This window comes from Aeromonas sp. WP2-W18-CRE-05, assembly GCF_014168615.1.
GTDB lineage: Bacteria > Pseudomonadota > Gammaproteobacteria > Enterobacterales > Aeromonadaceae > Aeromonas > Aeromonas caviae.
The window spans coordinates 1,173,620-1,288,448 of sequence record NZ_AP021917.1 but is presented as its reverse complement, the minus strand read 5'-3'; the positions used below and the strand labels follow the sequence as shown (position 1 = coordinate 1,288,448).

General features: G+C 63.3%; 99 protein-coding genes, 2 pseudogenes and 1 riboswitch (2 of these 102 cut by a window edge). Of the genes and pseudogenes, 38 read left to right on the top strand and 63 right to left on the bottom strand.

The features are described from left to right. The 3 genes and pseudogenes from H7R73_RS06315 to H7R73_RS06305 form a co-directional block, all read right to left on the bottom strand. Nucleotides 1-1,006: pseudogene (locus H7R73_RS06315) on the bottom strand (YgiQ family radical SAM protein); its annotated part reaches 839 nt to the left of the window's first position; the annotation flags it as partial. Nucleotides 1,007-1,202: 196 nt separating this feature from the next. Further along, a complete protein-coding gene (locus H7R73_RS06310; RefSeq protein WP_010673508.1) occupies nt 1,203-4,355 on the bottom strand; it encodes an efflux RND transporter permease subunit in 3,153 nt (1,050 codons plus the stop codon). Beyond that, nucleotides 4,355-5,407 carry an efflux RND transporter periplasmic adaptor subunit gene (locus H7R73_RS06305; protein WP_039039307.1) on the bottom strand — a complete coding sequence of 351 codons (1,053 nt, stop codon included), beginning with the start codon at nt 5,405-5,407 and terminating at the stop codon, nt 4,355-4,357. The genes H7R73_RS06310 and H7R73_RS06305 overlap by 1 nt, the downstream gene beginning before the upstream one ends. Before the next feature lie 210 nt (nt 5,408-5,617). Here H7R73_RS06305 and H7R73_RS06300 point away from each other — a divergent pair, with 210 nt between their 5' ends. Together H7R73_RS06300 and rssA are read left to right on the top strand one after the other, a co-directional pair. Further along, nucleotides 5,618-7,177: a sensor domain-containing diguanylate cyclase gene (locus H7R73_RS06300; RefSeq protein WP_182951564.1), complete on the top strand. Its 1,560-nt coding sequence runs from the start codon at nt 5,618-5,620 to the stop codon at nt 7,175-7,177. 34 nt (nt 7,178-7,211) lie between these two features. Beyond that, the gene (gene rssA, locus H7R73_RS06295) at nt 7,212-8,081 is read left to right on the top strand and encodes a patatin-like phospholipase RssA (RefSeq protein ID WP_041213338.1); all 870 of its coding nucleotides are present in this window, start codon (nt 7,212-7,214) and stop codon (nt 8,079-8,081) included. Nucleotides 8,082-8,146: 65 nt separating this feature from the next. Here the strand turns inward: rssA and H7R73_RS06290 are convergent, their stop codons facing one another. Further along, a complete protein-coding gene (locus tag H7R73_RS06290) occupies nt 8,147-9,508 on the bottom strand; it encodes a sodium-dependent transporter (RefSeq protein WP_103260617.1) in 1,362 nt (453 codons plus the stop codon). A gap of 195 nt (nt 9,509-9,703) precedes the next feature. Continuing rightward, nucleotides 9,704-9,970, bottom strand: a complete 267-nt coding sequence (locus tag H7R73_RS06285) for a helix-turn-helix domain-containing protein (protein ID WP_010673503.1) — start codon at nt 9,968-9,970, stop codon at nt 9,704-9,706. Between the two features lie 258 nt (nt 9,971-10,228). Here H7R73_RS06285 and H7R73_RS06280 point away from each other — a divergent pair, with 258 nt between their 5' ends. Both H7R73_RS06280 and ompA read left to right on the top strand, forming a co-directional pair. Next, the gene (locus H7R73_RS06280; RefSeq protein ID WP_103260618.1) at nt 10,229-10,816 is read left to right on the top strand and encodes a hypothetical protein; all 588 of its coding nucleotides are present in this window, start codon (nt 10,229-10,231) and stop codon (nt 10,814-10,816) included. Nucleotides 10,817-11,121: 305 nt separating this feature from the next. After that, on the top strand, nt 11,122-12,141 hold the full coding sequence (gene ompA, locus H7R73_RS06275) for a porin OmpA (RefSeq protein ID WP_010673501.1): 1,020 nt from the start codon (nt 11,122-11,124) through the stop codon (nt 12,139-12,141). A gap of 474 nt (nt 12,142-12,615) precedes the next feature. On the opposite strand, the gene H7R73_RS06270 is transcribed toward ompA, so the two are convergent. Beyond that, nucleotides 12,616-13,890, bottom strand: coding sequence for an IS4-like element ISApu2 family transposase (locus tag H7R73_RS06270; RefSeq protein WP_011191341.1), 1,275 nt, complete (start codon nt 13,888-13,890; stop codon nt 12,616-12,618). 109 nt (nt 13,891-13,999) lie between these two features. Between H7R73_RS06270 and H7R73_RS06265 the strand changes: the two genes are divergently transcribed. Next, nucleotides 14,000-14,953, top strand: coding sequence for an OmpA family protein (locus H7R73_RS06265; RefSeq protein WP_182951563.1), 954 nt, complete (start codon nt 14,000-14,002; stop codon nt 14,951-14,953). Between the two features lie 220 nt (nt 14,954-15,173). After that, nucleotides 15,174-16,232, top strand: coding sequence for an OmpA family protein (locus H7R73_RS06260; RefSeq protein WP_103260619.1), 1,059 nt, complete (start codon nt 15,174-15,176; stop codon nt 16,230-16,232). A 74-nt stretch (nt 16,233-16,306) separates the two neighbouring features. Here H7R73_RS06260 and H7R73_RS06255 read toward each other — a convergent pair whose 3' ends face one another. Next, complete coding sequence (locus tag H7R73_RS06255) at nt 16,307-18,001, bottom strand: NAD-dependent malic enzyme (RefSeq protein ID WP_039039301.1); 1,695 nt, start codon at nt 17,999-18,001, stop codon at nt 16,307-16,309. Between the two features lie 55 nt (nt 18,002-18,056). Continuing rightward, a complete protein-coding gene (locus H7R73_RS06250; protein ID WP_041213342.1) occupies nt 18,057-18,914 on the bottom strand; it encodes a helix-turn-helix transcriptional regulator in 858 nt (285 codons plus the stop codon). A gap of 120 nt (nt 18,915-19,034) precedes the next feature. On the opposite strand from H7R73_RS06250, the gene H7R73_RS06245 reads away from it, so the two are divergent. Together H7R73_RS06245 and H7R73_RS06240 are read left to right on the top strand one after the other, a co-directional pair. Beyond that, nucleotides 19,035-20,414 carry an MATE family efflux transporter gene (locus H7R73_RS06245; protein WP_039039299.1) on the top strand — a complete coding sequence of 460 codons (1,380 nt, stop codon included), beginning with the start codon at nt 19,035-19,037 and terminating at the stop codon, nt 20,412-20,414. A 151-nt stretch (nt 20,415-20,565) separates the two neighbouring features. After that, a complete protein-coding gene (locus H7R73_RS06240; RefSeq protein ID WP_010673495.1) occupies nt 20,566-20,814 on the top strand; it encodes a YciN family protein in 249 nt (82 codons plus the stop codon). Between the two features lie 30 nt (nt 20,815-20,844). Here the strand turns inward: H7R73_RS06240 and H7R73_RS06235 are convergent, their stop codons facing one another. Next, on the bottom strand, nt 20,845-21,984 hold the full coding sequence (locus H7R73_RS06235) for a GGDEF domain-containing protein (protein WP_182951562.1): 1,140 nt from the start codon (nt 21,982-21,984) through the stop codon (nt 20,845-20,847). Between the two features lie 243 nt (nt 21,985-22,227). Between H7R73_RS06235 and H7R73_RS06230 the strand changes: the two genes are divergently transcribed. Beyond that, the gene (locus tag H7R73_RS06230; RefSeq protein ID WP_103260621.1) at nt 22,228-23,622 is read left to right on the top strand and encodes a nucleobase:cation symporter-2 family protein; all 1,395 of its coding nucleotides are present in this window, start codon (nt 22,228-22,230) and stop codon (nt 23,620-23,622) included. A gap of 100 nt (nt 23,623-23,722) precedes the next feature. Then, entirely contained in the window at nt 23,723-24,436 is a 714-nt protein-coding gene (locus H7R73_RS06225) for a lipoyl protein ligase domain-containing protein (protein WP_103260622.1), read from the top strand. A gap of 201 nt (nt 24,437-24,637) precedes the next feature. On the opposite strand, the gene H7R73_RS06220 is transcribed toward H7R73_RS06225, so the two are convergent. Then, complete coding sequence (locus tag H7R73_RS06220) at nt 24,638-26,014, bottom strand: alanine/glycine:cation symporter family protein (protein WP_053288163.1); 1,377 nt, start codon at nt 26,012-26,014, stop codon at nt 24,638-24,640. 264 nt (nt 26,015-26,278) lie between these two features. Beyond that, a riboswitch (glycine riboswitch) is annotated at nt 26,279-26,389 on the bottom strand. Nucleotides 26,390-26,895: 506 nt separating this feature from the next. Between H7R73_RS06220 and H7R73_RS06215 the strand changes: the two genes are divergently transcribed. Beyond that, a complete protein-coding gene (locus tag H7R73_RS06215; RefSeq protein ID WP_010673490.1) occupies nt 26,896-28,044 on the top strand; it encodes a type III PLP-dependent enzyme in 1,149 nt (382 codons plus the stop codon). Nucleotides 28,045-28,109: 65 nt separating this feature from the next. On the opposite strand, the gene H7R73_RS06210 is transcribed toward H7R73_RS06215, so the two are convergent. The 3 genes from H7R73_RS06210 to yfcD all read right to left on the bottom strand — a co-directional run bounded on the left by H7R73_RS06210 (nt 28,110) and on the right by yfcD (nt 30,316). Continuing rightward, nucleotides 28,110-29,078, bottom strand: a complete 969-nt coding sequence (locus tag H7R73_RS06210) for a calcium/sodium antiporter (protein ID WP_048208144.1) — start codon at nt 29,076-29,078, stop codon at nt 28,110-28,112. Between the two features lie 124 nt (nt 29,079-29,202). Further along, a complete protein-coding gene (locus H7R73_RS06205; protein ID WP_048208145.1) occupies nt 29,203-29,673 on the bottom strand; it encodes a peroxiredoxin in 471 nt (156 codons plus the stop codon). A 112-nt stretch (nt 29,674-29,785) separates the two neighbouring features. Beyond that, entirely contained in the window at nt 29,786-30,316 is a 531-nt protein-coding gene (gene yfcD, locus H7R73_RS06200; RefSeq protein WP_082180757.1) for an NUDIX hydrolase YfcD, read from the bottom strand. A gap of 177 nt (nt 30,317-30,493) precedes the next feature. Between yfcD and H7R73_RS06195 the strand changes: the two genes are divergently transcribed. Then, nucleotides 30,494-30,709 carry a DUF1107 family protein gene (locus H7R73_RS06195; RefSeq protein ID WP_010673486.1) on the top strand — a complete coding sequence of 72 codons (216 nt, stop codon included), beginning with the start codon at nt 30,494-30,496 and terminating at the stop codon, nt 30,707-30,709. 95 nt (nt 30,710-30,804) lie between these two features. Here the strand turns inward: H7R73_RS06195 and H7R73_RS06190 are convergent, their stop codons facing one another. The 19 genes and pseudogenes from H7R73_RS06190 to H7R73_RS06100 form a co-directional block, all read right to left on the bottom strand. Then, nucleotides 30,805-31,548, bottom strand: coding sequence for an amino acid ABC transporter ATP-binding protein (locus H7R73_RS06190; RefSeq protein ID WP_010673485.1), 744 nt, complete (start codon nt 31,546-31,548; stop codon nt 30,805-30,807). Nucleotides 31,549-31,561: 13 nt separating this feature from the next. Beyond that, a complete protein-coding gene (locus H7R73_RS06185) occupies nt 31,562-32,656 on the bottom strand; it encodes an amino acid ABC transporter permease (protein ID WP_010673484.1) in 1,095 nt (364 codons plus the stop codon). 9 nt (nt 32,657-32,665) lie between these two features. Further along, entirely contained in the window at nt 32,666-33,853 is a 1,188-nt protein-coding gene (locus tag H7R73_RS06180; protein ID WP_048208147.1) for an amino acid ABC transporter permease, read from the bottom strand. 62 nt (nt 33,854-33,915) lie between these two features. Next, nucleotides 33,916-34,935 carry an amino acid ABC transporter substrate-binding protein gene (locus H7R73_RS06175; RefSeq protein ID WP_010673482.1) on the bottom strand — a complete coding sequence of 340 codons (1,020 nt, stop codon included), beginning with the start codon at nt 34,933-34,935 and terminating at the stop codon, nt 33,916-33,918. Nucleotides 34,936-35,395: 460 nt separating this feature from the next. Beyond that, nucleotides 35,396-35,707 carry a DUF2845 domain-containing protein gene (locus H7R73_RS06170; RefSeq protein WP_029313965.1) on the bottom strand — a complete coding sequence of 104 codons (312 nt, stop codon included), beginning with the start codon at nt 35,705-35,707 and terminating at the stop codon, nt 35,396-35,398. Then, a complete protein-coding gene (locus H7R73_RS06165; protein WP_048208148.1) occupies nt 35,692-36,705 on the bottom strand; it encodes an ABC transporter permease in 1,014 nt (337 codons plus the stop codon). The genes H7R73_RS06170 and H7R73_RS06165 overlap by 16 nt, the downstream gene beginning before the upstream one ends. Before the next feature lie 79 nt (nt 36,706-36,784). After that, nucleotides 36,785-37,666 carry an ABC transporter ATP-binding protein gene (locus H7R73_RS06160; RefSeq protein WP_045523520.1) on the bottom strand — a complete coding sequence of 294 codons (882 nt, stop codon included), beginning with the start codon at nt 37,664-37,666 and terminating at the stop codon, nt 36,785-36,787. A 136-nt stretch (nt 37,667-37,802) separates the two neighbouring features. Further along, nucleotides 37,803-38,414, bottom strand: coding sequence for an FKBP-type peptidyl-prolyl cis-trans isomerase (locus H7R73_RS06155; protein WP_010673478.1), 612 nt, complete (start codon nt 38,412-38,414; stop codon nt 37,803-37,805). 191 nt (nt 38,415-38,605) lie between these two features. Beyond that, a pseudogene (locus H7R73_RS06150) lies at nt 38,606-38,698 on the bottom strand (copper homeostasis protein CutC); the annotation flags it as partial. Nucleotides 38,699-38,733: 35 nt separating this feature from the next. Next, nucleotides 38,734-39,459 (bottom strand): copper homeostasis protein CutC, encoded by a 726-nt coding sequence (locus H7R73_RS06145; protein WP_049636301.1) that lies wholly within the window; start codon nt 39,457-39,459, stop codon nt 38,734-38,736. 41 nt (nt 39,460-39,500) lie between these two features. Next, nucleotides 39,501-40,403, bottom strand: a complete 903-nt coding sequence (locus H7R73_RS06140) for an ROK family protein (protein ID WP_045523530.1) — start codon at nt 40,401-40,403, stop codon at nt 39,501-39,503. A 109-nt stretch (nt 40,404-40,512) separates the two neighbouring features. Next, entirely contained in the window at nt 40,513-41,019 is a 507-nt protein-coding gene (locus H7R73_RS06135) for a GNAT family N-acetyltransferase (protein ID WP_039039287.1), read from the bottom strand. Next, complete coding sequence (locus tag H7R73_RS06130; RefSeq protein ID WP_010673474.1) at nt 41,007-41,822, bottom strand: M48 family metallopeptidase; 816 nt, start codon at nt 41,820-41,822, stop codon at nt 41,007-41,009. The genes H7R73_RS06135 and H7R73_RS06130 overlap by 13 nt, the downstream gene beginning before the upstream one ends. Before the next feature lie 152 nt (nt 41,823-41,974). After that, nucleotides 41,975-42,949 (bottom strand): PstS family phosphate ABC transporter substrate-binding protein, encoded by a 975-nt coding sequence (locus H7R73_RS06125; RefSeq protein ID WP_039039286.1) that lies wholly within the window; start codon nt 42,947-42,949, stop codon nt 41,975-41,977. A gap of 273 nt (nt 42,950-43,222) precedes the next feature. Next, nucleotides 43,223-44,518 (bottom strand): phosphate regulon sensor histidine kinase PhoR, encoded by a 1,296-nt coding sequence (gene phoR / locus H7R73_RS06120; RefSeq protein ID WP_042014623.1) that lies wholly within the window; start codon nt 44,516-44,518, stop codon nt 43,223-43,225. A gap of 72 nt (nt 44,519-44,590) precedes the next feature. Next, nucleotides 44,591-45,280 carry a phosphate regulon transcriptional regulator PhoB gene (gene phoB, locus H7R73_RS06115; protein WP_010673471.1) on the bottom strand — a complete coding sequence of 230 codons (690 nt, stop codon included), beginning with the start codon at nt 45,278-45,280 and terminating at the stop codon, nt 44,591-44,593. Nucleotides 45,281-45,382: 102 nt separating this feature from the next. After that, on the bottom strand, nt 45,383-45,793 hold the full coding sequence (locus H7R73_RS06110; protein ID WP_010673470.1) for a VOC family protein: 411 nt from the start codon (nt 45,791-45,793) through the stop codon (nt 45,383-45,385). A gap of 68 nt (nt 45,794-45,861) precedes the next feature. Further along, entirely contained in the window at nt 45,862-47,148 is a 1,287-nt protein-coding gene (locus H7R73_RS06105; RefSeq protein ID WP_103260627.1) for a GGDEF domain-containing protein, read from the bottom strand. A gap of 283 nt (nt 47,149-47,431) precedes the next feature. Further along, nucleotides 47,432-49,108 carry a sigma-54-dependent Fis family transcriptional regulator gene (locus H7R73_RS06100; protein WP_103260628.1) on the bottom strand — a complete coding sequence of 559 codons (1,677 nt, stop codon included), beginning with the start codon at nt 49,106-49,108 and terminating at the stop codon, nt 47,432-47,434. 290 nt (nt 49,109-49,398) lie between these two features. Between H7R73_RS06100 and exaC the strand changes: the two genes are divergently transcribed. After that, nucleotides 49,399-50,916, top strand: a complete 1,518-nt coding sequence (gene exaC, locus H7R73_RS06095) for an acetaldehyde dehydrogenase ExaC (RefSeq protein WP_042882672.1) — start codon at nt 49,399-49,401, stop codon at nt 50,914-50,916. A gap of 51 nt (nt 50,917-50,967) precedes the next feature. On the opposite strand, the gene H7R73_RS06090 is transcribed toward exaC, so the two are convergent. Beyond that, nucleotides 50,968-51,762: an AraC family transcriptional regulator gene (locus tag H7R73_RS06090; protein WP_010673466.1), complete on the bottom strand. Its 795-nt coding sequence runs from the start codon at nt 51,760-51,762 to the stop codon at nt 50,968-50,970. A gap of 96 nt (nt 51,763-51,858) precedes the next feature. On the opposite strand from H7R73_RS06090, the gene H7R73_RS06085 reads away from it, so the two are divergent. After that, nucleotides 51,859-52,746 (top strand): DMT family transporter, encoded by an 888-nt coding sequence (locus tag H7R73_RS06085; protein ID WP_042014630.1) that lies wholly within the window; start codon nt 51,859-51,861, stop codon nt 52,744-52,746. A gap of 117 nt (nt 52,747-52,863) precedes the next feature. Here H7R73_RS06085 and H7R73_RS06080 read toward each other — a convergent pair whose 3' ends face one another. Continuing rightward, nucleotides 52,864-53,847 carry an aldo/keto reductase gene (locus H7R73_RS06080; RefSeq protein ID WP_103260629.1) on the bottom strand — a complete coding sequence of 328 codons (984 nt, stop codon included), beginning with the start codon at nt 53,845-53,847 and terminating at the stop codon, nt 52,864-52,866. 99 nt (nt 53,848-53,946) lie between these two features. Between H7R73_RS06080 and H7R73_RS06075 the strand changes: the two genes are divergently transcribed. Then, complete coding sequence (locus tag H7R73_RS06075; protein ID WP_182951561.1) at nt 53,947-54,855, top strand: LysR family transcriptional regulator; 909 nt, start codon at nt 53,947-53,949, stop codon at nt 54,853-54,855. Nucleotides 54,856-54,969: 114 nt separating this feature from the next. On the opposite strand, the gene H7R73_RS06070 is transcribed toward H7R73_RS06075, so the two are convergent. After that, complete coding sequence (locus H7R73_RS06070) at nt 54,970-55,662, bottom strand: response regulator (RefSeq protein WP_041213368.1); 693 nt, start codon at nt 55,660-55,662, stop codon at nt 54,970-54,972. A 3-nt stretch (nt 55,663-55,665) separates the two neighbouring features. After that, a complete protein-coding gene (locus H7R73_RS06065; protein ID WP_103260630.1) occupies nt 55,666-57,231 on the bottom strand; it encodes an ATP-binding protein in 1,566 nt (521 codons plus the stop codon). A 258-nt stretch (nt 57,232-57,489) separates the two neighbouring features. Between H7R73_RS06065 and slyA the strand changes: the two genes are divergently transcribed. The 4 genes from slyA (at nt 57,490) to H7R73_RS06045 (ending at nt 60,602) form a co-directional block, all read left to right on the top strand. After that, complete coding sequence (gene slyA / locus H7R73_RS06060) at nt 57,490-57,963, top strand: transcriptional regulator SlyA (RefSeq protein ID WP_010673459.1); 474 nt, start codon at nt 57,490-57,492, stop codon at nt 57,961-57,963. 1 nt (nt 57,964) lies between these two features. Further along, entirely contained in the window at nt 57,965-59,020 is a 1,056-nt protein-coding gene (locus H7R73_RS06055; protein ID WP_103260631.1) for an HlyD family secretion protein, read from the top strand. Nucleotides 59,021-59,030: 10 nt separating this feature from the next. Further along, on the top strand, nt 59,031-60,059 hold the full coding sequence (locus tag H7R73_RS06050; RefSeq protein WP_010673457.1) for a DUF2955 domain-containing protein: 1,029 nt from the start codon (nt 59,031-59,033) through the stop codon (nt 60,057-60,059). Nucleotides 60,060-60,242: 183 nt separating this feature from the next. Continuing rightward, nucleotides 60,243-60,602 carry an MliC family protein gene (locus tag H7R73_RS06045; protein WP_010673456.1) on the top strand — a complete coding sequence of 120 codons (360 nt, stop codon included), beginning with the start codon at nt 60,243-60,245 and terminating at the stop codon, nt 60,600-60,602. 58 nt (nt 60,603-60,660) lie between these two features. Here H7R73_RS06045 and H7R73_RS06040 read toward each other — a convergent pair whose 3' ends face one another. From H7R73_RS06040 to nrdD, 4 genes are all read right to left on the bottom strand, one after another. Then, complete coding sequence (locus tag H7R73_RS06040) at nt 60,661-61,053, bottom strand: energy transducer TonB (RefSeq protein WP_103260632.1); 393 nt, start codon at nt 61,051-61,053, stop codon at nt 60,661-60,663. Nucleotides 61,054-61,186: 133 nt separating this feature from the next. Beyond that, nucleotides 61,187-61,357, bottom strand: a complete 171-nt coding sequence (locus H7R73_RS06035) for a YqaE/Pmp3 family membrane protein (protein WP_010673454.1) — start codon at nt 61,355-61,357, stop codon at nt 61,187-61,189. A 57-nt stretch (nt 61,358-61,414) separates the two neighbouring features. Next, nucleotides 61,415-61,924, bottom strand: a complete 510-nt coding sequence (gene nrdG / locus H7R73_RS06030) for an anaerobic ribonucleoside-triphosphate reductase-activating protein (protein ID WP_042882681.1) — start codon at nt 61,922-61,924, stop codon at nt 61,415-61,417. A 109-nt stretch (nt 61,925-62,033) separates the two neighbouring features. Continuing rightward, nucleotides 62,034-64,151: an anaerobic ribonucleoside-triphosphate reductase gene (nrdD, locus tag H7R73_RS06025; protein WP_042864245.1), complete on the bottom strand. Its 2,118-nt coding sequence runs from the start codon at nt 64,149-64,151 to the stop codon at nt 62,034-62,036. Nucleotides 64,152-64,590: 439 nt separating this feature from the next. On the opposite strand from nrdD, the gene H7R73_RS06020 reads away from it, so the two are divergent. Beyond that, on the top strand, nt 64,591-65,559 hold the full coding sequence (locus tag H7R73_RS06020) for an ABC transporter substrate-binding protein (RefSeq protein ID WP_103260633.1): 969 nt from the start codon (nt 64,591-64,593) through the stop codon (nt 65,557-65,559). 57 nt (nt 65,560-65,616) lie between these two features. Here H7R73_RS06020 and ligA read toward each other — a convergent pair whose 3' ends face one another. The 3 genes from ligA to H7R73_RS06005 all read right to left on the bottom strand — a co-directional run bounded on the left by ligA (nt 65,617) and on the right by H7R73_RS06005 (nt 72,243). Continuing rightward, on the bottom strand, nt 65,617-67,623 hold the full coding sequence (ligA, locus tag H7R73_RS06015; RefSeq protein WP_103260634.1) for an NAD-dependent DNA ligase LigA: 2,007 nt from the start codon (nt 67,621-67,623) through the stop codon (nt 65,617-65,619). A 99-nt stretch (nt 67,624-67,722) separates the two neighbouring features. Then, entirely contained in the window at nt 67,723-68,853 is a 1,131-nt protein-coding gene (zipA, locus tag H7R73_RS06010) for a cell division protein ZipA (protein ID WP_103260635.1), read from the bottom strand. 15 nt (nt 68,854-68,868) lie between these two features. Continuing rightward, nucleotides 68,869-72,243 (bottom strand): AAA family ATPase, encoded by a 3,375-nt coding sequence (locus tag H7R73_RS06005; RefSeq protein WP_182951560.1) that lies wholly within the window; start codon nt 72,241-72,243, stop codon nt 68,869-68,871. 110 nt (nt 72,244-72,353) lie between these two features. Here H7R73_RS06005 and cysZ point away from each other — a divergent pair, with 110 nt between their 5' ends. Beyond that, the gene (gene cysZ, locus H7R73_RS06000) at nt 72,354-73,118 is read left to right on the top strand and encodes a sulfate transporter CysZ (RefSeq protein ID WP_010673447.1); all 765 of its coding nucleotides are present in this window, start codon (nt 72,354-72,356) and stop codon (nt 73,116-73,118) included. A gap of 134 nt (nt 73,119-73,252) precedes the next feature. Further along, nucleotides 73,253-73,867, top strand: a complete 615-nt coding sequence (locus H7R73_RS05995; protein WP_010673446.1) for a trimeric intracellular cation channel family protein — start codon at nt 73,253-73,255, stop codon at nt 73,865-73,867. Nucleotides 73,868-73,961: 94 nt separating this feature from the next. Here H7R73_RS05995 and H7R73_RS05990 read toward each other — a convergent pair whose 3' ends face one another. From H7R73_RS05990 to H7R73_RS05965, 6 genes are all read right to left on the bottom strand, one after another. Further along, nucleotides 73,962-74,213 (bottom strand): hypothetical protein, encoded by a 252-nt coding sequence (locus H7R73_RS05990; protein WP_010673445.1) that lies wholly within the window; start codon nt 74,211-74,213, stop codon nt 73,962-73,964. A gap of 103 nt (nt 74,214-74,316) precedes the next feature. Further along, nucleotides 74,317-74,862, bottom strand: coding sequence for a DUF882 domain-containing protein (locus H7R73_RS05985; RefSeq protein WP_039039271.1), 546 nt, complete (start codon nt 74,860-74,862; stop codon nt 74,317-74,319). 148 nt (nt 74,863-75,010) lie between these two features. Continuing rightward, complete coding sequence (locus H7R73_RS05980; protein ID WP_045523555.1) at nt 75,011-76,492, bottom strand: L,D-transpeptidase family protein; 1,482 nt, start codon at nt 76,490-76,492, stop codon at nt 75,011-75,013. A 91-nt stretch (nt 76,493-76,583) separates the two neighbouring features. After that, a complete protein-coding gene (locus H7R73_RS05975) occupies nt 76,584-76,928 on the bottom strand; it encodes a hypothetical protein (protein WP_232092745.1) in 345 nt (114 codons plus the stop codon). Nucleotides 76,929-76,938: 10 nt separating this feature from the next. Next, nucleotides 76,939-78,213, bottom strand: coding sequence for an IS4-like element ISApu2 family transposase (locus H7R73_RS05970; protein ID WP_011191341.1), 1,275 nt, complete (start codon nt 78,211-78,213; stop codon nt 76,939-76,941). Between the two features lie 69 nt (nt 78,214-78,282). Next, on the bottom strand, nt 78,283-78,750 hold the full coding sequence (locus H7R73_RS05965) for a substrate-binding periplasmic protein (protein WP_232092744.1): 468 nt from the start codon (nt 78,748-78,750) through the stop codon (nt 78,283-78,285). 309 nt (nt 78,751-79,059) lie between these two features. Between H7R73_RS05965 and H7R73_RS05960 the strand changes: the two genes are divergently transcribed. The 5 genes from H7R73_RS05960 (at nt 79,060) to H7R73_RS05940 (ending at nt 84,586) form a co-directional block, all read left to right on the top strand. Beyond that, nucleotides 79,060-79,605: a hypothetical protein gene (locus H7R73_RS05960; protein ID WP_010673441.1), complete on the top strand. Its 546-nt coding sequence runs from the start codon at nt 79,060-79,062 to the stop codon at nt 79,603-79,605. A gap of 57 nt (nt 79,606-79,662) precedes the next feature. Continuing rightward, on the top strand, nt 79,663-80,721 hold the full coding sequence (locus H7R73_RS05955; protein WP_103260637.1) for a glycosyltransferase family 2 protein: 1,059 nt from the start codon (nt 79,663-79,665) through the stop codon (nt 80,719-80,721). Beyond that, entirely contained in the window at nt 80,718-81,089 is a 372-nt protein-coding gene (locus tag H7R73_RS05950) for a GtrA family protein (RefSeq protein ID WP_010673439.1), read from the top strand. The genes H7R73_RS05955 and H7R73_RS05950 overlap by 4 nt, the downstream gene beginning before the upstream one ends. Then, nucleotides 81,089-82,255, top strand: a complete 1,167-nt coding sequence (locus H7R73_RS05945; protein ID WP_029313951.1) for a membrane protein — start codon at nt 81,089-81,091, stop codon at nt 82,253-82,255. Before H7R73_RS05950 ends, H7R73_RS05945 begins: the two co-directional genes overlap by 1 nt. Nucleotides 82,256-82,462: 207 nt before the next feature. After that, nucleotides 82,463-84,586, top strand: coding sequence for an alpha-amylase (locus H7R73_RS05940; RefSeq protein ID WP_042864249.1), 2,124 nt, complete (start codon nt 82,463-82,465; stop codon nt 84,584-84,586). Nucleotides 84,587-84,649: 63 nt separating this feature from the next. On the opposite strand, the gene H7R73_RS05935 is transcribed toward H7R73_RS05940, so the two are convergent. Beyond that, on the bottom strand, nt 84,650-85,276 hold the full coding sequence (locus H7R73_RS05935; RefSeq protein WP_010673436.1) for a glutathione S-transferase: 627 nt from the start codon (nt 85,274-85,276) through the stop codon (nt 84,650-84,652). Nucleotides 85,277-85,434: 158 nt separating this feature from the next. Here H7R73_RS05935 and H7R73_RS05930 point away from each other — a divergent pair, with 158 nt between their 5' ends. The 4 genes from H7R73_RS05930 to H7R73_RS05915 all read left to right on the top strand — a co-directional run bounded on the left by H7R73_RS05930 (nt 85,435) and on the right by H7R73_RS05915 (nt 89,250). Beyond that, nucleotides 85,435-86,079: a response regulator transcription factor gene (locus tag H7R73_RS05930; protein ID WP_041214700.1), complete on the top strand. Its 645-nt coding sequence runs from the start codon at nt 85,435-85,437 to the stop codon at nt 86,077-86,079. 381 nt (nt 86,080-86,460) lie between these two features. Continuing rightward, on the top strand, nt 86,461-87,042 hold the full coding sequence (locus H7R73_RS05925) for a TetR/AcrR family transcriptional regulator (RefSeq protein ID WP_042864251.1): 582 nt from the start codon (nt 86,461-86,463) through the stop codon (nt 87,040-87,042). A gap of 72 nt (nt 87,043-87,114) precedes the next feature. Beyond that, nucleotides 87,115-87,972: an alpha/beta hydrolase gene (locus H7R73_RS05920; protein WP_103260638.1), complete on the top strand. Its 858-nt coding sequence runs from the start codon at nt 87,115-87,117 to the stop codon at nt 87,970-87,972. 117 nt (nt 87,973-88,089) lie between these two features. Next, nucleotides 88,090-89,250, top strand: a complete 1,161-nt coding sequence (locus H7R73_RS05915) for a patatin-like phospholipase family protein (RefSeq protein ID WP_103260639.1) — start codon at nt 88,090-88,092, stop codon at nt 89,248-89,250. Nucleotides 89,251-89,277: 27 nt separating this feature from the next. On the opposite strand, the gene H7R73_RS05910 is transcribed toward H7R73_RS05915, so the two are convergent. Beyond that, nucleotides 89,278-91,236, bottom strand: a complete 1,959-nt coding sequence (locus tag H7R73_RS05910) for a monovalent cation:proton antiporter family protein (RefSeq protein ID WP_182951559.1) — start codon at nt 91,234-91,236, stop codon at nt 89,278-89,280. 192 nt (nt 91,237-91,428) lie between these two features. On the opposite strand from H7R73_RS05910, the gene H7R73_RS05905 reads away from it, so the two are divergent. Continuing rightward, on the top strand, nt 91,429-92,355 hold the full coding sequence (locus tag H7R73_RS05905; RefSeq protein WP_103260640.1) for a GGDEF domain-containing protein: 927 nt from the start codon (nt 91,429-91,431) through the stop codon (nt 92,353-92,355). A gap of 42 nt (nt 92,356-92,397) precedes the next feature. On the opposite strand, the gene tilS is transcribed toward H7R73_RS05905, so the two are convergent. Continuing rightward, complete coding sequence (gene tilS / locus H7R73_RS05900; RefSeq protein ID WP_103260641.1) at nt 92,398-93,732, bottom strand: tRNA lysidine(34) synthetase TilS; 1,335 nt, start codon at nt 93,730-93,732, stop codon at nt 92,398-92,400. A gap of 129 nt (nt 93,733-93,861) precedes the next feature. Between tilS and H7R73_RS05895 the strand changes: the two genes are divergently transcribed. The 4 genes from H7R73_RS05895 (at nt 93,862) to H7R73_RS05880 (ending at nt 99,131) form a co-directional block, all read left to right on the top strand. Beyond that, nucleotides 93,862-95,892 (top strand): M13 family metallopeptidase, encoded by a 2,031-nt coding sequence (locus tag H7R73_RS05895; RefSeq protein WP_041214694.1) that lies wholly within the window; start codon nt 93,862-93,864, stop codon nt 95,890-95,892. Between the two features lie 112 nt (nt 95,893-96,004). Continuing rightward, nucleotides 96,005-96,442 carry a PliI family lysozyme inhibitor of I-type lysozyme gene (locus H7R73_RS05890; protein WP_010673427.1) on the top strand — a complete coding sequence of 146 codons (438 nt, stop codon included), beginning with the start codon at nt 96,005-96,007 and terminating at the stop codon, nt 96,440-96,442. Between the two features lie 352 nt (nt 96,443-96,794). Next, the gene (locus tag H7R73_RS05885) at nt 96,795-98,522 is read left to right on the top strand and encodes an ABC-F family ATP-binding cassette domain-containing protein (protein ID WP_103260642.1); all 1,728 of its coding nucleotides are present in this window, start codon (nt 96,795-96,797) and stop codon (nt 98,520-98,522) included. Nucleotides 98,523-98,594: 72 nt separating this feature from the next. Beyond that, nucleotides 98,595-99,131: a GNAT family N-acetyltransferase gene (locus H7R73_RS05880; RefSeq protein WP_103260643.1), complete on the top strand. Its 537-nt coding sequence runs from the start codon at nt 98,595-98,597 to the stop codon at nt 99,129-99,131. A 43-nt stretch (nt 99,132-99,174) separates the two neighbouring features. Here H7R73_RS05880 and yjeH read toward each other — a convergent pair whose 3' ends face one another. Continuing rightward, nucleotides 99,175-100,455 carry an L-methionine/branched-chain amino acid transporter gene (gene yjeH, locus H7R73_RS05875; protein WP_041211297.1) on the bottom strand — a complete coding sequence of 427 codons (1,281 nt, stop codon included), beginning with the start codon at nt 100,453-100,455 and terminating at the stop codon, nt 99,175-99,177. 125 nt (nt 100,456-100,580) lie between these two features. Further along, the gene (locus tag H7R73_RS05870) at nt 100,581-101,873 is read right to left on the bottom strand and encodes an HAAAP family serine/threonine permease (protein ID WP_039039437.1); all 1,293 of its coding nucleotides are present in this window, start codon (nt 101,871-101,873) and stop codon (nt 100,581-100,583) included. Between the two features lie 494 nt (nt 101,874-102,367). Here H7R73_RS05870 and H7R73_RS05865 point away from each other — a divergent pair, with 494 nt between their 5' ends. Together H7R73_RS05865 and H7R73_RS05860 are read left to right on the top strand one after the other, a co-directional pair. Beyond that, complete coding sequence (locus H7R73_RS05865; RefSeq protein ID WP_103260644.1) at nt 102,368-103,273, top strand: LysR family transcriptional regulator; 906 nt, start codon at nt 102,368-102,370, stop codon at nt 103,271-103,273. 106 nt (nt 103,274-103,379) lie between these two features. Then, nucleotides 103,380-104,771, top strand: coding sequence for an MATE family efflux transporter (locus H7R73_RS05860; RefSeq protein WP_103260645.1), 1,392 nt, complete (start codon nt 103,380-103,382; stop codon nt 104,769-104,771). Nucleotides 104,772-104,853: 82 nt separating this feature from the next. Here H7R73_RS05860 and accA read toward each other — a convergent pair whose 3' ends face one another. The 9 genes from accA to bamA all read right to left on the bottom strand — a co-directional run. Then, entirely contained in the window at nt 104,854-105,804 is a 951-nt protein-coding gene (gene accA, locus H7R73_RS05855; RefSeq protein ID WP_041211295.1) for an acetyl-CoA carboxylase carboxyl transferase subunit alpha, read from the bottom strand. A 16-nt stretch (nt 105,805-105,820) separates the two neighbouring features. Beyond that, nucleotides 105,821-109,300, bottom strand: coding sequence for a DNA polymerase III subunit alpha (gene dnaE / locus H7R73_RS05850; protein ID WP_041211337.1), 3,480 nt, complete (start codon nt 109,298-109,300; stop codon nt 105,821-105,823). Nucleotides 109,301-109,353: 53 nt separating this feature from the next. Further along, nucleotides 109,354-109,944 carry a ribonuclease HII gene (gene rnhB / locus H7R73_RS05845; RefSeq protein ID WP_039039433.1) on the bottom strand — a complete coding sequence of 197 codons (591 nt, stop codon included), beginning with the start codon at nt 109,942-109,944 and terminating at the stop codon, nt 109,354-109,356. A 78-nt stretch (nt 109,945-110,022) separates the two neighbouring features. Then, nucleotides 110,023-111,162, bottom strand: coding sequence for a lipid-A-disaccharide synthase (lpxB, locus tag H7R73_RS05840; RefSeq protein ID WP_103260646.1), 1,140 nt, complete (start codon nt 111,160-111,162; stop codon nt 110,023-110,025). Then, nucleotides 111,155-111,946, bottom strand: coding sequence for an acyl-ACP--UDP-N-acetylglucosamine O-acyltransferase (gene lpxA, locus H7R73_RS05835; RefSeq protein WP_010673415.1), 792 nt, complete (start codon nt 111,944-111,946; stop codon nt 111,155-111,157). Before lpxA ends, lpxB begins: the two co-directional genes overlap by 8 nt. Before the next feature lie 2 nt (nt 111,947-111,948). After that, nucleotides 111,949-112,410 (bottom strand): 3-hydroxyacyl-ACP dehydratase FabZ, encoded by a 462-nt coding sequence (gene fabZ / locus H7R73_RS05830; protein WP_010673414.1) that lies wholly within the window; start codon nt 112,408-112,410, stop codon nt 111,949-111,951. A gap of 24 nt (nt 112,411-112,434) precedes the next feature. Continuing rightward, a complete protein-coding gene (gene lpxD, locus H7R73_RS05825; RefSeq protein ID WP_039039449.1) occupies nt 112,435-113,454 on the bottom strand; it encodes a UDP-3-O-(3-hydroxymyristoyl)glucosamine N-acyltransferase in 1,020 nt (339 codons plus the stop codon). Nucleotides 113,455-113,457: 3 nt separating this feature from the next. Next, nucleotides 113,458-113,970, bottom strand: a complete 513-nt coding sequence (locus H7R73_RS05820) for an OmpH family outer membrane protein (protein ID WP_029313943.1) — start codon at nt 113,968-113,970, stop codon at nt 113,458-113,460. 147 nt (nt 113,971-114,117) lie between these two features. Beyond that, nucleotides 114,118-114,829: the 3' portion of an outer membrane protein assembly factor BamA gene (gene bamA / locus H7R73_RS05815; protein ID WP_103255025.1), read on the bottom strand. The gene runs 1,712 nt beyond the window's last position; the window shows 712 of its 2,424 coding nt (coding positions 1,713-2,424); the start codon falls outside the window, past its right edge; it ends in the stop codon at nt 114,118-114,120.

Below are 114,829 nucleotides of genomic sequence, written 5' to 3'. Positions count from 1 at the left end.
AGGCAGGCGGGTTGACCCAGATGATGCGATCGCCGTGCGCCTGGGACAGCGCGCGGGCGCAGCCCGGGTTGGTCTCGTGGTGCAGGATGCGCGACGCATGGGCGTAGAGCACCTTGTCCTCCTTCACCCGCTCGAACGCCGGCAGCTTGACATAGGTCTTCTCCCACGGTTTTTGCTTGGGCGGCTGCACCAGGATGGGCTTGGCCTCCTGCTCCACCGGCGCAGTGCCCTCGTCATCGCTGCATGGCGCCCCTTCCATATAGGGGTTGGGGATGGGATCGATGCGGCCAATCTGGTCGAGCTTGCTCGAATCCACCCCGCGCCAGCCCGGCAGCGGCTCCTTGCGGATGACGGCGGTGCCGCGAATGTCCTGCATGGTGTCGATGGTCTCGCCGCCTGCGATGCGGTGAGCCACCTCCACCAAGGGGCGCTCGGCGTTGCCGTAGATGAGGATGTCGGCCTTGGCGTCGATCAGGATGGAGCGACGGATGGTCTCGGACCAGTAGTCGTAATGGGCGATACGGCGCAGGGATGCCTCGATGCCGCCGATGACCACCGGCACCTCTTTATAGGCCTCTTTGCAGCGCTGGGTGTAGACCAGGGTGGCGCGATCCGGCCGCTTGCCGCCCACATCCCCCGGGGTGTAGGCGTCGTCGTGGCGCAGCTTCTTGTCGGCGGTGTAGCGGTTGATCATGGAGTCCATGTTGCCCGCCGTCACCCCGTAGAAGAGGTTGGGCTTGCCCAGGCGCATGAAGTCATCCTTCGATGACCAGTCCGGCTGGGCGATGATGCCGACCCGAAAGCCCTGGGATTCGAGCATGCGGCCGATCACCGCCATGCCGAAGCTCGGGTGATCCACGTAGGCGTCGCCTGTCACCAGCACGATGTCGCAGCTGTCCCAGCCAAGCTTGTCCATCTCCGCGCGGGACATGGGCAGGAAGGGCGCCGTGCCGTAGCACTCGGCCCAGTAACGGGGATAGGAGAAGAGGTTGGTAACCGGCTGCATTTTGACCACCTGGAACAATTCGGGTCGCGCATTATACCGGCAGAGCCAGGCGGGGGCGACGGCTTTTTGCCCCTACAGAACGCGAGGGGAAGGGGCGCCTTCGAGCGGGCGCGACAGGTCGGCGTGACAAGCTCAGATCTCATCAGCAAGCAGGGCGCCCATTGGCGCCCTGCTTGCTGTCATCCGAGTCGGCAAGCTAGGCCGCCGGTTTGTCCCGCCCCTCGGGGGCCACCGCCCCCGGCACCGGGGAGGGACTGGCCGGGGTTGCCGTGGCCAGTATTTCGTCCACCAGTCGGTCCCGCGCCCCCGTCATCCCCGCGCGTCTGGCGATCAGGTGATAGATGGCGGGCACCACCAGCAGGGTCACCAGGGTCGCCAAGGACAAGCCGAAGAAGACCACGGTCCCCACGGCCATCCGGCTCTCGTACCCCGCCCCCATGGAGAGCATCAGGGGCACGGCGCCGATGATGGCGGTGAGCGAGGTCATCAAGATGGGGCGCAGGCGGCGCACCGACCCCTTGATGATCGCCTCCTCGAACCCTTCACCCCGCTGGCGCAGCTGGTTGATGAACTCCACGATGAGGATGCCGTTCTTGGTCACCATGCCGATGAGCATGATCATGCCTATCTGGCTGTAGATGCTGAGCTCCTGCCCCGTGAGCCAGAGGCCGAGCAGGCCGCCGAAGATGCCGAGCGGCACCGTCATCATCACCACCGCCGGGGTCAGCAGGCTCTCGAACTGGGCCACCAGCACCAGATAGACCACCAGCAGGGCCAGGCCGAACACCAGTGCCATCTCCCCCTGGTTGTCGCGATAGTCCTTGGACTCGCCAGCATAATCCACCGACATGCCGGTGGGCAGGTGATCCGCGGCCCAGCCATCCAGAAAGTCGAGCGCCTCCCCCAGGGTGTGGCCGGGGGCCACGTCCGCGGTGAGGGTGACCGCCTTCTGGCGCTGGTAGTGGTTGAGGCGCTGGGGACTCGCCACCTGGGTGACGGTCGCCAGGGTGGAGAGGCTCACCATCTCGCCGCTCGCGGCCTTCAAATAGATGCGGCTGATGTCGGAGATGCCATTGAACTGGGTCTGGTTGGCGCGCAGGTAGACGTCATACTCTTCGCCCCTGTCCACATAGGTGGTCTGGCTGACGCCACCGAGCAGGGCCTGCAGGGAGCTGGCGATGGTGGAGACCGGAATGCCGAGCTGGGTGGCTCGCTCCCGCTCTATGGTCACCTGCAGCTCCGGGGTCTTCTCGGCATAGTCGAGATCCGGGCTCTGCATCAGCCCGCTTTGGGCCGCCGCCTCCTTGAGCGCCAGCCCCTGCTGGTTGAGCTCGCCGTAATCGGAGCCTTGCAACACGAACTGCACCGCCGCGGTGGAGCCGCCTCTGAACCCCGGCTGGAAGGTGCGGATCATCACGTCGGGGATGCCGGCGAGGCGACCGCTCAGGGAGCGGCCAAACTCGGTGGCCGTTTCGTCCCGCACCGCCCAGTCGCTGAGCTGGATGATGGCCATGCCGGTCTGATCGCCGCCGCGCCCGAAGGCCGGGGTGCTGAAGCTCATGGCCTGCACCACCCCCTTGCCGAGCAGCGGCAGGATGGCGGCCTCCACCTGCTGCATGTTGCGCTTCATCCGCTCGATGCTGGTGCCCTCCGCCCCTTTCACGAACACATAGAGCACGCCCCTGTCCTCGGTCGGGGTGAGGCTCGCGGGCAGCTTGCCAAAGAGGGCGCCAATGCCGCCGAGGCAGAGCAGCAACACCAGGGGCATCCAGACGGCGCGGCGCAGCACGGCCCCCAGCACGCGGCGATAACGCTCCTCCACCCAGCCAAGTCCCTTGTCCAGGGTGGCGGTCAGGGCGTTGGGCTTGTCCACGGCACGCATCAGCCAGGAGCCCATGGCCGGGGTCAGGGTGAGCGCCACCAGGGAGGAGAAGAGCACAGCCAAGGAGAGCAGGATGGCGAACTCGGTGAAGAGGCGCCCCACCATGCCGTCCATGAAGGCGATGGGCACGAACACCATCACCAGCACGGCGGTGGTGGCGATGACGGCAAAGCCCACCTCCCGGGTGCCGTGCCAGGCCGCCATCAAGGGGGACTCGCCCCGTTGCAGGTGGTGGTGGATGTTCTCTACCACCACGATGGCATCATCCACCACCAGGCCGATGGCGAGGATGAGGGCCAGCAAGGTGATGAGATTGATGGAAAAGCCCAGATACCAGGCACCGATGAAGGCCGAGATGAGGGAGACGGGCACCGTGATGGCGGGGATGAGGGTGGTGCGCCCCTGCCCGAGGAAGAGATAGAGCACGGCCACCACCAGCAGGGCGCAGATGGCGAGTGTCTCATACACCTCGTCGATGGCCTGCTTGATGAAGATGGTGGAGTCGTAGTCGACCTCAAGGGTGGCCCCCTCCGGCAGGAAGCGCTGCATCTCCACGAGCTTCTTCTCGATGCCCTGGGCCACCGCCAGGGGATTGGCGGTGGACTGAGCGACGATGCCAATCCCCAGGCTCTCGCGGCCATTGCGCTGATAGGCGCTGTCTTCGTTCTTGGCCCCCACCTCCACATCCGCAATGTCCGCCAGATAGATGCTCTGACCATTGGTGGCGGTTTTCACCGGCAGGGTGCGAAAATCTTCCGCACTGTGATAGAGCCGTGCGATCTGCACCGCCATGGTCATGGTGTTGTTGCGGATCTCGCCGCCCGGCAGCTCGATGTTCTCCCGCTTGAGGGCATCCTGCACGTCGGCCACCGTGATGCCGCGAGCCGCCATGTCGGCGGGGCGCAGCCGCACGTACATCACCTGGGTCAGGTCGCCGGAGAGGGAGACCTCGCTCACCCCGTCCACCAGGCTCAAAGGGTCCACCAGCATGCGATTGGCGTAATCCGTCATGGCGGTACGGTCCATCTGGGTGCTGCTGAAGTTGAGCCAGATGGCCACATCCCCGTTGCCGTTGTCCTTGGTCACCATGGGCTCGTCCGCCCCGTCTGGCAGCTTGGGTCTGGCCCGGGAGATGGCGTCACGCACGTCGGAGGTGCCCTCCAGCATGTTCCAGCCGAGCTTGAACTCCACCGTGATGGAGGAGCGCCCCTTGCGGGTCACCGAGTTGATGTTCTTGATGCCGCTGATGCCGGAGAGCTGATCCTCGATGGGCTTGGTGACCTGGCTCTCCATCACCTCGGGGGCCGCCCCCTCATAGGTGGTGGTGATGGAGACGGACGGGGTCTGCACATCCGGCATCTCCCGCACGGTGAGTTTGCTGAAGGCCACCAGGCCGAACACGGTGAGCAGGGCGCTGATGACCACCGCCACCAGGGGACGGCGTACTGAGATATCGGAGAGCCACATCAGCCTTTCACCTCGCCCAGATCACGTACCTGGGCGCCGTCGCGCAGATTGACCAGCCCCTCCACCGCGATGCGATCGCCGACGTTCAACCCCTTGAGCACCCAGACGGCCTCGCCATGGGTGTCGCCAAGCTCCACCGGCACCCGCTTCACCCGTCCGTCCGCCTCCAGGCGATAGACGAAGCGCTGCTCGCCGGCGTACTCCACCGACTGGGCGGGGATCAGGGTCATCTTCTGGGGTGGCAGAGAGAGATCCACGTTCATCAGCATGCCGGGGCGCAGCTGGCCGCCGGTGTTGGGCAGGATGACGCGGGCCTTGATGTTCTGGGTGTCGCTGGAGATCCGGCTGTCGAGTGTCTCCAGCACGCCGGAAAAGGATTGATCCGGCCAGGCCGAGCTGGTTGCCGTCACCGCCATGCCGGGGCGCAGCAGGGAGAGGTAGCGCTCGGGCACCGCCAGATCGAGCCGCAGTTTTGCCAGCTCGTCCAGATGCAAGAGCACGTCGCCGCTGTTGACCAGGGCTCCTTCGCTGAGATCGATGAGGCTGACGGTGCCGTCGAAGGGGGCGGCCAGGGTGCGCAGGGAGAGCTCGTAACGGGCCGCATCGACCCGGGCCTGGGCCTGGGCAACAGTCGCCTCCTGCCCCTCCAGCTCCGAGGTGGTGACGGCACCTCGCGCCACCAGCTTGCGCATGTCCCGCAGCTTGCGGGCCTCGTCGCGCACGCTGGCGCTCTGCTCGGCCAGCTCCGCCTGCTGCTTGCCCGCATCCAGGGCGATCAGGGTCTGCCCCTGTTTGACCTGCTGGCCGGAACTCACCGCGATGGTGGCAATGCGGCCGGTCACCTCGGGGCTGATGGCCACGGAGCGATTGGCCGCAAGCTTGCTCACCAGCTTGATGGAGGGCTCGGCCAGACTCTGCCTGACGGTTTCGGCCCTGATGTTGATCTCTCTTGGCGCAGGCTTGCTGGCGGGTTCAGCCTGCCGCAGATGCCAGGCGCCCGCCGCCAGCAATAGTAGAAGAGGGAAAAGCCACAGCCACACGCGCGTTTTCATCACAAGATCCATGCAGTCAAAGAGAGAGGAAGAAGAGATAGCTTCATCAAGGATGGCACCATGTTACCCCCTGACTATGCCGTGACTATGTATAAATGTGACAAAACGTAACAGTCCGGTGAGAAGATCATCAAAAACGCATCTTGTCAGCACGCACGTCAGGGTTCTGCCTTACACTGATGCCGACTCTCGCCATCTTCCGGTACGCCCATGTCCATTCCCTCCCCCGCCTTTGCCAGATACCGATTGCAGTGGCTGCTGCTGGGCCTCGGCCTGCTGCTGCTGTTGCTGCTCGCCCTGCAACATGCGTTTCGCCAAGTTACCGAGATAAACAAGCGTGACACCATCAACGCCGCGACCCAGCTCAGTAGCCAGCACCAGCGAATGGAGACCTTCCTCGAGGCCATGCGCGGCCAGGCGGAGGAGCGCCTGCGCAGCAATCCCCAGTCCGTGCTCTCTCGCCAGCTCTATCAGGCGCTGCAATCCGACGGGGAGCACGGCATCAACCTGGATCGCATCCCCGTCGATCTGCCCCCCGCCCTCATCGGCAACCTGACCGGGCAGGGCCCGCTGCCCCATGACGGCAGCGAGCGGCAAGCCAGAATACATCTCGCCCTCAGCCTCTCCCCCCTGCTCGCCACGGCCAGCAAGCTGCTGGACAGGGACGTGGCCTGGATCTACTTCACCGGTACGGACAATTTCATCTACCTCTATCCCTGGGTGCCATCCAGCCAGTTTCGCTTCGATCCCGTGATTTACAGCAAGGCCTACTGGCAGGAGGCGATGGCCAGGTATCCCCACCTGGAGCACGCCATGCTCTCGCGCCCCTACCAGGATTTTGCCGGACGGGGGCAGATGATCACCCTCTCCCAGCCCATTACCCAGGGCGGCCAGATCATTGGCCTGCTCAGCATCGACATCCAGACCGTCACGCTGGCGCAGACCCTGCACCGCCTCGCCCCCCGGATTGGCACCCTGTTCCTGCTCAACGCCCATCAGCAGATCCTTGCCAGCAGCCAGTCCGGTACCGCGCCGCCCCCGGTCAGGACGGCGCAGTCAGCGGAATATGAGTGGCAACAGGGCGCCTTGCAGCTCGTCTATCCCATCCCGGAGACACCGCTCTCCCTCATCCATCGCATCCCGCTGCTGCCTCTGCTGCAGACGCTGTTGTGGCAATCGGCGACGGCGCTCATCACCATTCTCTGTCTGGTGGTGGCGACCGTCTCCAGCCTGCGTGCCCAGCGCCTCAACCGGCGCCTCAACTACCTGTCACGCCACGATGCCCTGACCGGCGCATTCAACCGCCACTACTTCGATGCCTTCGAACACCGCCAGGCCCTGGCGGGCCGCCAACGCATCGGCGCCATCATGTTTGACTGCGATCACTTCAAACAGGTCAACGACCGTTTCGGCCACGGGGTGGGCGATCAGGTCCTCATCCGTCTGGTGCAGCTCTGCCAGTCCCTGCTGACACGGGAGTGCCACCTGATCCGCTGGGGTGGCGAGGAGTTCCTGCTGCTCGTCGCCGATGAAGCGATCCCTCTGGCCCCCTTGGCCGAGCGGCTTCGCCTGTGCATAGCAGAGCATCCCTGGAGCGCCATCGCGGCCGAGCTGAAGGTGACCGTCAGCCTGGGCCACTGTCGTCAATCACCGGCCATCTCCTTGCAGGAGGTGATCCGCCGCGCCGATATCGCCCTCTATCAGGCCAAGGCCGACGGCCGCAATCGCAGCGAAGCGTGGCGGGATGACGGACAGGAGAAGCCGGAGTAAGCTGGACTCCCACTTCATGTCAGGAGACGCAACTGTGTCACGAAAACCCCGTCTGGGATTGGCCCTGGGCAGCGGTGCGGCCCGAGGATGGGCCCACATCGGCATCATCCGTGCCCTGGAGCGACTGGGCGTCAAGCCGGATCTGGTGGCTGGCTGCTCCATCGGCAGCTTTGTCGGCGCCGCCTATGCCGCTGGTGAACTGGACAAGCTGGAGAGCTGGGTGCGCGGCTTCAGCCGCCTGCAGGTCATGGGGCTGCTCGATCCTGCCCTCTCCGGCGGCCTGTTTCGCGGTGACAAGGTATTTGGCATCGCCGCCGGCCATCTGGGGGATCCCGCCATCGAAAGCCTGCCGCTGCCCTTTGCCTGCGTCGCCACCGAACTCGATACCGGCCGCGAGATCTGGTTGCAGGAAGGGCCGCTTCGCCAGTGTGTGCGCGCCTCTTGCGGCATGCCCGGCCTGCTCACCCCGACCCGGGTGGAGGATCGCTGGCTGGTAGACGGGGCCGTGGTCAACCCTGTCCCCATCTCCCTGGCCCGCGCCATGGGAGCCGAGGTGGTGATCGCCGTCAACCTCAACACCGACATGCACCAGCCCTGGACCGACGAACCGGACGAGCCCGTGCAGGGGGGGCTGCTCAGCCAGTGGTTGAACCGGGGCGAACGCGAACCCAGTACCCCCGGCATGTGGGGGGTAATGACGGGCTCCATCAACATCATGCAGGAGCGCATCACCCGTGCCCGGATGGCCGGGGATCCCCCCGAGATCCAGCTCTGCCCGCGCCTTGGCAACCTCTCCATCATGGATTTCCACCGCGCGAGCGACGCCATCGACGAGGGGGAAGCCTGTGTCGAGCGCAACCTGGAGCAGCTCAAGGAGGAGCTGTCACGACTCTGCCTGATATGAAGACATATCGGGGTAAAAGACAAAAAGAGCGCCAATAGGCGCTTTTTTGTTTCGGGTTACGCGGCTCAGAACAGCCCCAGCCCCTTGAGCATCACCATCAGGATCAGCAGCGGCGACACATAGCGGATGATGAAAAACAGGGGCCTGAGGATGGGCAGCGCCAGCTTGCCTCCATTGGTCAGCGCCGTCGTCATCCGCTCGAAGCCCCAGACCCAGCCCACAAAGAGGCAGAGGAAGATGCCGCCAAGGGGCATCAGCACGTTGGAAGAGACGAAGTCGAACAGATCGAAGATGGTTTTCCCGCCAACCCGCACATCCGCCAGCGTGCTGCTCGAGAGCGCACAGGTCGAGCCGACCGCCCCCAGCACCAGCAGGTTGATCAGGGTCGCCCTTGTGCGGCTCATGTGAAAGTGCTCGGAGAGCACCGAGACTGGCACCTCCAGGATGGAGAGCATGGCCCCGGTGGCTGCGATGGCGGAGAGCACGAAGAAGAGCACCATGAAGAGGTGTCCAAACGGGATGCTGGCAAAGACCGCGGGTATGGTGATGAACAGCAGGGAGGGGCCTGCGCTCGGCTCGAAGCCAAAGGCAAACACCGCCGGGAAGATGGCGATCCCCGCCAGCATGGAGACGAAGAGATCCGCGCACATCACCCGTACCGTGGTGAGAGGGATGTGCTGATCATCGCGAAAATAGCTGCCATAGGTCATCATGCAGCCCATCCCGATGGAGAGCTTGAAGAACGCCAGTCCCATGGCCGTCAGCACGACGCCTGCGGTCACCTTGGAGAAATCCGGCGAGAACAGGAAATGCAGTCCTTCGCTCGCTCCGGGCAGAGTCAGGCTGCGCACGCCTATCACCAGCAGCAGGATGAAGAGCAGTGGCATCAACCGCTTGGTGACCGCTTCGATCCCCCTGGAGACCCCCATCAGCAAGATCCCCCCCATCAGGGCCAGCACCAGCCACTGCCAGAGCAGACTCTGCAAGGGATCCGTGATGAGTGAATTGAAGGCAGCCCCCGTGACGGCGGGATCGGTGGAGAGGATCTCGCCGCTGGCCGCCTTGAAGATGTAGGCAAACACCCAGGCCGCCACCTCGGAGTAGAACGACATGATGAGGAAGGCCGCGCTCACCCCCATGGCGGCGATCAGCCACCAGGGTTGCCCCTTCGGAGCCAGCTTGATGAGCCCGCTGACCGCATCCGTCCTGGCCTCGCGCCCCAGCATGATCTCGGAGATCATCACCGGCAATCCCACCAGCAGGGTGGCGATGACATAGACCAGCAGAAAACCGGCGCCACCATTCTCACCGGTCAGATAGGGAAACTTCCAGATATTGCCGAGCCCGACGGCAGACCCCAGGGTCGCGGCCAGCACGCCAAAGGTGCTGGTAAACCCATCTCTGGCTTTGGTAATGGATTGGCTCATCGTTGTCTCGCTGTGTGGATCACCGCCTGAATTAAAAGGGTCGGAGTGTTCCGTGGATTAATCCAGCCCGACAAGATGATTTAGTGAAAATCGCCGCTGGCCGCACCCAACGCATTATTTAATTAAATAATTTTCCATTTTGACAAATAAAAAATGCCGCCTCGAGGGCGGCATTTTTATCAAGGTTGAACTGAATCAAGCCTTGGCAATATCGTCCGGACCGATCTGGCCGATTTCGGCGACTTTCTTGTCAGCCAGCAGCCAGAGGGTGAACTTGTGCAGATCGGGGTGGTGGGCCAGGGCAACCAGGAAGGCGCCTCCGACTTCACGGTAACCCAGTTCATAGTTCTTCAGGGTGGTTGGGGGGACGCCCAGCAGATCGGCAAACTTGGGACGGCTCAGGCCTACCGCTTCGCGGATCTGACGGATCTTCTTGCCAACAGTTACGATATTTGAATTCATGTGTTCCATACTCCGTTCGGCGGATTGACTCCACCTTTATTTTTCGCGACGACTCGTAGTCAAGTGTATCAGTTTTGAACGGACTCGTTATGGTCGAGCCTCTATCTATAATCAGCGTCTTTCGACGACAACCCTTCACAAACCTCGGGGATGGTAATCGCTGCGTCGCCTCAGGTAAACAGTCTCGAAAAGAAACCTTTCTTGTTGCCCGGCCATCCCTCGTATAATTCGCCGGTTATTTCCAAGAGAGTCATCAACATGACATTTCCCGGCATCATTTCCCGTCTTCATTCCGACCCGGACTCCCTCCCCCGTCAGCTCGCCCAGGGTCTGCAGACCCGGGCCGAAGCGTTCTGGCTGCCCATGGCCATGCAGGGGGACGCCGCCACCGTGCTGGCGGCCCTCCCGGACAGCTGCAGCCTCTATCTTGAAGGCCAGGCGACGCTTCCCCTGCGCAGCCACGACGGCGTCGTGGCAGAAAACGGCACCCTGGCACTGGGTAATGGTCACACGATGACGCTGGCCAGGGAGAAAGGCGATGGCGGCATCGTGCCGGAAGAAAGCCTCGCCGAGATGGCCCAATGGCTGGAAGCGGGTCATCGGCACTTCATCTGCTCCACTGCCGTCCAGCCCGTGGCGCGGGCCATCCTCAACATCTGGCCTCTCGATCCCTACCTCGCCCGTCACTTCTTGCTCAGTTTCACACCCTTGCTGTGCGAAGCAACTGAGGCGGACTATCTTGCTGTCCTCTCGGTCAGGGCGGGTGACGCCACCCCGCGGCACGCTTGGGCTGAGGCTTATATGAAGCTTGAGAAGAAACTGCATCGCGCCTACTTGGATCACTAATAAATCCCAAGAAACAGCCAGTTATCCTTACGACACAATTTGCCCCATCCCTTATCTGTGAGCTTGATCATGTTTTGAAATGGGCATAAAGTGCGCCACGTCATTGGAATGACGTCGGCTGTTCGTGGCGGAGTATGCATTGTCGACAGTGCAACCCGCACACTTGTGCACCCAGATACGTGCCTCCTGGATGGATCTAGGATCCCTGTTCGCACCAACGTCGTTGGTCGACAGAGCCAGCAGCTTACATAAATTACAAAGTGCGAAGCACGTGAACAACGTGCCATCTCAACGAGGATTATTTTATGATGAAAATGGCTCCTTCCCTGATCGCCATCGCTATGGCCACCATGGGTGCAACTGCAGCTCACGCCGCTGACGACATCTACTTCGGCGCCGGTGTTGGTGCAACTCACTTCAACGGTCTGAACAAGATCGAAGGCGTGAACGTTGGCGAAGAAGATGCGGCTGCTGCCAACGCCTTCGTTGGTTACAACTTCAACGAATACTTCGGTTCCGAGCTGGGCTACCAGTACACCGGCCGTGGCAACACCGACGGCAACCGTTACGAGAGCCAGGGTGCCACCCTGTCCGGTATCGCTCGTCTGCCGCTGGGCAACGATTTCTCCCTGTTCGGTGAAGCTGGCGCCTACTGGGGCCACACTGACGGTCTGGGTACCAGCGATACCAAAGTATCCCCGCTGGCCGGTGCCGGTGTGACCTACAAGGTCAACGACGCGCTGGATCTGCAAGCTCGCTACCGCTACATGTGGGACGTGGCTGACCTGCACGCCGACAACGTACGCTACAAGTCCAACCAGAGCGTTGCGACCCTGGAAGCCGTTTACCACCCGTTCCGTACTTCCTACGTAGCGCCTGCTCCGGCCCCGGTTGTTGAAGAAGCACCGGCCCCGGCTCCGCAAATCGTTGAGAAGAACTTCGCCCTGAACTCCGACGTGCTGTTCGCCTTTGGCAAAGACAGCCTGAAGGCCGAAGGTGTGCAAGCCCTGAACGCTCTGTACCAGCAAATCGTTGAGTTCCAGCCGAAAGACGGCAACGCCGTTGTTGTTGGTTACACCGACCGTATCGGTTCCGACGCTTACAACCAGAAGCTGTCTGAAGCGCGTGCCCGCACCGTTGCCAACTTCCTGGTCAGCAAGGGTATGGCTGCCAGCAAGGTTGCCATCGAAGGTCGCGGCGAAGCCAACCCGGTCACCGGCACCAAGTGTGACGGCGTCAAGGCCAAGGCTCAGCTGATCTCCTGCCTGGCTCCGGACCGTCGCGTAGAAGTTCGCGTATCCGGCGTACAAGAAGTTCAAAAGTAATCTGACTTCGCTCAGGTAACGTAAAAAAGGGGATGCCACGGCATCCCCTTTTGCTGTCTCTCTCCTCCCCCCAGCGACACTCTCTGTCTCACCTTTCTCCCCTTTACCCCCGTATTGCGGCCCCGCGACACCGGTGTCGGCGCTGCATATCTGTGCAGAAACTTGATCACGCTGATTCAAAAGAATACAGTAGCAACGCTTGTAAGACATTGGATGAACTATTAAAAGTGCTCAGTGCCCGGTTAGTTGTCCATGGAGAAACAGCTTCATGAGAATCCAGGTTTCCATCCATTTTTTATTCAAGCCGTCCGTGATCCGCTCACGGTGTCGCACATGAAGTGTCATCTGCGACCGGTATAACAAAGAGTGCGCAGTACGCCCATAGCACGGCAACTCAACGAGGATAAAACGATGAAAATGAAAATGGCACCAACCCTGATTGCTCTGGCCATTGCAGCCATCATGTACAGAACCTTAAGCGGCAAGCGAATTAATAATACCGTCTAACGTGTTGTTTTGCTTGGATTTTCTCTGCCTACTCTTTTTGCCGTTTTTGGATAAATACACCATTGCCCACTCCAACTTCTCTGTTATTTCCTGCCACGCACCATGGATGATGCTCGCCAATATCGGCATTAACCAAAGCGCGCTGTTTTTGGCAATCTTCAGCATCGATAACTCCGCGCTGCCAATCAGCGTCAGCGCCAGCCGACGTTTGACCAGCAAGGCCAGCAAACTAGCCCAGATCAAGCCTTCCGCTATCGCTTTTTGTCGTGTCGCGAACGCCTTCAACCGGTTATGTGATTTCAGCTCTTTGAACAACAGTTCGATCTGCCAACGGCAACGATACAATGCCATCACCTTCTCGGCTGGCCATCGCTCACGCGGAAGATTGGTCATCCATATACAGAACCGTTTTTCCTCTGCAAACCAACGTCTTATGAGTCGATATTTATACTTTCCCGAACTCACATCCAGATCCAGAACCTCGGCTCTGCAGCTTCTCCGATCGATATCCTTGAGCTTTTTTCCGAGTAACTTGGGCATTTCCCTGCCGTCCTGTCGGTAAGCTGCCTGTACTTTGGGATTGAGATTTTGACTCCCTCTGACCAGATAGCTTCCTTTGGCTTTGGTCACATCAGCAAAGTACTCGCGGCTGATGTAACCGGCATCCGCCAATAACAGTTTGTTATTTAACGAATTTGCGGCCGGAAGATGCTTGCGCTCCGATTCGGTATCCGCCGTGATACTCATCGATATCGGCGACTGGTCCAGCAAGGACATGGTCATATGACACTCTACCGCAGCGGGGCTGTGCTTATTGAATCGGCCCGGGAAATGTTCTGCCAATTGCGGATGTAACGCGAATGACGACCCGTCCTGCAGCAGTACCTGCTCAAAGCCTGCCAGTCCGTGGGCGTCCGGTAGACACTCCTTGAGGCGTAAGGCGATGGCTCGTTCAACCAGTGCGCGCATGAACAAGGGAAAACCCTGCTTGCGTAACTGGTTGTGAAAGGGTTTATACGCTATTTGGTCAGTATCATGGAGCTGCAACGCATTGAAATGGCGATGCAAACCAGCAATACCATCCACCTTGTCGCAACCAAGCCCTGAGAGCAGAGCCGGGAGTAGTCTCGCAGGCTGGATATCCCGGAGTCGCTGACAAAAACCGGTAAATTTACCGATCCGGTTGAGTTCAGAAGAGCTAAGAAGTTGCTTGAGGTACTGGGTTGCATTGATAATAGTCATGGCTTCGGGCGTGTCGGTTTTTTTTTGCGATTAAATCAGATCACAAACGAAGCCTTTTTTCTATCTATTTCAATTGGTTGTAGCTAAAGATCCTGTACATGTTGCAGCCATGGGAACCACCACCGCTCAGGCGGCCGACGACTGGTACACGGGTATGGGTGCAGGTTGGGCCTATGGCCACGACCTGGATACCTTCGGCCAGGATGCTGACAAGGACGCCACCGCGCTCTCCCTGTTCGGCGGTTACAACTTCACCGAGAACTTTGCCGCCGAGCTCGGCTATCTCTATGCCGGCAAGGCTGGCGTCGATGGCGTCGACTTCAAGACCCAGGGTGCCACCCTGTCCGGTATCGCACGCCTGCCCATGAATGACATCTTCTCCGTCTTCGCCGAAGGGGGTGCCTACTTCAACCACGTCAACGGCAACGGCCAGAGCGACAACGGGACCTCGCCGCTGGCGGGCCTGGGTCTGACTGCCAAGCTCTCCGACCTTATCGACCTGCAGGCCCGCTACCGCTACATGTGGGATCTGGGTGACGATCAGAAAACCTGGAAAACCGACATGAGCGTCGCCACCCTGGAACTGGTGATGCACCCGAACCGCACCACCTATGTGGCACCGGCCCCGGCACCGGCTCCCGAGCCGGTTCCCGAGCCCGTCATGGTCGACAAGAACTTCTCCCTGAGCTCGGACGTGCTGTTTGCCTTCGGCAAATCCACCCTGAAGCCGGAAGGGGCTGCTGCGCTCAACACCCTGTATCAGCAGATCGTCGACGTCCAGCCGAAAGATGGCAGCGCCGTGGTGGTGGGTTACACCGACCGCATCGGCTCCGATGCCTACAACCTGAAGCTGTCTGAAGCCCGTGCCCGCACCGTGGCCGACTTCCTGGTTGGCAAGGGTCTGCCGGCTGGCAAGGTATCCATCGAAGGTCGTGGTGAAGCCAACCCGGTCACCGGCACCCAGTGTGACGGCATCAAGGCCAAGGCTCAGCTGATCGCCTGCCTGGCACCGGATCGCCGCGTCGAAGTGCGCGTCACCGGCGTACAGGAAGTGCAGCAATAAGGGGACAACCACCTGTTGCAAAAAGGGGCCATTCAGGCCCCTTTTTTTAATGCCCGGACGGCACCGCCAGTGCAGGCAGCCCACCAGCCTGTCTCACCGATTTTCCATACAGATGCGTCACTTAAATGGTTAATGCGCTCACATCGCCTATACATAATGTTGGCTATACATAGCAAAGGGCTGGGAGCCCTATAACACCCAACATCGACGAGGATACGCGATGAACATAAGACTGAAACCTGTGTGGATTGCATTGGCATTGGCGACGAGTGCCGCCCAGGCGGCACCTGTTCACGACTGGTATGTGGGGGCTGGGGGTGGCTGGGCCTTTGCCCATGACATCGATGATTTCAGCCAGGGTGTCGGCAAGGACGCGACCGCCATCAACGCCTTTGTCGGCTACAACTACAACGAGAACCTGGGGACCGAACTCGGTTACCTCTCCACCGGTGACAGGGATATCGCCGGCCAGGACTTCAACAGCAAGGGGGCCACCCTGTCGGTCATTGGCCGTTTGCCCTTGGGGGACATCTTCTCTGTCTTTGCCGAAGGGGGCGGTTATCTCTATCACGTCGACTCCGTCAACGGGGGAGATGACAACCTGGCTCCCCTGGCGGGTCTGGGACTGACCGCCAGACTGAGCGACTGGGTAGACATCCAGACCCGCTACCGCTACATGGTGCGAGTCGGGGACGATCCTGACAACGACAAGGTGGGCAGCGGCACCAAACGCTGGGTCAGCGACATCAGTACCGCCACCATCGAGCTGGTGCTTCACCCCAATCGCACCGTCGCCGCAGTGCCGGTGGCCGCGCCTCTGGTCGTGGCACCGCCGCCCCCGGCTCCCGAGCCGGTGGATCAGACCTTCAACCTGAGTTCGGATGTGCTGTTTGCCTTTGGCAAGGCGGAGCTCAAACCGGAGGGGATGCAGGCACTCGACGCCCTCTACCAGCAGATCGTCGACGTCAAACCCAAGGATGGCAGCGCCGTGGTGATGGGCTACACCGACCGCATCGGCTCGGATGCCAACAACCAGGCACTGTCGGAGGCCCGTGCAAGCACGGTCGCCAACTTCCTGATTGGCAAGGGGCTGCCCGCCGACAAGGTGAGCATCCAGGGCAACGGCGAGAGCAACCCGGTCACCGGCACCCAGTGTGATGCCATCAAGGCCAGGGCCGCCCTCATCGACTGCCTGGCCCCGGATCGCCGGGTCGAAATCCGGGTCACCGGCGTCAGCAATCCTGCCGAGCCCGCCCCCGCCGAGCAACCGGCACAATAACCTCCTCTTCCTTCACAGCCGTGCACAAAAAAGGGATGCCGAGGCATCCCTTCTGCATGTCTGTCCCCTTGGGCTCAGAAGGAAGTACGACGATAGCGGCGGTACTCGGGGCGCCAGAAGTTCGCCTCGATGGCCTGATCGATCACATCATCGGGGGTCTGCACCGCCTTGCCCTGCAACATGGCGGTCTTGGCCACCATCTTGGCGATGTAGCGGGAGACCTGATGGATGTCCGCCAGATCCGGCAGCAAGGAGCCCTCTTCCCCCTTCACCAGGGGTGAACAATCCGCCAGGGCACGGCTGGCCGACATCAGCATGGCATCGGTCACCCGGTTGGCACCGGAGGCGATCACCCCAAGGCCGATCCCCGGGAAGATGAAGGAGTTGTTGCACTGGGCGATGACGTAGCGCTTGCCCTTGTACTCCACCGGTGCGAACGGGCTGCCGGTGGCGACCAGCACCTGGCCGTCGGTCCAGCGAATGAGATCCGCCGGGGTGGCTTCCACCCGGGAAGTGGGGTTGGAGAGCGGGAAGATGATCGGACGGGCACAGTGCTTGTGCATGGTCTTGACCACCTCTTCGGTAAACAGACCCGGCTGGCCGGAGACCCCGATCAGGATGTCCGGGCGACCGTGCTCCATCACCTCCAGCAGGGAGATGTTGTCCCCCACCGGCCACTCCTTGATCCGCTCGACCGGCTGGGAGAGCTTGCGCTGGAAGTCGAGCTGGTTGGGGATCTTGTCGGTGATGAGACCGAATCGGTCCACCATGAAGACCCGGCCCCGCGCCTCGGCGTCGGTCAGCCCTTCGGCCTTCATCTGCGCCACGATCTGCTCGGCGATGCCGCACCCGGCACTGCCCGCCCCGAGGAAGGCGACCCGCTTCTCGGAGAGCTTGGCACCGGAGGCCTTGCAGGCGGCGATGAGGCTGCCCAGGGTCACCGCGGCGGTCCCCTGAATGTCATCGTTGAAGCAGCACAGCTCATCCTTGTAGCGGTTGAGCAGTGGGGTGGCATTGCCTTGGGCGAAATCCTCGAACTGCAGCAGGATGTCCGGCCAGCGGCGCTTGACCGCCTGGATGAAGGCATCGACGAACTCGTCGTACTCTTCGCCGGAGATGCGCGGATGGCGCCACCCCATGTAGAAGGGGTCGTTCAGCAACTGCTGGTTGTTGGTGCCCACATCCAGCACCACCGGCAGGCAGTAGGCCGGGGAGATGCCGCCACAGGCGGTGTAGAGGGAGAGCTTGCCGATGGGAATGCCCATGCCGCCGATGCCCTGATCCCCGAGACCCAGGATGCGTTCGCCATCGGTGACCACGATCACCTTGACGTTCTGCTTGGTGGCGTTTTGCAGCATGTCATCGATCCTGTCCTTGTCCGGATAGGAGATGAAGAGGCCACGGGCACGACGATAGATGTTGGAGAACTCCTCGCACGCCTTGCCGACCGTCGGGGTGTAGATGACCGGCAGCATTTCGGTGAGGTGGTTGTTCAGCAGGCGGTAGAACAACGTTTCGTTGGTATCCTGGATGTTGCGCAAATAGATGTGCTTGTCCATGTCGTTGCCAAACGCCATGAACTGGCGATAGGCACGCTCTGCCTGCTCTTCGATGGTTTCGATGTTCTGGGGCAGCAGACCCTCCAGATTGAAGCTGCTGCGTTCTTCGCTGGTGAAGGCGCTGCCCTTGTTGAGCAACGGCGTCTCCAGCAGGGCTGGACCTGCGTAGGGAATGTAGAGGGGACGTTTCTGATTATTATCTTCAAACATGGATCTGTACCTTGACTGTGTGGCCCGTCGATCCTATGGGCTTGAGCCAACAATTTCAAAGGGTTTGCACCTCCCTTGCGAAAGGTTTGCGACCCAGTCGACGAAAGGCCCCCGGAGTCTGACCCGTCAGGCGGCGAAAACGGTTGGCAAAGTTGGCGCCGTCGCTGTATCCGACCCGGGCCGCCAGCTCGGCCAGCGGCCAGTTGGTGTAGAGCAGCAACTGGCGCGCCTTGTTCATGCGAAGCCCGGTGAGCCAGGCCATGGGGCCCATGCCGAACACCTGCTGGCAGAGCCGGTGCAGATGGGGCACCGAGCAGGCCATCTGGTCGGCCAGCAGGGCCACGCTCCAGGGCTCGTCCAGACGCGCCTCCACCCGCCGAAACAGCGCCTGAAGCCGCAGCTCCGGCGTGCCGCGCACCTCCCCCTGCAGGGTCCGCTCCAAGAGCGCCAGCAGCAGGCTCAGCAGCTGGGGCTGGAGTGGCGAACGTATTCCCTCCCCCTGCATCAGGCTGAGCAGATGGTAGAGCTGCTCCCCCTCCTCCCCCTGCCAGATGCGATGGCCAAGCCGGTGCAGATGCTGCCAGCGAGGCACGTCGTCCAGCAGGATCCAACTGGTATGCCAGGCTTCCCCCACCAGCCTGAGGCCCCCCGGCACGGCGGCCGGGAGAAAGACCAGGGCTCCCGCCGGGATGGGCTGCTCCCCGCCATCGGTGAGCAGGGCGCCCCCCTCGTCATGGCTCACCATCAGGATGTGAAACTCCGGTCGGTTGCGGCGGATAAGGTAGTGCTCCCGTATCGTCGAGAGGCCGGTTAGGAAGACGCCCGCCTCCCCAAGCAGGGGCAGCCCTTCGCGTCCCAGCATCCGCTCTTCGCAGGCCGGGGCGATTTCCAGACACTCGCTGATAAATGGCATAGCACCTCAACAGGATAGTTTTGCACAAGAAAGCCGAGAGAGGCTCACAGTGAAGCCTCCCGATATCACCCCTATCATACCCACGACAAACCCTGATTTTTACCAACCCGGTTAACATAAATGAATTATTGGCAAGCGATTTTAAAACAAACCACCGATCGCGAGTTCATGACGCGACTGTGGCGACTGGCCCTGCCGGTTTCGCTGCAATCCATGATGTTCTCCCTGCTCGGCCTCATCGACATCATGATGGTGAGCCAGCTCGGCACCACGGCAGTGGCGGCGGTCGGCTTGGGCAACCGGGTCTTCTTCTTCAATCTGCTGGTGATAGCGGGGCTCTCGGGCGGGGTCTCGGTGTTGGCGGCACAATATTTCGGCCGTGGCGAGATGGCCGGGGTGCGCCGCTCCCTGGCCCTGGCCCTGGTGGGCGCCCTGGCGGTGAGCCTGCCCTTTGCCCTCGTCTATGTGCTCTCACCGGGCAGCGTGCTCGGGTTTGCCAGCCAGGAGCCCGCGCTGCGCGCGCTGGCCGACGAGTTCCTGATGATCACCGGCGCCACCATCCTCTGCACCGCCGTGGTGGTGCCCCTGGAGTCGGCCCTGCGCTCGGTGGGCAATGCCGCGGCGCCGACCCGTATCGGCATCATCGCCATCATCGCCAACGTCATCCTCAACTATGCCCTCATCTTCGGCCATTTCGGCGCCGAGGCCATGGGAGTAGCCGGTTCCGCCTGGGGTACCACCCTTTCGCGCCTGCTCCAGACCGCGCTGCTGCTTGCCTATGTGTGGCGTGCCGAGCCCCGTCTCATCCCGCGCAAGCAAGACTGGCTCGCCGCCTTCAGGCGCAAGGAGGTGGTGCGCTTCACCCTGATCGCCCTGCCGCTGTTGCTGCACGACGGGCTCTGGGCCTTCGGCATGCTGCTCTACGGCTTCCTCTACGCGCACCTCGGCACCGACGCCCTGGCCATCATGACCACCCTCGGCACGCTGGAGAGCATCCTCATCTCCCTCTTCTTCGGGCTGGCGGTGGCCTGCTCCACCCTGCTCGGTCACCGGCTCGGGGCAGAGGAGTATGACGAGGCCTGGCAACACTCCCAGCTCTTCCTGCTGCTGGCCCCCGTCGGCGCCCTGCTGGTGGGGACCGCCGTCTGGCTGATGCAGGGCAGCCTGCTGCAATGGGTCGGCAACCTGCCGGGCGAGCTGATGACTGAGGCCGGCCAGGTGCTCGCCATCATGTGTCTGGGCATGCTGCTCAAGGTGTTCAACATGGTGGGGATCGTCGGGGTGCTGCGCTCGGGGGGGGACGTCAACTACAGCATCTTCATCGACATCGTCGGCATGTGGTGCATCGGCCTGCCGCTGGCCTGGGTGGCGGTCAGCCTGCTGGGCTGGCCCCTCTCCTGGGTGGTGGCCGTGGTCCTGCTGGAGGAGCTCTCCAAGGTGCTGCTGGTGCAGCGCCGCATTCGCCAGCGCCGCTGGCTGCGCAATCTGGTGCTGGGATAAGGGAAGAGCGCAAAGCGGGAAAATGCGGGGTCATATCAATGACAGAAAATCCCGCTTTGCAGTATGCTGGCCCCCTCTTCAATCAGAGGCGGGGTGCGCCGGCCATGCCGACCCTTGTGCCCCTGCCCAGTAGTCGTTTAAGGAGACGAGCATGCAACCACAAAAAGAGCGGATCACCGAGACTGCCCTGCTGGAGATGGCCAACAAGATCATTCGTGAACACGAGGACTTCATCCACGGCATGCGCGCCGACTCGGTGGAGCAGAAGGGGGACATTCTGGTGTTCAAGGGGGAGTTCTTCCTGGCAGAGGACGGCACCCCGACCGGCAAGACCATGGCGGTGTTCAACATGTTCAAGCTGCTGGCCCAGCAGCTCTCCGGCAAATACACCCTGGCCTGACGCCAGCCCCGTCATCACCGGATGCCGCCCTCAGGCGGCATTCGTTTTTGTGCGCCCTGCATCGCCTGCGGGTTTGTCGGCCTCGGCCACCACGCAGTTGCGACCCGCCATCTTGGCCATGTAGAGGCACTCGTCAGCCCGGTTGAGCAGATCCTCCACCCCCTCGCCACGCTGGGCCAGGGTCAGACCGATGCTCACCGTCACCTCCAGCAGTTCGTCGGAGGTGGGGCTTTTCACCAACCTCGCTTCCACCGCGACCCGTAGCCGCTCCGCCACCCGCTTGGCCTGTGCCAGATCCGTGCAACCGGGCAACAGGATGGCAAACTCCTCCCCGCCGTAACGCCCGAGCACCATGCCGGGCTCCAGCTGCTCCGACAGGGTGGCCGCCACCTCCTTGAGCACCGCATCCCCCGCCAGATGGCCGAAGGTGTCGTTGATGCGCTTGAAGCGGTCCAGATCCAGCAGCAGCACCGCGAAGGGAGCCTGTTTGCGGATCATGGCGGCCCTCGCCTTCTCGAGCTGCTTCATCAGCAGGCGGCGGTTCATCATGCCGGTCAACTCGTCCGTGGTGGACTCCCGATAGAGTTGCAGCAGCATGTTGAGCTGGCCGCACTGCACCCAGGCGCTGGCGATGGCAAAGAGCCCCAGCAGCCAGACCTGGTTGAGGGTCTGCACGCTCCAGAGGGGCTGGCCCACCAGCAGCCAGTTGCCCGCCAGCATGGTGGCCAGAATGCCCCCCGCCAGTTGCAGGCTGAGGGAGAGGGGAATGGGGAAGATGGCGAACAGACTGATGAGCAGATAGGGGAAGGCCATGTAGCCCGCCTGCATCTCCTGATCCGCGCCGAAGCTGTGCAGGCAGATGAGGGAGAAGAGCATCATCACCGCCATCAGGTAGCCCAGCGCCAGCTTCATGCGCTCGCGCTTGAAGTGGATGAGATAGGAGAGGGGGATGAGGGGCGAGAGGGCCAGCAGGCAGAAGATCCTGACCTGGAACAGCGCCTCGAACTGGATGGCTGGCAGGGTCAGCCAGTCCACCAGAGCCCAGCTCGGGAGCCCCGCCATCAGCAGACAGGTGAGCAGCCGCAGCCGCACCGTCATGAAGCCCATCCGGGTCAGGGTAAAATCTTCGGAGTGGGCGCGGGCACTCCAGAACTCCGACAGCTTCAGCATCCAGAGTCTCCATCTTCGAACCGAGGGCTCATTCTACACCGTCCCCATCCTGATGCATTAGCCTCCCTCCCCTTTGTGAGGGATCGGTCTCACACAAACCGGCGGATCTTAATCGCCACAGGAAAACGTTTCAACCCATCAGAAAATAAACGAGTTTGCGCTCAATTAGCGCTGGAAAGCGCGATGCCAATCACTAAAATAGCGCCCAATTTTCTCCCCTCCCCCCACACATTCGAGGTATTTATGGAACAGGCTGCCGCCCCAAGCGCCATCCGAGAGGCCCATCCCCCCAGGCGAGCCCACAGCGAACTGGTCTACGGCATCGAGGATGTCCCCCCCCTGCCCCAGACCCTGTTCGCCGCCCTGCAGCATATGCTCGCCATGTTTGTCGCCATCATCACCCCGCCCCTCATCATCGCCAATGCCCTCGGCCTCCCCGCCGACGACACCCGCTACATCGTCTCCATGTCCCTGGTCATGTCCGGCATCGCCTCCTTCATCCAGACCCGCCGTTTCGGCCCCCTCGGTTCCGGCCTGCTCTCGGTACAGGGCACCAGCTTCAACTTCCTCGGTCCCATCATCGCCTCCGGCCTCGCCCTCAAGCAGGCGGCCATGCCCACCGACGATCTGCTGGGTACCCTGTTCGGCACCATGCTGGCAGCGGCCCTCACCATCGTCGTCATGAGCCGCTTCCTGCACCTGGTCAAACGGATCATCACCCCGCTGGTGACCGGCATCGTGGTATTGCTCATCGGCCTGACTCTCATCAAGGTAGGGCTCATCAGCATGGGGGGCGGCTACGGCGCCCTGGCGGACGGCAGCTTCGCCAGCCACACCAACCTCTTTCTCTCCCTGCTGGTGCTCGGCCTCATCGTGCTGATGCAGCGCAGTCGCAACCCCTGGCTGCGCCTCTCCGCCATCATGATCGCCATGCTGGCGGGCTATGCGGTGGCGCTGCTGCTGGGCAAGGTGGCTGCCCCCACCTTCGACGGCCCGCTGCTGATGGTGCCTGTTCCGCTGCACTACGGGCTCGGCTTTGACTGGCAGCTGTTCGTGCCGCTCGCCATCATCTTCGTTGTGACGGCGCTGGAAGCCATCGGCGACATGACCGCCACCTCCGACATCTCTGGCGAGCCGCTGGAAGGGCCGGTCTACATGGCGCGGATCAAGGGAGGCGTGCTGGCCGATGGCGCCAACTCCATGCTGGCGGCGGTCTTCTCCACCTTCCCCATGTCCACCTTCGCCCAGAACAACGGCGTCATCCAGCTGACCGGGGTGGCCAGCCGCCATGTCGGCCTCTTCATCGCCGCCATGCTGGCCCTGCTCGGCCTGTTCCCGGCGGTGGCGAGCCTGGTGCAACAAATACCTGAACCCGTGCTCGGCGGCGCCACCATCGTCATGTTCGGGACCATCGCCGCCGGGGTGCGCATCATCTCCCGGGAGGAGCTGGACCGCCGTGCCCTGATGATCCTGGCGGTGTCGCTCGCCATGGGTCTCGGAGTGGCCCAGGTGCCCGAGGTGCTGCAACACCTGCCGGAGCTGGCCAGGAGCGTGCTCTCCTACGGCGTCGCCACCGGCGGCCTCACCGCCATCATCTTGAACCTGCTGCTGCCCAAGCGCACCGCCGTACAGGCCTGACCCTCCGCCATCCTTGCACCAAAGCCCCGCCATGCGGGGCTTTACCTTGTTTGCCCCCGCGCGTACTGTGCTTGGCAGCCTCTGCCAAAGGATGCCTCTCATGCCTTATACCCTGCTGCCCCCGCCACCCGCCCACCAGACACCCGACCAGATCCTGGCCGAGGAGCAGCGCTGGCTGCGGGAGTGCGCCCACGACGGCCAGCCCCGTGCCCTCCTCTGGCAGGGCCCCCAATGCCTCATCGTCACCCGCAAGGACACTCGTTTGCCCCGCTACCAGGCCGCCTGCGAGCAGTTGGCCGCCGAGGGCTGGCCGGTGTTCGTGCGCGACAGCGGCGGCACCGCCGTGCCCCACGGCGCCGGCATCCTCAACCTCTCCCTCATGCTGCCCCGCACCACCACGGATCTGGCCCACTACTACCGGCTGCTGGGGGCGCCCCTGCTCGCCCTGCTGGAGGAATACGGTCTTGCGGGCAGCTACGACTTCGTGCCCGGCTCGTTTTGCGACGGCCAGTACAACCTGGTGATCGGGGGGCGCAAGGTGACCGGCACCGCCCAGCGCTGGCTGGCGCCGGGCCGGGATCACGACGGCGCCGTGCTGGCCCAGGCCATGCTGCTGGTGGCGGGGGATGTGGACGAGGGCACCCGGATGGCGAGCCGCTTCTACGAACTGGCCGGGGGCGAGCTGCGCTTTGCTCCGGGCACCTCCACCACCCTGGCCCACGCCATTGGCTGGCAGGGGGAGGAGGCGGCCCTGGTGAGCCGGGTGAGCAGGGCGCTGGCGCAGCGGCTCACCGGAGATATTCCCTCCCCCTGACCCCCTGGGGGCAACAAGCGCCGCCATTCATTGCGTAAAATGCAAAAAAGCCACGATGAGCGTCGTGGCTTTTGCGTATTTCGCACAGATATTGTCAGAGGAGCCGGGATCAAGCCCCGGGTTTTGCCATCCCAGCCCGGATCCCGGTTGACGCCATGGACAGGGGCCCGGTGACAGGGCCGCCCGCAGGCCCGCTTCTCATCAGGCCGTCTGCGGCTCGGGCTCGGACTCCGTATCCCGGTCCCGGCTGAAGTAGGCGCGGGTCTCGGCAATCACCACGTGGCGCAGGCCGATGAGGCCGATGAGGTTGGGCACCGCCATCAGGCCGTTGACGATGTCGGCCAAGAGCCAGATCAGGTCCAGATGGAGGAAGGCACCGCTCGCCACCAGCACCAGATAGATGAGGCGGTAGGGTTTGATCGCCTTCACCCCGAACAGGTACTCGGTGCAGCGCTCGCCGTAGTAATTCCAGCCAAGGATGGTGGTAAAGGCGAAGAACAAGAGGCCGATGCTCACCAGATACTGGCCCACATGGGCATCCAGCCCCTGGGCAAAGGCCAGACTGGTCATGGCCGCACCGCTTGCATCGCCGCTCCACACCCCGGTCACCACCAGCGTCAGGCCGGTCATGGTACAGATGATGAGGGTGTCGATGAAGGTGCCGGTCATGGAGACCAGCCCCTGCTCCACGCAGGAATCGGTCTTGGCCGCCGCCGCCGCGATGGGGGCCGAGCCCAGGCCCGACTCGTTGGAGAAGACCCCGCGCGCCACCCCGGACTGGATCGCCAGCATGATGCCGGCGCCGACGAAACCGCCGGTGGCCGCATGGCCGGTGAAGGCGCTCCCGATCACCAGCATGACCGCATCGGGCAGGGCGCCTGCATTGTTCACCAGCACCCCGGCACAGGCGACGATGTAGAAGATGGCCATGAAAGGCACCACCTTGCTCGACACGCTGGAGATGGACTGGATGCCCCCCAGGGTCACCAGCGCCACGATCAGGGTCAGCACCACGGCGGTCACTTCACGGGGTACCGAGAAGGAGAGGCTCATGGCATCACTGATGGCGTTGACCTGGGGGAAGGTACCGATGCCGAAGAAGGCGACGCCGATGCCGAACAGGGCAAACAGCTTGGCGAGCGGCCTGGAGCCGAGCCCCTTCTCCAGATAGTACATGGGGCCACCTGCCATCTGGCCGTTGGCGTCCTGCTGGCGATATTTCACCGCCAGCAGGCACTCGGCGTACTTGGTGGCCATGCCGAACAGGGCGGCCATCCACATCCAGAACAGGGCGCCCGGGCCGCCAAGCTTGATGGCGGTGGCGACCCCGACGATGTTGCCGGTGCCGATGGTGGCGGAGAGGGCGGTGCACAGGGCACCAAAGCTGGAGACATCCCCTTGCTTGCCCTGCCCCTGATCGCGGCCAAAGACCAGCTTGAGGGCCAGCGGCAAACGCACGATCTGAAGCAGACCCAATCGCCAGGTGAGATAGATACCGGTCCCGACCAGCAGGATCAGCAGGGGGGGACCCCAGATAAAGCTATCGATGGCGGCGAGCGCCGATTGAATTGATGACATGCATCCTCCTTAAAAAACAACGATTAAGGAGGAGAAGGATGATCTTCCCATAGGTGTCGCGATCAACCAGAGGCGATCGGATGCGGGCCAAAAACGTGTTCACACTCTTGCTGCGAGGTCGTGATCAAGGGTTATGCGCAGCTCGCTTATCTGGGACCGAGAGGCTCATGTATTTACATACACTCCGGTTCCTGCGCTGCTCTTTACCTTGCTGACGACCTCTCGTGACAGACCGTGAACAGTTCCAAGCTCAGGTACAACCATCCCATCCCCTCTGTCCTTTTGCCTGAGAGTTTCCGGCGCCAGATTGCGATGCAATCACGGTGCCTTGCTCCTTCGGCGCCCGATTCAACGGGTCTCTCCAGAGTATCGTCCAGTAGCAGTCCACACCGGTTGCCCGGTACCTGAAAGATTCACTTCTTCGGTGGATGGTTGCCCATCGCTCTCCTGCTACCTTCATCCGAACTAGTTTGGATCAGGAAGCGGGCATGGTAATCCAAAAAATGTGAGCTGTCTCGCACTCCCTGGCCCCGGCGCCCCCTTTTTACCTGGCCGCAACCCCCGGGTCTGATGTTATTAGTTCGTTAACTATCAACAGCTTATCAAGCTCCCTTCGGAGGTGCTCCCCATCACGGCCCTGATCGCTCCCCGTATCAAGAGCCTGTTTCGTCTCGACCAGAAAAACTTGCCGACATATCCAATCAAAATGCTTGCACACAAACTCAATAAGCCGATAATCCCGCGCATAACTAAGCACCTTGCAAGGGAGTTATGCAATGTGCCTGGTGGGTCCCTCCGGACCGCTCGCCTGAGCCGGCCGTCGCCGGTTCAATCGCATATGGCTTGGGCATATCACGCCCCCTAAGGACTATCAAAAGAGAATGAACGAGACCCTGGTCGCACAAGATTACCGTCAGTTGGTTGAACAATTCGGCTCCCCCCTGCTGCTGCTCGACAAGGCAGCCGTCCGCAAACAGTATCGGGCCCTGGCGGCCGCCCTGCCCGATGTGCGCTTGCATTATGCACTCAAGCCCCTGCCCCACGAGGCGGTGGTCTCTGTCTTGAAGGAAGAGGGGGCCTGTTTCGATCTGGCCACCAATGGCGAAGTGGATCTGGTGCGCAGCCAAGGGGTTCGCCCGGGACGCTGCATCCATACCCATCCCATCAAGCGTGACAGCGACATCCGTTATGCCCTGGAATTCGGCTGCACCGTGTTTGTCTATGACAACCCGCTGGAGCTGGAAAAGTTCCTGCCCTACAAGGATGAAGTGAAACTGTTGCTGCGGGTCAGCTTCCCGAACCCCGAGACCAAGGTCGATCTTTCCAAGAAGTTCGGCTGCACCCCGGAGCAGGCACTGCCGTTGCTGCAACTGGCCCAGGCCAAGGGGATCAAGGTGATGGGGCTGTCGTTCCACGTCGGCTCCCAGGTGCCCCACGCCCGTCGCCACGTGCAGGCCATCGACGCCTGCCGCGAGATCATGGAGCAGGCCTGGGAGCTCGGGCTCAAGCCCTGGGTGCTGGACATCGGTGGCGGCTTCCCGGTGGACTATGACGGCGGCGAGTTCGACATCGACGGTTTCTGCGCCCCGATCCGCGAGGCCCTGGCCAAGCTGCCCGCCACGGTGCAGAAGATTGCCGAGCCGGGCCGCTTCATCAGCGCGCCGGCCATGACCTCGGTCTCCAGCGTGATGGGCAAGGCCCACCGCGGCGACAAGATCTGGTACTACCTGGATGACGGTCTCTACGGCAGCTACAACGGCCAGCTCTACGACCACGTCACCTACCCGGTGAGCACGCCCTATGCCCACGGCGAACTGCACAATGCGGTGCTCTCCGGGCCCACCTGCGACAGCGTGGACGTCATCCGCGACAGCATCATGCTGCCGGATCTCGAGATCGGCGAGCTGGTGGTGGGTCGGGTGATGGGGGCCTACACCTGGGCCTCCGCCTCCACCTTCAACTTCTTCCCCAAGGCGAGCATCCTGATCCTGGACAGCGCCCAGAAGCAGAAGCTGGTTGCCGTGGCCTGAGACCAGGCCCCGCGCACAAAAAAGAGGGGACGCCGCGGCGTCCCCTCTTTCATTTCATCACCAGACTAGATGAACTGGCTCGTCAGCAGCCAGCCGGTGTAGGCGACGAAGCAGGCGAGCAGCACGCCCCCCTCCAGCCGGTTGATGCGCCCCTGCCCCTTGCGGCCCAGACACATCACCAGCAGCAACAGGGTCAGCCCCATCATGATGCTCCAGTCGCGGGAAAGCACTTCGGGCGCCACCTCGAGCGGGTGGATGCCGGCGGCGATGCCCACCACGGCCAGGGTGTTGAACAGGTTGGAACCCAGCACGTTGCCAAGGGCCAGATCGTGCTCGTTCTTGCGAATGGCGATGAGGGACGATGCCAGCTCCGGCAGGGAGGTCCCCACCGCGACTATGGTCAGGCCAATCACCAGATCGCTGATGCCAAAACCCTGGGCGATGGTCACCGCCCCCCACACCAGCAGACGGGAAGCCCCGATCAGCAGCACCAGGCCAATGATGAGCCAGAGGATGGCGCTCTTGAGAGGCATCCCCTCGGAGACGATGTCCTCCTCGGTATCCGTATCCAGCGCATCCCCCTTGCCGTTCATGCCGGCCCAGATGGACCAGCCCATCAGCACTGCGAACACGGCCCCCAGAATGGCGGCATCCATCCGGCCCAGATTGCCGTCGATGAGCAGGGCGCCGGAGAGCAGGGTGATGCCGAGCAGGATGGGGATCTCCTTGCGCACCACCTGGGAGGCGACGGCGATGGGGCTGATCAGGGCGGTCAGACCCAGGATCAGGGCAATATTGGTGATGTTGGAGCCATAGGCATTGCCGAGCGCGAGCCCGGGATTGCCCTGGGAGGCCGCCAGCGCGGAGACCACCATCTCGGGGGCCGAGGTACCAAAACCGATGATCACCATGCCGATCAGCAGCGGCGGCATACCGGCGTAACGGGCGGTGGCGGCGGCGCCGTCCACGAACTTGTCGGCACTCCAGACCAGCAACGCCAGTCCGGCAATCAGGGCAACAAAAGCCAGGGTCATATTGTTCTATCTCATCCACGGCAAACACGAGAGCCAGGCAAGTTGCCTGGCTCCATCCAAACGCGGCCTCAGTGTAACGGGGCCGCTTGCTATTTCAAGGTGTAATCAAACACCGATTAATCTTTCACAGCGCCGCCAGCAGGCTCTGGGCATCCGACACCTCGAACTTGCCTGGCGCCTCCACGAAGAGCCGCTCCACCACACCATCGTTGGCGATGAGCGCGAAACGCTGGGCCCGCACGCCGCCGAAGGCCCCGGTCTCCTTGGCCAGACCCAGTGCCCGGGTCCAGCTGCCGTCACCGTCCGCCATCATGGTGATGGCAGAGGCGTTCTGGGCCTCTTGCCACGCCTTCATCACGAAGGCGTCGTTGACCGACAGACAGCACAGTTCCACCCCCTTGGCCTTGAACTGATCGGCCAGGACCACGTAGCCCGGCAGGTGAGCGTTGGAGCAGGTGGGGGTGAAGGCGCCGGGCACCGCAAAGAGCACCACCCGCTTGCCGGCAAACAGGGCCTGGGTATCCTTCACCTGCTTGCCCTCGGCGGTGATAAAGGTAAATTCCCCTGCGGGCAGGGATTGACCGACCGTGATCATGATGACGCATCCTTCTGTGGTTCAAAGAGGCCCAGTCTACCCCATTCCACCAGAAGGCGAAGGGGTCCATCGAGCAGCAACCAAGCGATCGGGGAGCGAACGCCTGTCGCCCCTATTTCTGGCCTGATGGCAGGCGCCTTGCCTGCCAGGTGGCGATGGCGAGCAGGGAGTCGGGCGTGAACTCGTCCGCCCGATCGGCTATCTCGCCCAGGCTCATCCAGTGCACCTCGCTCACCTCTTCGGCCTGCAGTTGCAGCGGCCCCTGATAGTGACAGCTGAACAGGCCGCCCCAGACCCGGTAGCGGCTGCCGCTCGCCTCCCCTTCGGCATAGAAGGTGCCGTAATCCTGCAGGGGCACGTCGTGGATCCCCAGCTCCTCGGCCAGCTCCCGCCGGGCGGAAAGGGCCATGGCCTCCCCCGTGGTCACCACGCCACCGGCGCAGGCATCCAGCATGCCGGGGCAAAAATCCTTGCTCGGGGTGCGCCGCTGCACCAGGATGCGCTCAGCCTCATCCAGCACCAGGATGTAGCTGGCACGATGGCGCAGGTTTTCCTGACGCACCCTGGCGCGCTCAGCCACCCCGATCACCCTGTCCTGCTCGTCTACTATGTCCACCCACTCCACGTGCGGCACCTTTGTCATGTCTGCAATGGCCGCAGTATATCGGGCCCCTGACCCGGACTCTCACTACTTTTTCAACGCCGGGGCTGCACGCCAGCCGATCACAAGACAGATTCATACAAATCTTTATCAAGTGTCACATCAGTGTCACGGTCCGTCGGCATAGTGTGCCCTGTCCAAACAACAGGGTCTCTTGCCATGAAGGTGTTCAAGCAGTGGTCTCCCCGTCGAATAGCTCGCTATATCAAGAGCTTCCATCATGGAAGTTTCATGGTTGAAGCACTGGGGCGGTTTGAGTTTCAAGGGGGGATTATCGATGTGAAGCCGTTGAGCTGTCATCAGGCGCTGAGCCTGGCCCGGCAGATCAACCTGGCCGTGCGCGATCTGCGCACCACCACCCTGTTGCCGGGCTGACATACTCCTTTCTGTCTGTCGTCGACTTCCATGTACACATTTGCCCGCCGCTCATTCGAGCGTGCGGGCTGTTTTTCTGAAGGTTGTGCCCTGCCTCAGTGCTGCAGGATCTGGGAGAGGAAGAGCTTGGTCCGATCGGACTGGGGGTTGTCAAAGAACTGATCCGGCACGTTCTCTTCGATGATTTGCCCCCGGTCCATGAAGATCACCCTGTCCGCCACCTGCTTGGCAAACCCCATCTCGTGGGTGACGCAGAGCATGGTCATCCCCTCGTGGGCCAGCTCCACCATCACATCCAGCACCTCCCGCACCATCTCGGGATCCAGCGCAGACGTCGGCTCGTCAAACAGCATGACCTGGGGATTCATGCAGAGACTGCGGGCGATGGCGACCCGCTGCTGCTGGCCACCGGAGAGCTGCCCCGGATACTTGAGCGCCTGTTCGGGGATCCGCACCCGGCGCAGGAAGTTCATGGCGATCTCCTCGGCCTCCTTGCGCGGCAACTGCTTGACCCAAATGGGCGCCAGGCAACAGTTCTCCAGCACGGTCAGATGGGGGAAGAGGTTGAAGTGCTGGAACACCATGCCCACCTCCCGGCGCACCGTCTCGATGTTCTTGAGATCCGAGGTCAGGGCCGTGCCCTTGACCAGGATGTCTCCGCTCTGGTGCTCTTCCAGCCGGTTGATGCAGCGGATCATGGTGGACTTGCCCGACCCCGATGGTCCACAGATGACGATCTTCTCCCCTCTGCCCACCTGCAGGTTGATGTTGCGCAGCACGTGAAACTCACCGTACCACTTGTTGACCTCTTTCAGTTCGACAACTGCGTCCGTTTTCATATCAGAACGACTCCTAATGCTTGTGGCCCGTGTTGAGTTTGCGCTCCAGATAGATGGAGTAGCGGGACATGCCAAAACAGAACATCCAGAAGATCATGGCGATAAAGACATAAGCTTCGGTGGAATACCCCAGCCAGGCCGGATCCGCCAGGGCCACCTTGGAGATGGCCAGCAGATCGAACAGCCCGATGATCAGCACCAGGCTGGTGTCCTTGAACAGGGAAATAAAGGTGTTCACCAGGGAAGGAATGGTGATCTTGAGGGCCTGGGGCATGATGATGAGGCCCATCACCTTCCAGTAGGAGAGCCCGAGGGCATCCCCCGCCTCATATTGCCCCTTGGGGATCGCCTGCAGCCCCCCTCTCACCACCTCGGCCACATAGGCCGCCTGGAACAGGATGATGCCGATGAGCGCCCGCAGCAGCTTGTCGAGCTCCACCTCGGTACTCATGAACAGTGGCAGCATGACGGACGCCATGAAGAGCACAGTAATGAGCGGCACCGCCCGCCAGAACTCGATGTAGACGGTACAGAGGCTGGAGATGACCGGCATGTGGGAGCGACGCCCCAGTGCCAGCAGGATGCCGAACGGCAGTGCGACCACTATGCCCACCACCGCCAGCACCAGGGTGAGCATCAGCCCGCCCCAGCGGTTCGTTTCCACCACCTCCAGCCCCGCTCCCCCATGGATGAGGAAGAAGGCGATGACAGGGAACACCAGCAGGGTGAAGAGCGCCAGCCACCCCTTGCGCGGGGTCTTTGGCCAGATGAGCAAGGCCAGCAGCGCCGCCAGACCGGCGAAGGTCAGGTTGATGCGCCAGTACTGATCGGCCGGGTAGAAGCCATAGAGATACTGCCCCAGCCGGCTCTCGATGAAGATCCAGCAGGCACCGCCCTGGACGCAGGCCTCGCGACTGCTCCCCTGCCAGGTGGCCGAGAACAGCGCCCAGTCCAGTGCAGACCAGATGAGTGGCAGCAACAGATAGGCCAGCACCAGGGTCAGCAGGCCGTTCCACCAGTTGGGGAAAAGGTTCTGCCTGATCCAGGCGAGCGGCCCCCGACGGTGGTTGGGAGGCGGCAGCGCCTCCTGCAATTCATTCACGAACATGACAGCTCCCTAGCGCTCAACCAGCGTCATTCTGCGGTTGTAGATGTTCATCAGCACCGAGGTGGTGATACTGATGACGAGATAGACCCCCATGGTCATGGCGATGACCTCGATGGCCTGCCCTGTCTGGTTGAGAGTCGTCCCCATGAACACCGAGACCAGATCCGGATAGCCGATGGCGGTCGCCAGGGAGGAGTTCTTGGTGAGGTTCAGATACTGGCTGGTCAAGGGAGGAATGATGACCCGCATGGCCTGGGGAATGATCACCAGCCGCAGCGTCTTGGTGGGCGAGAGCCCGAGGGCGGAAGCCGCCTCAGTCTGACCCTTGCTGATGGCCAGGATGCCGGATCGCACTATCTCGGCGATGAAGGCCGCCGTATAGATGGTGAGCGCCAGCAAGAGGGCCGCGAGCTCCGGCAGCACCGTCAGCCCCCCCCGGAAGTTGAACCCTTGCAGCGCAGGCACGCTCCAGCTGAGCGGGCTGCCCGCCAGCAGGAAGGTGATCCCCGGGAGCAGCATGACCAGGGCGGCCACACAGCGCCAGAACGGGAAGATCCTGCCGGTCAGGGCCTGACGGCGGCGAGCCCAGCGGCCCAGCCCCCAGCTCAGCAGCACCGCCAGCACCAGTGCCCAGAGCACGTAGCCGAATCCCTCTTCGAACAGGGGCTTGGGCAGATAGAAGCCCCGCACGTTGAGGAAGGCGAGCCCGCCTATATCCACGCTCTGACGCGGGGAAGGCAGGGTACGCAGCACCGAGAAGTACCAGAAGAAGATCTGCAGCAGCAGCGGGATGTTGCGAAACGTCTCTATGTAGACGGCCGCTATCTTGGCCACCAGCCAGTTGCGCGACAGGCGCGCGACCCCGAGTGCGAACCCGAGCAGGGTGGCAAACAGGATGCCGAGCACGGAGACCAGCAGGGTGTTGAGCAGGCCCACCACGAAGGTGCGACCGAAGGTATAGGTCTCGTCGTAGGGGATGAGGCTCTGCAAGATGCCGAAACCGGCCGTGTTGCCCAGAAAATCAAAGCCTGTGGTGATGCCACGGGTGGCCAGATTGGTCAGGGCATTGTTGACGATGTAGAACAGAAACCCGATAACCGCCGCGATGGCCAGGCACTGGAAGAGCAGCGCCCGCACCTTGGCGTCATACCACCAGCGGCCCTGTTCTTTCCTATGGTTTGATGCGTGTAACGCCATGAGGATGACTCCGACAAAGCCAGGGAAAACATGGGGGGCCAGGCCCCCCGGTGACTGTCGACTCAGCGGATGGGTGGCGCGTACATCAGACCGCCCTTGTTCCAGAGGGCATTGATGCCGCGATCAATCTTGAGGGGGGAACCGGCACCGACGTTGCGATCGAAGGATTCACCGTAGTTGCCGACCTGTTTGACGATGTTGTAGGCCCATTTGTCATCCAGCCCCAGCACAGTCCCTTTGGGCTCTTCCAGCCCCAGCAGGCGACGGATGTCAGGGTTGGTGGATTTGAGCATCTCGTCCACGTTGGCAGAGGTGACTCCTGCCTCCTCGGCATTGAGCATGGCGTTGAGGCTCCAGCGCACCACCTTGAACCACTGATCGTCACCCTGACGCACGGCTGGGCCCAGCGGCTCCTTGGAGATGACCTCCGGCAGCACCACGGCTTCCTCTGGCTTGGTGAGCTTGATCTTGAGGGCATAGAGCTGGGACTGATCCGAGGTCAGCACGTCACAGCGGCCAGCTTCGAAGCCCTTGACGGTCTGATCCGAGGTATCGAACACCACTGGGGTGTACTTCATGCCGCCATTGGCGCGGAAATAGTCGGCCAGGTTGAGCTCGGTAGTGGTACCGGACTGGATACAGACGGCGGCACCGTCAAGCTCCTTGGCGCTCTTGACCCCGAGGGACTGCTTGACCAGGAACCCCTGCCCGTCGTAGTAGTTCACCCCGGCGAACGTGAGGCCCAGCGACCCATCCCGGGTCAGGGTCCAGGTGGTGTTGCGCGAGAGCAGATCCACCTCCCCGGACTGCAGGGCGGTAAAGCGCTCCTTGGCGGTGAGGGAGACATACTTGACCTTGCTGGCATCCCCCAGTACCGCGGCGGCCACGGCGCGGCACACGTCCACATCGAGCCCGGTCCAGGTTCCCTTGGCATCCGGGTTGGAGAACCCGGGCAGGCCGTCACCGACCCCGCACTGCACGAATCCCTTCTTCTTGACGGCATCCAGCGTACCGTCCGCCCACGCATTGGCTGCCATCAGCGACAGCGCCATCACCATACCTGCCTTGTGTATCTGCTTCATGTCACTCTTCCCTGTGGTTTGATTCGAACAGGCATCAAAATCTAGCGAGATGCCATCGTTTCCCTGCTTTTTGGCAGCTTATCCAGCCGCAGAAAAACCTGTCAATCGGTGCAATCCGGCCCAACCATGGTGCAACAGAACAAAATATCTGAACGGGGGAATATGCACTCTCAGAATCAAAAGTAGACCCTTATTTGCCAAATAGCCTGCTGCTTAAAACCCTTCTTGGCATGAGGATTATTTTTCGAAAATAAATTGGCTGCACCGCATTGGGGCAGCCATTTCTGCTGACAACTGACTCATCAGGTTCGGTTTTATGCCAAAAGCACCAGAGTGAGGCAGCATGACCCCATATGGATAAATGGCGAAAACAGGCAGGGAAAAGCAAATAAACAGGAGCTAAAAAGCGGGGAAATGGTGACCTCATCTCCCGCACACTGGGCTTCAGAAAACCAGGAGGTCATCCTCCCCGTGGACCATCCGCAATGTCGGTGATGACGCCGTTTTCGACGGTGACAAACTGCATGAATTCCCGCTTGCCGAAGTTGTAGGTCCAGCGCTCGGCATACTTGACCGTCACTCTCGCCCCGAAGCCGTTCTCCTCGAAGCGGGTGAGATCTTCCTTGAGCATCGGCTGGCCGCAGCGAACCAGCAGCTCTGCCGTGGTGTCTCCCTCGGTCAGCAAGGCGTTCTTGCAACGCAGGGTGCCTGCCTGCACAGGCAAGGCCGCCACCAGCAACAACCACAGAACAGGTTTCATTTTGCACTCCATTTGAACAGCATGGCGCCCAGCGAGATGCACACCAGGGCGAACACCATGACCTGACCCAGAGGGCCTGCCACCTCCTGCCATCCCGCCCCTTCCAGCATCACGGCGCGGGCTGCTTCGATGATCTGGCTGAGGGGCAGCCTGGCCGCAAGCTGCTGCAGCCAGGCGGGCGCGCCTTCCAGCGAGAACCAGACTCCGGATAAAAACATCATGGGCAAGCTGATGAGATTGAGCAAACCGCTCGCCAGCTCCTCGTTCTGCAGGCGAGCGGCGATGAGCAGGCCAAGGGAGGCCATGGCCGTTCCTCCCGCCAGGGCGATCACCAGCAGCAGCCACCCCGACCCGATGAGGGGCACATCCAGCAGCCAGTAGGCCGCGCAGAAGACCAGCAGGCTCACCACCAGGGTGATCAGCACCCGTGACAGCAACTGGGCGAAGAGAAACTCCAGCGCGCCGAGCGGCGTGGCTCGCAGCCGTTTCAGCACCCCGTTCTTGCGATAACGCACGATGACGAACCCGACCCCGAACAGGCCGGAGAACATCAGGTTCATGCCGATCACCCCGGGCAGCAGCCAGTCGCCGTAGCGGATGGCGCGCCCGCTCAGGGTCTCTCTTTGCAAGGGCACCTGCACCGCCTGGCGCAGCAGATACTCGGCCATGGCCCCCTGAGGAGCGTCCGGGTTTATCCAGTAACGCCCCCCGGCGGGTGAGAGCAGCAGGTCCAGCTGATGGTGACGGACCTTGAGCTGACCTCTCGACGCCTCGTCATAGGGGATGATCTTGAGCAGCGGCACGGCGCGCAGCGGGGCATAGGTTGCGGGCAGTTCCCCCACCACCCCGATCTGTACCAGCGGCTTGGGCGGGCCGGAGAAGATGAGGGAGAAGCCGATGACCAGCAGGAGCGGGAAAAGCAGGTTCCACACCAGGGCCGCGCGATCGCGTACGAACTCCAGGTTGCGGGCATAGAAGAGCGCACCTATGCGCCTGAGGGATCCCTTCATCGCCCACTCCCGGGATTGGATGTCGGCAAGGCGTACCGCAGCACGGGGGCCACGGTCAGACAGAACTCGGTCATCCCTCTCATGCGCCGCTCCGCAGGCTGTGGCCGGTCAGGTTCAGGAAGAGATCTTCCAGATTGGGAGAACGCACCTGCATGCCGGTGAGCGGCACACCAAGATCCAGCAAGGCTGGCAACAGGGTCGCCACGTCGGGGCAACAGAGCTCCACCTGATCACCGACCGGACGCAGGGGATAGCCGAGCCCAGCCAGGGCCGGGTGCCCCCCGAGACGCACCAGCACGCCGTCGAAGTGTTGAGCCAGCAAGGCAGCCGGCGTATCCAGACTGAGCAGGTGGCCGTGATCGACGATGGCAATCAGATCGCACAGCTGCTGCGCTTCGTCCATGTAATGGGTGGTGAGCACCACCGTCTTGCCCTGGGCCTTGATCGCCTCTATTCGCTGCCAGAAGTGGTGGCGTGCCTGGGGATCCAGTCCTGTGGTGGGCTCATCCAGAAACAGCAGTTCGGGATCCCCGAGCAGGGCCAGGGCCAGCAGCAGGCGCTGACGCTGGCCCCCCGAGAGCTTGCGACTGTCCCTGTCGATGAACTCGCCCAAGGCGCACAGATCGATGAGCAGCTCCCGTGGCAAGGGATTGGGGTAGAGGCTGGCGAACAGACGCAGGGTATCGCGCACCGTCAGGAAATCCTGCAGCGCCGTGTGCTGGAACTGGATGCCGATGCGGGAGCGATAATCCGGGCCGCGCGGGGCGCCGTGAAACAGGATCCGGCCGCTGTCCGGGGTGAGGATCCCCTCCAGCAGCTCTATGGTCGTGGTCTTGCCCGCCCCGTTCGGGCCGAGCAGGCCGAAACAACTGCCGGCGGGAATGGCAAAGCTGAGCCCGTCCACCGCCTTGACGCCGGGGAAGTGCTTGACGAGATCGACGACCTCGATGATGGCTGCCATGGCGTGTCTCCCTCACATGGCCGGAATGGACGACGCTCTGACTATATCCAAATCCCCGCCGAAGGCACATGGCCCGTTTGGGCGCCCAAAAACAAACGGCGACCCCAGGGTCGCCGTTTGCATCACACCAGCCGGATCACAGGATGTCCAGCAGCTCCACTTCGAATACCAGAGCGGAGTACGGCGGGATGGAGCCGGCGCCACGGGCACCGTAGGCCAGATCCTGCGGAATGTAGAGCTTCCACTTGGAGCCAACCGGCATCATCTGCAGCGCTTCCACCCAACCGGCGATCACGCCGGTCACCGGGAACTCGGCCGGTTGGCCGCGCGCAACGGAGCTGTCGAACACGCCACCGTGGGTGAATGTACCGTGGTAGTGCACGCGCACGGACTGACCGGCAACCGGCACGGCGCCATTGCCTTCGACCATGACTTCATATTGCAGACCGGAGTCGGTGGTCTTCACTTCGGCGCGCTTGGCATTGTCGGCCAGGAAGGCTTCGCCTTCGGCGGCAGCGGCCTTGGCGGCAGCTTCCTGCTCTTCCTGCATGCGGGCGGTGATGACCTGGAAGGCATCGTTGATATCGTCACGGCTGACCGCGAACTCCAGACCGTTCAGGGCATCTGCCAGACCTTGTTGCAGGGCCGGGATATCCAGACCGGCGAAGGCTTGCTGAGCCAGTTGGTCGCCCATGTTGCGGCCGATGCCGTAGCTGGCCTTCTGTTCGATAGAGTCGTATTGGGACATTGAGAGGTTGCTCCGGGTCCTGATGGTAAAAGAGACGGGATGATAACAGACTTTTTTGCACCGTGCTGCCAAGACGCCCCTCAATTGCCCGCCGGTGGGAGACGCCTCACATCGGCCCCCTCATCCCCGCCCCTTCTCCCGCAAGGGGAGAAGGGAGCAAAACAGGGCACCATGCCGCCGCACAGTCTGTATCAGGCCCTGTCCAGCAGTGCCCTCACCGCCGCGACCTTGGCGCCGTCGGTGATGTTGACCCGGCTGTCGTCCGAGGTGCCCATGTTGACGTCACAGAGAGCGGCACCATGGCGCCGCACGGTCTGTATCAGGCCTTGTCCAGCAGTGCCCGCACCGCCGCGACCTTGGCGCCGTCGGTGATGTTGACCCGGCCGTCGTCCGAGGTGCCCATGTTCACACCATGGGGCACCATGCCGCCGCGCCAGCCCATGCCGGACATGTGCACTTCATTGACGCCGGTGAATTCGATGATGGTGCGCACGTTGTCGGCGTTGACCCCGGCCCCCGGCATCAGGCTGGCCCGTCCCGCCAGCGCCTGGTGCATGGCCTGCAAGGTTTCGAGCCCCGCCAGCGCGGTCGGCGCATGGCCGGAGCTCAGAATGCGCTCGCAACCCGCCGCGACGATCGTCTCGAGATCCAGCCGCCAGTCGGAGGAGAGATCGATGGCCCGGTGGAAGGTGACGCCGAGCGGCCCCGCCGCCTCGACCAGTTGCCGGAGCTTGCCTTCGGGTACCCGTCCATCTTCATCCAGCAGACCGACCACCACCCCTTGCAGGCCGGCGGCACGAGCGGCCGCGATATCCAAGAGCATCATCTCGAACTCGCCGTCGTTGAAGCAAAAATCTCCGGCGCGTGGACGGATCATGGCGTACACCGGCACAGTGGCGTGGCGGGCAGCCAGCTGCATAAAGCCATAGGAGGGAGTGAGGCCACCCAGCCCCAGCGCAGAGCAGAGCTCGATGCGATCGGCGCCGGCCGCCTGGGCGGTGAACAGGGATTCGAGGTTGTCGATACAGATTTCAAGACGGGTCATGATGACTCCTTGTTCGGGGAGATCAGACCCTCTGTCCGATCTCACAGATTGAGCAGGGCTGCACCGCGCACACCGCCGGCTCCACCGAAGCGGGCCTCGCGGATCGCCGGCAGGGCGACACCGGGCAGCAGGTGGCCGGGCAGACGTTTGGGCAGCTCCTCATAGAGGGCTGGCAGGGCGCTCAGGCCGCCCCCCAGCACCACCACATCGGGATCAATCACCGAGATGGCGGTGGCGAGGCCGGCAGCGATGATCTCGAGCCAGCAGTCGATGGTCGAGAGGGCCGCCGCCTCACGGGCATCGGCACGGGCGACGATCTGGTGGCCGCTCACCCGTTCCCCATGAACATGGTGGTATAGCCGCTCCAGGCCCGTGCCCGACGCATAGGTTTCGAAACAGACCAGGCGCCCGCAGCCACAGCGGGGACGGGGCAAATCCGGGTATTTCATCAGGATGGTGGCGGGCAGCGGGTAGTGACCTATCTCTCCCGCCAGCCAGTTGCGCCCCTGGATGAGCTTGCCCGCCAGGTAGACGGCGCCGCCGATGCCGGTGCCTATGGTGACGCCGAGGGCGCTGCCAGCACCGTCTGCGGCCCCCTGATGCACTTCCGACCAGAGGAAACAGTTGGCGTCATTGTCGACCTTGACCGGTCGGCCCAGCAGCTCGGCCAGATCCGCCCCCAGATGGCGGCCATGGATGGCGGGCAGGTTGGCCGCCACTATGCTCCCGTCGAGGCGATTGAGGATCCCCGGAAACCCGATGCCGACGGCCCCTTTCACCCCGAAGCGCGCATCCGCCGCCTCGACCCGCTCGCGGATCAGCTGCTGCAACCCTTCGTAATCATTGCCGGGAGTGCTCATGCGCTCCTCGTGACAGAGATTCAAGGCGCCGTCATACACAGCGAACGCTATCTTGGTGCCGCCAATATCAAATCCGTAGTACATGCCACACTCCCTTGCGGTGGACCCGGCCACCTCAGTCTGTCCAGATGGGGCACATTGTATTAATTCGCAAAAAAAATAAAGTGACCGGGGACGAAAAACGGGAGCCAGCTCAAAGCAAACGGAACATTTGTCGCTGTTGGCAAGGTTGTCCGAGGCTCATCAAGGTACGCTCCTGACCGTCGAACATGAAGCCGCGGCGCAGGTAGAATCCCTCGCCGATGTGATTGCCATCCAGCAGCCAGAGCCTGACGCACTCGCAACCTGCCCGGCGCATCTGCACCGCCACCGCCTGCCACAGCCGTTTGCCATGACCCTGACGCCAGTGATCGGGATGAAGGTAGAGCGCCCGGATCCGCGCCGTCATCAAGCCTTCCTCCAAGGAGGGCTGCCAGTAGAGCAGGCCGATGACCACATCGTCCTGACAGACCAGCATGGGAACGGGGCCGGGCTCGGCGAGCCGATGTCGCCAGATCTGCAGGTGGTCGGTCACCGCCAGCTGGGCCAGCATGTCGGCCCCCAGCACCTCCCCGTAGGCCGCCAGCCAGCTCGCCCGCTGCATCACCGTCATGGCGGCGGCATCGGCGGGACGCGCCAGGCGCAGGCTTACGCCTTGCACTGGGGAACCAGCCCTGATGCTTTCGCCTGCTGGTACAGGGGCTGCACTTCGGCCTGCTGGGCCTGCAGGTTGGCGATCCGGCTCTGGTCGCTGGGGTGGGTGGAGAGCAGCTGGGGCGGTGCCTTGCCACCGGAGGCGGCGCTCATGTTCTGCCACAGGGTGACGGCTTCGGCCGGGTTGAACCCGGCGCGGGCCATCAGCTCGAGACCGAGCCGGTCCGCTTCGCTCTCCTGGGTTCTGCCATAAGGCAGGGCTATCCCCACCTGGACCCCGAGGCCCAGGGCGGCCATGGTGGCAGCGCCCCCGAGGCTGTCGCTGCTGCCGATGGCGGCGTCCGCCACCGCCAGCCCGATACCGGTCAGCTGATCCCGGGAGAGGCGCTCGTTGGAGTGCTGGGCCAGCACGTGGGTCAGCTCGTGACCGATGACGGTGGCGAGCTGGTCCTGATTCTTGGCGACTTTCAGCAGGCCGCTGTAAACGCCTATCTTGCCGCCGGGCAGGGCGAAGGCGTTGATCTCCTTGGAGTCGAACACCACTACCTCCCAGCTGGTGATGCCATAGCTGGCAGGCACCTGGGCGGTCACCGCCTTGGCCACGCAGCCCACATAGGCATTCATCCTGGCATCCGTGCTCACCTTCTCCTGCTGCTTCATCTGGGTGAAGGAGTCGGCGCCCAGCTGGTTCATCTGCTGGGGGGAGAAAAGCAGCATCTGGTTGCGACCGGTCGGCGACTGGGCGCAGCCGGCCAGCAGGGCGCTGCACAAGGCCGTCAGGGCCAGTCTGGAGAGGGAAGATGCGCGCATGAGAGGGTCCTTTGCCGTGAAGTTGCCCTATTCTCGGAAATGCCGCCGCCCGGCGCAAGCCGGGCGCTGCGCCCTGCGACCAAAAAGATCCTGGGGCGCACCAATGAAAACGAGCCCGCATGGGGCTCGTTTTTCTGCAAGGGCATGTTCTGTTACATGATGCCCAGCTTCTTCAGGTCGGCCTGAACCACCTTGGCCGGGACCGGCACATAGCCGTCCTTGGCAACGATGGTCTGGCCCGCCTTGGAGAGCATCATCTTCACAAACTCCTGCTCCATCGGGGAGAGCGGCTTGTTCGGATGCTTGTTCACGTAGACGTACAGGAAGCGCGACAGCGGGTACTTGCCGGTGATGGCGTTGTCGGAGCTCGCCTCGATGAAGGTCTTGCCATCCTTGGAGAGCGGAACGGCGCGCACCCCGGAGGTGACGTAGCCGATACCGGAGTAGCCGATGCCGTTCAGGGAGGAGGAGACGGACTGTACCACGGAGGCGGAGCCCGGCTGCTCGTTCACGCCGCTCTTGAAGTCACCGTTGCACAGGGCGTGTTCCTTGAAGTAACCGTAGGTACCGGACACGGAGTTGCGACCGAACAGTTGCAGATCCTTGCCGGACCAGCTGCCGTCCAGACCCAGATCAGACCACTTGGTGGCCGCCTTGGCTTCGCCGCACTTGAGGGTGCTGGAGAAGATGGCGTCGATCTGCGACATGGTCAGCCCCTTGATGGGGTTGTCCTTGTTGACGAACACGGCCAGGGCATCGACGGCGACGCGGATGGCGGTCGGCTTGTAGCCGTAGCGCTTCTCGAATGCCTCCTCTTCACCGGCCTTCATGGCGCGGCTCATGGGGCCAAACTGGGCGACGCCCTCGGTCAGGGCAGTCGGTGCGGTGGAAGAACCGGCGGCCTGGATCTGCACGTTGACGTTGGGATACATGCGCTTAAATTCTTCGGCCCACAGGGTCATCATGTTGGCCAGGGTGTCCGAGCCGACAGAGGACAGGTTGCCCGAGATGCCGCTGGTCGGTGTGTATTCCGGCAGGTCTTTATCCACACCGGCAGCCAGAGCGCTGACAGAAAACAGGGTTGCTGCGGTGAATCCGATGACACCAGCCAGTTTGTTGAGTTTCATCCAATCTCTCCAAGTCCAAGGTTGCAGAAGGCAATCGTCAGGTTGACGTCTAAACGTGGTTGACACCCGATCGCAATGATCCGTGGGCCAGCACCACTCCTTCTCCAGTGTTACAGAAGGTCCGTTCTTTAAGACGGCGCCAGTATCTGGCCTGGCAGTGACAAATTTATGGAATTTATATGACACTTTGATGACATGGGCCGAGAGTGGCCCGGATGAAAAAAGGGCTGCGATGCAGCCCTTCTCTCGTTGCTAACACATTGACACAAAAAATTATTTCACCAGCACCATACGGGCGGGAATAAGAAAGCTGAAGCGGCTGCCCGCACCGACCCGGCTCTCGATATCGAGATGGGCATCGTGATGACTCAGGGCATGCTTGACGATGGCAAGGCCGAGCCCGGACCCTCCGGTGTGGCGCGAGCGGGCCTTGTCGACCCGATAGAACCGCTCGGTGAGCCGCGCCAGATGCTCGGGAGGGATCCCCTCCCCCTCATCCTGCACCGCAAACAGCGCCATGCTCCCCTGCTTGCGCCACTCCACGGTGATCTTGCGCCCCGCCGGGGTGTAGTGGATGGCGTTGTAGACCAGGTTGGAGACGGCGCTGCGCAGTTGATCCTGATCCCCGCGCACCAGCAGATTGGGCTGAACCATGAAGACGATCTCGTGGGCCCGCTCGCCGGAGAGCGCCCGCGCCTCCTGCTCCAGCAGCCCCAACATGGCGGGCATGTCCACCAGATGGGAGAGATCCACGGTGGGCGCCGCCTCAATGCGCGACAGGGTGAGCAGCTGGTTGACCAGATTGTCCATGCGGATCGTCTGCTCCATCATCACCTTGTGCGCCTTGGCCCACATGGCGGGGGGCGGCGGCTCCTCGGTCATCTCCAGATAGCCCTTGAGCACGGTGAGGGGGGTGCGCAGCTCGTGAGAGACGTTGGAGACGAAGTGCTTGCGCGTCTTCTCCAGGCTGCGCAGCCGGGTGACGTCCCGCACCACCAGCATGGCCTGGTCCTCCGCATAGGGCATGATGCGAAATTCGAGGAACTTCTCCTCGTTGATGGGGGAGTGCATCTCGAACGGCTCGTCATACTGCCCCTTGCCCAGATAGGCGACGAAGGCGGGATGACGGATCAGGTTGCCGATGTGCTGGCCGGCATCCTCGGGCCAGCGAAAGCCGAGCAGTTGCTCCGCCAGCCGGTTGCACCAGAGGATGCTGCCGTCGGTGCGAAACACCACGGCCGCATCGGGCAGCGCCTCCGCCCCTTCCCGAAAGCGGCGGATGAGGCCAGCCAGCTCCCGGCGCCGGGCCCGGTGACGCTGCTGCAACTTGTAGATGCCGTTGAAGATGTGCTCCCAACTGCCGCTGCCGTGGGGCGGCACCAGGCTGCGATCGTGCCACAGCCAGTCCGACAGCCGCTTCTGGAAGCGGTAGTGCCAGACCAGGTGCAGCACCGTGGCCACCAGCAGGCAAAGAACGAGATGATCGATTAACCAACCTACCAAGACGAAGGGGCTGTAGAAGAACGCCATTCGCCACAACTGTCGCCGCCAGGCGTAAGGTTGCAACATTAAGATCTCCTAGAGACAGCAAAGAGCCGGGTCCAATGCCCGCCGGCAGGCGCTGGCGGCACTGGCCCTGACCTAGAGACGGGTCGAGAAGCGGTAGCCGGCCCCGCGCACCGTCTGGATCAATCTGTCGTGCCCCGTCTCTTCGATGGCCTTGCGCAGGCGGCGAATGTGCACGTCCACCGTCCTGTCCTCGACATACACATTGGTACCCCAGACGTTGTTGAGCAACTGCTCGCGGCTGTAGACCCGCTCGGGGTGGGTCATGAAGAAGTGCAGCAGCTTGAATTCGGTCGGCCCCATGTCGAGGGCCTTCTCCTCGGCACTGACCCGGTGGGAAACGGGATCCAGCTTGAGCCCCTGCACCTCGATCACCTCGTCCACCGAGGTGGGAGAGACACGGCGCATCACGGCGTGCAGGCGGGCGGTGAGCTCCTTGGGGGAGAAGGGTTTGGTGATGTAGTCGTCGGCACCGGCCTCGAGCCCGCGCACCTTGTCCTCTTCCTCGCCCCGGGCGGTCAGCATCACCACCGGGATCTGGCGAGTCATCTCATCCTGCTTGAGCTGCTTGAGGAACTGGATACCGCTGCCACCTGGCATCATCCAGTCCAGCACGATGAGTTCGGGGTAGGGTTCGCGCACCTTTGCCAGTCCATCGGCGTAATCTTCTGCTTCTACTGTTTCATATCCCTTCTGCTCAAGCACGAAGCAGAGCATTTCGCGGATCGGTGCCTCGTCCTCGACCACCAGAATTCGCTTAGCCATATCCCTTCTCTCTCCTCTGTGAAGATGGGTGCGCCAATTATTAGAACTTTCTGTGACACTTTTATGACTTTATGACGGGCGGGATGATAAACGTTTTCAGATTCAGTTGGCAGCAGCGAGTTGCAGCAGGTCCCAGCGATTGCCACTGATGTCCTCGAACACCACCACGGTGCCGTAGGGTTCGAGGCGCGGCTGTTCACAAAAATGAACGCCATAGGCCTGCATCCGCTCGTAATCGCCCCAGAAGTCGTCGGTCTCGAGGAACAGGAAGACCCGACCGCCCCCCTGGCGACCGATGGCGGCGCGCTGCTCCTCGTTGGCCGCGCGGGCCAGCAGCAGGGCGGAGCCGGGAGCCCCCTTGGGAGCGACCCGCACCCAGCGTTTGCCCGGTTTGCCCGGCTCGTCGAGGGGGGTGTCTTCCAGTAGCTCGAAGCCCATTCCCCGGGTGAAGAAGGCGATAGCCTCGTCGTAATCCGCCACCAGCAGCGTCAGGGCGCCAATGTGTTGTGCCATGGAATCTCTCCTCGGATAAATGATGGGGCGCATGATAGCCCCGCCCGGCCATGGGCTCCAGCGCCGGATCAGTCGGGCGCCACCTCCACCCGGTTGCGACCATTCTGCTTGGCCTGATAGAGCGCCTCGTCGGCCCGCTTGAGCGCCTGCTCCAGGCTATCCTTGCGCCGCTCGGCCACCCCGAAGGAGGCGGTGATCCCGAGCCCCAGCGGCCAGTGCCTGTACCCCTCCAGTGCCCCTCTCAGCCGCTCCGCCAGGGCGGCGGCCCGTCCCTCGTCGTAATGGAGGCAGACCAGCACGAACTCCTCCCCGCCCCAGCGCACCAGTCGGCACAGGCTGTCGCAATGGCGCAGCAGCTCGCTCACCATGTGCTTGAGCACCTCGTCCCCCACCGGGTGGCCGTGACCGTCGTTGACCCCCTTGAAGTGATCGATGTCGATGTAGATGAAGGAGAGCGGCATCTCGCCGAGCTCCCCGAGCAGCTTTTCGCCGCCGAGCCGATTGAGGGCCCCGGTCAGGGGATCGTAACGGGCCTCCTCCTCGGTGCGCCGGTTCTGCTCGCACAGGCTCGCACTCAGGGCTTCAGCCGCGAGGCGCGCCTCCCTGGCCTTGCGCAGCCGATCGCCAAACATCAGATTCTGGACCAGGAAGAGCAGCACGCCGTAGACAAGCCACCCCAGCAGCAGATAGCGATAGAAGTCCCCCGGCTTGCACCAGCGGCCATAGAACTCCAGTCGCTCGAGCCGCAACCGGTACTCCCCCGGCAGCATCTTGTCATCGGAGGCGATCTCGATGGCGTAAACATGGTGCAGATCCGGCCCCTGCTGGACCAGCGGGATGTCGTACTGCTGCACCCACCAGGAGCTGGGGGCAAAGACATTCAGGGGGACATCCTGCTCACGACCAAAATCCCTGGCGGTGAAGAGCACTTCGTTGAACTTGTGGGAACTCTCGTCTTCCCGCGTCGAGTAGACGGGATCGTAGTTGCGCAGATAAAGGCGCCAGGCCTGTACCCCCTGCCCTTCTACATCCAGCCTCACCCGCACCCCGGTGAAGCCGGAGAGTTCCAGCCCCTGCTCGGGGTCGGTCAGGGTCAAAACCAGCTCGCAGAAAGGATAGGCATATTGGCTTCGCAGGGTGCACTGGATGGCGGGTCTGTCGCCCCCCTGACTCAGGGTGGCAACGGAGGAGCCCTTGTGGGCCCTGTCATCCTGGGCACGCACGGACAAACCGGCCTGGCTCAGGATGTCGAGCCGCCGCTCGGGTCCGAATTCGAATAACACCATGGCCAGCAGGCTCGCCGCCAGCAGGTACCAGAACAACAGCGTCGTCATGCGGGAATAGGAAGGGATCATCGGCATCACACCTGAAAAAGGGCTTTTACCCTACACCTTGAAGCGCCGGACCGCGCTGATCCAGATCCAAGGTTATTACACGCGCCGCACCGGGCGCAGACGAGTGCCGACTAGCCGGCACGGGCCCCATGGGGCGCAAGCGGCATCGGCCAACAGCCGGGAGAGAGGCGGGGGGCCTCGTCGGTCGTAAGATGGATCATTGCGCACTCCCTGCGATGGAAACATAACGAAAAAACGTCCTTGCCACCGCAGTCTACACAAGCGCTGGACGGCGCGACACCCGTTACCCCTCCTCCCGCAGCGCCCGATAGAGGGTGGTGCGACTGATGCCAAGACGGCGCGCCGCCTCGCTCACGTTGCCGCCGCACTCTGCCAGGGTCTGTTGCACCCGCTGCCGACTCTGCTCGCGCAGGGTACTCCCTCCCAAAGGTGAGCTCGCTCCCCCCGCCACGGCGGGCAGATGCAGATGGGCAGGTTCAATCCAGCCCTGCCCCTCTGCCAGTACACAGGCCACCTCCAGCGCCTGTTTGAGCTGGCGCACGTTGCCGGGCAGAGGGTGGGCCAGCAACCGCTGCTCCGCCTCCCGGCTCAGTTGCAGTGCCGGGTCCATCTGGGCGAGCAGGTTCAGGATCAGCCCCTGACGCTCGGGCACCGACCAGGCCCGCAGGGGTGCCAGTTGCTGGCGCCAGCCGCAGATGCGGTAGTAGAGATCTTCGCGAAAGGTGCCGGCCGCCACCATGGCCGCCAGATCCCGATGGCTGGCGCTGACCAGCCAGAAGTCCACCGCCTCGGGTCTGTGGCTGCCTACCGGGGTGACAACGCGCTCCTGCAACACCCGCAGCAGCCGGGTCTGGGCCTGGAGCGGCAGCTCGCCAATTTCATCCAGCATCAGGATGCCGCCGTGGGCGGCGCGCAGATAGCCCTGGCTGCCCTGGCTGCGGGCACCGCTGAAGGCCCCCCCCACATAGCCGAACAGCTCGGCCTCCACCAGCTCCGCCGGCAAGGCGCCGCAGTTGACGCACACCAGAGGCCGCTCCCGACGGCTCGATCTGGCGTGCAGGGTGCGCACCAGGTGCTCCTTGCCGCTGCCGGTCTCCCCCTCGATGAGCAATGAGATGCCCCGCTCCAGCATCTTGAGCGGCACCTGCTGCGCCTGCGATCCCCCCTCCTCAACCGCGCTCGGCAGGGGGAGCCTGGCGGCGCGCTCCCCCGCCTCCGGCACCAGCCGCAGGCCGCGGTGATCCCGCAGCAACTGCTGACCGTCGAAGGGGTGCTGGCCGAGCCAGAGCCGACCGGCCCGGTTGGCCCCGAGCAGCTCGCCCCCTTCCCCCAGCAGCAGACGGGCAGACCAGAGGCTCTGGGGATCGAGATCCACCAGCCAGCCCGGCTGGCGGGCCAGCAGGGCGTTTTCCAGGGTCATGGCCAGGAGGCGCACCGTGCCCAGCATGTCGCCGCCGTGGTGGGCCGCATCGGTGGAGATGTCGAGCACGCCGAGCAGTTGCCCGTCCGGCCCGAGCAGGGGGCAGGCGCTGCAACTGAGAAAACTGTGCTGGGCGAAGAAGTGCTGCGCCCCCAGCACCTGCACCTCGTTCTGCTCGGCCAGCGCGGTGCCGATGGCGTTGGTGCCCTTGCTCGCCTCCCCCCAGCGGGCGCCGCTGCGCAAAAAAATGCGCTCGGCATGGCGGGCAAACCGGTCGTCTCCGCTCACCGCGAGGATGGCCCCCTCGCCGTCACACAGCAGCAGACGACAGGGTCTGCCCGCCAGCAACTGGCCAAAGAGCGGCAGCACGAAGCGCTGGAAGCAGGCGATGAGCGTCCTGTGCTGCTCCTGGCGAGCCGACAGCTCCCCCTGGGGCAGCAAGTCCAGCTCGGCGCTCTGCTGGCGGCTCAGCCCCTGATGCAGGCAGCGCTCCCAGGAGCGCTGGATTGGGCTGGCACCGGATTGAGGCAACTCGCTCATCACACCTCCTTCTACACACTCGCGAATAGGGCCGCCTTGGGGGAGCGCCTTCATCACGTCTCCTGTTCACAAACGGCACAGTGTCACACCCGATGTTCAGAAACGGCACAGTTCGGGGGCCGTCCTGGGGGGCACTAGTTAACCAAGATACCCCTTGGCACCCCGTTTGATAACGTTTTTGCAACCTTTTTGTGTAGAGCGCCACCCGCTGGCACGCCCCTTGCGATGACAGGAAGCAACCGGACTGCCCGCCAGGCCGGTCAGGACCACACACACATAAGGATGATGAGATGATTTATACCGCTCCCGGTCAGGCAGGTGCCCTGGTCAGCTTCAAATCCCGTTATGACAACTTCATCGGTGGCGACTGGGTGGCGCCGCGCGCCGGCCGCTATTTCGAGAACATCTCGCCGGTGGATGGCCGGGTGTTCTGCGAGGTGGCCCGCTCCGACGCCGCCGACATCGAGCTCGCCCTGGACGCGGCCCACAAGGCGTTCGCCAGCTGGAGCAAGACCAGCGTCACCGAGCGCAGCAATCTGCTGCTGCGCATCGCCGATCGCATCGAACAGAACATCGAGCGGCTTGCCGTCGCCGAGACCTGGGAGAACGGCAAGGCGGTGCGCGAGACCCTGGCCGCCGACCTGCCCCTGGTGGTGGATCACTTCCGCTACTTTGCCGGCTGCATCCGCGCTCAGGAGGGCTCCGCCGCCGAGCTGGACCAGAACACCGTCAGCTACCACTTCAAGGAGCCCATCGGGGTGGTCGGCCAGATCATCCCGTGGAACTTCCCCCTGCTGATGGCCGCCTGGAAGCTGGCCCCGGTACTGGCGGCCGGCTGTTGCAGCGTGCTCAAGCCCGCCGAGCAGACCCCGGTCACCATCATGTTGATGATGGATCTCATCAAGGACATCCTGCCCCCTGGCGTGGTCAACGTGGTCAACGGCTTCGGCGCCGAGGCGGGCCAGGCGCTCGCCACCAGCAACCGGATCCAGAAGCTGGCGTTTACCGGCTCCACTGAAGTGGGTGCCCATATCCTGCGCTGCGCTGCCGACAAGCTGATCCCCTCCACCGTGGAGCTGGGTGGCAAGTCCCCCAACATCTACTTCGCCGACGTGATGCAGCATGAGAGCAGCTACATCGACAAGGCGGTGGAAGGGATGCTGATGACCTTCTTCAACCAGGGCGAGGTGTGTACCTGCCCCTCCCGCGCCCTGGTGCAGGCCAGCATCTATGACGACTTCATGGACAAGGTGCTGGCCCGCGCCCGCACAATCGTGCAGGGCAACCCCCTCGACACCACGACTCAGGTGGGGGCCCAGGCGTCCCGCGAGCAGTTCGACAAGATCCTGAGCTACATGGAGATCGGCCGCGGCGAAGGGGCCAAGATGCTGCTGGGCGGCGGCCCGGCCAAGGTGAGCGGGCTGGAGGGGGGCTTCTACATCCAGCCCACCATCTTCTCGGGCCAGAACAAGATGCGGGTGTTCCAGGAGGAGATCTTCGGGCCGGCGCTCGGGGTTACCACCTTCAAGGACGAGGCGGATGCCCTGGCCATTGCCAACGACACCCAGTACGGGCTGGGGGCGGGCCTGTGGACCCGGGACAGCAACCTGGCCTGGCGCATGGGGCGCGGCATCCAGGCCGGCCGGGTCTGGGTCAACTGCTACCACGCCTACCCGGCCCATGCGGCCTTTGGCGGCTACAAGAAGTCGGGGATCGGTCGCGAGACCCACAAGATGATGCTGGACCACTACCAGAACACCAAGAACCTGCTGGTGAGCCACGACATCAACCCCCTCGGCTTCTTCTAAGCCCATCCCGTGATCCACAAGGGCGCCTGCGGGCGCCCTTTTTCATGCGGTTCAGGCCACGGGTTGGCCCAGTTGCTGGCGATAGCGCTGGGGGGCGCAGCCCTGTTCCCGCTGGAACATGGCGATGAAGGCCGAGGTGGAGGCGTAACCGAGGCGCCAGGCGATCTCCTGCACCGGCATCTCGCCCCGCAGCCAGTCCAGCGCCTTCACCAGCCGCAGCCGGGTGCGCCACTGGCCGAGGCTCATGCCAAGCTCCTTCTGGCAGCGCCGCGCCAGGGTGCGCTCCGTGGTGTGCAGCGCCCTGGCCCACTCCACCAGCGTGCGGTTGTCCTCCGGCGCCGCCTGCAATGCCGCCAGCAAGGGTGCCAGCAGGCGATCCCGGCTCTGGGGCAGGTAGCTCGGCTGGCAACGGGTGCGGGCCAGCTTCTCGATGAAGAGCTCACCCTGACGGGCATCCCACTCATCCTCCATATGGCCGACCCGGCGCTGGGTGAAGTCCTCCAGCAGGGCCCGCAGCAAGGGGGTGAGCGCCAGCAGCTGGGGTTCCCGTGGCAGGCGCGGTGCCAGGGCGTGGCTCACGTAGATGGAGGTGTAATCCAGGGTCTGCTCGTTGAAGGCGGTGTGGGGCAGGTCCGCCGGCACCCAGATGAGGTAGTCCGGAGGTGCCACCAGCCGCTCTCCCCCCACCTCCACCACCATGACCCCCAGGCTGATGAGGCTGAGCTGACCCCAGGGGTGGGCGTGCTCGGCGCAGGCGTTGCCCCCCTGGATCTGGCTGTAGCGAAAGTAGAGGGGGTTGGGGTCGGCCAGCAGGCGATCCTGCTCGGCCAGGGTGAGGGTGCCCATGCAGATTGTCCCAAAGCGGTTATGACATGTCTTATTTACGCTACTTACCTCGTTCAAGACAAGGCTAGACTCTCCCCATTGTACCAAGGAGTGCCTATGCCTTTTCTCTTCCCCCTGCTCGCCATCCTGATCTGGGCCGCCAATACCGTGGTCTCCAAGGCCGCCGCCGGCGTGCTGGATCCCGCCGCCATCTCCTTCTATCGCTGGGTGATCGCCGCCCTCGCGCTCTCTCCCTTCTGCCTGCCGCAGCTCTGGCGCCGCCGGGCCGACATCCGCCCCTGGCTCGGCAAGCTGCTGGTGCTCTCCCTGCTCGGCATGGTGCTCTACCAGTGCCTCGCCTACTACGCCGCCCACAGCACCTCGGCCACCAACATGGGGGTCATCGGCTCCCTGCTGCCCCTGCTCACCCTGCTCATCGGGGCCTGCTGCTTTGGCCAGAAGCCGGGCAAGCAGGCGCTGCTCGGCATGAGCCTCTCCCTGTTCGGGGTGCTCTGGCTGCTGGGTCAGGGCAACCCCCTGGCACTGCTGCACAGCGGCATCAACCCCGGCGACGGCATGATGCTGCTGGGGGCGGCCAGCTATGCCCTCTATGGCCTGCTGATCCGCCGCTGGCAACTGCCGTTCGGCCCCTGGCTCAACCTCTACCTGCAGATCCTGCTGGCGGTGCTGCTGCTCATCCCGGTGGCCCTCTCTGCCGACTCCCTGGTCATTCCCGCCCAGGGCTGGAGCATGGTGCTGTTCGCCGGCCTCGCCTCCTCCATCTTCGCCGCCTACTGCTGGATGCGCGGCCTCGCCACCCTGGGGGCGGAGCGCACCTCGGTCTTCATGAACCTGATGCCCCTGTGCACGGCCCTCATCGCCGTCATCACCCTGGGGGAGCCCATCCACGGCTATCACCTGCTGGGGGGCGGCCTCATCCTGACCGGGGTCATGCTCTCCCAGCTCAAGCCGAGGGTACGCCGTCCTCTGCCGGAAGGGGCATAAGCCATCGCCGTGGCAGCATAAAGAAGGGAGCCTCGGCTCCCTTTGTCATTTTCTCGCCCAGGTGGTGCCCTCAACGGAGCGAGCAGGCCAACCCGGGGCGGGCTGAGTGCGAGCCGCTCATGCGTTCACCCCCTTCATCCCCTCGGCGGTATAGCGCTCCCCCGCCACCGGCAGGGTCCGGATGGCCTGTCCCAGGGCCCCGAGCTCTGCAGGGGAGAGGCGCACCGAGAGGGCGCCGAGGTTATCCTCAAGGTGGGTCAGGCGCCGGGTGCCGGGGATGGGCACTATCCCCTCCCATTGCGCCAGCAGCCAGGCCAGGGCTATCTGCGCCGCCGAGCATCCCTTCTGCTGCGCCAGGGCCATGACCGCCTGCACCAGGGTGCGGTTGGTGGCGAGGTTCTCCCCCTGAAACCGCGGCAGACCGGCCCGAAAATCCCCCTCCTCGAACACCGCCTCCTGCTGGTAACGCCCGGTCAGAAACCCGCGCCCCAGGGGGGAGTAGGCCACCAGACCAATTCCCAGCTCCCGGCAGGCGGGCAGCACCGCCGCCTCCACCTCCCTCGTCCAGAGGGAGTATTCGGTCTGCACCGCCGCCACCGGGTGCACGGCATGGGCGCGCCTCAGGGTGGCCTCGCTCACCTCGCACAGACCGATGCGGGCTATCTTGCCCTCCTGCACCAGCTGCGCCAGCCCGGCCATGGTCTCCTCGACGGGATGGGCCGGATCGAGGCGGTGCACATAGTAGAGATCGATCTGCTCGATGCCGAGGCGGCGCAGGGAGCCCTCGCAGCTCTGGCGCGCATAGCGGGCACTGTTGTCGAAGGTACGCCTGTACTCCCCGTGCTGGCGCACGATGCCAAACTTGGTGGCGACCTTCACCTGCCCCCGCCGGGTCGCGAGAAAACGCCCGATCAGCGCCTCGTTGTGGTGGGGGCCGTACATGTCGGCGGTGTCGAGCAGGTCGATGCCCCGCTCCACCGCCTCCGCCAGCACCCGCAAGGACGTCTCATCGTCCCGCGGCCCGTAGAATTCGCTCATCCCCATGCAGCCCAGCCCCAGGGCAGAGACCTGCAGGTTGGCTCCCAGTGTTCGTCGTTGCATCGCATTTTCTCCCTGACAAGTTGCAGGGGAGTATGGTCTTCCGAAAATGAATGAGATATAGAGATAACTGGCAACCTATTTTCCGATTATGGAAAAACTATGCACGATCCCCTGCTCTGGGACGACGCCCGCGTCTTCCTGGCCATCGCCCGCAGCGGCACCCTGAGCGGTGCCGCCCACGCCCTGCGCATGGGGGTGGCCACCGTCTCCCGGCGCCTGGACAGGCTGGAGGCGGCCCTCGGCCTGCCCCTGTTCAGCCGCCACCAGCAGGGCTATCGCCTGACCGACGACGGGGAGGCCCTGCTTGAGCGAGCCGAAGAGCTGGAACATGCGGGGCTGGCCTTTGGCGAGGCGGGGCAGTTGCAGGGACAGGTGGCCGGCACAGTGCGCCTCGCCACCGCCGAGAACCTGGCCAATCCCCTCATCATCCCCTCCCTGTCGACGCTCTTTGCCCAGCACCCCGAGCTGAGGGTGGAGCTGGTCACCGGGGTGCAGACGGTGAACCTGCACCGGCGCGATGCCGATCTCGCGGTGCGCATGGTCAAGCCCGATGCCGGCCACCTCACCCTGCGGCGCCTGGGCACCCTGGGCTTTGGCCTCTACGGGACCGGCGCCTACCTGGATGCCCGCAGCCCGGGGGTGGACGCCGCCAGCTTCGATCAGGATGACTTCATCGGCTGGAACGAAACCCAGAGCCACCTGCCCGCCGCCAGATGGATGACCCGCATGCTGCGCGGCCGCCCCTGCCGGGTGGAGACCGGCACCCTGGCGGCCCAGCTCGCCGCCGCCCAGGCCGGTCTGGGGCTCGCGGTACTGCCCCACTACCTCGCCCGCCAGACGGATCTGGTCTGCCTGCTGCCGGAGCTCGGGGTGGATCAGCCCATCTGGCTGGTGCTCCACAGCGATCTCGCCCACTCCCGGCGGGTGCGGGCCGTGGCGGATCACCTCATCGCCCTGTTCGAGCGCGCCCGCACCGCCCTGCACCCCTTCTCGGGCGACCCCAGATAGAGGGGCCGGGTCGCATCGGGGCGAAACAAAAGGGAGCTCAAAGGCTCCCTTTTATCTGCGCGGCCTGCGCAGCATGGTGTGCGCGGCCTCTTCGGCGTTGTGCCTGCGGCGGGGTCACGACTCCCGGCGCCAGTGGTAGCGCCGCTCCGGGCGGCCGCGCTGGCCGTAGTTGAGCTCCACGTCCAGCCGATCTTCTGACTCCAGAAACTCCAGGTAGCGGCGGGCCGTGGTGCGACTCAGGGAGAGGCGCAGGGCCACGGTGTCGGTGGAGAAGGTGTTGTCCGGCTCCCCCGCCAGCAGATCCAGCACCTGGCGCAGGGTGATGGCGTCGATCCCCTTGGGGGTTTCCCGCGCCTCCCGCCCCTGGTTGCGCGCCTTGCCCATCAGGCGGTCCAGGTCGCTCTGGGCCAGCTCCCCCGGCTCGCAAAGGCGGCGATGGAGGACCAGGATCTCCTCCAGGCTCTGCTGGATGCGAAACAGCCGCAGCGGCTTGATGACGTAGTCCTGCACGCCCAGGTTGAGGGCCTGCTGTATGGTCTCCACGTCGCAGGAGGCGGTCACCATCATCACCATCACCTCCCGGTTGTGGCTGCGCAGCCGGCTCACCCACTCCAGGCCCGAACCATCGGGCAGGGAGATGTCGACCATCAGCAAGTGGGGCTCGCTCCCTGCCATCAGGCGATCCGCCTCGGCCAGGGTGCCGGCCCGCCCCATCAGGGAGAACCCGGCCGTGGAGGAGACCAGCTCCCCCAACATGGCGCCTATCCGCTCGTCATCCTCGATAATCAGCGTGAAGATTGGCTTCATGACTTACACCAATTGGTTTTTATTCAAATAGATACCGAACAGGGTCGTCTGCTCGGCGGTGCGGCGCCATTCTATCACGCCCCCCCGCCTGGCCACCGTCTTCTTGACCAGGAAGAGGCCGACCCCGTGATCCCCGGTCTGGCGGCTGACACCGTAGTCGAACAGGTGATCCGCCAGCGCCTCGTCCACCCCCTCGCCACTGTCCTCCACCTCGATCACCAGCCGCCGCCCCAGATCATCGAGGGAGAGCAGCACCCTGGGCTCGGCGTGCTCGCGGTTCCCCCAGGCGGCGCGAATGCCGTTGTCCAGCAGGTTGCCGATGCAGGTGATGAGATCCGCCGACACCTCGGCCGGATACTCCCCGAGGGCCGACCCCGCATCCAGCACCAGCTCCACCCCCAGCTCCCGCGCCCGGCTGAACTTGCAGAGGATAAGCCCGGCCACCGGCTTGTTCTCGATGACCCGCAGCAGATCCTGCAACATGTTCTGGCAGGCTTCGTTCTCCTGCTGGATGAGGTCTACCGCCTGATCCACGTGGCCGAGCTGGAGCAGGCCGGAGAGGCTGCTGAGCTTGTTGGCGAATTCATGGGTCTGGATGCGCAGCATCTCGCCGTACTGGCGCAGGTGGGTCACCTGCATGCCCAAGCTGCCGGTGCCGTCTGGCCGGCTGAAGATGAGCATGCGCCCCGGCTCGCGACCGCTGAGCTCCTGCCAGTGGCCGACGAAGTCATCCCCCTGCACGGTGAACCTGACCGCCCCCCCTTGCTGCAACGTGGGCACGAGGCCGGGGGCCAGCTCCGCCAGGGAGCGGCCCAGCAGGGCGTGGCGTCCGGTGCCGGGCAGTCGCAACTGATAGAAGGCGGCGCTGTTGAGCATGGTGATCCTGTGCTGGTTGTCCAGGGCTACTATCCCCTCCGAGATCCCCTCCAGCACCAGATCCTGCTGGGCGAAGCGATTGGCGATGGTCTCCGGCTCCAGATCCAGCAGGGTGCGGCGCAGCAGGTGCTGCACCCAGAGCGCCAGCAGCAGGCCGCACCCCAGCACCGCCGCGATGGCGCCGACCAGCAGGGCGATCCGCTCCTGATAGGTGCCCTCCACGGTGCGCATCAGATAACCCACCGCCACCGCGCCGATGGCCTGGCCATCGGGCCCCACCACGGGAGCGAAGCAGCGGATGGCGGGGCCCAGGGTGCCCACGTCCCGGGAGCAGTAGCTCTCGCGCGACTGGAGTGCAGGCCAGATGTCCTCCCCCCGGAAGGTCTGGCCCACCAGCTCGGGGGAGGGGTGGCTCAGGCGCCTGGCATGTTCGTCGGTCACCACCATGTAGGCGGCATCGGTGCGGCTGCAGATCCCCTGCACATAATCCCGCAGCCCGGGATCGCTCCCCTTCTCCAGGGCCCGGACCACCCGGCTGTCCGCCGCCAGCACCCGGGCCAGATCGCTCCCCTTCTCCTTCAGGTTGTTCTCCAGCAGGTGGCGCATGAAGAGGGCGAGCAGACAGCCCAGGATCAGGATCAGCAGCAGTGACAAGCCAAGCGAGAGGGTGACTAGCTGGTGGCGCAGTTTCATCGTTCAACCTTGCAGCGGACAGGAAAGCCCAGGGTGAGGGTGTCCCCCGGCCGGGTCAATGGCCAGCCTGGCGCACCTCAAAGGTGGCCACTCTAGCGCCTCCCCCGGCCGTTGTCGGTTAGCTGGCCCGCAAAGCCATATAAAAACTTAAACACCACGGCCCGGGCAAAAAACCTGAACGTGAGCTGTATCACACTATTTACTTAGCCTGCGAAATAAATAGAATGCTTCGCAAGCTAAGTAATTGAGGTGCCCGTCATGAAAAAGGATCTGGAGATGTTGCGAGAACTCTCCCTCGCCGAGCAGCTGGGGCGACTGCACCGGCTCTGGCGCACCGTGGCCGATCTCGAGCTGGCACCTCTGGGGCTCACCCATCCCCGCTGGACCGCCCTGTGGAAACTCAGCCGCCTCGGCGGCCACCTCAGCCAGAAGACCCTGGCCGAGGCCCTGGAGATAGAGCTCCCCTCCCTGATGCGGACCCTGGGTCAGCTCGAGGAGCAGGGGCTGATCGAGCGCCATTGCTGCAGCCAGGACAAGCGGGCCCGCATCGTCACCCTGACCCCGGCGGGCAAGGCGCTGCTCGATCAGATCGAGGGCCGCATCATCGCCGTGCGCCGGGAGCTGCTCACCGGCATCAGCCAGCAGGAGCTGGCCCAGTTTGAAGACATTGTGCACCGCATCTCCGCCAACGCCCTCGGCAAGATAGCCGCACAGCATGAAGAGAGAGAATAAGATGACACCGGATCAACAATTCAAGCGCTGGATAAAGTGGGCCATCGCCTGCTTCGTCCTGGTGTTTGGCTACTTTCTGCTGGCCGACATCAAGATGCCCCTGACCCCCCAGGCCATGGCCACCCGGGTCGTCACCCGGATGGCCCCCCAGGTCAGCGGCAAGGTGGTCGAAGTCGCCGTCGCCAACAACCAGCACGTCAAGCAGGGGGATCTGCTGTTCGCCCTCGACCCGGAACCCTTCCAGCTCGCCGTGGATCAGGCCAGGCTCGCCCTGGATCAGGCCAGGCAGCAGAACCGCCAGCTGGACGCGACCCTGACCGCCTATGAGGCGGAGTACAGCTCGCTGCGCACCCAGGCCGACCAGAAACAGCGGGAAGCGGCGCGCATCGACGCCCTCTACCGCCGTCACATGGTCTCTGAACAGCAGAAAGATGACGCCGACAGCGCCGCCCGCACCGCCCGTGCCAACCTGCTCGGCAGCCAGGCCCGGGTAGAGCAGGCCCGCGTCAACCGCGGCTTGCCAGGGGAAGACAACCTGCTGCTGCGCCAGGCCCGCAACCGCCTCGCCCAGGCCGAGCTCAACCTCGCCTACAGCCGGGTTCATGCGAGCCAGGACGGCATCATCACCAACCTGCAGCTCAAGCCTGGCAGCGTGGCCAATGCAGGCTCCCCCCTGCTGGCCCTGGTCTCCGAGCAGGTGGACGTGATCGCCGATTTTCGCGAGAAGAGCCTGCGCCACGTCAGCGCCGGCAGTCAGGCCCTCGTCGCCTTCGACGGCGAGCCCGGTCGCCTCTATCCGGCCCGCGTCGCCAGCCTGGATGCCGGGGTCAGCGCCGGCCAGTTTGACGCCAACGGCCAGCTTGCGAACCCTGTCGAGTCCGATCGCTGGGTGCGGGATGCCCAGCGCCTGCGCCTGCACCTGACCCTGGAGCAACTGCCCGCCCACCTGCCGGCCGGGGCCCGCGCCACGGTGCAGTTGCTGCCGGACAACACCCTGACCGGGCTGCTGGCCCGCGGCCAGATCCGTCTGCTCAGCCTGCTGCACTACATCTATTGAGATGACGACCATGAACCTGTGGCACAGACCCCTCACCCCCAACGAACTGCGCCAGTGTCTGCGCATCGCCTTTGGCTGCACCCTGGGGTTTGTGCTGTGCAAGATCTTCGGCTGGAGCAACGGGGTCTTCTTCACCGTCACCCCGGTGCTGCTGCTCGGCCTGGTGCCGGTGATGAACGGTCACGCCGCCCGCCAGCTCATCGCCTCCGCCGCCATGTGCGGTCTGGAAGTGGGGCTGCTCGGCGGCCTGTTCGGCGGCCACCCTGGGCTCATGACCCCCCTGGTCTTTTTGCTCTTCCTGTACCGTTTCGCCGCCATGTCCCGGGGCAGCCTGTTCCTGTTCGGTGCCAACGGGGTGCTGAGCCTCAGCATCATGCTGCACTTTGCCAGCTACCCCGGGATTGATCTGAACGACCTCATCTTCAGCAATCTCTGGGCCAGCGTCCTGTCGGTGCTCATCGCCTATCTGATGACGGCCCTCATTCCGGACGTGGAGGAGCGCCCCAGGCCGGCCCCCTCCCCCAAGGCGCCGCACCGGATGCGCCACGAAGCCCTGCTGGGGGCGTCCATCGCGACCCTCTCGTTCCTGGTGTTCCAGATCTTCGATCTGCGCGACTCCATGTCTGCCCAGGCCACCACCCTGCTGCTGCTCTTCCCCATGCACTGGAACGGCGCCCTGGACTATGCCCGCAAGCGGGCCATGGGCACCCTGCTGGGGGTGAGTTTCGGCATCCTGGGGCAGCTGGTGCTCTATGACTGGTCCGGCTTGCTGCTGCTGGTGACCCCGGTGCTCTGGCTCGGCGCCATGCTGTTCAGCTATGCCCATGTGAAGGAGGCGAGCGGGTCCGGAGTCGGCTTCGGTGCCCTCACCACCCTCGGCATCCTGTTCGGCCAGTACCTGACCCCGGGCAACGACCTGGTGTTCAGCGCCCTCTATCGGGTGAGCAGCATCCTCTTTGCCATCGTGGTCACCCTGCTCGCCTGCTACCTCATCCACCGGCTGCTCAATCGCTTCGAGGCGACACGGTTCGGCCACTGACCCTTTTCTGCAGCCATTGGACGGCTCCCTTTCGCCCCGCTTGCCTGCCGGGGCGTTTTTTTTCCTGCCCCACGGACCAGAGGGAGACGGACGCATCCCGACGCAGGGCTCCTGCCATGAGGTTGCAGTTGTGCCTCATCCTGTTAGGCTCAAGGCCATATGACACCGTTGTGAGGATCAAACATGAAACACGCCAAGCTCTTTCTACTGGGGGCGGGCGCCATCACCCTGCTCGGCGGCTGCGATCTGGGCAGCGGCAAGCTGGGAGTGACCGGCGGCGATCCCGTCACCTATCTGTGTGAACAGAACCAGAAAGTGCAGGTTCGCTACTTCTCCCTCTCGGACGAGAGCCTGAACTTCGTCAAGCTCTCCCTCCCCGATGGCAAGGATTACACCCTGCCTCAGGCGGTTTCCGCCTCCGGCGCCCGCTATACCGACGATCACGAGGTGGTCTGGTGGAACAAGGGCAAGGAGGGGTTCGTCGAGATGCGCGATGACGCCGGGGAGTGGCAGAGCCGTTACAACGACTGCAAGGAGCAGTGATCCGCGCCGTCATGGCACAGAGCCCACACGAAACACCCCGGCCTGGCCGGGGTGTTTGTCATTTAACTTCCACTTCAAATCGGGCCACAACCCGAGCCGGAATGGCTTGCAGATTCTGCTCCGATGGCCGGTAGCGCAGCTGCGCCAGCCCGGAGATGGCGATGAGATCCAGCACGCCGGGGGGCTGGGACTCCAGTACCTCTGGGCTGAACAGCGTGCCATTGGAATCGATGAGGTAGCGAAGGGTCACATACCCCTTGACCGGCCTCTTCGCCGGCAGCCCCCCGACCGGGTTAAAAGTGATGGCATCCCCCACCAGCACCCAGTATTCGGGCAGCGTTTCCCAGGTGACATCCACCGGAGGCTGATTCAGCTTGGCGGTGGGGCTGGCACAACCCCCGAGCAGGGCCAGGGCGGCCCACAGCAACAACCCTTTCACACGCACTGACATTCCCTCTTCGTTGTATCGCTCGACTCCATGAGCGACGCGCCAGTGTCAGGCAAAGGGGCTCATCCGGGAAGCCCCCATCTGGCAGGCAAAAAAAAGCCAACCTCGGAGGGTTGGCCTTGTGATCTCTCACGGCTCAGGCGCGCTTGTCGCTTACCACCAGCCAGAGGGCATGGACCATGCCGGGCAGACCGCCCAGCAGGGTCAGCACTATGTTGATGAGGAAATGGAGGCTGAAGCCTACCTGGATAAAGGCGCAGACCGGGGGGAGAAAGATGGCCAGCAGGATCTTGAGCAGATTGTTCATCGGGATTCCTCGTGTAAACAGCGCTTGGGGTTGGCCTAACCATAAACACCCAAGGCCTCAACTGCAAACCAGACAGGGGATCCGCTCTCCTCCTTTCCGCCAGGCGTTGAGGTCGTGAACCATCTGGTTGCGGCTGCCACGCCAGAGCAGACCGGGATCCGCCAGGGCCTTCTCGAACCTGCCATCCACCAGCACGTCCAGCAAGGCCACCAGCTCCCGCTGGGCCGGGCTGAGATCGGCCAGCAGATAGCCGGTCCAGCACCAGATGTCCTTGCCGGGGCACTCGGTTCGCACCCGCTTCACCAGCGCCAGCACATGCGGCACGTTGGCGGGGTGGAGCGGATCGCCGCCGGAGAGCGACAGTCCGCGCCGCTTGATGCGGCTGTCGTTGAGATCGTGAATGATGCGATCGCTCATCGCCTCATCGAACGGCTTGCCCCCATCGAGCCGCCAGGTGCTCTGGTTGTAGCAGCCGGGGCACTGGTGCTCGCAACCCGACACGAACAGGGTGGCGCGGGTGCCGGGGCCGTTGATCACATCGACCGGGTAGTACTGGTGGTAGTGCATTCGAGTTCTCTGGGTTAACGGCCAACCCCCTCCCAACCTCCCCCTTCGAAAGGGGGAGGAGCTTCTTTGCCCCCCTGCCAAGGGGAGGGCTGGGGTGGGGTCTGCTCGCTTACATATGCTTGACGCGGCGTTTGACCTCTTCCTGCTTGCCCGCGTTGAAGGGGCGCGCATCCGGGCTGCCGAGATAGCCGCACACCCGGCGGGTCACCGACACCTTGGCGGGGTCATGGTTGCCGCAGCGCGGGCAGGTGAAGCCCTTGGAGGTGCACTCGAACTCGCCGGTGAAGCCGCAGTCGTAGCACTCGTCGATGGGGGTGTTGGTGCCGTAGTAGGGCACCTTGTCATAGCTGTAGTCCCAGACGTTCTCCAGCGCCTCCAGGTTGTGCTGGATGTTGGGGTACTCGCCGTAGCAGATGAAGCCGCCGCTGGCGATGGGCGGATAGGGCGCCTCGAAGTCCAGCTTGTCGTAGGGGTTCACCTGCTTCTCCACGTCCAGGTGGAAGCTGTTGGTGTAGTAGCCCTTGTCGGTCACCCCGGCCACCACGCCAAATTCCTTGGCATCGATGCGGCAGAAACGGGTGCAGAGGTTCTCGCTCGGGGTGGAGTAGAGGCTGAAGCCGTAGCCGGTCTCCTCCTTCCACTCGTCGGTGGCCGCCTTGAGCCGCGCGATGATGGCGATGGCCTTCTGGCGCAGGGTCTCGCTGTCGAACAGGTGGACGTCTGTGCCATAGAGGGCGTTGATGGTCTCGTGTACCCCGATGTAACCCAGCGAAATGGAGGCGCGGCCATGTTTGAAGATCTCGCTGATGTTGTCATCGGCCTTGAGGCGCACCCCGCAGGCCCCCTCCATGTAGAGGATGGGGGCGACCCGGGCCTTGACCCCGTCGAGGCGCTTGATGCGGTACATGAGCGCTGTCTTGGCCACCCGCAGGGCGGCGTCCAGCTTGTCCCAGAAGTCCGCTTCATCGCGGGATTTCAGGGCAATGCGCGGCAGGTTGAGGCTCACGACCCCCAAGTTGTTGCGCCCCTCGTGGACCAGCTCGCCATTCTCCTCGTAGGCACCGAGGAAGGAGCGGCACCCCATGGGGGTCTTGAAGGAGCCGGTCACCTTGACCACCTGGTCGTGGTTGAGGATGTCCGGGTACATCCGCTTGGAGGCGCACTCCAGCGCCAGCTGCTTGATGTCGTAGTTGGGATCCCCCTGCTTGTGGTTCAGGCCATCCTTGATGGCGAACACCAGTTTCGGGAAGACGGCGGTCTTCCTGTTCTTGCCAAGGCCGGCGATGCGGTTGCCAAGGATGGCGCGCTGGATGAGGCGCGATTCCCAGCTGTCCCCCAGGCCAAAGCCGAAGGTGACGAACGGCGTCTGACCGTTGGCGGTGTGCAGGGTATTGACCTCGTATTCGAGGGACTGGAAGGCGTCGTGGCACTCCTTCTCGGTGCGGGCCATGGCATAGGCATCCACGTCCCGGATCCCCCACTCCTCGGCCACCTCCCGGTGCTTGTGCCAGCTGATGGTCACATAAGGTGCCAGCACCTCGTCGATGCGGTTGATGGTGGTGCCGCCATAGATATGGCTCGCCACCTGGGCGATGATCTGGGCGGTCACCGCAGTGGCGGTGCTGATGGATTTGGGAGTGTCTATCTCCGCGTTGCCCATCTTGAAGCCGTGGGTCAGCATCCCCTGCAGATCGATCAGCATGCAGTTGAACATGGGGAAGAAGGGGGAGTAGTCGAGATCGTGGAAGTGCAGGTCGCCGCTCTCGTGGGCCTGCACCACGTCACGGGGCAGCATGTGACTGATGGCGTAATGCTTGGCGACAATGCCCGCCAGCAGGTCACGCTGGGTCGGGATCACCTTGGAGTCCTTGTTGGCGTTCTCGTTGAGCAGGGCCGCGTTGGTCTGCTCCACCAGGCCGCGGATCTCCTGGGCCAGACGACCCCGGGCCTCGCGGGCCTGATCCCGGTCGTGACGGTATTCGATGTAGGCACGGGCGATGGCCTTGTCGTCGGAGGCCATCAGGTGGTTCTCGACCCGGTTCTGGATCTCGTGGATGTCTACCTCCCCTCGCCCCTCCAGCTCCTGGCTGACGGCGGCGGCAATGCGCTCGGCCAGCGCCGGACTGGCCTGATTGACCGCTGCCGCCGCCCGGCTGACCGCATCGCGGATCAGTTGGCCATTGAATGGTGCACGACATCCATCGCGTTTGATCACTACCGGTTTCATCGATTTTCCCCGTATTGAAAGACCTGGTGGCCACCCTCGGCTCACCCTCGTTGAGTCCCCTTCTCCACGCCCGTCCCCGGCGCAAACAAGGTCAGCCAAGGCTTGAAACACCTGGGCTGACACTGAGAGGGCGACCACTTATGCACAGCTTTATAACACTATATATGGGTGTTTTTTTTATGCTTACCCCTATATGTGGGGTCTATTAGGCACCAAAGCGGTACCCTGTTTCTTGATCCAGAACAGGTTTTGGAAGGAGTGGGGCAGTTCACGACCAGCGCCAAAAGGCGCTCTTTTTGCTCACCCCAGACGGGATGCGGGCTCCCGCCCGGCAAGGGATAAAAAGAGAGGGGCACGCCTTCCGACAACAATTGACCGAGGCGCCAGAGAGCGGGAGAGCACATACTGGGGAACAGTCTCTCCCTTGCGGAAAACACACGTGACCAAGGTCTTGCTCCTGCTCTCCCTCCTCTCCCTCCCGCTGCTGGCCGCCGATATCCTGGTGATCAGCAGCTATCACCAGAGCAACCAGTGGGATCAGAGCTACAGTGCCGGCCTCGAGCAGCACCTCAAGCAGGCGCATCACCTCGGCTATCTCTATCTGGACACCAAGCGCCAGCCCGGCCAGACCCGTGACGAACTGCTCGCCAAGGGAATGGCCGCCTACCGGACGCACCAGCCGGCGCTGGTGATCCTGGGGGATGACAACGCCATCAACGCCCTCGCCCGACCCATCGCCGCCCGGGGAACGCCCGTGGTGTTTCTCGGGATGAACGAGAATCCGCGCCCCAAGGGGCTGGTCGGCCACCCCCTGATCACCGGCGTACTGGAACGCCCCCTGCTCAAGCGCAGCATCAGCGAGATGAGTCAGTTGATGGGAGGACTGGAGCGCGCCCTGGTGCTGTTTGACGAAAGCGAGGTGTCCCGCACCGCCGTCGCCCACGAGTTCAAGGGGCGAGGCGAGCTGACGATCGGCCAGACCCGGGTCAGCAGCCGCCAGTTCACCGACTACGGACGCTGGCAGGAGGCAGTGCTCGCCAGCCGGGAAAATGGCTATCAGGCGCTCTTCCTCGGCCTCTACCACACTCTCACCGACGCGCAGGGCCAGCATGTGAGCGAGCAGCAAGTGCTGGCATGGACCAGCGCCAACAGCCCGGTGCCACTGTTCTGCTTCTGGGCCTTTGCGGTGGGCAGGGGAGCCGCCATCGGCGGCCTGGTGCTCGACGGCCACAGTCAGGGAGAGAGAGCCGCCGAACTGGCCAATGCCATCCTCTCGGGCACGGCGCCCGGCGCCCTCTCCCCCCGCGCCGCATCCCGCGGGGAATACCTGTTCAGCAAGAGCGAACTGGCACGCTGGCACCTGACGGCTCCCGATGCCTGGCAGGACAAGGTGAGTTACGTCGAGTGAGCCCACCAACGACAAACCCGGCCAGTGGGCCGGGTTTGTCTGCTCAAACGTGCATCCTCAGGGCTGAATGGCCGCCTGCAACTCAGCTTCGGTCCAGATGGTGATCCCCAGCTCCTGGGCCTTGGCCAGCTTGGAGCCTGCCGCCTCCCCCGCCACCAGCACGTCGGTCTTGGCCGACACCGAGCCCGCCACCTTGGCCCCCAGGGCCTGCAGCGCCGCCTTGGCGTCGTTGCGCGACAAGGTGGTGAGGGTGCCAGTCAGCACGAAGGTCTTGCCGGCGAAAGGTTGATCGCTTGCCTCCTTCTTCTCGATGGCCGGCCAGTGGATGCCGGCGGCCAGCAGGGCCTCCAGCACCTCGATGTTGTGGGGCTGACGCAGGAAGTAGTAGACGTGCTTGGCCACTATGTCCCCCACATCGGCCACTTCCAGCAACTGCTCCACCGAGGCGGCGCGCAGGGCGTCCAGAGTCAGGAAGTGGTTGGCGAGGTTCAAGGCAGTCGCCTCCCCCACTTCGCGGATCCCCAATGCAAACAGGAAGCGGGGCAGCGTGGTGCTGCGGGCCGCATCGATGGCCGCCACCAGATTGAGGGCCGATTTTTGCCCCATCCGCTCGAGCCCGGCCAGCTGAATGGCGTTGAGGCTGAACAAGTCCGCCGGGGTCTTCACCAGCCCCTTGTCCACCAGCTGCTCCACTATCTTGTCGCCGAGGCCGTCCACGTCCATGGCACGGCGGGCGGCGAAGTGCTTGATCGCCTCCTTGCGCTGTGCCTCGCAGAACAGGCCGCCGGAGCAGCGAGTCACCGCCTCTCCCTCCAGCCGCTCCACCGCCGAGCCGCACACCGGGCACTCGGTCGGGAACAGGATCGCGCGGGCATCCGCCGGGCGCTGGGCCTCCACCACAGCCACGACCTGGGGGATCACATCCCCCGCCCGGCGCACGATCACGGTGTCGCCGATCATCACGCCAAGGCGCGCGATCTCGTCCGCATTGTGCAAGGTGGCGTTGGACACGGTGACGCCGCCGACAAACACCGGCTTGAGCTTGGCCACCGGGGTGATGGCACCGGTGCGGCCCACCTGGAACTCGACGTTCTCAAGCGCCGTCATCTCCTCTTCTGCCGGGAACTTGTGGGCAGTGGCCCAGCGCGGCGCGCGGGCAACGAAACCGAGCTCCCCTTGCAGGGCGATGTCATCCACCTTGTAGACCACGCCGTCGATCTCGTAGGGGAGATCCCCACGGCGCGCCAGAATGTCGTCGTGAAACGCCTGACAGCCGGCGGCACCCTCTTTGAGCTTCACCTCGGGGCTGAGCGGCAGACCCCAGGCCTTGAGCTGATTGAGGCGACCGAAGTGGGAATCCCCCAGCTCGTCGCCACCGACTCCCACGCCGTAGGCATAGAAGCTGAGGGGGCGGCTGGCGGTGATGCGTGAATCGAGCTGGCGCAGGCTGCCGGCAGCGGCGTTGCGCGGGTTGACGAACACCTTCTCCCCCGCCGCCAGCGCATCGCGGTTCATCGCCTCGAACCCGGCCTTGGGCATGAAGACCTCCCCACGCACCTCCAGCCGCGCCGGCCACCCCTGGCCGCGCAGGGTCAGGGGAATGGCCTTGATGGTGCGCACGTTCTCGGTGATCTCCTCCCCCGTGGTGCCGTCCCCGCGAGTGGCGGCCTGCATCAGCTGGCCATCCACGTAGAGCAGGCTCACCGCCAGACCGTCGAGCTTGGGTTCGCAACAGAAGGTGAAAGTCACCTCCCGCTTGAGGCGATCACTCATGCGTTGCTCGAACGCCTGCAACTCCTCGCTGCTGAAGACGTTGTCCAGACTAAGCATGGGGATCTCGTGGCGTACCTGCTTGAAGCCGGTCAGCGGCTGGCCTCCCACCCGCACGCTCGGCGAGGCCGGGGTTTTCAGCTCGGGATGCTCGGCCTCCAGCGCAATCAGCTCGCGCATCAGGCGATCGTATTCGGCGTCCGGCACCGTGGGGTTGTCCAGCACATAGTACTGATGGCCGTACTCGGTCAGCAGCTCACACAGTTGACGGTGGCGGGAGAGGATATCGCTCATGAAAAAGTCTCGAAGTGTGATGGAACATTCAGTCTGGGGCAGAAACAAAAATGCGGCACCGGGGTACCGCACTTTTCATTGTTCAAGCCCCATGGCGCATCAGTCGCGGCTGGCCTCGTAGGCCGCCAGCTCGTGACGGTAGCGGGCGATGTCGTCGTCGCTGAGGGGACTGCGCGAGGCGTCGGTCAGCATGGCATCGAGATCGCTCGCCAGCTGATCCGCGGCCTGCAACATGTGCTCGAAGGCGAAGGCGGCATTGCTGCGAAGGGGCAGTTGCATGAAGAGGGACACACCCGGGGTGCTGAACTGCTCCATGCGATAGGGGTTGAAGGTACCCGGCTTGACCATGTTGATCATGGAGAAGAGCACTTCACCCTTGCCGCCCAGATCTTCGTGACGGTGGAAGATGTCCATCTCGCCAAACTTGAAGCCCAGCGCCAGCAGGGAAGAGAGCAGGGTCGCACCTTGCAGATCGTGGCCGGGACGGGCCATCAGGTTGATGACATAGACATCCTGCCAGATCTTCTCGACCGGGGCCGGGGCGGGTTCTGGCTCGGCTGCGTGAACCGGCTCTTCATAGGCTGGCTCGTCATCGTAAGCGGGCTCTTCATAAGCCGGCTGGGCGTAGCGGGGAGCCTGCTGGGCAACCGGTGCCGGCTCGCGTGCACCGAAGGTCGGCGCCTGGGCATAGGCCGGCTCCACCAGCGGCTCTTCGTCCAGCGGCTGCATCATGGGCTCGCGCTGTGGACGGGAACGGTGTACCGGCGTACGGCGGATCACCTGGGCTGGTTTGCGCACCGGCGCGGCAGGGGCCTCTTCAACAGGGGCGGCAACCGGCTCGTCATAGTCCTCTTCTTCCTCATACACAGGCTGAGGGGGGACAGGGCGAGCGGCAGGCTTGCGCACCACGGGAGGCGGCAGATCGGCGTCGTCATCTTCATCATCGAAGGCGGGAACGGGGGCGACACGGCGGGGGTCGGGCTGACGGGCCTCGTCGCTGCGCAGTTTGGGCTCGGCACGACGGCCACCGCTCACCACACGCACCTGACCGATGCCATCGCTGTCGAAGGCGTCGCTGTCACGCTCACGGGACTTGGACTCCATCCGACCCAGGGGTTTCTCCTTGATCGGTGCCTGACGATTCTTTCTGTTGCTCCACAACCCGTGAATGAGCAATGCCGCGATGGCAATACCGCCCAGGGCAACCAAGATGTAACGCAATTCCTGCATTAGCTGCTTCTCTTTCTAGTTTTGCTCAGCCAAAGCGACGGCTTCACCGATATCGACCGACACTATGCGCGAAACCCCGGGCTCTTGCATCGTGACGCCAACCAGCTGCTCGGCCATCTCCATGGAGACCTTATTATGACTGATGTAAACGAACTGTACTGTGCTCGACATCTCTTTGACAAGAGAACAGAAGCGACCGACGTTCACTTCATCGAGCGGTGCATCCACCTCATCCAGCAGACAAAATGGTGCTGGATTGAGTCTGAAGATGGCAAAAACCAGCGCAAGGGCGGTTAGCGCCTTCTCCCCCCCGGAAAGCAGGGCAATGGTAGCATTCTTCTTGCCCGGAGGTCTTGCCATGATGCTCACTCCGGCCTCCAAAAGATCATCCGAGGTCAGCTCAAGCCAGGCACTGCCCCCCCCGAACACTTTTGGGAACAGGGATTTTAAATCTTCATTGACCTTATCGAAAGTGTCGCGGAAGCGTATTTGTGTTTCTTTATCAATTCTTTTAATGGCTTGGCTCAAGGTGTCGAGGGCCTGCTCCAGATCCTGGCACTGATTTTCCAGGTAGCTTGAACGGGTTTTCGCCTCCTCATACTCCTCCAGTGCCGCCAGGTTGATGGCGCCAAGCGCCTCCACCTGCGCCTCCAGCGTCTGGATCTCCTGGCGCAGCTTGCCGCGATCAGCGGCAATCAGCACCGCCTGATCGAGGTCCACCAGGCGCACGCCCAGCTCTTCGAACTGCTCGTGCAATCCCTGCCTGCGCGTCAGGTTGCGCTCGCGCTCGAGCCGCAAAGTCGCCAGCTTCTCCTGAATTTTCACCAGCTGCTTGTGATCGGCGCTTCTGGCCTGCTCCAGCTCGGTCAGCTGACGATCCAGCTCTGCGAGCCGCTGGTGACAGGTCAGTTGCTGCGCCTCAAGATTGCGCTGTTCGACCAGCAGGGGCGACAGATCCTGACTCGGAGCGGCCCCTGGCTCCTTGAGTTCCGCCAGCTCCAGGCCGAGACGGGCCAGCTCCTGCTCGCGCAGCGTGATGAGCTGGCGCTGGTTCTGCTGCTCCAGTTGCAATCGCTGGCAGGCCGCCTGCTGCTGCTCCCGGCGAAGGCGCGCCTCTTCCAGCGCCCGCTCCGCCCCGCTTACCTGCTCCTGGGCAAGCAGCAGTGCCTCGGCGAGTACCTCCCCCTGCTCCTGCTGCTCGCCAAGGGCCGCTTCATCCTGCTCAAGCCGCTCCCCGGCCGACGCCAGCCGCTGCGCCTCCTCAGCCTGCTCTTTATCGAGCCGGGCCAGCTCTTCCCCCAGCTGGCCCAGGCGCTGCAAGCGCTCCTGGCGCTGCCCCTCGCGCAGACTCCAGGCTTCGCGCAGTTGCTGCCACCGCAGCTCCTGCTCGCGCAGGGTGCGCTGAGCCAGCTCATGGGCGCTGTGCAGCTGGGCCCGCGCTGCATCGGCGGCGACAAGCTGCTCGTCGAGTCTGTGCAGCGCCTCCCGGCCCGCGGCCAGCTCGGTGTGCAGCCGTTCACGCTCACCGAGCAGCGCCAGCGTACCGAGGGCCATGCCCTCCCCCAGATCCGCCCAGTTGGGGCCGAACCAGTCGCCGGCGGGAGTGAGCAGCGACTCACCGGCAGAGAGGCTGTGCAGGCGGGACAGCGCCTCCTCCCTGCTCTCTGCCAGCCAGATGGCATTGAGGAAAGCCGGAATGTACTCGCCCCCCAGTTGCGCCGCCAGGGTATCGGCCCTGGCTGGCTGGGCCGGGCCAATCCAGAGTCCAGGTTGCGCCAGGTTGCACTCGTCCGCCGGGATTGCGGTGAGCCAGCGGCCGAGCACCTTGTCCAGCCCCCGGGCCCACTCGGGGGGCACCTGCAACCGATCCGCCAGGGTCGCGCCCGCCATCTGCTCCCCCAGGATCTGATCCAGGGTGGCGAGGCGCGCCTCCAGCTCGCGCAGCAGGCCCTGCTGGCGACCCTGCTCTGCCTTGAGTGCTTCATGGCGCGACACACCGGCCTGCCACGCCACATCGGCTTCCTCATGGCGGGCGCGGGAGAGCGAGAGTTCCGCCGCCAGCGCATCGAGGGCCGGTTGCAGGTTCTCCCCCTCCCCGCCAAGGGGCCCGGCCTGTTCGTCTTCCAGCTTGAGGCGGGCAAGCCGGGTCTTGGCCTGCAGCTCCTGCAGGCCATTCACCTCGGCGCGGGTCTGGTTGAGCCGCCCCTGCAACTGGCCCAGCTGCTGCTGCCACTGCTGCTGACGCTGGCGCGCCTGCTCGAGCCGATCGCCCGCAGCCGCACGCACGCTCTGCTGGTCGGTAAGCAACTGCTCACACTGCTCGAGGCGCGCCGACGCCACCTCCCCCTGCAACGTGCTGTCGCCCAGTTGCTCCAGCTGGCCGGCCAGCTGGGCCTTGAGGCCGTCGATACGCTCGCCGAGGGCCTGCCGCCTCGCCTGCCAGTCACGGCCCAGCTCGCTCTGGTGCAGTTGCTGCTGCTCGAGGCGAGCGATGGCCTGCCCGCCGAGAAAAATCTGTTGCTGGCGGCTCGCCTGCTCGGCCTGCGCCTCCTGGCGGGCCACCGACAGGGTGACGTGGCGCCCCTCGTCGGCGGTGCGCTTGGCATCGAGTGCCGCCAGCGCCTGCTCGGTCTGGGCCAGTTCGGTCTTGGCCTCGCCAAGACGCGTTTCCAGCGCCCACAGTTCCGAACCGATCAGCTCGGCGCGGGCCGCGCGACTGCGACTCTTGAGCTGCTTGTAGCGCTCGGCGGTTTCGGCCTGGGCCTTGAGATGTTCGAGGCGCGAGCCCAGTTCGCCACGGATGTCGCCAAGGCGTTCCAGGTTCTCCTGGGTATGGCGGATACGCTGCTCGGTCTCGCGGCGCCGCTCCTTGTAGCGGGAGACCCCAGCGGCCTCTTCCATGAACAGCTTGAGATCGGCGGGGCGGGACTCCACCAGCCGGCTGACGGTGCCCTGTTCGATGATGGCGTAACTGCGGGGCCCAAGGCCGGTGCCGAGGAAGAGGTCGGTCACGTCCTTGCGGCGGCACTTCTGGCCGTTGATCTGGTAGTGATTGGAGCCGTCGCGCAGCACTTCGCGGCGCACCGAGATCTCGGTAAAGCGGCCGAACTCGCCGGGTACCCGGTTGTGGGGATTGTCGAACACCAGCTCCACCGAGGCGCGGCCATGGGCGCTGCGGTTGATGGAGCCGTTGAAGATGACGTCGGTCATGTTCTCGCCGCGCAGATGGCGGGCGGAGCTCTCCCCCAGCACCCAGCGCACGGCGTCGATGACGTTGGATTTGCCGCAGCCGTTGGGGCCCACCACGGCGGTCATGTCGGCGTTGAGTTCGATGCGGGTCGGCTCGACAAACGACTTGAAACCGGCGAGTTTGATCAATTTCAGACGCATGGCGGCCTATGTGGGTAACGAAATAAAGAGGAGGCGGGCAGGCGACTTTACCAAATCAAAGGCTTGTTTGTAATATGCTGGCACTTTCCCCATTCACTGATGGAGCTCACATGAGCCAATCACCCCACATGGTCAAAGATTCGGTCAGCGGTGCAGACTACTTCCTGCGCGGCTTCTCGCTCATTCGCCAGCCCGGCATCCGCACCTTCGTGCTGATCCCCCTGCTGGTCAACTTCGTGCTCTTTGCCGGTGCCTTCTACGCCCTGTTGCTACAACTGGACGGCCTGTTCGCCTGGCTGCACCAGCAGATCCCGAGCTGGCTCTCCTGGCTTGATTACCTGCTCTGGCCCATCGCCCTCATCACCATACTGGTGGTCTTCTCCTTCATCTTCAGCTCGGTGGCCAACTGGATAGCTGCCCCTTTCAACGGCCTGCTGGCAGAGAAGGTGGAACAGATCCTCACCGGTGAAGCCATGAATGACACCGGCATGCTGGATGTGGTGAAAGATGTGCCCCGTACCTTCGGCCGCGAATGGACCAAGCTGAAATACTATCTGCCCAAGGCCATCGGCTGCCTGATCCTCTTCCTGATCCCGGTAGTGGGCCAGACCCTGGCACCCGTGCTCTGGTTCCTGCTCAGCGCCTGGATGATGGCGATCCAGTATGTCGATTATCCGTTCGACAACCACAAGATCGGCTTCATCACCATGCGCGACGCCCTCAAGCAGCGTCGTGGAAAGTGCCTGAGCTTCGGCGCCCTGGTGACCCTCTTCTCCGCCATCCCGGTGGTGAATCTCTTCGTGATGCCGGTGGCCATCTGTGGCGCCACCGCCATGTGGGTGGACCAATACCGCAGCGAGCAACTTGGACGCTGAACCGCGTCATCATGATCAAAAGAGGGGGCGAAAGCCCCCTTTTCATTACTTAATCTAATGCATAACCAAGATAGCTTGTCGCCCCAGCGCAGGATTGTTAGGATGCGGGGCTTTCTCGCACCCTGGGATATCTCATGTTACATGCACTCTTCTTGCTCGGCCTGGTGGCCGAAGGGATGACTGGCGCGCTGGCAGCGGGTCGGCGACGGATGGATCTGTTTGGCGTCGTGATCATCGCCTCGGCGACGGCCATCGGTGGCGGTACCATTCGGGATGTGCTGCTGGGCCACTATCCCCTGCTCTGGGTCGAGCACCCCGAATACGTGCTGCTGGTGGCGGGCGCCGCCATGGCCGGGGTCATCTCGGCCCCGCTGATGCGCTACCTTGGCAAGCTGTTCCTGGCGCTCGATGCCCTGGGGCTCGTGGTCTTCTCCATCTTCGGGGCTGCCCGGGCGCTCGAGATGGGCCACGGGGCCGGCATCGCCTGCATCATGGCCGTGGTGACCGGCGTGTTCGGGGGGGTACTGCGGGACTTGCTGTGCCAGCGTATCCCGCTGGTGTTCAAGCGCGAGCTCTATGCTGCCGTCTCGCTGATCACCGCCGCGCTCTACTGCTTTGCGCTGCACCATGGGCTGCCCAACGACTGGGCCGCTTTCGGTGCCATCGGCATCGGCTTCGTGCTGCGGCTCCTGGCGGTACGCTTCAAGTGGGGACTGCCCACCTTCAACTATCAGTACGCCACCCATTGATCGCGCCAGTTCCTGGCCATATTGCACGGATAACGAGCAACAAAAAAGCGCCATACGGCGCTTTTTTGTTGGGCATCGGCAAGAGAGGAAAGGGTCAGTTGATCCCTTCCGAGCTGAAGAAGGTCGCCTTGTCGGCGATGAAACGCACCTTGATGTTCTTGCCTTCCCCTCCCCAGACACAGCTCGTGGTGCCGAGAGCATCGTCGCAACGCTCGGCCTTGCCGAGGATGGCACTCGCTTCGGCATAGCTCATCCCGACTTTCAGCTTGTCGTAGCTCTCGCGGTTGAGCTTGCCGCAACCAGTCAACAACAGGGCGATGAGCCCCCCGATCACAATCTGCTTCATCTTTCTCTCCTCTGGCTGGAGTCCAGAGCCTAGCAGCTTGGTCCCCCTCAATGCCAGCGGCAAAAAGACACAATCGGCACTCAAACTTTGAGGAAATCCCGACTCACCAGCTGCGAACGGGGCCTGTATCCAGGTGCACGAAGTTGTCGGAAGGGTAATAACCCACACCGCCCACCTTGAGGTTCAGGGCGGCCTTGCGCAGGTGTGCCAGCTGCACGCCGGGGATGCGCACGTCAACCGCCTGCCCCAGGGTGTGGTAGCTGTGCTTGGCGACGCCGCGACTCTTGCGCCGCTTCTGCTGATTGGTGGCCGGGGAGCGATAACCCGAGATGAGCTGGATTTCGCCGTGGCGTCCCAGCTTGTGTTGCAGCAGAAAGAGCTGATCGAACAGCTTTCTGTCGATGTTGAACACTTCGTTGCGACGGTAGTCACGGAAAATATGGTTGAGCTCCGCCAGCCCGTCGCTCAAATAGTGGCCATCTTCCCAATAACTGGCGCGTACCCGCTCGCCGGTATTGAGGTTGAAGAAACTCAGTTCCCGTCCCGAAGTGCTGCGGCTCGCCAGCGCAGGGAACGACAGCAGGCTGGTCCCCATCAGGCAACCCGCCCCCAGCAGCAGACGGCGTCGGCTTATCTCTTGTCCCAGCATCCGTTGTCCGTCCATCTCATGGTGAAGTCACACAGGTGAATGAATTTGATACAAGGGCCGAAACTACCTGCCAGAAAAAGCGCTGTCAAACCCCATTCACCCATGAAAAAGCCCGGCACGGGCCGGGCTTTTCACTCTGTGGCGAGGATCACAGCAAGCGGCTTTGATAGCTGACTCTGTCGAATCCGTAGATATCGTTGCGCAATTGCTGGCGTCCCTCTTCATCAATCCAGCTGCTCCAGTAGACGGTAAACACCGGGATAGGGTTGCTCAGGGGCAGCCACTTGGTCTGGGTCTCTTTCAGGATGCTGGCCACCTTGTCCGGCTGATAGCGGGAGTCCGCCAGCAGCAGCTCCGCCAGATCGTCGGCGTGTTCCACCCGGATGCAACCCGAGCTGAAGGCACGGGCCCCCTGCTCGAACAGCGCCTTGCGCGGGGTGGAGTGGAGATAGATGGCATCGTTGTTGGGCAGATAGAACTTGTAACGACCCAGGGCATTGTGATCCCCCGGCTTTTGCCGCAACCGGTAAGGGAAACCGGAGGCCAGCGCATGGTGCCAGCCATCTTCGCTGAACTGCACCGGATTGCCCTCGCCGTCGATCACCTCGAACTGTTCGCGATCCAGGTAGGCAGGATCGCGCCCGAGCTTGGGCAGAATGTCCTTGCTCAGGATGGAGCGCGGCACGTGCCAGGCCGGGTTCAGAACGATGGAGCGGATCTCGCTGGCGAGGATGGGGGTGGCCCGCTGCTCCTTGCCGACGATGACCCGACTGGTGAAGACCTCGCTGCCAGACTCCACCACGCTCAGGCGGTAGTCCGGAATGTTGACCAGCACATAGCGACCGGCAAGGTGATCCACCAGATCACGGCGCCACAGGTTGCGTACCAGCAGGCTGGCGCGCACCTCGGGGCCGGTATTGAGCCAGCTGCGGGTCTGACGGCCGATGATGCCGTCGGCGGTCAGGCCGTGGCGGCGCTGGAACTGTTTGATGGCCTGTTCGGTCTCGGGATCGTAGAGGCTGTCCTGGTGAGTCGGGGCACTGTCCCCCAGTTCGTTCAGGATGGAGCGGATCTGGCCGAGCTCGGTCGAGCTCTCCCCGGCCCGCAGGGTCGGCATGGAGAGGGTGGGCCAGTGCTTGGCCATGGGCATGGCCAGCAGCTTGCGCACTTCTTCGCGCACGGCGTCGTATTCCGCCACCTGTGGCCTGAGTTGCCTGACCTGCTCCAGCAGATTGTCTCCCTGGGGGGCATGGGCCAGGGGGCGGTTCAGATCCAGCTTGAGGGTCTGCATCTGTTCGCGCGCGACCAGATCCATCCCTCGCCAGGCCTGCTGGAACCGGGCCAGCTTGCCAAAGGCCTCATCGTAGAGGGCACCGCGTCGATCCGCCGGGGTCTTTTGCAACTGCTGCCAGAGGCGGTAGAAATCCGGATGCAGCTGGGCCAGCACCGCTTCCTGCAACTGCTGTTCAAGCTCATGACGAGCCTGCTCGGCCACCTCGTTCTGATACCAGTCATGCTGAATGCTGGGACTGGCCACTACCGCCTGTTCCGTGCTGGCATGAACCATGCTGGCCGGCCAGCAGCCCAGCCAGATGAGATTCGCCAATGCCAACCAATACTTCTTACCCATGCTTCTTACCACGCTTGCCTCAAATCGGTTCATTTCGGCCTGTCAGGCGCGACGGTCAGGTCCCCATGATGCGTGAATGCTGGCGACTTTGCTAGCGGACGGAGGTGTAACGACGCCAGATGAGTTCCTGCTCCCCGCTGTCACCGACGGCCACTATCGCCTCGTTGAACCGCTCCACGAATTCCCCGGACAGGGTCTTCTTGCTCAACATGAAAAAGGTGGGCGTCTCATGGATCGCCATGGTGTGGGGGACGACCGCATCCGACAGCCCCTCTCTTTTCAGACCCCAGGGCGTGGCCAGACTATCCCCGAGAAAACCGTCTATCCGCCCAAGCAGCAGCTTGCGATAGTTTTGCACATCGTTGACCTCGCTCACCTGGTTGCGGTATCGCTGCAGAACCTTGGTGATTTCCGGGCCGTAATAGTAGTCCCTCATGTACAGAACCTTAAGCGGCAAGCGAATTAATAATACCGTCTAACGTGTTGTTTTGCTTGGATTTTCTCTGCCTACTCTTTTTGCCGTTTTTGGATAAATACACCATTGCCCACTCCAACTTCTCTGTTATTTCCTGCCACGCACCATGGATGATGCTCGCCAATATCGGCATTAACCAAAGCGCGCTGTTTTTGGCAATCTTCAGCATCGATAACTCCGCGCTGCCAATCAGCGTCAGCGCCAGCCGACGTTTGACCAGCAAGGCCAGCAAACTAGCCCAGATCAAGCCTTCCGCTATCGCTTTTTGTCGTGTCGCGAACGCCTTCAACCGGTTATGTGATTTCAGCTCTTTGAACAACAGTTCGATCTGCCAACGGCAACGATACAATGCCATCACCTTCTCGGCTGGCCATCGCTCACGCGGAAGATTGGTCATCCATATACAGAACCGTTTTTCCTCTGCAAACCAACGTCTTATGAGTCGATATTTATACTTTCCCGAACTCACATCCAGATCCAGAACCTCGGCTCTGCAGCTTCTCCGATCGATATCCTTGAGCTTTTTTCCGAGTAACTTGGGCATTTCCCTGCCGTCCTGTCGGTAAGCTGCCTGTACTTTGGGATTGAGATTTTGACTCCCTCTGACCAGATAGCTTCCTTTGGCTTTGGTCACATCAGCAAAGTACTCGCGGCTGATGTAACCGGCATCCGCCAATAACAGTTTGTTATTTAACGAATTTGCGGCCGGAAGATGCTTGCGCTCCGATTCGGTATCCGCCGTGATACTCATCGATATCGGCGACTGGTCCAGCAAGGACATGGTCATATGACACTCTACCGCAGCGGGGCTGTGCTTATTGAATCGGCCCGGGAAATGTTCTGCCAATTGCGGATGTAACGCGAATGACGACCCGTCCTGCAGCAGTACCTGCTCAAAGCCTGCCAGTCCGTGGGCGTCCGGTAGACACTCCTTGAGGCGTAAGGCGATGGCTCGTTCAACCAGTGCGCGCATGAACAAGGGAAAACCCTGCTTGCGTAACTGGTTGTGAAAGGGTTTATACGCTATTTGGTCAGTATCATGGAGCTGCAACGCATTGAAATGGCGATGCAAACCAGCAATACCATCCACCTTGTCGCAACCAAGCCCTGAGAGCAGAGCCGGGAGTAGTCTCGCAGGCTGGATATCCCGGAGTCGCTGACAAAAACCGGTAAATTTACCGATCCGGTTGAGTTCAGAAGAGCTAAGAAGTTGCTTGAGGTACTGGGTTGCATTGATAATAGTCATGGCTTCGGGCGTGTCGGTTTTTTTTTGCGATTAAATCAGATCACAAACGAAGCCTTTTTTCTATCTATTTCAATTGGTTGTAGCTAAAGATCCTGTACATGAGTAGTCCCTGGTCACACCGAGGCGATGCCCGTGGGCCAGCCAGCTCGCCAGATCCGACTCCTCACCGGTACCGGATTTGCGTACCCAGAGCGATGTCCGGCCCGGGTTGTAGGGGATGGAGAACCAGGCATAACGCGCCCTGTCATCAGCAAAGTACGCCTCCATCACGATATCCAGCCGACCCCGCTCAAGATCGTGCAACCCCCGCTTCCAGGGACGCTCCACATAGACCAGACGACACCCCAGCCGATTCGACACGGCATTGAGGTAGTCGACCGCAAATCCACGCTGCTCCCGACGTGCGCCCTCTTGCTGGTAATAGTGGTATGGGGGCCAGTCATCGAAACCGACGCGAAGGGGGGAGGAGCAGAACGATTGCGCCCACAACGGTTGGAGGGGCAGACAGCAGAGCACACACAGAGAGAAGAGTCTCATGGGTCATCCTTGACGACGGGACAGGCCATCTTAATTCTGCCCGGGTGAAATGGCGACAGATCCTGCCACAACAAAGCACAATATCAGCCGTTTGCCTGATGCGCCCCAGGTGGCGGCAGACAGGTTGGCGCCGAAAAAGCCACAATCAAGAAGAGGAAGCAAACGACCCCAAAGCCCCTTGGTAAGCAGGGTGATTGAGGGTTAATATGTGAGCAAATATATTTTTGTGATCCACTATGCTTTTTTTGCAATTGGATTAGCATATGCGCGAAATCTGCCTATCAATCTGTCGGGCGTCGAGTGAGTAATATGACCTACAAAAAGTTCGGTTTTCTGGCTGCCATCCTGGCACTGAGCGGTTTCTACCTTTATACCCTCTATCTGGCCGCTCACCCCAACGTGAGCCTGGCTTACAAGCTCTATTACCTGGAAGGCAAGACCCGTTTCTGGGAGCACAACTCCAGCATGACCTACCAGCCCGGCAACGAACTCAACCTGACCAAGCCGAGCCGCTTCCTCTCAAGCGAAGGCTGGGCCAAGAAGCCCAGCGAGCAAGGCACCGAGCTGAGCGGTCAGGGCGGTCTCTATTTCGTGCTGCCCAAGCAGCAGGCCCAGCCGGAGCAGCTCACCATCCAGGCCAGGATCAACAGCCCCCAGGCTGGCGCCCTGCTCAAGGTGGCGCTGGGTCATGATTTCACCACCACGGTCAAGCTGGCCAAGGCGGGCATCAACGAGATCCGTCTCAGCCTGCCGGGCGACTCCCTGACCGCCGATCCCAAGCGTCCCAACTTCCTGGCGCTCTCCGCTCCGACACCACTCAACGTCCAGTCCGTGCGGCTGACCGTGGCTCAGTGAAGCGGAATGCCCCAAGCATCTGTTCCGTAAAATAATTCTTTCAATAAGGAAGTTCCCATGTCCCGTGCCGATTTTCGACTCTCTCTGGTCGTTCCCGTTTACAACGAGGAAGAGAGCATAGACGCCTTCATCAGCGCGATAGATACCGAACTGGCCCCGCTCAAAGACCAGCTTGAAATCGTGTTCGTCAACGATGGCAGCCGTGACCGCACCCGTGAGGTGGTCGAGCAGGCCATCGCCCGGGATCCCCGTGTGACCCTGGTCAACCTGGCCCGCAACTTCGGCAAGGAAGCGGCCATGACCGCTGGCCTGCACCAGGCCAAGGGCGACGCCATCGTCCCCATGGACGTGGACCTGCAGGATCCCCCCTCTCTCATTCTGGAGTTCGTCAAGCTGTGGCAGACCGGCGACTATGACACCGTCTACGGCATCCGGGTGGATCGCAGCGCCGATACCCCGATGAAACGCCTCACCGCCGGTGGCTTCTACCGCTTCTTCAACGCCCTCTCCACCAGCACCAAGCTGCCGGAGAACGCCGGTGACTTCCGCCTCATCGATCGCAAGGTGGTCGAGGCCATCAAGCAGTTGCCGGAGCGCAACCGCTTCATGAAGGGGCTGTTCGCCTGGGCCGGTTTTCGCGCCGTCGGCGTTCCCTACGAGCGCCCGGCCCGCCATGCCGGCGAAACCAAGTTCAACTACTGGAAGCTGTGGAACTTCGCCCTTGACGGCCTGATGAGCTTCTCCAGCTGGCCGCTGCGGGTGTGGAGCTACATCGGGGTCGGTGTCTCCTTCATCGCCTTCCTCTATATCCTCAAGATCGTCACCCAGGTGCTCTTCTTCGGTATCGACGTGCCCGGTTACGCCTCCCTGATGTCGGTCATGCTGTTCCTCGGCGGCATCCAGCTGCTGTCGCTGGGCATCATCGGCGAGTACATCGGCCGCATGTTCGTCGAGGTGAAACAGCGCCCCGTCTACCTCATCGAAGGGGTCTACGGCCAGTACGCCAAGCAGGATGAAGAGCAGAAGCAGGAAGTGCCCACCACCAGCAAGAAGGGCGCTGGCAAGAAGGCCGCCGCGAAAGCCGCTGATGATCAGCAGGAGCAGGCGTCTCAATGATCTCCCGCGAGGAATTCTGGCGGCTGGTTCGCTTCGGTTTTGTCGGCGGGGGGGCCACCCTCGTCGATCTGGGCACCTCCATCGCCCTGTTTCATACCTGGCCGGCCATCTCCGAGCACCTGGTCACTACCTTGGCCTTTGCCGTGGCGTTCTGGTTCTCGTTCTTCGGCCATCGCTACATCACCTTCCAGAAACAAGGTGCCGCCAGCAAGTTCCTGCTGGTTGCCCTCTTCTCGCTGGCGGTGCGTAATCTCATCCTGAGCGGTTTGCTGTTTGCCGGTCTCTCCGGCCTGTTGCCGGTGGTGATCGCCACCCTGACCGTCACCGTGCTCACCTACGTTCTCTCCCGTATCTGGGTTTTTGCCTGATGAATGATATGACCAATACCGCCCCGTCAACCGGGGCTGCACTCCCCTATCGCCCGTCACTGCGCATCAGCGGCCGCGACTGGCTGATGATCGTCGCCGCCTTCGTACTGAGCCGGGTGGCGCTCTATGGCATGGGCTATTTCGGCGTCCAGCTCTATGGCGCCACCGACATCGGGCCGCTGCAAGCCTACTGCCAGTTCGACTGCGTCTGGTTCCAGCGCATCATCGAGAATGGTTACGACCTCTATCCACGCTGGTTGAGCAAGGGCAATGCGGCGAACTGGGCCTTCATGCCCCTCTATCCCATGCTGGCCGGCGGTCTCTCCAGCCTGTTTGACATGGAGAGCCTCATCGGCCTGATGCTGGTGGCCAACATCGCCTTCTTCATCAGCCTGCCCCTGATGCTGCTGGTGCTGCGCCAGCTCAAGCTGGGGGACGACACCGCCCGCTTCGGGGTCTGGCTGCTGGCCTTCTCCCCCTTCTCCGCCTATTTCGTCTCCGGCTATACCGAGCCCATGTTCATGGCCTTGATGCTGGGAATGTTCCTGTTCGCCTACCGCGAACAGTGGCTCATGGTCGCCTTCCTCGGCATCTTCATCTCCGCCACCCGCAACCTGGGGGTGATGATGGTATTCCCGGTGTTGATCCTGGCCCTGCAGGCCTACGGCTGGCGCGAGTTCTTCCGCTTCACCGAGCGGGCCTTCAAGGTGGTGTTCACCCTCTGGCTCATTCCCCTCGGCCTCTTCTCCTACATGGTCTATCTCTATCACCTCACCGGGGATGCCCTGGCCTTCAAGCACATCCAGGTGGCCTGGGGCCGCTATATGGACAGCCCCCTGGACTGGTGGCTGAGCGGCTTCGAGCTGGGGGGGCGCAAGGCCTATCTCTCCATCATGGTGATCTTCGGCTGGTGCCTGAATGGCTACCTGTTCAGCCAGAAACGCTGGGCCGAAGCGACCCTGATGTTCATCTGCTGCACCATCCCCCTGATGACCGGCCTCAACGCCATGCCCCGCTACATGTTCGGCCTCTATCCGACCCTGCTGGCCATCGTGCTGCTGGCCCATCGCTGGCCTGCCATCCGCCCTGCGGTGCTCTGCATCAGCGGCATGGTTGCCTCCTTCATTGCGGTGGCCTTCGTCAACTTCAAGTTCTTCACCGTGTGACGCCACCCCGAATGCCTACAAGCCGGTCAACTGACCGGCTTTTTTCATGGCCGCGACACCCGGTTCACACTTTTCCATTCTTGAAAACGTAACCATTTGAACTGACGTCACAAATCGGTATTTTACCGGTCCAAGCCTGCCCCAGCGCGCCCTAGAATGAGTGCCTCAACGGACCCTGCTCCTCACACTCTGCTCAAGGAATGGCTTATGCGTCTCTCTTCGCGCCCCGCTCTTCGCCCATCACCCCTGTGGCTGGCCGTGCTCGCCACACCGCTGTTCATCGGTCAGGCGATGGCGGCCCCCGAGGTCTATCTCCATGTGGATGGCAAACCGGTGGCCGAGGCGCTGACGCTGGACAAGGGCACCGTCACCCTGACCCACAGACTGGACAAGGGGAGCCACCAGATCCGCATCAGCGATGCGGGCAACAGCTGCGGCACCAGCTTCGGGCCAACCGAGGCCAGGCCCCTTCCCTTCGGCACCGCCCAGCCCATGGACAAGTGCAGCAAGGGGACAGACTTCAATCTGAGGGTGATGCTGGCGGGGGACTACGAGTTCACCTTCAACCCCGATACCCCCAGCCTCAAGGTGTTGCGGGCAACCAAAAAGAGCGAGTTCAAACGCCAGCCTCCGGAAGAGCCCTGCATCAGCTGGGATGGCGGCCCGGTCACGACATCACTCAAGGGCGTCTGGCCCGACGGCACCCGGTTGCGGGATGCCTACTCGGGACAGGAAGCCGTGGTCAAAGGCGGCAAGATCACCCTGACACCGAGCAAGGAGAGCGGCGGCCTGCTGCTGCTCGAGCCGGTCAAGGCCGCCAAGCCTGCTCCCTTCAGCTGGGATCAGGCGAGCGTCTATTTTCTGCTGACCGACCGCTTCCACAACGGCGATCCCGCCAATGATCACAGCTTCGGTCGTCAGAAGGATGGTCAGGACGAAGTGGCCACCTGGCATGGCGGTGACTTCAAGGGGCTGACCGAGAAGCTCGACTACATCAAGCAACTCGGCATCAACGCCATCTGGATCACCCCCATGGTGGAACAGGTCCACGGCTTCATCGGCGGTGGCGAACAGGGGAACTTCCCCTTCTACGCCTACCACGGCTACTGGGCGCTCGACTTCACCAAAATCGACCCCAACTACGGCGACGAAGAGAGCCTGAAAACCCTGGTGGACGAGGCCCACAAGCGCGGCATGCGGATCATCCTCGACGTGGTGATGAACCACGCAGGCTACGCCACCCTCGCCGACTTGCAGGATCTGGGGCTCACCGATCTCACCCAGAACACCGGCAAGCTGCCGAGTCGCTGGAACGAATGGCGCCCGAGCGGCGGCCTCAACTGGCATGGCTACAACCAGTTCATCGACTACCAGTCATCCCACTGGGACAAGTGGTGGGGCCCTGACTGGGTGCGGGCCGGCCTGCCCGGCTACCCGCAACCCGGCACCGACGACGTCACCGGCTCGGTGGCGGGACTGCCGGACTTCCTGACCGAATCCACCAGATCGGTGGGGCTGCCACCGCTGCTCGCTGCCAAAAAAGACACCAGGGCCAAGGCCCTGCCCAACGCCACCGTGACCGATTACCTCATTGCCTGGCACACCGACTGGGTGCGCCGCTTCGGCATCGACGGCTTCCGTGCCGACACCGTCAAGCACCTGGAGCCCGCGGTCTGGGCCAGGCTCAAGCAGGCGGGCACCGACGCGCTCAAGGAGTGGAAGGCCGCCAACCCGGGCAAGGCCCTCGATGACCTTCCCTTCTACATGGTGGGCGAGGTGTGGGATCACGGGGTCGCCAAGGACTTCTGGTACCAGCACGGCTTCGATTCCCTGATCAACTTCGACTACCAGCGTGAATTCGCCCTGCCCCAGGCCCAGTGCATGGCGGGGGCAGAGCCCACCTATGCGAGCTACGCCAGCCGCATCAACCAGGATCCCGAGTTCAACGTGCTGAGCTACATCAGCTCCCACGACACCAAGCTCTTCTTCGGCGACTATCAGGACGTGGCGCTGCAACGGCGGGTGGCCAACAGCTTCATGCTGCTGCCGGGGGGCATCCAGATCTACTATGGCGACGAGTCCGGCCGGGGACTGGCCAAGGATGGCGGCGTGTTCGATCAGAGCGTGCGCTCGGACATGAACTGGCAGGAGCTGGCGAGTGGCGAGAAGGCGGAGCTGGTCAAGCACTGGCAACGGCTCGGCCAGTTCCGTGCCGCCCACCCTGCCATCGCGGCGGGCAGCCACAAGAAGATTTCCGATGTCCCCTATGGCTTCGTGCGGGAGAAAGGAGAAGACAAAGTGGTCGTGGTCTTCGCGGGTCGGCAGAAATAGCGACCTGGCCTGAATAAAAAGGGGAGCCGATGGCTCCCCTTTTCTGTCTTGCCGACGCCCGCATCAATCAGACTGGCGGGCCGCCTTTGGCCACTGCAACCTCGCCCTGAGCAGGGTTTCCTGCCACAGGGGCCAGGCCAGCAAGGCCTGCTGATAGGCGCCAGCCTGACCGGGCAGCGAAATGCCATAGCTTGCCAGTCGATAGGCCATCACCGCATAGAAGGCATCCAGAATGCTCGCCTCGTCGAAATAGAAGGGCCCCCGCGCCTGGGACCAGAGAGTCTGCAACCGGGCCAGCTCGTCAATGACCTCCACCGGCGGTTCACTCTGGGTGGGCGCCCCCAGGAAGAAGGGCAGCAGGGTGCGGATCTGACGAAAACCGGCGTGCAGCTCGGCGCACAGGCTGCGGGCCAGGGCCCGTTCGGCCTTGTCCACCGGATAAAGGTGGCGCTCCGGGCAACACTCGTGGAGATATTCGGCGATGGCCAGAGAGTCGTGAATACGCAGCTCACCGTCGTCGAGCCAGGGCACCAGGCCGGCGGGGGCCGTGCGCTTGAGCCGTTGCAGCTCCTTGGCATCTTCCAGATCGAAGACCTGCTCCTGCCACTTGAGCCCGCTCATGGCCAGCACCAGCGCCGTTCTCATTGCCCAGGTGGAGCCCGTGCCCACCGTCAAAACCAGGGATCCCATCGATTGCCTCCTGCATGGGTTGTTTACTGGCCATCCCGCCGGCCCCGTGGCACGACATCCGATGACCACCTCACATTTGCGTACTGGCGGGTTTGACCCACTTGGGTAGCAGTGCTAGTTTGATTTTTCAAAACAATCGGTTAGCAACAATGTGAGCTATGGACAGCCAATTTACCATCGTCATCGCAGATGACCACCCCCTGTTTCGGGGCGCCCTCTATCAAGCGGTGCACATGGCCATCGACGACGCCAGATTGCTGGAGGCTGACTCCATCGACAGCCTGAGCCACCTGCTCGATGAACATCCCGACGTCGACCTGCTGCTGCTGGATCTCAAGATGCCGGGGGCCAACGGCTTCGAGGGGCTGGCCTATCTGCGCGGACATCACCCGGATCTCCCCATCGTCGTGGTCTCGGCCTCCGAGGATCCCGCCATCATCCAGCAGGTGCTGCGCCTGGGCGCGCTCGGCTTCATTCCCAAGTCCGTCCCCATGAAAGAGCTGGTCAGCGCCCTCAATACGGTGATCGGGGGGGACAACTGGGTGCCGGAAGGCATCTCCCTCCATCCCGAGCCCGGCGAAGGGCCCGATTTCGCCACCAAGCTGGCCAGCCTCACCCCCCAGCAATACAAGGTGCTCATCATGTTGCGGGATGGCAGCCTCAACAAACAGATCGCCTGGGAGCTCAACGTTTCCGAGGCAACCATCAAGGCCCATATCACCGCGATTTTCCGCAAACTCGGGGTCAAGAACCGCACCCAGGCGGTCATCGCCCTCCAGCAGATGGATATCAAGGACAGTTGAGCCCCTTGCCACCATCAGAGCCCATATCACTCCGCCTTCCGCAAACTTGGGGTCAAGAACCGCACCCAGGCGGTCATCGCCCTCCAGCAGATGGATATCAAGAACAGTTGAGCCCCTTGCCACCATCAGAGCCCATATCACTCCGCCTTCCGCAAACTCGGGGCCAAGAACCGCACCCAGGCGGTCATCGCCCTCCAGCAGATGGATATCAAGGACGACTGAGCTCGTCCCCGGCTGGCTCGTAACAAGCCAGCCACACCCGCCTCCCAGAAGACTCTCTTGCCCCCCGCGGCAGCCGGAAACGGCCTCCCTGCACCATTTGCGGCTCGACAATTAGCACGGTCGTACTTTATGCTGCCAGCCCAGAGAGAGGAGAGCCGGATGAGCAAGGGACGTCTGACCCGCGACACCATTTTGCAGACTGCATTCGAGCAGGCGAGCCAGCAGGGGCTGGAGAGCCTCACCATAGGCTCCCTCGCAACGGCCTGCGAGATGTCAAAAAGCGGTCTGTTCGCCCACTTCCAGTCCCGCGACAACCTCCAAATCGCCGTGCTCACCCATTCCGCAGAGGTATTTCGGGAGCGGGTGATCCAGCCGGTGCGCCAACAGGGACACGCCACCCAGCAGGAGAAACTGCTCGCCCTGTTGCAGGCCTGGCTGGCCTGGAACCAGAGTTTTGCCGGCCGCTGCATGTTCCTCGATGCCTGGACCTCCGCCCAGGAGGGTGAGGTCCAGCAGGCGGCACGCGAGCTGGTCCGTTTCTGGCTCGACTACCTGGCACGCCAGGTAGTGCAGGGGCAGGCCAGAGGGGAGTGGCGCAGCGATCTCGATCCCTGGCGCGCCGTCTATCGCCTCTATGGCCTCTATCTCGGGGATCAGGTGTTCCATGCCCTGGGGCTCAGCGAGGATCCGGCCCGCCACTTCTGGCCCGAGGTGGAACAATTGCTGGCCAGCTGGCGCTGACCCGACGGGCTCTTCTTTTTAAAAAGCCGCAAAAAAGCACGACCGTTCGCACACAAAAGACACAGGATGACCATGAGCAGCAAGATCTACTTCAACACACGCCGCTTCAGCCCGAGCAAGTTGCTGCTGGGCCTCGGCACCCGCCTGCATCACGTGCTCGCGCCCACCCACGCCAAGCGCACCGCCAGCAAGCTGCTGCTCACCCCGCAGCGGGCGACCCGGGACGTCGAAGCCCCGGCCGGCGTGGTCGAGCAGGCCATCCACACCAGTGAAGGGACCCTGATGAGCTACCGGCTCGGCCAGGGGCCGGTCTGGCTGCTGATGCACGGCTGGTCAGGCAGTGCCAGCCAGTTCTATCCGCTGATGAGCCACATCGCCGCCCAGGGCTATACGGCCCTCGCCTACGATCACCCCGCCCACGGCCGGAGTGAAGGGAACAAGGGCCACCTGCCCCGCTTCGTGCGCGCTTTCGACGAGATCCTCGAGCGGGTCGGCCCCGTCCAGGGCGTCGTCACCCACAGCATGGGGGGCGCCGTCACCCTCAGCAGCCGTCACCCTGCCATGGATGCGCTGCCGCTGCTGCTCATCTCCCCGGTGCTCGACTACGTGCCCCAGCTCTACGGCATGGTGGCGCGCTCCGGCTACTCCATCCGGCTGTTCGATGCGGTGGTCAAGGAGATAGAACACGAATACCAGCACCCGCTCAGCACGGTTGACCCCCTTGGCCGGCTAGCCCGGCGCAGCGGCGCCGCCCTCATCGTGCACGATGAGGAAGACCGCTTCGCCCCCCACCGGGACTCCCTGCGCGCGGCCCAGGATGGCCGCACCCGGCTGGTGAGCACCCGGGGGCTCGGCCATGGCCGTATTCTGGCAAGCCCTCCAGCCTTCGCCGCCTTCGATCAACTGAGCCAGACGCCCTTGGCAAACTGAAAATGAAACGGGCCGCAAAAATTGAGCGTGCGGCCCATTTTTATCCGGTATACAACGTCTTATAGTTGAATTGCGCGGTGGCAACCCGCCCTGGCGATCACGATAAGGCGCACCCTCATGGCCAGACCCAATACTGCTCTTCTGCTGACCGGTGGTGGTGCCCGCGCCGCCTATCAGGTCGGCGCACTCAAGGCGGTGGCCGAACTCTACCCCCGCAACATCGGCATCCCCTTCCCCATTTTGTGCGGCACCTCGGCGGGGGCTCTCAACATCACGGCGCTGGCGTGCTACGCCTCCTGTTTCCATCTGGGGGTGCGCAAGCTGGAGTGGGTCTGGCGACGATTCGAGACCCACCACATCTTCGACTTCCACCCCTGCCAACTGCTGTGGCGCACCCTCTATCAGGGCTCGGCCGGCCTCATCACCCCCCAGAGCAACCGAGCCTTTCACCTGTTTGACAACGCCCCCCTGCGCCGTCTGCTGGATCAGCTCATCGACTATCACCGCATCGATGACAACATTCTCTACGGCAGCCTGGAGGCCATCGCCATCACGGCCTCCGACTACGATGACGGCCTCTCCACCACCTTCTTCCAGGGGCGGGCCGAACATCAGCCCTGGGAGCGCGCCAGACGACGTGGCCTGCGTACCCTGCTCACCTCGGATCACCTGCTGGCCTCGTCGGCGCTGCCCTTCGTCTTTCCCGCCACCCCCATAGGCGATCGCGTCTACGGGGATGGCTCCATCCACCAGCTGAGTCCGCTCAGCCCCGCCATCCATCTGGGGGCGGAGCGGATACTGCTGGTGACCCTGGACTCCCCTCACAGGGAGAACCCGACTCCCCGCCAGGGGCACCTGACCAGCTCCAACATCGCGAGCCATCTGCTCAACACCGTTTTCTCCGACACCCTCAATTCGGATCTGGAGCGGCTCGGGCGCATCAACCAGACCCTTTCCCTCATTCCGGCACGGGAGCGCAGTCGGCTGAAACTGCGCCAGGTGGATACCTGCGTGATCCGCCCCAGCCAGGATCTCGACCTCATCGCCCTCGAATACCTCCCACGGTTGCCGACCCAGCTGCGCCGTCTGTTGCGGGTGCTCGGGGTCAACGGCGAAGAGAGCAGCAGCCTGGCCAGCTTCCTGATGTTTGACCCCGGCTATTGCCAGCGGCTCATCAAGCTGGGATACCAGGACGCGCTGGATCACCGCCAGCGCATCGAGGCCTTCCTCGACCTGCCGGGCAGCGGGAGGCAGCAGCAGTTTCGCGAAGAGGCCTGAGGGGCCTTATCCCATGGCAAGGAGATCCTAGCGTCCCTCCAGCAGGCGCTGCTCCGCCTGTTCCATGGCCACGGCCGTGCCGAAAAGCACCAGGGTATCTCCCGCCGCCAGCACCAGCTCGCGCCTGGGATCCAGGCTGCGCTCCCCGCGATGAATCGCCTTGATGCGCACCTCTCCCAGGGCGAGATCCCGTACCCTGTGTCCCACCGCCCAGGCCTGGTCGTGCAGCAACACGGGATGCAGCCGCTCGAGCAGTTGATCCGTCTCCAGATTGCCCGCACTCTTGCCGCCCCAGTAGAAACCGTGCAAAAAGCGATACTGGCTGCTGCGCTCGTGCTCCATGCGCCGGATCACCCGGCCGATGGGAATGTCGCAGTTGAGCAGCAGGTGGGAGACCAGCATCAGGGCTCCCTCCTGGGATTCGGGGATCACCTCGAAGGCGCCGGCCTGCTTGTAGTGTTCGAGGAAACTGTCATCCCGGGTACGCACCAGCACCTTGCTCTCCCCCGCCAGCTCCCGGATCAGCGTCAGCATGGCATCGACCCGCTTGCGATCGTCGAAGGTGATGATCACCAGCCGCGCCCGCAGCAGACCGGCAGCCAGCAGGATGTCGCGCCGACTGGCATCGCCGAACGCCACCTGTTCCCCCGCCAGCTTGGCCTCGCTCACCCGCTCGGGATCGAGATCCAGGGCCAGGAAGGGGATCTCTTCGAGCTTGAGAAAGCGGGCACAGGTTTGGCCGGTGCGTCCGAACCCGGCGATGATGACGTGCTGGTGTTTGCTCAGGCCCGACTGAGCCACCTCGGCGCGAGAGAGCAGGGCACTGTCGGTGAGGGAGTGGGCAAGCCCCAGCGCCCGCAACACCAGCCAGGGGGTGAGGGCGATGGAGATGACACCGATGCCGATGAGCAGAGAGACCAGCTGGTGATCCAGCAAGCCGTGATGACTCGCCAGCGCCAGCGCCAGCAGCACAAAACCGAACTCCCCGACCTGGCTCAACATGATGCCGGCGGCCATGGCGTCGCGCTTGCGCTCCCCCATCAGGCGGCCCGCCAGCAATATCAGCAGCGACTTGCACAGGATGAGCCCCGTCACACAGGCCAGCACCTGCCACCAGGCGCCCGCCACCAGCGCCCAGTCCATGGTCATGCCGATGGTAATGAAGAAGAGCCCCATCAACACGTCGCGAAACGGCTTGATGTCCACCTCGAGCTGATGACGATAGTGAGACTCCCCCAACATCATGCCCGCCAGAAAGGCACCGAGCGCCATGGAGAGCCCCATCCACTGGGTCAGGGAGGCCGCCAGCAATGCCACCAGCAGGGCACTCAGTACGAAGAGTTCGTCTGAACGTGCGCGCGCCACCTCGAAAAACAGCATGGGCAGCAGCCACTTCCCCACCGCCAGCAGCACGGAGAGCGCAAACAACCCCTTGAGGGAGGCCCAGGCGACCTCCGCCAGCAGGGCGCTGCCCTGCACCTCGGGCTGGGCCAGGATGGGGATCATCACCAGCAGGGGCACCACGGCAAGATCCTGGAACAGCAGCACGCTCACCCCGAGCTGGGCTCGCCGGGTATGGAGCTGCTTGAGCTCGCCGAGCTGCTTGATCACCACGGCGGTGGAGGAGAGCGCCAGGGTGCCTGACACCACCAGCGCCTGGGCCAGGCTCAGCCCCCACCACCAGCCGAGCCCGAAAAACAGCAGTGAGGTGAGCAGCACCTGCAGGCTGCCGACCCCCAGCACCAGCTTGCGCATGGCGAGCAGACGCGGCAGGGAGAACTCGAGCCCGAGGGAGAACATCAGGAACACGATGCCAAGCTCCCCTATGGTCTGCATCATGGCCTGACCCGTGACGATGGCCACGCCATGGGGGCCGAGCAGCATGCCGGCAAACAGATAAGCAAGGATCACCGGCTGGCCGAGGCGCCGGAAAATGGCCACCAGCACAACGGCGAAGATCAGCAGGATCAACACATCGGCGTACACCCATCCCTCTCCTTCATCTGCCCGGGCCCTCTTCCCTGACACAGCAAGCACAGCGCCCACTCCCCATATGGCACGCCACTCGCTCAGCGGCAGGGATTTCCCCTCCCGTTTCATCCCGTTAAGCCTAGCCAGTCCCCTTGTTTTTCATCGGACATATTTTAGGCACAGGGCTTGCAAGAGCCTGCGCAATGAATGGAGAGGTGTAAGGGCTGTAACGTGGAAAACACATCGTCATTGAACGGCTTCGGACATGGCATAGAGCAGTGGGTACAGCAGATGGAGCGGCTTGCGCCGTTGACCGGGCAGGACCGCTATCAGCAGATAGAGCAGTTGCTGGGGCAACGGGATCTTGACGCCCTGCTGGCAATCTTTGCCGAGCGGGTGGCAAACATTGTCCGGATCCACTCGCTCCAGTTCGACTGTGGCCAGCCCCACCCCCTCATCTCGCACCCGCCCCAGGCCAGGCTGACCCTGCATGCCTATCACTTCGAGCTGCGGGGACGACACGAGCAGTTGCTCGGCCAGTTGCACTACGAGCTGGAGCACCCCCTGAGCGACGGCCAGAGGCGGTTGCTTGAGCAATATCATCAGCTGTTCAGTCTCCCCCTGCCCCTCTATCTGCAGCTGGATCGGCTGGAACAGCAGGTGCGGCTCGACCACCTGACCGGGCTTGGCAATCGCGCCTACTTCGACGAGGCCATCGGCCGGGCGGTGGAGCAACACAGCCGGGAACCCCACGGCCTGGTGCTGGTGCTGCTGGATCTCGACAGATTCAAGCAGGTGAACGACACCTGGGGCCACCCGGTGGGCGACCTGGTGCTAAGCCGCTTCGCCCAGTTGCTGCAGGGGTGCATTCGCGGGACGGATCAGGCGTTTCGCCTCGGCGGGGACGAGTTTGCCTTGCTGCTGCAACCCGCGGACCCCGAGGCCTGGCGCCCGGTCTGGCTGCGGTTGCAACATGTGCTCCACAGCCACAAGGAGCTCAGCGCCTTCTCGGTGGGGTGCAGCCTGGGAGCCGCCAGCTGGCAGTCTGGCATGGATGTGCAGCGCCTCTACGAGACGGCCGATACCCATCTCTACGCCCGCAAGAAAGCCGGGGGCTCCGGCCTGCCCGAATAGGGCATCACCCTTCCCCTCCCGGCCCCCTGTCACTCTGCGATGTCAATCCGCATCCTGGGGGACGGGGGGCCGCCACTCCCACGCCACCCCCTCTTCTGGCGCCAGAAATCCGTCGCAGACAAAGAGCCCGGCCACCAGTGCCACCTGTTCACCGTAGTAGAGGATGGGAATGCGCCCCCGCTGCCAGGAGGGCACCCCGTACTCTTGCAGCAGCTTCTTGAGCCGCCTGCTGCCCACCCGTCCCACCGGTTTCAGCATGACGCCGGGGGCGACCTGAAAACGCACCGAGAGCGGCTCGTCCCCGCTCGGTGTCCGCAACCCTTCGCCATCCGTTCTCCAGAGCCTGAACTGCCCGAGCCCGTCCGGCAGGGTGAGCGTCTCTTCCATCCGGATGGGCAGCACCTCCTCGCGGGGGGCGAGATCCGGCGCCACCAGGTACAGACGCCCCTGATAGCGGCGACACGCCAGCCCTTGCAGGCTCAGCCTGGGGTTGGCGTCATCACGCGCCAGCGCCACCTCCTGCCACAGCAGGCCCAGCAGCTCGCGGGAGGGCATCTCTCCCCCCTGACGGCGGATCCAGTGGCGCAGCAGGTTGTTGCGCCGCACGGGGGAGAGGGAGAGGAGTCCGTCAATGCGCAGCCCTTCTCCCTCACCCACCGCCTGCCAGTCCGCCTCGGCCAGCTCGCTGATGAGCGCCTCCTGCTCGGCGCACAGGGCCATGGTGCGCGCCGTCGTCCGGGCCATGGCGGGCCAGCGGTCCTTGAGCAGGGGGATGATCTGCTGGCGCAGGAAGTTGCGGTCATAGCTCGGGTCCTCGTTGCTCTCATCCTCAACCCAGCCATAAGGAAGTGACTGCGCGGCTTGCGCCAGCTCGGCCCGGCTCATGTCGAGCAAGGGGCGCAACAGATGGCCTGCGGCAAAAGGCTGGCTCGCCACCATGCCCGCCAGCCCGCGCAGACCGGCACCCCGCTTGAGCGCCAGCAGCAGGGTCTCCAGCTGATCGTCCTGATGGTGAGCGGTGAGCAGCCACTCCCCTTCCCCCAGGTGGGCGGCGAGTCGCTCATAACGCGCCGCCCGCGCCTGGGCCTCCAGGCTCTCCCCGTTGCCCCGACAGAGCTGCACCCGCTCTACGATGAGGGGCACCGCCAGTTGCCGGCACACCCCTTCGCAGTGAGCCACCCAGTGGTCGGCATGTGGGCTCAGGCCATGATGAACGTGCAGGGCGTTCAGGGCGAGGCCGTGGGCGCGTGCAAAACGGGCCGCCAGCACCAGCAAGACGGTGGAGTCGAGCCCGCCGCTGAAAGCCACCAGCAGACCGCGGGAACCTTCCGGCGCGGGCAGGGTCTGACAAAAACGAGAATAAATACGAGAAATCATAGGCTTCCCCAATACGACCAGGCCGATCTTAGCAGAGTCGGGCTTATCAAGCGCTAACCCGGCTGCTAGAGTGAATCGCTCCCTGCGTGGGCAAGGAAGCCATATAACCCGAATTGGAATAAAACCATAATGAACAACAAGAAACACATCCTGGCCACCCTCGTCGGGCTGGCCCTGCTGGCCGGTTGCAGTCAGGCACCGAGCCAACCGGACAAACACTCCGGCCTTGCGCTGGCCAACATGGACACCAGCGTCAAGCCTGGTGACGACTTCTTCCGCTACGTGAACGGCCACTGGCTCGCCACGGCCAAGATCCCCGATGACAGGCCCGCCGACGGCGCCTTCTACCTGCTGCGGGACAAATCCCTGGCGGACGTGCGAGTGCTGGTGGAGGGGCTGGATGGCAAAGCCGCCGCCGGCACCCCGGCCCAGCAGATCCACGACCTCTACCAGAGCTATCTGGATCAGGCCGCCCGCAACGCCAAGGGCACCACACCCCTGCTGCCGATGCTGAGCGAGATAGAGCAGATCAGCACACCGCAGGATCTCGCCCGCGCCTTCGCCCAGAGCGCCCGCACCGGTGGCGGCTCCCCCTTCGGTTTCTGGATAGACGCCGACGCCAAGGCCCCTGACAGCTATGCCGTCTACCTCTACCAGGCCGGCCTCGGCCTGCCGGATCGGGACTACTACCTCAAGCGCGACCCCAACAGCCAGGCGCTGCTGCACAAGTACGAGCAACACATCGCCGCCATGCTAAGCCGCTTCGGTGAGACGGATGCCCAGGCCAAGGCGAAACGCATCCTGGCCCTCGAGACCAGGCTCGCCCAGATCCAGTGGGACAACGTGGCCCTGCGAGACAGAGAGAAGAACTACAACAAGGGACCGGTGAGCGAGCTGGGGCGCCTCGCCCCCGCCATCGACTGGGACGCCTACCTGGCCCAGGCTGGCCTTGCGGGGCAGCAGAGCCTGGTCATCGGCCAGCCCACCTACCTCTCGGCTCTGAACGAGGTGATGCAGCAGACTCCGGTCGCTGACTGGCAGGCCTACCTCAAGTGGCAGCTCATCACCGATTACGCCCCCTACCTCGACAGCCAGACCGATGCCCAGAATTTTGCCTTCTTCGGCACCGCTCTTAGCGGCACGCCCAAGCAGCGCGCCCCCTGGGAGCGGGCCCTCGGGGTACTGGACAACAACCTGGGGGAGGCGGTGGGCAAGCTCTATGTCGAGCGCTACTTCCCGCCAGCGGCCAAGGCCCGCATGGAGCAGCTGGTGGAGAACCTGCGCACCGCCTACGGCCAGAGCATCCAGGAGCTGGACTGGATGTCCCCGGCCACCAAGACCCAGGCCCTCGAGAAGCTCGCCAAGTTCAGACCCAAGATCGGCTACCCGGACAAGTGGAAGGACTACAGCGCCATCACCATTCGCCCCGACGATCTGGTGGGCAACCTGCAGCGGGCCCGCGCCTTCGAATACGCCGACAACCTGGCGCGCCTCGGCAAGCCGGTCGATCGGGACGAGTGGCACATGTCCCCCCAGACGGTAAACGCCTACTACAACCCGAGCAACAACGAGATCGTCTTCCCGGCCGCCATTTTGCAGCCCCCCTTCTTCGACATGACGGCGGACGATGCGGTCAACTACGGCGCCATCGGCGGGGTGATCGGCCACGAGATGGGCCACGGTTTTGATGATCAGGGGGCCAAATCCGACGGTGACGGCGTGATGCGCGACTGGTGGACGCCGGCGGATCTCAAGGAGTTTCGCTTTCGCACCAGCCGGCTGGTGGCCCAGTACAACCGCTTCGAGCCCATCAAGGGCCAGTACGTCAACGGCCAGTTCACCCTGGGAGAGAACATCGGCGATCTCGGCGGCCTCACCATCGCCCACAAGGCCTACCTGCTCTCCCTGGATGGCAAGGAGGCCCCGGTGCTGGACGGTTTTACCGGCGAGCAGCGCTTCTTCCTCGGCTGGGCCCAGGTGTGGAAGGGCATGTATCGCCCCGAGCTGATGCAGATGCTGCTCGCCTCGGATCCCCACTCGCCGCCGGAATACCGGGTCAACGGCGTGGTACCGAACATCCCCGCCTTCTACGAGGCATTCAAGATCCAGCCCGGCGACAAGCTCTATCTGGACCCGGCCAAACGGGTCAAGATATGGTGATGACAACCCGGGCAGGGGGCGGCCGACCAGCGGCCCCCTGCCCGCTTCCGACGTGGCAGGGAAGCGTCCCCTGCCCGTCACAGACACACAAGCAGCAACAAGGGTCCTCTCCATGAAAGCCTTATTCCTTACTCTCGGCCTGCTCACCCTGCCCCTCGCCAGCCAGGCGGCGGACGGCTTCTTCAAACAGCTGACACTCCCCTCCGGACAGGTGGTGACCGTCAGCGAAGGGCGCGGCGAGCCCGCCTCCACCGGCAGCTACGACGTGCGCCTCTACTCCGGTGCCAACCCGCAGTTTCCGCTGGATCAGTTCATCGACGGCAAGGTGCTGCCGCGCGATGGCAGTATCAAGGAGATCAAGTTGCTGGATCTCAACGGCGACAAGCAGCCTGAAGTCATCGTCGTGGTGGAGAGCGCCGGCAGCGGCAGCTACCTGAGCGCCGACGCCCTCACCATCAATCCCCAGGAGGGGCTGGAGAGCTTCAACCACGTGGAGGGACTGGCCCCCAGTGACGATGTGATTGAGGCCCTCAAGACCCCCCGCGACTGACAACCCCTACGCCCCGTATCACGGGGCGTTTTTTTACCCCGCGCCTCCCGATGCGGTGCCCACGGCCCCCCACAGGGCGGATGGACGCCTGTTTTTTTCTGTGCCTATAATCGCCGCACCCTGCCATAACGAAACACAAGGAGGTAAAAAATGGTTATCCAAGCGTGTCCGATGTTCTCGGCTCGCCTGTTCGGCACATTCAAGTGCTCTTGCCTGCATACCATCGCGCTGCGATAGCGGGTTCGAGCAAAGCCGACTCCCTTCCATACCGAGACCTTTCTCGACTCTGCCGTTGTCGCCAGCGCTCCTGATGACAGGGATTTCCCATCCCGCGATTTAAGAGAGCAAGAGCATGACAACCCTGATGAGTACCCATTCCCTGCAGATGAGTGCGGGGCACCTTCCCTTATTTGACCATCTCGAACTCGGCATTCGCGCAGGCGACCGACTCGGCCTGATTGGCGCCAACGGCTGCGGCAAGAGCACATTGCTCGCGCTGCTGGCGGGCGAGCGCACGCCCCAGGCCGGCCGGGTCGTGCAGGCCGCCGCCTGCCGCTGCGAGTTCGTGGCCCAGCAACTGCCCGCCGAGCTTTCCACCCTCAGCACCCGCGCCGTGCTGCTGGATGCACTGGGCAATGACCCCGCCGCCGAATGGCAGGTGGACAAGCTGCTGGCCGAACTGCAGCTGGAGGCCCAGGCCACGTTGCCGGTCAGTGCACTGAGCGGTGGCCAGCACAGCCGGCTGCAGATAGGGCGCGCCCTGCTGCGCCAACCCAACCTGCTGCTGCTCGATGAGCCCAGCAACCACCTGGACTTGCCCGCCCTGCTCTGGCTCGAGCAGTTTCTGCTGGGCTGGCGCGGCGCCTTCGTGCTGGTTTCCCACGACGCTCGCCTGCTGGACCGCGTCACGGCTCAGACCCTGATCCTGCGAGACGGCCAGTTGCACCGCTTCGCCCTGCCCTGCAGCCAGGCCAGGGCGGCGCTGGCTGCCGAGGATGAGCAGGCCCGCCTGCGCCGGGCGGACGAGCAAAAGGAGATAGACCGCCTGAGCGCCAGCAGCAAGCGCCTCGCCATCTGGGGGCGGGAGCATGACAACGAGAAGCTGGTGCGCCAGGCCAAGTCCATGGAAAAACGCATCGCCCGCCTGCAGGAGGAGCAGAGCCAGGTGGCGGCGCTGGCCCCCTGGCGGCTCGAGCTGCGCGGAGTGAGCCTGCCCGCCGACACCCTGCTGCGATTGGAGGCCCTCGATGTATCGCCGGCACCGGCACTGCCGCCGCTGCTGCGTGCCGAGGGACTCTGGCTGCGGGCAGGGGACAGGGTCGCCCTGCTCGGTGCCAACGGCACCGGCAAGTCCTCCCTGCTGCACCAGTGCTGGCGCGAACTGGCCGCGCAGAGCCCGCAGGCAGGCTGGTACTGCCACCCCGGCGCCAGCATCGCCTATTACGATCAGTCCCTGCAGCAGCTGGCGGACGACGCCACCCTGAGCGATGCCCTCTACCCGCTGGCCCCCCTTCCTGAAGGGGCTCGGCGTCAGGCGCTGATCCGGGCGGGCTTCCCCTATGTCCGCCACGGCCAGCAGGTGCGCACCCTGAGCGGGGGGGAGCGGGCACGGCTGCTGTTTCTCGCCTTGTCCCTCGGCAGCCACCACATGCTCTGGCTCGACGAGCCCACCAACCACCTGGATCTGGCGGGCAAGGAGGAGCTGGCTGACGCCATTGCCGCCTTCCCGGGGGGCGTGCTGCTGGTCTCCCACGACCGGGAGCTGATCGAGCGCAGTTGCAACCGCTTCTGGCTGATACAGGACGGGCGCATCCAGGAGGCTCACAGAGCTGAGCGGGCCTATGCCGAGCTGCTGGGCGATGCCCCCTTGCCGCAGGCGGGCAGCCCGGCTCGATCAGGTGACCCGCAGACCGCGGCCGCCACGGGGGATGACGAAGAGGCGCTGCTGGCGCGCTGGTATGAGCTCGATGCCCTGCTCGCCGCCGATCTGGCCCGCAAGCCCAGGCACCAGACCCCGCGCCTGCAGCAGCAGTGGCGTGACGAGCTGGCGCGCCTTGCCGAGCGCCTCGGCTTTGCCTGACGCCAGCCCGGATCATCTATCTCTTATGACGCAACACACGCGGCCAGCCACGGCTGGCCGCAAGGAGTCATCATGACATCAGCACCACCCCACATCAGGCTGGATCCCGTCACCGACACCGACCTGCCCCATATCTTCCGCGGCCTCTCCGATCCCCGGGTCGTCGCCTACTACGGCGTCAGCTACGACAGCCTGGCGGCATGCCGGGCACAGATGGATTGGTATGCCGAGCTGACCCGCACCGGCCGTGGCGCCTGGCATCTCATTCGCGACCGACTCTCGGGCGAGCCGCTGGGGGCCATCGGCTACAACGATGCCGACCCGACTCACCGGTGTGCCGAGCTGGGCTACTGGCTCTATCCCGAACACTGGGGCAAGGGGGTGATGAGCGCGGCGCTGCAACTCTGGCTACCGATCACTTACCGCACCACCGACCTGCACCGACTGCTGGCAGTGGTGGAGGAGCCCAACCTCCCCTCCGCCCGCCTGCTGGAGCGGGCCGGTTTTCACTACGAGGGCACGGCGCGGGAGTGCGAGCGCAAGGGGGATGGCTTCATCTCCCTGCGCCACTACGCCATCTTGCGCAGCGACCTGCCCGCCAGCCTGTGACCCGCAACAACAAGCCCCGCACTGCGGGGCTTTTTTTCGGGAGTTACTTGATGGCGCAGACACCCTCATCGGACGCCGAGCGGCGGCGTCTGCGCCGCCACAGGGAGAAGCCGCCATACCCCAGGCTCAGCACGACGGCATAGAGCACCTGGGTAGCGAGGGCCAGCAGCACCAGGGTGCAGAGCAGCACGCTGAGGCCCGCCAGCCCCTTGCCGGTCCCCGACAACAAGCGCCAGCCCGCCGCCATGCAGAGCAGATAGACCAGCACGAAGTTGCCATTGGCGTAGCGGATCAGCGCATCGAGGGGCAGACGCAGCCAGAGGATCAGGGTGATGGAGACGAAACAGATGGCGAGCACCCAGGCAAGGGCATGCAGGGGAGCGCCCCGGGCCGAGAGGCGAGAGAGGGAGACCGGCAGTTTGCCCTCCCGCGCCATGCTCCAGATAAGGCGCGCAAAACCTTGCAGGTAGATGTTGATGCTGGCGAAGCAGGAGAGATAGCCCAGCACCGCCACCAGCCACTTGGCGGTGGGGCCGAACAGCAGGGAGAGCAGGGCCGGAATGGCGGTGGCATTGGTCGCCTCGTCCCCGTAGAGGTCATATTTGAGCACCACCAGCGAGTGCACCCAGTAGATGAGCCCCGCCAGCAGCACGCCCCCCAGCAGGGCAAGGGGGTAGTCCCGCTCTGGCCGCTTGAACTCCTCCCCCATGTGAGCGAAGGCCTCGAGCCCCACGAAACACCAGAACATCACCGCCAGCGCCGAGCCCATGGCGGGCCACTCGCTCGCCGTTGGCAGAGGCTGGGCGGCATCGCGCCAGCTGAGATCCCCCTTGACCCAGATAAGCAGGGTGAGCCCCAGAATGGCCAGGGCGATCAGCAGTTGCAGGTTGCCGGAGGAGCGCGCTCCCCGCAGCCCCAGCAGAAAGACCCCGAGCAGGGTGAGCAGCTGGATACCCCAGAGGGTCCACTCCCCCATGTCGAACAGGGCGTGCCAGAAACCGGCGGCGATGGTGAGGGCGGCAGGCAGGCCCACCGGCAGCACCGCCAGAAACAGGAAAGCGGAGAAGCGCTCGGCGCCGTTGCCAAAGGCGAGGCCAATCAGATGGGGGGCGCCCCCCGCGTGGGGATAACGCCGCCCGAGGCGGGCGAAGGTAAAGGCGATGGGCAGCACCAGGGCAATCAGCAGCAACCAGGCCCACAGCGACGCCCCTCCCGCCAGCGAGGCGGCGGTGGCCGGTACCACGAAGATCCCGGTACCGAGCAGGGAAGTGGCGAGCAGCCCCATCCCCTGCCAGAGCCCGAGATCCTTTTTCAACCCAGACATATCCTGTTGTCCCGTCTAGAAAAACATCCCGCCATGTTAGGCCGCCACCACCGCTTTGTTAAGCATTTGTGCCCATAAAAAAACCGCCCCGGGGGGCGGCTTTCTCACAGGGATGAACGCTGTCATCAGGCAATCAGCTTGTAGATGATGCCGGACATGGCGATGAGGCCGATGAGGGTGACGAAGCCGTTGCTGAGGTTGCCGGCATATTTGCGCATGGCCGGTACCTTGGCGATGGCGTACATCGGCATCAGGAAGAGCAGCATGGCGATGATGGGGCCGCCCAGATCTTCAATCATGCCGAGGATGCTCGGGTTGATGGTGGCCACGGCCCAGGTGGTCAGGATCATGAAGACCGCGGTCACCTTGTTCAGCTGCTTGACGTCGACGTTCTTGCCCTTCTCGCGCAGGGACTTGGCCATCAGGCCGTTCATGCCCTCTTGCGCCCCCAGGTAGTGACCCAGGAAGGACTTGCTGATGGCAACCATGGCGATGAGCGGTGCCACGGTGGCGATCACCGGGTTGTCGAAGTGGTTGGCCAGGTAGGAGAGGATGGAGATGTTCTGCTCCTTGGCCGCCGCCAGGTCAGCCGGGGAGAGGCTCAGCACGCAGCTGAACACGAAGAACATCACCGTCATCACCATCATGACGTGGGCGCCCAGCAGGATGTTGCTGCACTTCTTCTCGGCGTTGGCGCCGTAGCGGCCTTTGTTGTCCACCGCGAAGGAGGAGATGATCGGGGAGTGGTTGAAGGAGAACACCATCACCGGGATGGCCAGCCACAGGGTCTTGATGAAGTCGCCGTTGAAGGCCTCACCCAGCGCCGGGGCTTCGGTGATGATGGCACCGTTCCAGTGCGGGATCAGGTAGACCGCCAGGCCCATCAGGGTGACCACGAACGGGAAGACCAGCACGCTCATCGCCTTGACGATGACCTGGCCGCCCAGGCGAACGATCGCCATCAGACCCAGGATCAGCACCAGGGAGAGGATGGCACGGGGAGGTGCCGTCATGCCCAGCTGGTGCACCATCAGGCTCTCGACGGTGTTGGTGATGGCCACGGAGTACATCAGCAGGATGGGGTAGATGGCGAAGAAGTAGAGCAGGGTGATGAACTTGCCTGCGGTCTTGCCGAAGTGCTCTTCCACCACCTCGGTGATGTCGCCGTCACGGGTGGAGCCGGACAGCACGAAGCGGGTCAGGCCACGGTGGGCGAAGAAGGTCAGCGGCAGGGCCAGGATCAGCATGGCGACCAGCGGCCACAGGCCACCGACACCGGCATTGATCGGCAGGAAGAGGACACCGGCGCCGATGGCGGTACCGTACAGACCCAGCATCCAGACCACGTCGGCCTTGTTGATGCCACGGGAGGAGGCTTTGCTCAAGCTGCCTTCAACTGCAATGTTCATGTCAGACATAGGGGTGTTCCTGTCATCAAGGAAAGTGGGATCTTAACTTGTCAGTGGGCCTGGGCCCGGTTCCTTTCCCTGGAACTCCAGCTATTCGTCCTGTTTGTTCCTCCGCCCCGGCCATCCGGCCGCCACTCCCTGTGGCAACCTGATTGCAACAAACACGGGCGGGGAGTCGTAATACAGAGGGATCGTGCTCGCTCGTTAACAACGGGATAACGCTCACCTCATCCGATGAGATGACTCTAGTTAAAAGGCACTATTAATCACAGCGTTTTTTTGAATTAATCAACCAAAGTTTGATTGGAATCGCCTTTCCGTCGCTTCAGATCACACTTGAATCGCCATATTGCGATTTTTTTTTAACATATAAACTTTTTGGTGTGATCCACCTCACCTTGAGGCGCGCAACAATTTTGTCACAACCCCCTCATTGCCCCCCGATTGTCTCCCGTCGCCCCATGACGTACCCTTTGTGTCCGCCCCTTTTCTGCGTACCGACCATGACCCTCTCCCGCACCGATCTCGCCGAGCTGGCCGTGTTTGCCGCCGTCGCCCGTCACCGCAGTTTCAGCAAGGCCGCCCTCGAGCTCGGGGTCTCCGCCTCGGCCCTGAGTCATGCCCTCAAAGGGCTGGAGAGTCGCCTGGCCGTCAGGCTGCTCAATCGCAGCACCCGGGCCGTGGTGCCGACCGAGGCGGGCGAACGGCTGCTGGCCCAGGTACTGCCGACCCTGGGGCAACTGGAGGCGGCACTGGCGGAGCTGACGCACCACGCGGGCGAACCCGTGGGCAGGCTCAGGCTCTGTGCCCCCCGAGCCGCCATCCAGGAAGTGCTGGCCCCGGTGCTCATCGACTATCTGGTGCGCTACCCGCGCATGCAGGTGGAGGTGGAGGAGCTGGAGCTGATGCCCCGCCTCATCGAGGATGGCTACGACGCCGCCCTCTTTTACGGCGACCTGCTGCCCCAGGAGATGATCTCGGTTCCCCTGGGCCCGCAGCAGCGCTATCTGGTGGTGGGCTCCCCCGACTATCTGGCACGGCGTGGCACCCCTCGCCACCCCTCGGATCTGCGCCAGCACGACTGCATCGGCTACCGGCTCACGCCCCATCACCACTATCGCTGGGCCTTTGCCGCCGAGGGGGAACTGCTGGAGATCGAAGTGACGGGCCCGCTCACCACCAGCACGCCCGCGCTCTACCTGGGGGCGGCCGAGGCGGGGCTCGGGCTCGCCTACTGCCATGAAGGGGAGGTGTTCGACGCCCTGGCATCGGGGCGGCTGGTGAGCGTGCTGGATGACTGGAGCCCCAGCTTTGCCGGGTTCAACCTCTTCTATCCGGGCCGGCACCAGCTGGGGCAAGGGCTGCGAGCCCTGATCGACATGCTGAAGGAGTATCACAGGATCCGTTAATTGATGAGCCGCATTCAGTAATCCATCAAATGAAAGCCTGATTATCAATTAATCCATAAGAAACTAGACTGTCTGCTCGATTCCGGCCCTTTTCCCGAGTACAGATATGTCCGCCTACTTCCGCCTGCGTCAACGGGCCATGGCCCGCCGTTTCTGGGGCTATGCCCTCCCCTCCGTCATGGCCATGCTGGTCTCCGGCGCCTACTACCTGGTGGACGGCATCTTCGTCGGCCACTATGTGGGGGCCGCCGGCCTTGCCGGCATCAACCTGGTCTATCCGGTCATCATGGTGCTCATCGGCCTCGCCGCCATGATCGCCATGGGGGCCGCCACCGCCATCTCCTTCCAGCAGGGCGCCAGGAACCTCGCTCTGGCCCGCCAGGCTCTGGTCAGCGCCCTCTGGCTGCTGCTGATCCTGGGCACGGTAGCGCCGCTGCTGCTGCACCACTGGCACACCGATATCCTGCAGGCCCTGGGAATGACCCCCGGCACCGACACCTGGCAGCAGGCCAGCGACTACCTCACCTGGATTGGCGGTGGCACCCTGCTGCTCGCCAGCAACCTGGCGGTGCCCTACCTGCTTCGCAACGACGGCCGCCCTCGCCTCGCCATGGTACTGGTGAGCGGCGGCGCCCTCCTCAACATCCTGCTCAACTACATCATGGTGGGCCGGCTCGGGCTCGGCCTCACCGGCACGGCCCAGGCCACCCTCCTCTCGGAGGCCATGGTCAGCCTGCTCGGCCTGGGGTACTTCTTCACCCGCCACGCCCGGTTGCGGCTGACCTGGCGCCAGCTGGTACCCCGCTTCCCGGCCATGCCCGGCCTGCTCTTCACCGGGCTGCCGAGCCTCATCGCCCAGTTCAATCTGGGGCTGCTGTTGCTGCTGCACAACAGCCAGCTGATGGTGCACGGCACGGTCAAGGATCTGGCGGGCTTCACCGTGGCGGGATACACGGAGGCGGTCTTCATCGTCATCCTGCAGGGACTGGCGTTTGGCATCCAGCCCCTGGTGAGCCAGGCAGCCGGGGCCGGGCGCCATCGCGACCTCCAGTTCCTGATGACGATGGGGCTCAAGATCACCCTGGTCTATGGCCTGGGGGTCTGGCTGATTGTCCAGCTGCTGCCGCAGCCGGTCGCCATGCTCTACACCGGGGATCAGGACGCAGAGCTGCTCGCCGCCGCCATCAGCAGCCTGACCCTCAACCTCGCTGCCCTGCCCCTGGAGGGGATCGTCATGTTCGGCATCGTGCTGTTGCAGGCCATGGCCCGCACCCGCCAGGCCCTCGTCATCTCCGTGGCCAAGACGGTGCTGCTGCTGCCCCTCATCTTCCTGCTGCCCCTCTGGTGGGGGCGCGACGGGGTCTTGATGGCCCAGCCCGCCACCGTGCTGCTGCTGACGCCCCCCCTGTGCTGGCTGCTGTGGCGGGAGTGGCGGGCCCTGAGCCCTGCCGGAGGGCGTGCTTCCGCCCCCATGCACCGGGCGCTGACCGCCCCCTGAGACCCGCCCCCGGCGTCCCCCCACAAAGGTCGCCCATAAAAAAAGTCCCCGCATGCGGGGACTTTTTATTGGAAGCGGCAGATCAGCAGTAGCCGTAACCCAGCAGACGCTGGTAGCGCTGCTCCAGCAGTTGCTCGCTGTCGAGGGGGCGCAGGGCATCCAGATCCTGCTTGATGCGTGCTTTCAGGTGCTTGGCCATCTTCTCCACGTCGCGGTGGGCACCGCCGAGGGGCTCCTCGACGATGTTGTCGATGAGCTTCAGCTCCTTCAGGCGCTGGGCGGTGATGCCCATGGCATCCGCCGCCACCGAGGCCTTCTCGGCGCTCTTCCACAGGATGGAGGCGCACCCTTCCGGCGAGATGACGGAGTAGGTGGAGTACTGCAGCATGTTGACCCGATCGCCCACGCCGATGGCGAGAGCGCCGCCGGAGCCGCCTTCACCGATCACGGTGCAGACCACCGGCACGGTCAGGCCGGCCATGACTTTCAGGTTGCGGGCGATGGCTTCGGACTGGCCACGCTCCTCGGCACCGACACCGGGGTAGGCACCCGGGGTGTCGATGAAGGTGATGATCGGCATCTTGAAGCGCTCGGCCATCTCCATCAGGCGCAGGGCCTTGCGGTACCCTTCCGGACGCGGCATGCCGAAGTTGCGCTTGATCTTCTCCTTGGTCTCGCGCCCCTTCTGGTGACCGATGACCATCACTGGCTCGCCGTCGAGACGGGCGATGCCGCCGACGATGGCCTTGTCATCGGCATAGGCGCGATCCCCGGCCAGCTCGTCGAAATCGGTGAAGATCTGCTCGATGTAGTCGAGGGTGTAGGGGCGCTGGGGATGACGTGCCATCTGGGATACCTGCCAGGCACCCAGATCGCCGAAGATCTTCTTGGTCAGCTCTTCGTTTTTCTTCTCCAGCCGGCGAATGTCTTCGCTGAGATCCACGGCACTGTTGTGCTCGCTCACATGGCGCAGTTCATCGATCTGTGCCTGCAACTCGGCGATCGGCTGTTCAAAATCCAGAAAAAGACTCATAGGGACAATAGATCCTCTAATCAAAAACCAATTCAACCCGCTCTCGTCCAAGCAGGACTCGCAAGTCATCTATCAGTTGATCGGTGGGCGTCACCCGCCACTCGGTACCGAGCGTCAATCGCACCCGGGAACCGGGGCGACGATAGTTTACCTGAACCGGACAGACTCCGGCACGGGCGGGCTCCAAAATCTCGCACAAACGCGGGAAAAAGCGCTCGTCAATGCGTTGTTCATCGAGGGAGATGCGGATTGCCCTGGCAAAACGCTCCCTCGCATCGTTGATATCCAGCAACTCGCGGGCCGACATTTTAAGGCCACCGGAGAAGTCATCAAAGCTGACCTGTCCAGAAACCACTAAAATACGGTCTTTTTGCATCAATTCTTCGTATTTTTCCAGCGCTTCACTGAAAAGGGTCACATCCAGACGGCCGGATCTGTCGTCCAGGGTGAAGATCCCCATCTTGTTGCCGCGCTTGGTCACCATGCTGCGCGCCGCGATCACCAACCCCGCCGCCGTGGTCACCGTATCCCGGGAGGTGGGATGCAGATCGCACAGTCGGCCCGAGGTGTAGCGCCGCAGCTCGCTGCTGTACTGGTTGATGGGGTGACCGGTGAGGTAGAGCCCGAGGGTCTCGCGCTCCCCTTCCAGCCACACCTTGTCGGGCCAGTGCGGCACGTTGGCGAACGCCTTCTTGACGTCGTCGATCTCCTCCGTGAGCACGCCGAACATGTCGACCTGCCCCACCGCCTGGGCCTTGGCGTGCTGCTCGGCGGCGCGCATCGCCTCCTCCAGGGTCGCCATCAGGGCGGCGCGGTGGGGGCCGAGCCTGTCCATGGCGCCGGAGAGGATGAGCTTCTCCATCACCCGCTTGTTGAGCTTCTTGATGTCGACCCGGTTGCAGAAGTCGAACAGGTCGCGGAACGGACCGTCCCGATCCCGCGCCTCCAGGATCGCCTCGATGGGCCCTTCCCCTACTCCCTTCACCGCGCCGATGCCGTAGACGATATGGCCGTCCTCGTTGACGCTGAAGCGGTAGCGACCGGTGTTGACGTCCGGCGGTATCACGGTCAGCCCCATGCGCTGACACTCGTCCACCAGGGTCACTATCTTGTCGGTGTTGTCCATGTCCGCGGTCATCACCGCCGCCATGAACTCCGCCGGGAAATGGGTCTTGAGCCAGAGGGTCTGGTAGGAGACCAGCGCATAGGCAGCGGAGTGGGACTTGTTGAAGCCGTAGCCCGCAAACTTCTCCACCAGATCGAAGATCTTCATCGCCAGTTCGCCGTCGACGCCGTTCTTGACCGCCCCCTCCTCGAAGCCCGCCCGCTGCTTGGCCATCTCTTCGGGTTTTTTCTTGCCCATGGCCCGGCGCAGCATGTCCGCGCCACCCAGGGTATACCCCGCCAGGGTCTGGGCGATCTGCATCACCTGCTCCTGGTAGAGGATGATGCCGTAGGTGGGCTCGAGTATGGGTTTGAGGCTTTCGTGCTGCCACTTCTCGTCCGGGTAGGAGATGGCCTCCTTGCCGTGCTTGCGCTCGATGAAGTTGTCCACCATGCCCGACTGGAGCGGGCCCGGACGGAACAGGGCCACCAGCGCGATCATGTCTTCGAAGCAGTCGGGCTGCAGCCGCTTGATGAGGTCCTTCATGCCGCGGGATTCGAGCTGGAACACCGCCGTGGTCTCGAAACGCTGCAAGAGGGCGAACGACTTCTTGTCATCGATGGGGATGGCGGCGATGTCCACCGGCGGCTTGCCCTCTTTGGCAAGACGGGGGTTTATCATGCCAAGGGCCCAATCGATGATGGTGAGGGTGCGCAGCCCCAGGAAGTCGAACTTCACTAGGCCCGCGTACTCCACGTCGTTCTTGTCGAACTGGGTGACCGGGTGATGCCCCTCGTCGTCGCAATAGAGCGGCGCGAAGTCGGTGATCTTGGTGGGCGCGATCACCACGCCACCGGCGTGCTTGCCGGCGTTGCGCACCACCCCTTCCAGGCGGCGGGCCATGTCGATGAGGTCCTTGACCTCCTCGTCCTGCTCGTAGAGCTCGGGCAGCTTGGGTTCGGCCTCGAACGCCTTGGCGAGGGTCATGCCGGGGTCGGGCGGGATCAGCTTGGAGATGCGATCGACAAAGCCGTAGGCGTGGCCCAGCACCCGGCCGACGTCCCGTACCACCGCCTTGGCCGCCATGCTGCCGAAGGTGATGATCTGGGATACCGCCTCCCGGCCGTACATCTCGGAGACGTGATCGATCACCTCGTCGCGCCTGTCCATGCAGAAGTCGACGTCGAAGTCGGGCATGGAGACCCGCTCGGGGTTCAGGAAACGTTCGAACAGCAGGTCAAATTCCAGCGGATCGAGATCGGTGATCTTGAGGGCATAAGCCACCAGCGACCCCGCCCCCGAGCCCCGGCCCGGACCGACGGGGATGCCGTTGTCCTTGGACCACTGGATAAACTCCATCACGATGAGGAAGTAACCCGGGAAGCCCATCTGGTTGATCACTTTGAGCTCGATGTCGAGACGCTCGTCATACTCGGGACGGCGCTCGGCCCGCACCGCCGGATCCGGGAACAGGAAGGCCAGCCGCTCCTCCAGCCCTTCCTTCGACTTCATGACCAGGAAGTCTTCGGTGGTCATGTCGCCGGTGGGGAAGTTGGGCAGGAAATACTCGCCAAGGCGCACCGTCACGTTGCAGCGCTTGGCGATCTCCACCGTGTTTTCCAGGGCTTCCGGGATGTCGGCAAACAGCTCCGCCATCTCCTCCTGACTGCGCAGGTACTGCTGGGGGCTGTAGCGGCGCGGTCGGCGCTTGTCCATCAGGGTGTAGCCGTCGTGGATGGCGACCCGGATCTCGTGGGCATCGAAGTCATCGGCGGTGAGGAACACCACCTCGTTGGTGGCCACCACCGGCAGTTCGAACTCGGTGGCAATGGCCACCGCCATGTGCAGGTAGACCTCCTCGTCCGGGCGGCCGGTACGCAGCAGCTCAAGGTAGTAGGCATCCGGGAAGTGGGTCTGGTAGAAGGCGAGGCAATGCTCCACCATCTGGCGGTTGCCTTTGAGCAGGAACTTGCCCACATCCCCCTCGCGCCCGCCGGAGAGGACGATCACCCCCTTGGCATGTTCGCCAAGCCAGGCCTTGTCGATGACGGGGCGCCCCTGCACATGACCGCGCTGATAGCCGCGGGAGATGAGCAGGGTGATGTTCTGGTAGCCGTCGTTGTCCATGGCGAGCAGGGTGAGGCGAAACTGCTCGTCCCCAAGCTCGTCGCTCTGCACCCAGAAATCCGCCCCGACCAGGGGCTTGATCCCCTTGCCGTGGGCAGAGCCGTAGAAGCGCACCAGGCCGCACATGTTCATCTGGTCCGTCAGGGCCAGGGCCGGCATGTTGTTGGCGGCGGCTGCGGAGACGATGGGACCGATCTTCTGCAGGCCGTCGACCATGGAGAAGTCGGAGTGCACCCTCAGGTGGATGAAACGGGGATCAGCCATGGTCACGCCCTCTCATTGCGCAAGCAGAAATCGTTCAGACAGATCGGCATCGGTTATTCGATCCCCAGGGCGCGGCGCACCGGCTTGAAGCTCTGACGGTATTCGGGCAGCGGGCCCCGTTCGGCCAGAATGGCGAGGTGCTCCGCCGTCGGGTAGCCCTTGTGGCGGGCGAAACCGTACTCGGGATGGCGGCTGTCCAGCTCGGTCATCTCGGCGTCCCGGGTCACCTTGGCGAGGATGGAGGCGGCGCTGATGGCGGCCACCAGGCTGTCCCCCTTGACCACGGCGCGGGCCTCCATCGGCAATCTGGGGCAGCGGTTGCCGTCGATGAAGACCAGCTCGGGCGTCACCTTGAGCCCCGCCACAGCGCGCTGCATCGCCAGCATGGTGGCGTGCAGGATGTTGAGCTCGTCGATTTCCGCCGGGCTGGCGCGGCCGATGGCATAGGCCAGCGCCTTCTCTTTGATCTCGCCAAACAGGGCGAGTCGCTTCTTCTCGGAGAGCTTCTTGGAGTCGGCGAGGCCAAGGATGGGATTGGCAGGATCCAGGATCACCGCGGCGGTGACCACGTCACCCACCAGGGGGCCGCGACCCACCTCGTCCACTCCGGCAATCAGCTTGTCTTCGGGAATATCGATCGTCATCTCATAGCCTTGAATCAAAACCGGCCCCGCAGGGCCAGTATCAGCACAACATCACGCCTGACACACAGGCAGAGCCCACTAGCGTTCCAGCAGCGCGGCAACCGCTTCCGCTGCCTGCACATCCGCATTGCAGCGGATCTTCTCGTGCAACCGGGTGAAGGTGGCGATGAGCTCGCTGTTGTCATGGTCCAGCAGCTTGCTCACCTCTTCCACCAGGTTGGCCGGGGTGCACTCATGCTGGATGAGCTCGGGCACCAGCATCTTGTCCGCCAGCAGGTTCGGCAGGGAGACACAATCCGTCTTCACCAGCCACTGGGCCAGCAAGTAGCTGAAGGGTTTGAGCTTGTAACCCACCACCATGGGCTTTTTCACCAGCATGGCCTCGAGGGCCGCGGTGCCGGAGGCGAGCATCACCACGTCGGCGGCAATCATGGCCTCGCGGCCCTGGCCGTCCAGCAGCACCATGTCGAGCTCCGGGGCCACCTCGGCCTTGATGGCGAGGAACTGCTCGCGCCGTTTCTGGTTGACCAGAGGCACGATGAAACCGAGATCCGGGTTGTGCACCGTCAGGTGCTTGCACGCCTCGAGGAAGACCGGCGCCATGAAACCCACTTCCGCCGTGCGACTCCCCGGCAGCACCGCCAGCCAGCGACGGGCGGGATCGATGCCGAGGGCCTCGCGCACCGACCCTTGATCCGGCACCAGCGGAATGTCGTCCGCCATGGTGTGGCCGACGAAGCGACAGGGGGCATCGAAACGGTCGTAGAAGGCTTTCTCGAATGGCAGGAAGGCGAGCACCATGTCGGTGGCGGCCTTGATCTTGTGAATGCGGCCCTGACGCCAGGCCCAGACGGAGGGGCTGACATAGTGGACCGTCTTGATACCGGCGCGGCGCAGTTTCAGCTCCACCCCGATATTGAAATCCGGTGCATCCACACCGACGAAGATGTCGGGGGGATTGGCGATGAAGTGGCGCAGCAGTTCGCGGCGCACCTGGAGGATGCGGGGCAGACGGCCCAGCACCTCGGTGATGCCCATGACGGAGAGCTCCTCCATCTCGAACAGCGCCTTCACGCCGAGAGCCTGCATCCGCGGCCCGGCGATCCCTTCGAACTGCGCATCCGGGTAGCGGGCTTGCAGTTCGCGCACCAGCCCTGCGGCCAGGATGTCGCCGGAGGTCTCTCCGGCGACGATGCCGATGCGAATGGGATCAGGCACGGATGATCCCGCGCTCGTTGTCCTTGAGGAAATCCACATAGAGCTGGATGGCAGGTTCGCTCTGGGCCATCTCGCTCAGCACGGGCAACACCTCTTCAATGGTCTTGCCGGAGCGGAAGATCTCCTTGTAGGCGCGCTTGACGGCAGAGATCGCCTCGGCGCTGAAGCCACGACGACGCAGGCCTTCGGAGTTGACCCCGAACGGCTTGGCGTAGTTGCCGGCGGCCATCACGTAGGGCGGCACGTCCTTGTTCAGGGCAGCGCAGCCGCCGACGAAGGCGTGAGAGCCGACGCGGCCGAATTGGTGAATGGCAGACAGACCGCCGAAGATCACGAAGTCACCGATGTGCACATGGCCCGCCAGGGTGGCGTTGTTGGCGAAGATGCAGTTGTCACCGATGATGCAGTCGTGGGCCACGTGAACGTTGACCATGAACAGGTTGCCGCTACCCACCTTGGTCAGGCTCTGGTCCTGGGTGGTGCCGCGGTGCACGGTGCAGTTCTCGCGAAACACGTTGTTGTCGCCGATCTCGAGGAAGGTGCGCTCACCGGCGTACTTCTTGTCCTGGCAATCCTCACCGATGGAGGTGTGCTGGAAGATCTTGTTGCCGCGACCGATCTTGGTCGGGCCCTTGATCACCACGTGGGAGCTCACCCAGGTGTTGTCACCGATTTCCACCTCGGCGCCGATGACGGTGAAGGGGCCGATTTCAACCCCTTTGCCGATGACGGCAGACTCATGGACGATGGCGGTGTCGTGGATGATGGCAGTCTGATCGATCACGGTTATACCTCGCGCTTGGCGCACATCAGTTCGGCAGTACAGACCACTTCACCGTCGACGGTGGCGACACCGGTGAACTTGGCGATGCCGCGACGCTCCTTCAGGAACTCCACATCCAGCACCAGCTGATCGCCGGGGCCCACCGGGCGCTTGAAGCGGGCATTGTCGATGGAGGCAAAGTAATAAAGCTCGTTGGGGGACGGCTTGCCCACCATGGTGAAGGCCAGGATACCGGTGGCCTGGGCCATGGCTTCCAGGATCAGCACGCCGGGGAAGACCGGCTTGGCCGGGAAGTGGCCCTGGAAGATCGGCTCGTTGAACGAGACGTTCTTGATGGCGCGCAGGGTCTTGCGCTCATCGCTGATCTCGTAGTTTTCCACCTTGTCCACCATCAGGAACGGATAACGGTGGGGCAGCAGATCCATGATTTCCTGGATGCCCAGGCTCTTCTTTTCAGTAGTCAAAACAGTACCCTATACCAATCGTGATTATTCTTGATCCAGCTTTTTCTCAAGCTTGCTCAACCGCTTGTGCATCTCTTCGATACGCATCACCCGGGCGGCGGTCTTGCGCCACTCTTTATTGGTTTGCAGGGGGATGCCGGAAGAGTAGATACCGGGCTCGGTGATGGGACGCATCACCATGGCCATGCCGGTGACGGTGGCCTGGTCGCAGATCTCCATGTGCCCGTTAAAGACGGAGGCACCACCAATGATACAGTATTTGCCGACCTTGAGACTACCGGCCATCACGGTGGAGCCCGCCACGGCAGTGCCGTAGCCGATCTCGACGTTGTGGGCGATCTGGCACTGGTTGTCGATGATGACGTTGTCAGCGATGCGGGTATCTTCCAGCGCACCACGGTCGATGGTGGTGCAGGCACCGATCTCGACCCGGTTGCCGATGGTCACGCCGCCGAGCTGGGGGATCTTGATCCACTCGCCGCGCTCGTTGGCATAACCGAAACCGTCTGCCCCGATCACTGTGCCGGCCTGTACCAGACAGTCCGTGCCCAGGGTCACGTTGTGATAGAGGGTGACGTTGGCCCACAACCGGGAGCGCGCTCCCAGTCGGGTATCCTTGCCAACGAAACAGCCCGGGCCGATGCGCACATCGTCACCCAGCACGACGCCGGATTCGATCACCGCATTGGCACCGATGGCCACTCTCTCGCCCAGTTGCACGTCCGCCGCGATGACGGCGCTCGGATGGATATCCATGGCCGGCTGCGGGGTGGTGTCCAGCAGTTGGGCAACCCGTGCAAAGCCCACGTAGGGGTCCTTGAGCACTAGGGCGTTGGTGGGGCAAAACGGCAGGTCTGCCTCGGTGATGAGCACGGCAGTGGCCTTGCTCTGCTCCAGAAAATGCCGGTACTTCTTGTTGGACAGGAAGGCTATCTCCCCCTCCCCAGCTTTTTCCAGTGTCGCGACCTTGCGAATTTCCCGGGTCCCATCCCCATGGACCTCGGCCCCCAGTTGCTGGGCCAGCTGTGCGAGAGTGAATGCCATCAATTAGTTGCTCTTGCTAACCTGAGAAATAACCTGGCCGGAGATGTCCAGCTTGCTGGCTGCATACGGGGCGGCGTTGCGCTCCAGCACCAGATCGTAGCCATTGCTCTTGGCGATGGCGTCGATGGCTGCCTGCACCTTGGTCAGGATCTTGTTGCGCTCTTCGGACTGACGGCGACCGTTGTCCTGTTCAAACGCCTGACGCTTCTGGTTGAACTCCATCTGCAGCTTGGCCAGCTTCTCCTGGCTCTGCTTCTTCTGTTCGGCGCTCATGAAGGCTTCGTCCTTCTTGAACTTCTCGACCAGTGCCTGACCGTCGGACTCCAGCTTCTGCAGTTCACGCATGCGCGGCTCGAACTCGCCCTTCAGCTTCTTGGCAACGGCTTCACGCTGGGGCAGCTTTTGGAAGACTTCGCCCATGTCGACCACGGCAATCTTGGTCTCAGCGAAGGCAGAACCCATGCCGGCAGCCATCAGTGCAAAGCTCAAACCAGCTACTTTCAACGCTTTATTCACACTTACTCCTTGGTCCCTCGGTCGAGGGCTACCTGATTTACCTGATTGTGCAAGCGATCCACGAGATCGTCTTGTTACCTGGTGAGGCACGCAAACGCGCGACCCATCATGCTTCCCCCCGCCATGGCGGGGGGGCGTCCGCTCCCCTTAGAAGGTACGGCCGATGTTGAAGGAGAAGACTTCGGTGTCGTCCCCTTCGTATTTCTTGATTGGTCTTGCCAACACGAACACCAGCGGGCCCATGGGAGAGAGCCACTGCAGCGACAGGCCGGTCGACATCCGGATGTTGCTCGGGTCGGAGTAGTCCATCAGATAGTTGCAACCACTGAAGCAACGGTTCTGATACTGGCTGTAGTCGAAGTGGGTATCCCACACGGAACCGGCGTCGATGAAGAAGCTGGTCCGCAGCTGGGGCTGATAGGTCTCGGAGGCAAAGGGCGTCGGCACGATCATTTCCAGCGAGGCCACCGCCAGGGCGTTGCCCCCGACCGAGCTGTCAGTGCCCTGGATGACGTCGTTGCCACCCAGGTTGTAGTAGTAGAGCGCCTTCGGACCCACGGTGTTGCTCTTGAAACCACGCAGGGTGTCGAAGCCACCGGCGTAGTAGTTCTCGAAGAACGGCAGGACGTGCTCGTAATCGCCATTGCTGCCGTAGCCGTCGCCGTAGGAGGCACGGGCCTTGGCCAGCATGACCCACTTGTGGTCGGCATCAAACGGGAAGTAGTGAGCATCTTCGGCGTTGAGCTTGAAGTACTGCAGATCCATGCCGGGCACCGTCACCTTGGCGTTCACCCGCTGACGATCACCCGCGGTCGGGAACTGACCCTTGTTGAGGGTGGAGCGGGTCCAGCCGGCGGTG

Bases quoted from the DNA above. Each gene is read 5' to 3' on its own strand.
- H7R73_RS06125 (WP_039039286.1), bottom strand. From the start codon at position 42,949: ATGAAACTCAACAAACTGGCTGGTGTCATCGGATTCACCGCAGCAACC.
- H7R73_RS06240 (WP_010673495.1), top strand. From the start codon at position 20,566: ATGCAACCACAAAAAGAGCGGATCACCGAGACTGCCCTGCTGGAGATG.
- H7R73_RS06090 (WP_010673466.1), bottom strand. From the start codon at position 51,762: ATGGGCACCCTCACCCTGGCCGAGCAGGATCGCCTGCTGGCCGACCCC.
- H7R73_RS06285 (WP_010673503.1), bottom strand. From the start codon at position 9,970: ATGAATTCAAATATCGTAACTGTTGGCAAGAAGATCCGTCAGATCCGC.
- H7R73_RS06065 (WP_103260630.1), bottom strand. From the start codon at position 57,231: ATGAAACTGCGCCACCAGCTAGTCACCCTCTCGCTTGGCTTGTCACTG.
- accA (WP_041211295.1), bottom strand. From the start codon at position 105,804: ATGAGTCTTTTTCTGGATTTTGAACAGCCGATCGCCGAGTTGCAGGCA.
- H7R73_RS05970 (WP_011191341.1), bottom strand. From the start codon at position 78,213: ATGACTATTATCAATGCAACCCAGTACCTCAAGCAACTTCTTAGCTCT.
- H7R73_RS06170 (WP_029313965.1), bottom strand. From the start codon at position 35,707: ATGGAGTGCAAAATGAAACCTGTTCTGTGGTTGTTGCTGGTGGCGGCC.
- H7R73_RS06005 (WP_182951560.1), bottom strand. From the start codon at position 72,243: ATGCGTCTGAAATTGATCAAACTCGCCGGTTTCAAGTCGTTTGTCGAG.
- H7R73_RS06280 (WP_103260618.1), top strand. From the start codon at position 10,229: ATGACATTTCCCGGCATCATTTCCCGTCTTCATTCCGACCCGGACTCC.
- H7R73_RS06235 (WP_182951562.1), bottom strand. From the start codon at position 21,984: ATGCTGAAGCTGTCGGAGTTCTGGAGTGCCCGCGCCCACTCCGAAGAT.
- exaC (WP_042882672.1), top strand. From the start codon at position 49,399: ATGATTTATACCGCTCCCGGTCAGGCAGGTGCCCTGGTCAGCTTCAAA.
- H7R73_RS05890 (WP_010673427.1), top strand. From the start codon at position 96,005: ATGAAAGCCTTATTCCTTACTCTCGGCCTGCTCACCCTGCCCCTCGCC.
- H7R73_RS06105 (WP_103260627.1), bottom strand. From the start codon at position 47,148: ATGATCCCTTCCTATTCCCGCATGACGACGCTGTTGTTCTGGTACCTG.
- H7R73_RS06260 (WP_103260619.1), top strand. From the start codon at position 15,174: ATGAACATAAGACTGAAACCTGTGTGGATTGCATTGGCATTGGCGACG.
- H7R73_RS05975 (WP_232092745.1), bottom strand. From the start codon at position 76,928: ATGAGGGACTACTATTACGGCCCGGAAATCACCAAGGTTCTGCAGCGA.
- phoB (WP_010673471.1), bottom strand. From the start codon at position 45,280: ATGGCTAAGCGAATTCTGGTGGTCGAGGACGAGGCACCGATCCGCGAA.
- H7R73_RS06165 (WP_048208148.1), bottom strand. From the start codon at position 36,705: ATGAAGGGATCCCTCAGGCGCATAGGTGCGCTCTTCTATGCCCGCAAC.
- phoR (WP_042014623.1), bottom strand. From the start codon at position 44,518: ATGTTGCAACCTTACGCCTGGCGGCGACAGTTGTGGCGAATGGCGTTC.
- H7R73_RS06080 (WP_103260629.1), bottom strand. From the start codon at position 53,847: ATGCAACGACGAACACTGGGAGCCAACCTGCAGGTCTCTGCCCTGGGG.
- rnhB (WP_039039433.1), bottom strand. From the start codon at position 109,944: ATGACGATCGATATTCCCGAAGACAAGCTGATTGCCGGAGTGGACGAG.
- H7R73_RS05920 (WP_103260638.1), top strand. From the start codon at position 87,115: ATGAGCAGCAAGATCTACTTCAACACACGCCGCTTCAGCCCGAGCAAG.
- H7R73_RS05860 (WP_103260645.1), top strand. From the start codon at position 103,380: ATGTCCGCCTACTTCCGCCTGCGTCAACGGGCCATGGCCCGCCGTTTC.
- H7R73_RS06310 (WP_010673508.1), bottom strand. From the start codon at position 4,355: ATGTGGCTCTCCGATATCTCAGTACGCCGTCCCCTGGTGGCGGTGGTC.
- H7R73_RS06230 (WP_103260621.1), top strand. From the start codon at position 22,228: ATGGAACAGGCTGCCGCCCCAAGCGCCATCCGAGAGGCCCATCCCCCC.
- H7R73_RS06215 (WP_010673490.1), top strand. From the start codon at position 26,896: ATGAACGAGACCCTGGTCGCACAAGATTACCGTCAGTTGGTTGAACAA.
- ligA (WP_103260634.1), bottom strand. From the start codon at position 67,623: ATGAGCGATATCCTCTCCCGCCACCGTCAACTGTGTGAGCTGCTGACC.
- H7R73_RS06255 (WP_039039301.1), bottom strand. From the start codon at position 18,001: ATGTTTGAAGATAATAATCAGAAACGTCCCCTCTACATTCCCTACGCA.
- H7R73_RS06040 (WP_103260632.1), bottom strand. From the start codon at position 61,053: ATGTCAGTGCGTGTGAAAGGGTTGTTGCTGTGGGCCGCCCTGGCCCTG.
- H7R73_RS06300 (WP_182951564.1), top strand. From the start codon at position 5,618: ATGTCCATTCCCTCCCCCGCCTTTGCCAGATACCGATTGCAGTGGCTG.
- H7R73_RS05925 (WP_042864251.1), top strand. From the start codon at position 86,461: ATGAGCAAGGGACGTCTGACCCGCGACACCATTTTGCAGACTGCATTC.
- H7R73_RS05930 (WP_041214700.1), top strand. From the start codon at position 85,435: ATGGACAGCCAATTTACCATCGTCATCGCAGATGACCACCCCCTGTTT.
- H7R73_RS05880 (WP_103260643.1), top strand. From the start codon at position 98,595: ATGACATCAGCACCACCCCACATCAGGCTGGATCCCGTCACCGACACC.
- H7R73_RS05950 (WP_010673439.1), top strand. From the start codon at position 80,718: ATGATCTCCCGCGAGGAATTCTGGCGGCTGGTTCGCTTCGGTTTTGTC.
- H7R73_RS05995 (WP_010673446.1), top strand. From the start codon at position 73,253: ATGTTACATGCACTCTTCTTGCTCGGCCTGGTGGCCGAAGGGATGACT.
- H7R73_RS06100 (WP_103260628.1), bottom strand. From the start codon at position 49,108: ATGAGCGAGTTGCCTCAATCCGGTGCCAGCCCAATCCAGCGCTCCTGG.
- H7R73_RS05865 (WP_103260644.1), top strand. From the start codon at position 102,368: ATGACCCTCTCCCGCACCGATCTCGCCGAGCTGGCCGTGTTTGCCGCC.
- H7R73_RS06305 (WP_039039307.1), bottom strand. From the start codon at position 5,407: ATGAAAACGCGCGTGTGGCTGTGGCTTTTCCCTCTTCTACTATTGCTG.
- H7R73_RS06245 (WP_039039299.1), top strand. From the start codon at position 19,035: ATGAATTATTGGCAAGCGATTTTAAAACAAACCACCGATCGCGAGTTC.
- slyA (WP_010673459.1), top strand. From the start codon at position 57,490: ATGAAAAAGGATCTGGAGATGTTGCGAGAACTCTCCCTCGCCGAGCAG.
- H7R73_RS06160 (WP_045523520.1), bottom strand. From the start codon at position 37,666: ATGGCAGCCATCATCGAGGTCGTCGATCTCGTCAAGCACTTCCCCGGC.
- yfcD (WP_082180757.1), bottom strand. From the start codon at position 30,316: ATGACAAAGGTGCCGCACGTGGAGTGGGTGGACATAGTAGACGAGCAG.
- H7R73_RS06145 (WP_049636301.1), bottom strand. From the start codon at position 39,459: ATGACCCGTCTTGAAATCTGTATCGACAACCTCGAATCCCTGTTCACC.
- H7R73_RS05965 (WP_232092744.1), bottom strand. From the start codon at position 78,750: ATGAGACTCTTCTCTCTGTGTGTGCTCTGCTGTCTGCCCCTCCAACCG.
- H7R73_RS06185 (WP_010673484.1), bottom strand. From the start codon at position 32,656: ATGTTCGTGAATGAATTGCAGGAGGCGCTGCCGCCTCCCAACCACCGT.
- yjeH (WP_041211297.1), bottom strand. From the start codon at position 100,455: ATGTCTGGGTTGAAAAAGGATCTCGGGCTCTGGCAGGGGATGGGGCTG.
- tilS (WP_103260641.1), bottom strand. From the start codon at position 93,732: ATGATTTCTCGTATTTATTCTCGTTTTTGTCAGACCCTGCCCGCGCCG.
- H7R73_RS06180 (WP_048208147.1), bottom strand. From the start codon at position 33,853: ATGGCGTTACACGCATCAAACCATAGGAAAGAACAGGGCCGCTGGTGG.
- cysZ (WP_010673447.1), top strand. From the start codon at position 72,354: ATGAGCCAATCACCCCACATGGTCAAAGATTCGGTCAGCGGTGCAGAC.
- H7R73_RS06205 (WP_048208145.1), bottom strand. From the start codon at position 29,673: ATGATCACGGTCGGTCAATCCCTGCCCGCAGGGGAATTTACCTTTATC.
- H7R73_RS05895 (WP_041214694.1), top strand. From the start codon at position 93,862: ATGAACAACAAGAAACACATCCTGGCCACCCTCGTCGGGCTGGCCCTG.
- H7R73_RS06175 (WP_010673482.1), bottom strand. From the start codon at position 34,935: ATGAAGCAGATACACAAGGCAGGTATGGTGATGGCGCTGTCGCTGATG.
- H7R73_RS05935 (WP_010673436.1), bottom strand. From the start codon at position 85,276: ATGGGATCCCTGGTTTTGACGGTGGGCACGGGCTCCACCTGGGCAATG.
- H7R73_RS06085 (WP_042014630.1), top strand. From the start codon at position 51,859: ATGCCTTTTCTCTTCCCCCTGCTCGCCATCCTGATCTGGGCCGCCAAT.
- H7R73_RS05985 (WP_039039271.1), bottom strand. From the start codon at position 74,862: ATGCTGGGACAAGAGATAAGCCGACGCCGTCTGCTGCTGGGGGCGGGT.
- H7R73_RS06050 (WP_010673457.1), top strand. From the start codon at position 59,031: ATGAACCTGTGGCACAGACCCCTCACCCCCAACGAACTGCGCCAGTGT.
- H7R73_RS06265 (WP_182951563.1), top strand. From the start codon at position 14,000: ATGGGAACCACCACCGCTCAGGCGGCCGACGACTGGTACACGGGTATG.
- H7R73_RS05990 (WP_010673445.1), bottom strand. From the start codon at position 74,213: ATGAAGCAGATTGTGATCGGGGGGCTCATCGCCCTGTTGTTGACTGGT.
- H7R73_RS06130 (WP_010673474.1), bottom strand. From the start codon at position 41,822: ATGCGCGCATCTTCCCTCTCCAGACTGGCCCTGACGGCCTTGTGCAGC.
- H7R73_RS06250 (WP_041213342.1), bottom strand. From the start codon at position 18,914: ATGCCATTTATCAGCGAGTGTCTGGAAATCGCCCCGGCCTGCGAAGAG.
- H7R73_RS05915 (WP_103260639.1), top strand. From the start codon at position 88,090: ATGGCCAGACCCAATACTGCTCTTCTGCTGACCGGTGGTGGTGCCCGC.
- H7R73_RS05940 (WP_042864249.1), top strand. From the start codon at position 82,463: ATGCGTCTCTCTTCGCGCCCCGCTCTTCGCCCATCACCCCTGTGGCTG.
- H7R73_RS06210 (WP_048208144.1), bottom strand. From the start codon at position 29,078: ATGACCCTGGCTTTTGTTGCCCTGATTGCCGGACTGGCGTTGCTGGTC.
- H7R73_RS05960 (WP_010673441.1), top strand. From the start codon at position 79,060: ATGACCTACAAAAAGTTCGGTTTTCTGGCTGCCATCCTGGCACTGAGC.
- H7R73_RS06155 (WP_010673478.1), bottom strand. From the start codon at position 38,414: ATGTCCCAATACGACTCTATCGAACAGAAGGCCAGCTACGGCATCGGC.
- nrdD (WP_042864245.1), bottom strand. From the start codon at position 64,151: ATGAAACCGGTAGTGATCAAACGCGATGGATGTCGTGCACCATTCAAT.
- H7R73_RS06220 (WP_053288163.1), bottom strand. From the start codon at position 26,014: ATGTCATCAATTCAATCGGCGCTCGCCGCCATCGATAGCTTTATCTGG.
- H7R73_RS06290 (WP_103260617.1), bottom strand. From the start codon at position 9,508: ATGAGCCAATCCATTACCAAAGCCAGAGATGGGTTTACCAGCACCTTT.
- zipA (WP_103260635.1), bottom strand. From the start codon at position 68,853: ATGCAGGAATTGCGTTACATCTTGGTTGCCCTGGGCGGTATTGCCATC.
- H7R73_RS05955 (WP_103260637.1), top strand. From the start codon at position 79,663: ATGTCCCGTGCCGATTTTCGACTCTCTCTGGTCGTTCCCGTTTACAAC.
- H7R73_RS06190 (WP_010673485.1), bottom strand. From the start codon at position 31,548: ATGAAAACGGACGCAGTTGTCGAACTGAAAGAGGTCAACAAGTGGTAC.
- H7R73_RS06055 (WP_103260631.1), top strand. From the start codon at position 57,965: ATGACACCGGATCAACAATTCAAGCGCTGGATAAAGTGGGCCATCGCC.
- H7R73_RS06225 (WP_103260622.1), top strand. From the start codon at position 23,723: ATGCCTTATACCCTGCTGCCCCCGCCACCCGCCCACCAGACACCCGAC.
- H7R73_RS06070 (WP_041213368.1), bottom strand. From the start codon at position 55,662: ATGAAGCCAATCTTCACGCTGATTATCGAGGATGACGAGCGGATAGGC.
- H7R73_RS06035 (WP_010673454.1), bottom strand. From the start codon at position 61,357: ATGAACAATCTGCTCAAGATCCTGCTGGCCATCTTTCTCCCCCCGGTC.
- ompA (WP_010673501.1), top strand. From the start codon at position 11,122: ATGATGAAAATGGCTCCTTCCCTGATCGCCATCGCTATGGCCACCATG.
- H7R73_RS05870 (WP_039039437.1), bottom strand. From the start codon at position 101,873: ATGTCTGACATGAACATTGCAGTTGAAGGCAGCTTGAGCAAAGCCTCC.
- nrdG (WP_042882681.1), bottom strand. From the start codon at position 61,924: ATGCACTACCACCAGTACTACCCGGTCGATGTGATCAACGGCCCCGGC.
- lpxD (WP_039039449.1), bottom strand. From the start codon at position 113,454: ATGGCATTCACTCTCGCACAGCTGGCCCAGCAACTGGGGGCCGAGGTC.
- H7R73_RS05945 (WP_029313951.1), top strand. From the start codon at position 81,089: ATGAATGATATGACCAATACCGCCCCGTCAACCGGGGCTGCACTCCCC.
- H7R73_RS06110 (WP_010673470.1), bottom strand. From the start codon at position 45,793: ATGGCACAACACATTGGCGCCCTGACGCTGCTGGTGGCGGATTACGAC.
- dnaE (WP_041211337.1), bottom strand. From the start codon at position 109,300: ATGGCTGATCCCCGTTTCATCCACCTGAGGGTGCACTCCGACTTCTCC.
- H7R73_RS05885 (WP_103260642.1), top strand. From the start codon at position 96,795: ATGACAACCCTGATGAGTACCCATTCCCTGCAGATGAGTGCGGGGCAC.
- H7R73_RS06075 (WP_182951561.1), top strand. From the start codon at position 53,947: ATGCACGATCCCCTGCTCTGGGACGACGCCCGCGTCTTCCTGGCCATC.
- H7R73_RS06195 (WP_010673486.1), top strand. From the start codon at position 30,494: ATGAAGGTGTTCAAGCAGTGGTCTCCCCGTCGAATAGCTCGCTATATC.
- H7R73_RS06140 (WP_045523530.1), bottom strand. From the start codon at position 40,403: ATGTACTACGGATTTGATATTGGCGGCACCAAGATAGCGTTCGCTGTG.
- H7R73_RS06045 (WP_010673456.1), top strand. From the start codon at position 60,243: ATGAAACACGCCAAGCTCTTTCTACTGGGGGCGGGCGCCATCACCCTG.
- H7R73_RS05980 (WP_045523555.1), bottom strand. From the start codon at position 76,492: ATGGGTAAGAAGTATTGGTTGGCATTGGCGAATCTCATCTGGCTGGGC.
- H7R73_RS05905 (WP_103260640.1), top strand. From the start codon at position 91,429: ATGGAGAGGTGTAAGGGCTGTAACGTGGAAAACACATCGTCATTGAAC.
- H7R73_RS06270 (WP_011191341.1), bottom strand. From the start codon at position 13,890: ATGACTATTATCAATGCAACCCAGTACCTCAAGCAACTTCTTAGCTCT.